At 71.0% G+C, this 113,143-nt stretch carries 101 protein-coding genes and 5 pseudogenes (1 of these 106 cut by a window edge); 52 read left to right on the top strand and 54 right to left on the bottom strand.

Going from position 1 to position 113,143, the window contains the following annotated elements:
* The 3 genes from ACFPIJ_RS01410 to ACFPIJ_RS01400 all read right to left on the bottom strand — a co-directional run.
* A protein-coding gene (locus tag ACFPIJ_RS01410; RefSeq protein WP_380112682.1) for a CPBP family intramembrane glutamic endopeptidase crosses the window boundary here: on the bottom strand, positions 1–359 show its 5' portion. 532 nt of this gene lie to the left of the window's left edge; only the first 359 of its 891 coding nucleotides appear in the window; its start codon is at positions 357–359; its stop codon lies off the left edge, out of view.
* Positions 360–363: 4 nt separating this feature from the next.
* Positions 364–1,143, bottom strand: a complete 780-nt coding sequence (locus ACFPIJ_RS01405) for a CPBP family intramembrane glutamic endopeptidase (protein WP_380112681.1) — start codon at positions 1,141–1,143, stop codon at positions 364–366.
* A gap of 86 nt (positions 1,144–1,229) precedes the next feature.
* Positions 1,230–2,489 carry a L,D-transpeptidase gene (locus tag ACFPIJ_RS01400; RefSeq protein WP_380112679.1) on the bottom strand — a complete coding sequence of 420 codons (1,260 nt, stop codon included), beginning with the start codon at positions 2,487–2,489 and terminating at the stop codon, positions 1,230–1,232.
* Positions 2,490–2,983: 494 nt separating this feature from the next.
* On the opposite strand from ACFPIJ_RS01400, the gene gltB reads away from it, so the two are divergent.
* From gltB to ACFPIJ_RS01365, 7 genes are all read left to right on the top strand, one after another.
* Complete coding sequence (gene gltB, locus ACFPIJ_RS01395) at positions 2,984–7,543, top strand: glutamate synthase large subunit (RefSeq protein ID WP_465252331.1); 4,560 nt, start codon at positions 2,984–2,986, stop codon at positions 7,541–7,543.
* Complete coding sequence (locus ACFPIJ_RS01390; RefSeq protein ID WP_380112677.1) at positions 7,536–9,011, top strand: glutamate synthase subunit beta; 1,476 nt, start codon at positions 7,536–7,538, stop codon at positions 9,009–9,011. The genes gltB and ACFPIJ_RS01390 overlap by 8 nt, the downstream gene beginning before the upstream one ends.
* A 57-nt stretch (positions 9,012–9,068) precedes the next feature.
* The gene (locus ACFPIJ_RS01385; RefSeq protein ID WP_380112676.1) at positions 9,069–9,863 is read left to right on the top strand and encodes a neutral zinc metallopeptidase; all 795 of its coding nucleotides are present in this window, start codon (positions 9,069–9,071) and stop codon (positions 9,861–9,863) included.
* 169 nt (positions 9,864–10,032) lie between these two features.
* Positions 10,033–10,437, top strand: a complete 405-nt coding sequence (locus tag ACFPIJ_RS01380; protein WP_380112675.1) for a hypothetical protein — start codon at positions 10,033–10,035, stop codon at positions 10,435–10,437.
* Positions 10,437–11,579 carry a hypothetical protein gene (locus ACFPIJ_RS01375; protein ID WP_380112674.1) on the top strand — a complete coding sequence of 381 codons (1,143 nt, stop codon included), beginning with the start codon at positions 10,437–10,439 and terminating at the stop codon, positions 11,577–11,579. The genes ACFPIJ_RS01380 and ACFPIJ_RS01375 overlap by 1 nt, the downstream gene beginning before the upstream one ends.
* Positions 11,576–12,655: a S8 family serine peptidase gene (locus tag ACFPIJ_RS01370; RefSeq protein ID WP_380112672.1), complete on the top strand. Its 1,080-nt coding sequence runs from the start codon at positions 11,576–11,578 to the stop codon at positions 12,653–12,655. The genes ACFPIJ_RS01375 and ACFPIJ_RS01370 overlap by 4 nt, the downstream gene beginning before the upstream one ends.
* Positions 12,656–12,686: 31 nt before the next feature.
* Positions 12,687–13,898 carry a mechanosensitive ion channel family protein gene (locus ACFPIJ_RS01365; protein WP_380112671.1) on the top strand — a complete coding sequence of 404 codons (1,212 nt, stop codon included), beginning with the start codon at positions 12,687–12,689 and terminating at the stop codon, positions 13,896–13,898.
* On the opposite strand, the gene ACFPIJ_RS01360 is transcribed toward ACFPIJ_RS01365, so the two are convergent.
* Complete coding sequence (locus ACFPIJ_RS01360; protein ID WP_380112670.1) at positions 13,895–15,025, bottom strand: low temperature requirement protein A; 1,131 nt, start codon at positions 15,023–15,025, stop codon at positions 13,895–13,897. The genes ACFPIJ_RS01365 and ACFPIJ_RS01360 overlap by 4 nt on opposite strands.
* 101 nt (positions 15,026–15,126) lie before the next feature.
* On the opposite strand from ACFPIJ_RS01360, the gene pyk reads away from it, so the two are divergent.
* The 4 genes from pyk (at position 15,127) to ACFPIJ_RS01340 (ending at position 19,103) form a co-directional block, all read left to right on the top strand.
* Entirely contained in the window at positions 15,127–16,557 is a 1,431-nt protein-coding gene (gene pyk, locus ACFPIJ_RS01355) for a pyruvate kinase (protein ID WP_380112668.1), read from the top strand.
* A 19-nt stretch (positions 16,558–16,576) separates the two neighbouring features.
* Positions 16,577–17,455 (top strand): acyl-CoA thioesterase, encoded by an 879-nt coding sequence (locus ACFPIJ_RS01350; RefSeq protein WP_380112667.1) that lies wholly within the window; start codon positions 16,577–16,579, stop codon positions 17,453–17,455.
* 3 nt (positions 17,456–17,458) lie between these two features.
* The gene (locus tag ACFPIJ_RS01345; protein ID WP_380112666.1) at positions 17,459–17,914 is read left to right on the top strand and encodes an RrF2 family transcriptional regulator; all 456 of its coding nucleotides are present in this window, start codon (positions 17,459–17,461) and stop codon (positions 17,912–17,914) included.
* 688 nt (positions 17,915–18,602) lie between these two features.
* Positions 18,603–19,103: an NADPH-dependent FMN reductase gene (locus tag ACFPIJ_RS01340; protein WP_380112665.1), complete on the top strand. Its 501-nt coding sequence runs from the start codon at positions 18,603–18,605 to the stop codon at positions 19,101–19,103.
* A 180-nt stretch (positions 19,104–19,283) separates the two neighbouring features.
* Here the strand turns inward: ACFPIJ_RS01340 and ACFPIJ_RS01335 are convergent, their stop codons facing one another.
* Both ACFPIJ_RS01335 and ACFPIJ_RS01330 read right to left on the bottom strand, forming a co-directional pair.
* Positions 19,284–19,508, bottom strand: coding sequence for a hypothetical protein (locus ACFPIJ_RS01335; protein WP_380112664.1), 225 nt, complete (start codon positions 19,506–19,508; stop codon positions 19,284–19,286).
* A gap of 168 nt (positions 19,509–19,676) precedes the next feature.
* Positions 19,677–20,132 carry an RrF2 family transcriptional regulator gene (locus ACFPIJ_RS01330; RefSeq protein ID WP_033359691.1) on the bottom strand — a complete coding sequence of 152 codons (456 nt, stop codon included), beginning with the start codon at positions 20,130–20,132 and terminating at the stop codon, positions 19,677–19,679.
* A 237-nt stretch (positions 20,133–20,369) separates the two neighbouring features.
* Between ACFPIJ_RS01330 and ACFPIJ_RS01325 the strand changes: the two genes are divergently transcribed.
* The 3 genes from ACFPIJ_RS01325 (at position 20,370) to xylB (ending at position 24,894) form a co-directional block, all read left to right on the top strand.
* Positions 20,370–21,629: an ROK family transcriptional regulator gene (locus ACFPIJ_RS01325; RefSeq protein ID WP_380112663.1), complete on the top strand. Its 1,260-nt coding sequence runs from the start codon at positions 20,370–20,372 to the stop codon at positions 21,627–21,629.
* Between the two features lie 659 nt (positions 21,630–22,288).
* Complete coding sequence (gene xylA, locus ACFPIJ_RS01320) at positions 22,289–23,449, top strand: xylose isomerase (protein ID WP_380112662.1); 1,161 nt, start codon at positions 22,289–22,291, stop codon at positions 23,447–23,449.
* A complete protein-coding gene (gene xylB / locus ACFPIJ_RS01315) occupies positions 23,446–24,894 on the top strand; it encodes a xylulokinase (RefSeq protein WP_380112661.1) in 1,449 nt (482 codons plus the stop codon). Before xylA ends, xylB begins: the two co-directional genes overlap by 4 nt.
* Before the next feature lie 588 nt (positions 24,895–25,482).
* On the opposite strand, the gene ACFPIJ_RS01310 is transcribed toward xylB, so the two are convergent.
* The 4 genes from ACFPIJ_RS01310 to ACFPIJ_RS01295 are packed head-to-tail and all read right to left on the bottom strand — an operon-like array spanning position 25,483 to position 28,364.
* Positions 25,483–25,743, bottom strand: coding sequence for a DUF4235 domain-containing protein (locus tag ACFPIJ_RS01310; RefSeq protein WP_380112660.1), 261 nt, complete (start codon positions 25,741–25,743; stop codon positions 25,483–25,485).
* Positions 25,740–26,129: a DUF3618 domain-containing protein gene (locus ACFPIJ_RS01305; RefSeq protein WP_380112659.1), complete on the bottom strand. Its 390-nt coding sequence runs from the start codon at positions 26,127–26,129 to the stop codon at positions 25,740–25,742. Before ACFPIJ_RS01305 ends, ACFPIJ_RS01310 begins: the two co-directional genes overlap by 4 nt.
* On the bottom strand, positions 26,126–26,620 hold the full coding sequence (locus tag ACFPIJ_RS01300; protein ID WP_380112658.1) for a phage holin family protein: 495 nt from the start codon (positions 26,618–26,620) through the stop codon (positions 26,126–26,128). Before ACFPIJ_RS01300 ends, ACFPIJ_RS01305 begins: the two co-directional genes overlap by 4 nt.
* A 58-nt stretch (positions 26,621–26,678) precedes the next feature.
* On the bottom strand, positions 26,679–28,364 hold the full coding sequence (locus ACFPIJ_RS01295) for an MFS transporter (RefSeq protein ID WP_380112657.1): 1,686 nt from the start codon (positions 28,362–28,364) through the stop codon (positions 26,679–26,681).
* 49 nt (positions 28,365–28,413) lie between these two features.
* Between ACFPIJ_RS01295 and ACFPIJ_RS01290 the strand changes: the two genes are divergently transcribed.
* The 3 genes from ACFPIJ_RS01290 to ACFPIJ_RS01280 all read left to right on the top strand — a co-directional run bounded on the left by ACFPIJ_RS01290 (position 28,414) and on the right by ACFPIJ_RS01280 (position 31,018).
* Entirely contained in the window at positions 28,414–29,412 is a 999-nt protein-coding gene (locus ACFPIJ_RS01290; RefSeq protein ID WP_380112656.1) for a TetR/AcrR family transcriptional regulator, read from the top strand.
* Positions 29,409–29,963 (top strand): hypothetical protein, encoded by a 555-nt coding sequence (locus ACFPIJ_RS01285; protein ID WP_203850991.1) that lies wholly within the window; start codon positions 29,409–29,411, stop codon positions 29,961–29,963. Before ACFPIJ_RS01290 ends, ACFPIJ_RS01285 begins: the two co-directional genes overlap by 4 nt.
* A 215-nt stretch (positions 29,964–30,178) precedes the next feature.
* Complete coding sequence (locus ACFPIJ_RS01280) at positions 30,179–31,018, top strand: DUF1028 domain-containing protein (protein ID WP_380112655.1); 840 nt, start codon at positions 30,179–30,181, stop codon at positions 31,016–31,018.
* A gap of 143 nt (positions 31,019–31,161) precedes the next feature.
* Here the strand turns inward: ACFPIJ_RS01280 and ACFPIJ_RS01275 are convergent, their stop codons facing one another.
* Positions 31,162–32,145: a LysR family transcriptional regulator gene (locus ACFPIJ_RS01275; protein WP_380112654.1), complete on the bottom strand. Its 984-nt coding sequence runs from the start codon at positions 32,143–32,145 to the stop codon at positions 31,162–31,164.
* 98 nt (positions 32,146–32,243) lie between these two features.
* On the opposite strand from ACFPIJ_RS01275, the gene ACFPIJ_RS01270 reads away from it, so the two are divergent.
* Positions 32,244–33,656: an aspartate aminotransferase family protein gene (locus tag ACFPIJ_RS01270; RefSeq protein WP_380112653.1), complete on the top strand. Its 1,413-nt coding sequence runs from the start codon at positions 32,244–32,246 to the stop codon at positions 33,654–33,656.
* An 88-nt stretch (positions 33,657–33,744) separates the two neighbouring features.
* Here the strand turns inward: ACFPIJ_RS01270 and ACFPIJ_RS01265 are convergent, their stop codons facing one another.
* Together ACFPIJ_RS01265 and ACFPIJ_RS01260 are read right to left on the bottom strand one after the other, a co-directional pair.
* Positions 33,745–34,407: a response regulator gene (locus ACFPIJ_RS01265; protein ID WP_380112652.1), complete on the bottom strand. Its 663-nt coding sequence runs from the start codon at positions 34,405–34,407 to the stop codon at positions 33,745–33,747.
* Positions 34,397–35,611, bottom strand: a complete 1,215-nt coding sequence (locus ACFPIJ_RS01260; RefSeq protein ID WP_380112651.1) for a GAF domain-containing sensor histidine kinase — start codon at positions 35,609–35,611, stop codon at positions 34,397–34,399. Before ACFPIJ_RS01260 ends, ACFPIJ_RS01265 begins: the two co-directional genes overlap by 11 nt.
* Positions 35,612–35,735: 124 nt before the next feature.
* Between ACFPIJ_RS01260 and ACFPIJ_RS01255 the strand changes: the two genes are divergently transcribed.
* From ACFPIJ_RS01255 to ACFPIJ_RS01245, 3 genes are all read left to right on the top strand, one after another.
* Positions 35,736–36,386: an SDR family oxidoreductase gene (locus ACFPIJ_RS01255; RefSeq protein WP_380112650.1), complete on the top strand. Its 651-nt coding sequence runs from the start codon at positions 35,736–35,738 to the stop codon at positions 36,384–36,386.
* Complete coding sequence (locus ACFPIJ_RS01250) at positions 36,383–37,528, top strand: S-adenosylmethionine:tRNA ribosyltransferase-isomerase (RefSeq protein ID WP_380112649.1); 1,146 nt, start codon at positions 36,383–36,385, stop codon at positions 37,526–37,528. The genes ACFPIJ_RS01255 and ACFPIJ_RS01250 overlap by 4 nt, the downstream gene beginning before the upstream one ends.
* A gap of 113 nt (positions 37,529–37,641) precedes the next feature.
* Positions 37,642–38,040: a hypothetical protein gene (locus ACFPIJ_RS01245; RefSeq protein WP_380112648.1), complete on the top strand. Its 399-nt coding sequence runs from the start codon at positions 37,642–37,644 to the stop codon at positions 38,038–38,040.
* A gap of 337 nt (positions 38,041–38,377) precedes the next feature.
* Here the strand turns inward: ACFPIJ_RS01245 and ACFPIJ_RS01240 are convergent, their stop codons facing one another.
* Positions 38,378–38,839, bottom strand: a complete 462-nt coding sequence (locus ACFPIJ_RS01240; RefSeq protein ID WP_380112647.1) for a VOC family protein — start codon at positions 38,837–38,839, stop codon at positions 38,378–38,380.
* Between the two features lie 141 nt (positions 38,840–38,980).
* Positions 38,981–40,153 (bottom strand): IS701 family transposase, encoded by a 1,173-nt coding sequence (locus ACFPIJ_RS01235; protein ID WP_460495030.1) that lies wholly within the window; start codon positions 40,151–40,153, stop codon positions 38,981–38,983.
* A gap of 95 nt (positions 40,154–40,248) precedes the next feature.
* Here ACFPIJ_RS01235 and ACFPIJ_RS01230 point away from each other — a divergent pair.
* Positions 40,249–41,129, top strand: a protein-coding gene (locus ACFPIJ_RS01230; RefSeq protein WP_380112646.1) for an IS5 family transposase whose coding sequence is annotated in 2 segments (ribosomal slippage) — positions 40,249–40,642 and positions 40,642–41,129 — 882 coding nt in all. Because the reading frame shifts where the segments join, the coding sequence is not laid out codon by codon here.
* Positions 41,130–41,216: 87 nt separating this feature from the next.
* Here the strand turns inward: ACFPIJ_RS01230 and mug are convergent.
* Positions 41,217–41,879: a G/U mismatch-specific DNA glycosylase gene (mug, locus tag ACFPIJ_RS01225; protein ID WP_380112645.1), complete on the bottom strand. Its 663-nt coding sequence runs from the start codon at positions 41,877–41,879 to the stop codon at positions 41,217–41,219.
* Between the two features lie 48 nt (positions 41,880–41,927).
* On the opposite strand from mug, the gene ACFPIJ_RS01220 reads away from it, so the two are divergent.
* Both ACFPIJ_RS01220 and ACFPIJ_RS01215 read left to right on the top strand, forming a co-directional pair.
* The gene (locus ACFPIJ_RS01220) at positions 41,928–42,353 is read left to right on the top strand and encodes an ester cyclase (RefSeq protein ID WP_380112644.1); all 426 of its coding nucleotides are present in this window, start codon (positions 41,928–41,930) and stop codon (positions 42,351–42,353) included.
* Positions 42,354–42,429: 76 nt separating this feature from the next.
* Positions 42,430–42,849, top strand: coding sequence for a RidA family protein (locus tag ACFPIJ_RS01215; protein WP_380112643.1), 420 nt, complete (start codon positions 42,430–42,432; stop codon positions 42,847–42,849).
* A gap of 203 nt (positions 42,850–43,052) precedes the next feature.
* Here the strand turns inward: ACFPIJ_RS01215 and ACFPIJ_RS01210 are convergent, their stop codons facing one another.
* Complete coding sequence (locus tag ACFPIJ_RS01210) at positions 43,053–43,754, bottom strand: pentapeptide repeat-containing protein (protein WP_380112642.1); 702 nt, start codon at positions 43,752–43,754, stop codon at positions 43,053–43,055.
* Positions 43,755–44,530: 776 nt separating this feature from the next.
* Between ACFPIJ_RS01210 and hrpA the strand changes: the two genes are divergently transcribed.
* Positions 44,531–48,340, top strand: coding sequence for an ATP-dependent RNA helicase HrpA (gene hrpA, locus ACFPIJ_RS01205; RefSeq protein WP_380112641.1), 3,810 nt, complete (start codon positions 44,531–44,533; stop codon positions 48,338–48,340).
* On the opposite strand, the gene ACFPIJ_RS01200 is transcribed toward hrpA, so the two are convergent.
* From ACFPIJ_RS01200 to ACFPIJ_RS01190, 3 genes are all read right to left on the bottom strand, one after another.
* Complete coding sequence (locus tag ACFPIJ_RS01200; RefSeq protein ID WP_380112640.1) at positions 48,310–49,887, bottom strand: MFS transporter; 1,578 nt, start codon at positions 49,885–49,887, stop codon at positions 48,310–48,312. The two genes, hrpA and ACFPIJ_RS01200, sit on opposite strands and share 31 nt — an antisense overlap.
* A 399-nt stretch (positions 49,888–50,286) precedes the next feature.
* On the bottom strand, positions 50,287–51,414 hold the full coding sequence (locus ACFPIJ_RS01195; protein WP_380112639.1) for a hypothetical protein: 1,128 nt from the start codon (positions 51,412–51,414) through the stop codon (positions 50,287–50,289).
* A 390-nt stretch (positions 51,415–51,804) separates the two neighbouring features.
* Positions 51,805–52,347: a hypothetical protein gene (locus ACFPIJ_RS01190; protein ID WP_380112638.1), complete on the bottom strand. Its 543-nt coding sequence runs from the start codon at positions 52,345–52,347 to the stop codon at positions 51,805–51,807.
* 181 nt (positions 52,348–52,528) lie between these two features.
* Here ACFPIJ_RS01190 and ACFPIJ_RS01185 point away from each other — a divergent pair, with 181 nt between their 5' ends.
* Positions 52,529–54,601 carry a hypothetical protein gene (locus ACFPIJ_RS01185; protein WP_380112637.1) on the top strand — a complete coding sequence of 691 codons (2,073 nt, stop codon included), beginning with the start codon at positions 52,529–52,531 and terminating at the stop codon, positions 54,599–54,601.
* A 31-nt stretch (positions 54,602–54,632) separates the two neighbouring features.
* On the opposite strand, the gene ACFPIJ_RS01180 is transcribed toward ACFPIJ_RS01185, so the two are convergent.
* The 5 genes and pseudogenes from ACFPIJ_RS01180 to ACFPIJ_RS01160 form a co-directional block, all read right to left on the bottom strand.
* Positions 54,633–55,253, bottom strand: a complete 621-nt coding sequence (locus ACFPIJ_RS01180; protein WP_380112636.1) for a GNAT family N-acetyltransferase — start codon at positions 55,251–55,253, stop codon at positions 54,633–54,635.
* Positions 55,254–55,292: 39 nt separating this feature from the next.
* Positions 55,293–55,742 (bottom strand): DoxX family protein, encoded by a 450-nt coding sequence (locus ACFPIJ_RS01175; protein WP_380112635.1) that lies wholly within the window; start codon positions 55,740–55,742, stop codon positions 55,293–55,295.
* The gene (locus ACFPIJ_RS01170; protein ID WP_380112634.1) at positions 55,739–56,752 is read right to left on the bottom strand and encodes an NADP-dependent oxidoreductase; all 1,014 of its coding nucleotides are present in this window, start codon (positions 56,750–56,752) and stop codon (positions 55,739–55,741) included. Before ACFPIJ_RS01170 ends, ACFPIJ_RS01175 begins: the two co-directional genes overlap by 4 nt.
* On the bottom strand, positions 56,749–57,165 hold the full coding sequence (locus ACFPIJ_RS01165) for an organic hydroperoxide resistance protein (protein ID WP_380112633.1): 417 nt from the start codon (positions 57,163–57,165) through the stop codon (positions 56,749–56,751). The genes ACFPIJ_RS01170 and ACFPIJ_RS01165 overlap by 4 nt, the downstream gene beginning before the upstream one ends.
* A gap of 100 nt (positions 57,166–57,265) precedes the next feature.
* Positions 57,266–57,682: pseudogene (locus tag ACFPIJ_RS01160) on the bottom strand (MarR family winged helix-turn-helix transcriptional regulator); the annotation flags it as partial.
* A 208-nt stretch (positions 57,683–57,890) separates the two neighbouring features.
* Between ACFPIJ_RS01160 and ACFPIJ_RS01155 the strand changes: the two are divergent.
* Both ACFPIJ_RS01155 and ACFPIJ_RS01150 read left to right on the top strand, forming a co-directional pair.
* On the top strand, positions 57,891–60,002 hold the full coding sequence (locus ACFPIJ_RS01155; RefSeq protein WP_380112632.1) for a ThuA domain-containing protein: 2,112 nt from the start codon (positions 57,891–57,893) through the stop codon (positions 60,000–60,002).
* Between the two features lie 75 nt (positions 60,003–60,077).
* Positions 60,078–60,695, top strand: coding sequence for a DUF998 domain-containing protein (locus tag ACFPIJ_RS01150; protein WP_380112631.1), 618 nt, complete (start codon positions 60,078–60,080; stop codon positions 60,693–60,695).
* 148 nt (positions 60,696–60,843) lie between these two features.
* On the opposite strand, the gene ACFPIJ_RS01145 is transcribed toward ACFPIJ_RS01150, so the two are convergent.
* From ACFPIJ_RS01145 to ACFPIJ_RS01125, 5 genes are all read right to left on the bottom strand, one after another.
* A complete protein-coding gene (locus ACFPIJ_RS01145) occupies positions 60,844–62,496 on the bottom strand; it encodes a GMC family oxidoreductase (RefSeq protein ID WP_380112630.1) in 1,653 nt (550 codons plus the stop codon).
* 220 nt (positions 62,497–62,716) lie between these two features.
* Complete coding sequence (locus ACFPIJ_RS01140) at positions 62,717–63,508, bottom strand: hypothetical protein (protein ID WP_380112629.1); 792 nt, start codon at positions 63,506–63,508, stop codon at positions 62,717–62,719.
* A gap of 101 nt (positions 63,509–63,609) precedes the next feature.
* A complete protein-coding gene (locus tag ACFPIJ_RS01135) occupies positions 63,610–64,149 on the bottom strand; it encodes a SigE family RNA polymerase sigma factor (protein WP_380112628.1) in 540 nt (179 codons plus the stop codon).
* A gap of 8 nt (positions 64,150–64,157) precedes the next feature.
* On the bottom strand, positions 64,158–65,120 hold the full coding sequence (locus ACFPIJ_RS01130; protein WP_380112627.1) for a sigma-70 family RNA polymerase sigma factor: 963 nt from the start codon (positions 65,118–65,120) through the stop codon (positions 64,158–64,160).
* Complete coding sequence (locus ACFPIJ_RS01125) at positions 65,117–65,548, bottom strand: carboxymuconolactone decarboxylase family protein (RefSeq protein WP_380112626.1); 432 nt, start codon at positions 65,546–65,548, stop codon at positions 65,117–65,119. Before ACFPIJ_RS01125 ends, ACFPIJ_RS01130 begins: the two co-directional genes overlap by 4 nt.
* A 176-nt stretch (positions 65,549–65,724) precedes the next feature.
* Here ACFPIJ_RS01125 and ACFPIJ_RS01120 point away from each other — a divergent pair, with 176 nt between their 5' ends.
* Positions 65,725–66,213 carry a hypothetical protein gene (locus tag ACFPIJ_RS01120; protein WP_380112625.1) on the top strand — a complete coding sequence of 163 codons (489 nt, stop codon included), beginning with the start codon at positions 65,725–65,727 and terminating at the stop codon, positions 66,211–66,213.
* Positions 66,214–66,283: 70 nt separating this feature from the next.
* On the opposite strand, the gene ACFPIJ_RS01115 is transcribed toward ACFPIJ_RS01120, so the two are convergent.
* Positions 66,284–66,664: a hypothetical protein gene (locus tag ACFPIJ_RS01115; RefSeq protein ID WP_380112624.1), complete on the bottom strand. Its 381-nt coding sequence runs from the start codon at positions 66,662–66,664 to the stop codon at positions 66,284–66,286.
* A gap of 196 nt (positions 66,665–66,860) precedes the next feature.
* Complete coding sequence (locus ACFPIJ_RS01110) at positions 66,861–67,070, bottom strand: hypothetical protein (protein WP_327005529.1); 210 nt, start codon at positions 67,068–67,070, stop codon at positions 66,861–66,863.
* Positions 67,071–67,302: 232 nt separating this feature from the next.
* Between ACFPIJ_RS01110 and ACFPIJ_RS01105 the strand changes: the two genes are divergently transcribed.
* From ACFPIJ_RS01105 to ACFPIJ_RS01095, 3 genes are all read left to right on the top strand, one after another.
* Positions 67,303–67,740: a hypothetical protein gene (locus tag ACFPIJ_RS01105; protein WP_380112623.1), complete on the top strand. Its 438-nt coding sequence runs from the start codon at positions 67,303–67,305 to the stop codon at positions 67,738–67,740.
* Between the two features lie 166 nt (positions 67,741–67,906).
* Positions 67,907–68,515, top strand: coding sequence for a trimeric intracellular cation channel family protein (locus ACFPIJ_RS01100; protein ID WP_380112622.1), 609 nt, complete (start codon positions 67,907–67,909; stop codon positions 68,513–68,515).
* A 151-nt stretch (positions 68,516–68,666) separates the two neighbouring features.
* On the top strand, positions 68,667–69,044 hold the full coding sequence (locus tag ACFPIJ_RS01095; RefSeq protein ID WP_380112621.1) for a VOC family protein: 378 nt from the start codon (positions 68,667–68,669) through the stop codon (positions 69,042–69,044).
* 132 nt (positions 69,045–69,176) lie between these two features.
* Here ACFPIJ_RS01095 and ACFPIJ_RS01090 read toward each other — a convergent pair whose 3' ends face one another.
* From ACFPIJ_RS01090 to ACFPIJ_RS01080, 3 genes are all read right to left on the bottom strand, one after another.
* Entirely contained in the window at positions 69,177–70,355 is a 1,179-nt protein-coding gene (locus ACFPIJ_RS01090) for a hypothetical protein (RefSeq protein WP_380112620.1), read from the bottom strand.
* A gap of 66 nt (positions 70,356–70,421) precedes the next feature.
* Positions 70,422–70,709: a hypothetical protein gene (locus ACFPIJ_RS01085; RefSeq protein WP_380112619.1), complete on the bottom strand. Its 288-nt coding sequence runs from the start codon at positions 70,707–70,709 to the stop codon at positions 70,422–70,424.
* Positions 70,710–70,810: 101 nt separating this feature from the next.
* Positions 70,811–71,272, bottom strand: a complete 462-nt coding sequence (locus ACFPIJ_RS01080; RefSeq protein ID WP_380112618.1) for a WapI family immunity protein — start codon at positions 71,270–71,272, stop codon at positions 70,811–70,813.
* Between the two features lie 114 nt (positions 71,273–71,386).
* Between ACFPIJ_RS01080 and ACFPIJ_RS01075 the strand changes: the two genes are divergently transcribed.
* Positions 71,387–71,821 (top strand): cupin domain-containing protein, encoded by a 435-nt coding sequence (locus ACFPIJ_RS01075; protein WP_380112617.1) that lies wholly within the window; start codon positions 71,387–71,389, stop codon positions 71,819–71,821.
* 217 nt (positions 71,822–72,038) lie between these two features.
* Here the strand turns inward: ACFPIJ_RS01075 and ACFPIJ_RS01070 are convergent, their stop codons facing one another.
* The 6 genes from ACFPIJ_RS01070 to ACFPIJ_RS01045 all read right to left on the bottom strand — a co-directional run bounded on the left by ACFPIJ_RS01070 (position 72,039) and on the right by ACFPIJ_RS01045 (position 77,781).
* Positions 72,039–72,851: a C40 family peptidase gene (locus tag ACFPIJ_RS01070; protein ID WP_380112616.1), complete on the bottom strand. Its 813-nt coding sequence runs from the start codon at positions 72,849–72,851 to the stop codon at positions 72,039–72,041.
* Between the two features lie 541 nt (positions 72,852–73,392).
* Positions 73,393–73,917, bottom strand: a complete 525-nt coding sequence (locus ACFPIJ_RS01065; RefSeq protein ID WP_380112615.1) for an aminoacyl-tRNA deacylase — start codon at positions 73,915–73,917, stop codon at positions 73,393–73,395.
* Between the two features lie 78 nt (positions 73,918–73,995).
* A complete protein-coding gene (locus ACFPIJ_RS01060) occupies positions 73,996–74,943 on the bottom strand; it encodes an LLM class flavin-dependent oxidoreductase (protein WP_380112614.1) in 948 nt (315 codons plus the stop codon).
* Between the two features lie 64 nt (positions 74,944–75,007).
* Complete coding sequence (locus tag ACFPIJ_RS01055) at positions 75,008–76,804, bottom strand: alpha-amylase family glycosyl hydrolase (RefSeq protein WP_380112613.1); 1,797 nt, start codon at positions 76,802–76,804, stop codon at positions 75,008–75,010.
* Between the two features lie 12 nt (positions 76,805–76,816).
* Positions 76,817–77,362, bottom strand: coding sequence for a YdeI/OmpD-associated family protein (locus ACFPIJ_RS01050; protein ID WP_380112612.1), 546 nt, complete (start codon positions 77,360–77,362; stop codon positions 76,817–76,819).
* Entirely contained in the window at positions 77,362–77,781 is a 420-nt protein-coding gene (locus ACFPIJ_RS01045; protein WP_380112611.1) for a VOC family protein, read from the bottom strand. The genes ACFPIJ_RS01050 and ACFPIJ_RS01045 overlap by 1 nt, the downstream gene beginning before the upstream one ends.
* A 63-nt stretch (positions 77,782–77,844) precedes the next feature.
* Here ACFPIJ_RS01045 and ACFPIJ_RS01040 point away from each other — a divergent pair, with 63 nt between their 5' ends.
* A complete protein-coding gene (locus ACFPIJ_RS01040; RefSeq protein ID WP_380112610.1) occupies positions 77,845–78,879 on the top strand; it encodes a helix-turn-helix transcriptional regulator in 1,035 nt (344 codons plus the stop codon).
* On the opposite strand, the gene ACFPIJ_RS01035 is transcribed toward ACFPIJ_RS01040, so the two are convergent.
* Together ACFPIJ_RS01035 and ACFPIJ_RS01030 are read right to left on the bottom strand one after the other, a co-directional pair.
* Positions 78,852–79,784, bottom strand: coding sequence for an NHL repeat-containing protein (locus ACFPIJ_RS01035; RefSeq protein ID WP_380112609.1), 933 nt, complete (start codon positions 79,782–79,784; stop codon positions 78,852–78,854). The genes ACFPIJ_RS01040 and ACFPIJ_RS01035 overlap by 28 nt on opposite strands.
* Before the next feature lie 168 nt (positions 79,785–79,952).
* Positions 79,953–81,002: a LacI family DNA-binding transcriptional regulator gene (locus ACFPIJ_RS01030; RefSeq protein WP_380112608.1), complete on the bottom strand. Its 1,050-nt coding sequence runs from the start codon at positions 81,000–81,002 to the stop codon at positions 79,953–79,955.
* A 205-nt stretch (positions 81,003–81,207) separates the two neighbouring features.
* Between ACFPIJ_RS01030 and ACFPIJ_RS01025 the strand changes: the two genes are divergently transcribed.
* A complete protein-coding gene (locus ACFPIJ_RS01025) occupies positions 81,208–81,990 on the top strand; it encodes a class I SAM-dependent methyltransferase (protein WP_380112607.1) in 783 nt (260 codons plus the stop codon).
* Positions 81,991–82,269: 279 nt separating this feature from the next.
* Here ACFPIJ_RS01025 and ACFPIJ_RS01020 read toward each other — a convergent pair whose 3' ends face one another.
* Both ACFPIJ_RS01020 and ACFPIJ_RS01015 read right to left on the bottom strand, forming a co-directional pair.
* Positions 82,270–83,256 carry an NAD-dependent epimerase/dehydratase family protein gene (locus tag ACFPIJ_RS01020; protein WP_380112606.1) on the bottom strand — a complete coding sequence of 329 codons (987 nt, stop codon included), beginning with the start codon at positions 83,254–83,256 and terminating at the stop codon, positions 82,270–82,272.
* Positions 83,257–83,344: 88 nt separating this feature from the next.
* Positions 83,345–83,752 (bottom strand): hypothetical protein, encoded by a 408-nt coding sequence (locus ACFPIJ_RS01015; RefSeq protein WP_380112604.1) that lies wholly within the window; start codon positions 83,750–83,752, stop codon positions 83,345–83,347.
* A gap of 152 nt (positions 83,753–83,904) precedes the next feature.
* Between ACFPIJ_RS01015 and ACFPIJ_RS01010 the strand changes: the two genes are divergently transcribed.
* On the top strand, positions 83,905–84,429 hold the full coding sequence (locus tag ACFPIJ_RS01010) for a DUF302 domain-containing protein (RefSeq protein WP_380112603.1): 525 nt from the start codon (positions 83,905–83,907) through the stop codon (positions 84,427–84,429).
* A 7-nt stretch (positions 84,430–84,436) separates the two neighbouring features.
* Here ACFPIJ_RS01010 and ACFPIJ_RS01005 read toward each other — a convergent pair whose 3' ends face one another.
* Positions 84,437–85,144 carry a uracil-DNA glycosylase gene (locus ACFPIJ_RS01005; protein WP_380112602.1) on the bottom strand — a complete coding sequence of 236 codons (708 nt, stop codon included), beginning with the start codon at positions 85,142–85,144 and terminating at the stop codon, positions 84,437–84,439.
* A 44-nt stretch (positions 85,145–85,188) separates the two neighbouring features.
* A pseudogene (locus ACFPIJ_RS01000) lies at positions 85,189–85,269 on the bottom strand (MBL fold metallo-hydrolase); the annotation flags it as partial.
* Positions 85,270–85,376: 107 nt separating this feature from the next.
* On the opposite strand from ACFPIJ_RS01000, the gene ACFPIJ_RS00995 reads away from it, so the two are divergent.
* Entirely contained in the window at positions 85,377–86,645 is a 1,269-nt protein-coding gene (locus ACFPIJ_RS00995; protein WP_380112601.1) for an ATP-binding protein, read from the top strand.
* 83 nt (positions 86,646–86,728) lie between these two features.
* Positions 86,729–87,514 (top strand): annotated as a pseudogene (locus ACFPIJ_RS00990) (globin domain-containing protein); the annotation flags it as partial.
* A 221-nt stretch (positions 87,515–87,735) separates the two neighbouring features.
* On the opposite strand, the gene ACFPIJ_RS00985 reads toward ACFPIJ_RS00990, so the two are convergent.
* The 3 genes from ACFPIJ_RS00985 to ACFPIJ_RS00975 form a co-directional block, all read right to left on the bottom strand.
* Positions 87,736–88,335: an MBL fold metallo-hydrolase gene (locus tag ACFPIJ_RS00985; protein ID WP_380112600.1), complete on the bottom strand. Its 600-nt coding sequence runs from the start codon at positions 88,333–88,335 to the stop codon at positions 87,736–87,738.
* A complete protein-coding gene (locus ACFPIJ_RS00980) occupies positions 88,326–89,012 on the bottom strand; it encodes a maleylpyruvate isomerase family mycothiol-dependent enzyme (protein ID WP_380112599.1) in 687 nt (228 codons plus the stop codon). Before ACFPIJ_RS00980 ends, ACFPIJ_RS00985 begins: the two co-directional genes overlap by 10 nt.
* Before the next feature lie 66 nt (positions 89,013–89,078).
* Complete coding sequence (locus tag ACFPIJ_RS00975) at positions 89,079–89,513, bottom strand: hypothetical protein (protein ID WP_380112598.1); 435 nt, start codon at positions 89,511–89,513, stop codon at positions 89,079–89,081.
* A gap of 88 nt (positions 89,514–89,601) precedes the next feature.
* Here ACFPIJ_RS00975 and rsgA point away from each other — a divergent pair, with 88 nt between their 5' ends.
* The 14 genes and pseudogenes from rsgA (at position 89,602) to ACFPIJ_RS00905 (ending at position 108,011) form a co-directional block, all read left to right on the top strand.
* Entirely contained in the window at positions 89,602–90,627 is a 1,026-nt protein-coding gene (gene rsgA, locus ACFPIJ_RS00970) for a ribosome small subunit-dependent GTPase A (protein WP_380112597.1), read from the top strand.
* 173 nt (positions 90,628–90,800) lie between these two features.
* Positions 90,801–93,761: pseudogene (uvrA, locus tag ACFPIJ_RS00965) on the top strand (excinuclease ABC subunit UvrA); the annotation flags it as partial.
* 436 nt (positions 93,762–94,197) lie between these two features.
* Entirely contained in the window at positions 94,198–94,707 is a 510-nt protein-coding gene (locus tag ACFPIJ_RS00960) for a Rieske (2Fe-2S) protein (protein ID WP_380112596.1), read from the top strand.
* Between the two features lie 137 nt (positions 94,708–94,844).
* Positions 94,845–95,267: a Rieske (2Fe-2S) protein gene (locus ACFPIJ_RS00955; RefSeq protein ID WP_380112595.1), complete on the top strand. Its 423-nt coding sequence runs from the start codon at positions 94,845–94,847 to the stop codon at positions 95,265–95,267.
* A 122-nt stretch (positions 95,268–95,389) separates the two neighbouring features.
* Positions 95,390–97,331 (top strand): annotated as a pseudogene (gene uvrC / locus ACFPIJ_RS00950) (excinuclease ABC subunit UvrC); the annotation flags it as partial.
* Between the two features lie 594 nt (positions 97,332–97,925).
* Complete coding sequence (gene rapZ / locus ACFPIJ_RS00945) at positions 97,926–98,819, top strand: RNase adapter RapZ (protein ID WP_380113054.1); 894 nt, start codon at positions 97,926–97,928, stop codon at positions 98,817–98,819.
* Between the two features lie 434 nt (positions 98,820–99,253).
* Positions 99,254–100,183 carry a gluconeogenesis factor YvcK family protein gene (locus ACFPIJ_RS00940; protein WP_380113053.1) on the top strand — a complete coding sequence of 310 codons (930 nt, stop codon included), beginning with the start codon at positions 99,254–99,256 and terminating at the stop codon, positions 100,181–100,183.
* Positions 100,174–101,154, top strand: a complete 981-nt coding sequence (gene whiA / locus ACFPIJ_RS00935) for a DNA-binding protein WhiA (protein WP_033359740.1) — start codon at positions 100,174–100,176, stop codon at positions 101,152–101,154. The genes ACFPIJ_RS00940 and whiA overlap by 10 nt, the downstream gene beginning before the upstream one ends.
* A gap of 1,194 nt (positions 101,155–102,348) precedes the next feature.
* The gene (gene gap, locus ACFPIJ_RS00930; RefSeq protein ID WP_380112594.1) at positions 102,349–103,353 is read left to right on the top strand and encodes a type I glyceraldehyde-3-phosphate dehydrogenase; all 1,005 of its coding nucleotides are present in this window, start codon (positions 102,349–102,351) and stop codon (positions 103,351–103,353) included.
* Positions 103,350–104,537, top strand: coding sequence for a phosphoglycerate kinase (locus tag ACFPIJ_RS00925; RefSeq protein ID WP_380112592.1), 1,188 nt, complete (start codon positions 103,350–103,352; stop codon positions 104,535–104,537). Before gap ends, ACFPIJ_RS00925 begins: the two co-directional genes overlap by 4 nt.
* A gap of 3 nt (positions 104,538–104,540) precedes the next feature.
* The gene (gene tpiA, locus ACFPIJ_RS00920; protein WP_380112591.1) at positions 104,541–105,323 is read left to right on the top strand and encodes a triose-phosphate isomerase; all 783 of its coding nucleotides are present in this window, start codon (positions 104,541–104,543) and stop codon (positions 105,321–105,323) included.
* Between the two features lie 216 nt (positions 105,324–105,539).
* Entirely contained in the window at positions 105,540–107,240 is a 1,701-nt protein-coding gene (locus tag ACFPIJ_RS00915; RefSeq protein WP_380112590.1) for an ABC transporter substrate-binding protein, read from the top strand.
* 51 nt (positions 107,241–107,291) lie between these two features.
* Positions 107,292–107,549: a preprotein translocase subunit SecG gene (secG, locus tag ACFPIJ_RS00910; protein ID WP_380112589.1), complete on the top strand. Its 258-nt coding sequence runs from the start codon at positions 107,292–107,294 to the stop codon at positions 107,547–107,549.
* Positions 107,550–107,672: 123 nt separating this feature from the next.
* Complete coding sequence (locus ACFPIJ_RS00905) at positions 107,673–108,011, top strand: RNA polymerase-binding protein RbpA (protein WP_380112588.1); 339 nt, start codon at positions 107,673–107,675, stop codon at positions 108,009–108,011.
* Positions 108,012–108,176: 165 nt separating this feature from the next.
* Here the strand turns inward: ACFPIJ_RS00905 and pgl are convergent, their stop codons facing one another.
* From pgl to ACFPIJ_RS00885, 4 genes are all read right to left on the bottom strand, one after another.
* Positions 108,177–108,881 carry a 6-phosphogluconolactonase gene (gene pgl / locus ACFPIJ_RS00900; RefSeq protein WP_380112587.1) on the bottom strand — a complete coding sequence of 235 codons (705 nt, stop codon included), beginning with the start codon at positions 108,879–108,881 and terminating at the stop codon, positions 108,177–108,179.
* Complete coding sequence (locus tag ACFPIJ_RS00895; protein WP_380112586.1) at positions 108,878–109,885, bottom strand: glucose-6-phosphate dehydrogenase assembly protein OpcA; 1,008 nt, start codon at positions 109,883–109,885, stop codon at positions 108,878–108,880. Before ACFPIJ_RS00895 ends, pgl begins: the two co-directional genes overlap by 4 nt.
* A 16-nt stretch (positions 109,886–109,901) precedes the next feature.
* Positions 109,902–111,419, bottom strand: a complete 1,518-nt coding sequence (zwf, locus tag ACFPIJ_RS00890) for a glucose-6-phosphate dehydrogenase (protein ID WP_380112585.1) — start codon at positions 111,417–111,419, stop codon at positions 109,902–109,904.
* Positions 111,420–111,424: 5 nt separating this feature from the next.
* The coding region (locus ACFPIJ_RS00885) for a hypothetical protein (RefSeq protein ID WP_417323590.1) at positions 111,425–113,143 on the bottom strand (1,719 nt) is incomplete at its 5' end.

The following is a 113,143-nucleotide window of genomic DNA, read 5'->3' as shown; positions in this document are numbered from 1 at the left end:
CCGTCGCGGCGGGCGCGGGCGAACCGCACGTGGTTCACGACGATGATCAGCCCCATCAACGCCGACAGGAGCACCGCGGCGACGCCGTCGACGAGCCCCGGTGCCCGCAGGCCCAGGTCGGTGAGGTCGATGCCGTCGGTCCACACCACCGCGAACGCGGCGACCGCCAGCAGCACCGATCGGCTGATGCCGCCGCGGTACAGCCGGATCCGGCCGCCCGGGGTCGCCACCAGCCGCTCCATGGCGGCGCGGGCCTTCGCCGTGGAGGCGTACGCCGCGACGGCGACGGTCGCCACGAGGAGGAGCAGCGTCAGGACGGTGGCGGTGACGCCGAATCGGGGATCGAGCCATTCGTACACGCCGTCATGATGCGGCCTTCGCCGCCGCGGTGTCTGCCCCGGTGTCTGCCCTGGCCGGGGCAGCCGTCTCCGGTGCGCCGTTGCGGGCGAGGAGGGCCGGGACGAGCAGGAGGGACACCAGGTCGACGGTGATGTGCAGGGCGATCGGGACGATGAGGTTGCCGGTCAGCGCGTACAGGACGGTGAACACGACCGCGGCGGCGCCCGTGGTGAGCATGCCGCGCAGGCCCTGGTACCGGTGGCCGGCGCCGAACAGGATCACCGCGAGGACGGCTGCCGCCCAGACGGGGAGCCCGAGCACGCCCGTGCCCGCGGCGATGAACAGCCCGCGGAAGACGATCTCCTCACCGGTCCCGGCGGCGACGGCCCCGGCGGCCGCCCAGCGTCGCTCCGACGGCGTCGCGGGTCGCAGGAAGGACAGCGGATCGTCGTCGGGGCTGATCCCGCCGGAGCGGATCGCGAGCACCGCGGCGGTCCCGGCGGCCGCGGCGGGCAGCCCGAGCGCGATCAGGACGTCGCCGGCGGTGACGGGTCGCAGCCCGAGGTCGGCGAGGTCGAGGCCGGGTCCCACGAGGACGGCTTCCAGCGCGATGAGGGCGGCGAGGGTGTTGGTGGCCGTGGAGCGCCGGAACGCCGCGGCCAGCCCCTTGCTGCTGATCCGCGCCCGCATCCCGGCCGGCGACGCGCGCAGGACGCTGACGGCGAGGATCAGCACGACCAGCGCCGTGAGGATGACCTCGGTGGCGTGGAACGTCGGGTCGACCCAGTCCAGCACGGCTGTCATGGTGGAACACGGAAGGGGCCGCTGTCAGCCCCACCGTCCGGTGGAAGTCTGACAGCGGCCCCTGTGTTGCTTACTGTGCCCGGGTGTTACGCGGACGGTGAAACGGTGACCGTGGCGCCCGGCTGGGCGCTGCCGCTCGGGTCGGCACCCGGGTCCGCCGCCGCCGGCGGCGGGAGGGCGCTGCCCTTGACGTACTCGTCCCAGGTCTTGTCCCAGTCCGTCCAGCCGTTGCCCCAGGCGAGCTTGCGCGGGGTCCCCTTGACGATCACGACGTCGCCGATCTTCGTCAGGTCGAACAGGAACTTCGCGTTCTTCTGCGAGACGTTGGTGCAGCCGTGCGAGACGTTGCGCTTGCCCTGGTCGCCCTCGGACCACGGGGCCGCGTGGATGTACTCGCCGCCGCTGGTCATGCGCTGCGTCAGGTACACGGTCTCGCGGTACGGGTCGGACGGGTCGGTCGACACGAACAGCTCGGACTGCTGCTTGTCCATGACCACCATGTTGCCGCTGGAGCTCGGCGTCTTGGCCTTGCCGAGGCTGACCGGCACGGTCTTGATGACCTCGCCGTTCTTCTCCACCGTCATCTGGTGGGTCTTGTCGTCGGTCGTCATGATGATCTTGTCACCGATGGTGAAGTTCGTCGTGACGTCCTTGCTGCCCCAGCCGGTCTTCGTCAGCTGCAGGCCACCCGTCGCCAGCCGGACAGTGACCTTGGTGCCGGTCTGCCAGTACTCCTTCGGGCGGTAGTGCACCTCGCCACCGTTGAACCAGTACCAGGTGCCGACCTGCGGCGGCGTGCTGGTGACGAGCAGCCGCTTCTCGACGCTCGCCCGCAGCTCCGTCGGGACGCTGGAGCCGAACCGGACGACGACGGGGATGGCCACGCCGTAGACCTTGTTGTCGGACAGGGCCGTTGACACGTTGACTGTCTTGCCGGGCTTCGCCATGGTCGTGAACGTGACCTTCTTGCCGGCACTGTCGCCGGCGGAGGTCACGGTCGCGGTGTACTGCGTGCCGTATTTGAGCTGCGTCGCCGGGATCCAGGTCGTGCCGTCCGAGCGCAGGCCGCCGTTGACCGCCGCACCGGACGCGTCCGTCAGCGTGACCGACGCGTTCGCGCCGGGCGCCGCCTGCAGGGCGAGTTCGGTGGCGGTGGACACGCCGGTCGCGCCGTCGGCCGGCGCGGTGAGGGTCGCGGTTGGCTGCGCGGCGGACGCGGAAGCCGAGGGGCCGCCGGCACTGCCGCTGTCACTCCATTTGGGTTTTTCGTCAGCGCTGCAAGCAGAGAGGGCGAGCAGACCGGCAAGAGCGGTGATCGTGGCCAGTGCGCGTGCGGAGACTCCCATGTCCACACCTCCTTCGTTGGGCTAGAGCATGCACCGGATACAACACCGGTGTATCCCGGGTTTGTGCCACCCGGTTCAACTCGTTGAACCGGAGCAGGGGCATCCTATGAAGTAACGGAGAGCCTGAGCCATCCGCTCCTTGGACGTGTTCCAGACTGCGCGAGGTTGCGTCCCAGTTCGGTAACGGTCCTTACAGGTGATCTCCACGGCGATCCCGGCAGCAGCCCGGCAGTGATCCGCCGGCGACCCCGGTGGCGATCCCCGCAGTGCCCCCGAGCAGGGGCTCGTGGGATTTGTCACGATCTCACGTTGTAGGTCGTGCGGCGGTGCAGGCGGTACTTTGGTCGGCAACGCACAGGGCGGCGGACAACGCGGGCGGCGGAAAGCACATGAGGATCGCGCCCGAATCTTCGCGTACACTGGCAAGACTGCTCCGTAGACTGTTTTTGGGCCGACGTTGTCCCGACTCGCAATCGATGACGTCAGGAGGCCCGATGGGTTACCCCGGACCGCAGCCGCAGGGTCTGTACGACCCTGCCTTTGAACACGACGCCTGTGGGGTCGCGTTCGTGGCGGATATCCACGGCCGGCGGTCCCATGACGTCGTGCACAAGGGGCTGTCAGCGCTGCTGCGCATGGACCACCGGGGCGCCCGAGGCGCCGAGCCCAACACCGGCGACGGGGCCGGCATCATGATCCAGATCCCGGACGCGTTCCTGCGCGAAGCGGCCGGCATCGAGGACCTCCCGCCCGCCGGCGCGTATGCGACCGGCCTGGCGTTCCTGCCCAACGACGACGAGGCGGCCCAGCGCGCGATGCGCGTGCTGGAGAAGTACGCCCTCGTCGAGGGCGCCCACGTGCTCGGCTGGCGCGACGTGCCGACCGACCCGACGGACCTCGGCGCGACCGCGCTCGCCGCGATGCCCCGCATCAAGCAGGTCTTCATCGCCGCCGAGAAGCTCGGCTCGTCCGGCAGCGTGTCGTCCGGCAGCGTGCTGTCGGGCCTGGACCTGGACCGGGTCGTCTACTGCGTGCGCAAGCAGACCGAGCGGGAGACCCGCGAACGCGGCATCCAGCTCTACCTGCCGTCGCTGTCCTCGCGCACCATCACGTACAAGGGCATGCTCACCCCCGACCAGGTCGTGTCGTTCTTCCCCGACCTGTCCGACGAGCGCGTCACCTCGGCGATCGCCCTGGTCCACTCGCGGTTCTCGACGAACACGTTCCCGTCGTGGGAGCTTTCGCACCCGTACCGGCTGATCGCCCACAACGGCGAGATCAACACGATCCGCGGCAACCGGAACTGGATGGCCGCCCGCGAGGCGCTGCTGGCGACCGAGAACCTGCCGGGCAACATCCGCCGGCTGTTCCCGATCTGCACGCCGGAGGCGTCGGACTCGGCCAACTTCGACGAGGTCCTCGAGCTGCTGCACCTGGCCGGCCGGAGCCTGCCGCACGCGGTGCTCATGATGATCCCCGAGGCGTGGGAGAACGACCCGCGGATGGACCCGCTGCGGCGGGCGTTCTACCGCTTCCACGCGTGCCTGATGGAGCCGTGGGACGGCCCGGCGAGCGTCGCCTTCACCGACGGCACCGTCGTCGGCGCGGTCCTGGACCGCAACGGGCTGCGCCCCGGCCGCTGGTGGCAGACCGCCGACGGGCTCGTCGTGCTCGCCAGCGAGGCGGGCGTGCTCGACCTCGACCCGGCGACGATCGTGGCGAAGGGCCGTTCGGCCCCCGGCAAGATGCTGCTCGTCGACACCGCCGCCGGCCGCATCCGCACCGACGACGAGATCAAGTCCGAGCTGGCGCAGGCCGAGCCCTACGAGGACTGGCTGCACGCCGGGCTCATGGACCTCGACCAGCTGCCCGAGCGGGAGCACATCGTCTACACGCACGACTCCGTGCAGCGCCGCCAGCAGACCTTCGGCTACACCGAGGAAGAGCTCAAGATCCTCATCGGGCCGATGGCGCGGACCGGTGCCGAGCCCCTCGGTTCCATGGGCACCGACACGCCCGTCGCGGTGCTCTCGACCCGCCCGCGGCTCATGTATGACTACTTCACCCAGCTCTTCGCGCAGGTGACGAACCCACCGCTGGACGCGATCCGCGAGGAGATCGTCACCAGCGTCGCCGCCACCATCGGCCCCGAGGCCAACCTGCTCAAGCCGGGCCCCGCGTCCTGCCGGCAGATCGCCCTGCCGTATCCGGTCATCGACAACGACGACCTCGCCAAGCTGCTGCACATCGACGACGACGGCGACCTGCCCGGCTTCAAGGCCGTGCGCGTCTCCGGCCTGTACCCGATCCGGGACGGCGCGACCGGGCTCAAGCGCCGGCTCGTGGAGATCATGCGCGGCGTGTCCGAGGCGATCGAGGACGGCGTGCGGGTCCTGGTCCTGTCCGACCGTGACTCGACCGTCGACCTGGCGCCGATCCCGTCGCTGCTGCTCACCGCCGCCGTGCACCAGCACCTGGTCCGCGAGCAGACCCGCACGCAGGTGTCCCTCGTGGTCGAGTCCGGCGACTGCCGCGAGGTGCACCACGTGGCGCTGCTGTCCGGCTTCGGGGCGTCCGCGGTCAACCCGTACCTGGCCTTCGAGAGCGCCGAGGACCTCATCGCCACGGGCGCGCTGCCCGGCGTCGACCCGGAGAAGGCGGTCTACAACTACGTCAAGGCGCTCGGCAAGGGCGTCCTGAAGATCATGTCGAAGATGGGCATCTCGACCGTCAGCTCCTACTGCGGCGCCCAGGTCTTCGAGGCCGTCGGGCTGGACCCGCGCCTGGTCGAGCGGTACTTCACCGGCACGCCCAGCAAGATCGGCGGCATCGGCCTGGCCGAGGTCCACGCCGAGATCGCCGCTCGCCACGCGCGGGCGTACCCGGCCAACGAGGCCGAGCGGGCGCACCGGCGGCTCGAGGTCGGCGGCGAATACCAGTGGCGCCGCGAGGGCGAGCTGCACCTGTTCAACCCGGAGACGGTCTTCCTGCTCCAGCACGCGACCCGCTCCAAGCAGTACGACGTGTTCCAGCGCTACACCGCGAAGGTCGACGAACTCGCCGGGCAGGCCGGGTCGCTGCGTGGGCTCTTCGAGCTGCGCACCGGGGTCCGCGCCGCGGTGCCGATCGACGAGGTCGAGCCGGCCACCGAGATCGTGAAGCGGTTCGCGACCGGTGCCATGTCCTACGGCTCCATCTCCATGGAGGCGCACGAGACCCTCGCGATCGCGATGAACAACATCGGCGGCAAGTCCAACACCGGCGAGGGCGGCGAGGACCCCGAGCGGCTGCACGACCCGCGCCGGCGTTCGGCCATCAAGCAGATCGCCAGCGGGCGCTTCGGCGTGACCACCGAGTACCTGGTCAACGCCGACGACCTGCAGATCAAGATGGCGCAGGGCGCCAAGCCCGGCGAGGGTGGCCAGCTGCCCGGCAACAAGGTGTGGCCGTGGATCGCCAAGACCCGCCACGCCACCCCCGGCGTCGGGCTGATCTCCCCGCCGCCGCACCACGACATCTACTCCATCGAGGACCTCGCGCAGCTGGTCTTCGACCTGAAGAACGTCAACCCGGCGGCCCGCATCCACGTGAAGCTGGTCTCCGAGGTCGGCGTCGGCACCGTCGCCGCCGGCGTGGCGAAGACCAAGGCCGACGTCATCCTCATCTCCGGTCACGACGGTGGCACGGGCGCCTCGCCGCTGAACTCGCTCAAGCACGCGGGTGTCCCGTGGGAGCTCGGCCTCGCCGAGACCCAGCAGACGCTGCTGCTGTCGGGGCTGCGCGACCGGGTCAGCGTCCAGGTCGACGGGCAGCTCAAGACCGGCCGGGACGTCGTCATCGCGGCGCTGCTCGGCGCCGAGGAGTTCGGCTTCGCGACCTCGCCGCTCATCGTGTCCGGCTGCATCATGATGCGGGTCTGCCACCTGGACACCTGCCCGGTCGGCATCGCCACGCAGAACCCGGCGCTGCGCAAGAAGTTCACCGGCACGCCCGAGTTCGTCGAGAACTTCTTCTGGTTCCTCGCCGAGGAGGTCCGCGGCTACCTCGCCGAGCTGGGCTTCCGCACCCTGGACGAGATGATCGGCCACACCGAGCTGCTCGACGTCCGCTCGGCCGTCGACCACTGGAAGGCCGGCGGCCTCGACCTGACCCCGCTGCTGCACGTTCCTCCCCTCGCCGACGACGCCGCGCGGCGCCAGACCACGAAGCAGGACCACCGCCTCGAGCGGGCGCTGGACAACCAGCTCATCGCGGCGGTCACGTCCGCCCTCGACGAGGGCACCTCGATCAAGCTGGAGATCGCCGTCCGCAACGAGCACCGCTCCGTCGGGGCGATGCTCGGCGGCGAGATCGTCCGCCGGGTCGGCGGCGCCGGCCTGCCCGACAACACGGTGGACGTTACGTTGCACGGCACGGCGGGACAGTCCTTCGGCGCCTGGGTCCCTCACGGTGTCACCCTCCGGCTCGTCGGCGACGCCAACGACTACGTCGGCAAGGGCCTGTCCGGCGGCCGGCTCGTCGTGCGCCCCGACCCGGCGGCCCCGTTCGTCGCCGAGGAGCAGATCATCGGCGGCAACACGGCCCTGTACGGCGCCACCGGCGGCATCCTGTTCATGCGCGGCAAGGCGGGGGAGCGGTTCGCGGTGCGCAACTCCGGCGCCGTCGCCGTCGTCGAGGGCGTCGGTGACCACGGCTGCGAGTACATGACCGGCGGTGCCGTCGTCGTGCTCGGCCCCACCGGCCGGAACTTCGCCGCGGGCATGTCCGGCGGGGTCGCGTACATCTGGAACCTGGACCGCACGCTCGTCAACACCGAACTGGTGGACCTGGAGCCGGTGTCGTCGCCGGACACGCTGCGCGCCCTGGTCGAGCAGCACCTGGCCGAGACCGGTTCCCCGGTCGCCGCACGTATGCTGGAAAACTGGGACGAATCGGTTCTTTCGTTCACTGAGGTTGTGCCGCGCGACTACAGGCGCGTCATGGAGGTCATGCGGGCCGCCGAGGCTGCCGGCCGCGACGTCGACGCGGCGGTCATGGAGGTCGCACGTGCCTGACCCGAACGGTTTCCTTCGCTACGAGCGGCGGTTGCCCGCTCGGCGTCCCGTCCCGGTCCGGCTGCGTGACTGGCGCGAGGTGTATCCACCCGCGTCCGACGAACTGATCGCCGAGCAGGCCAGCCGCTGCATGGACTGCGGTATCCCGTTCTGTCACGACGGCTGCCCGCTCGGCAACCGCATCCCCGACTGGAACGACCTGGTCCGCACCGGCAACTGGGACTTCGCGATCGAGGACCTGCACGCGACCAACAACTTCCCGGAGTTCACCGGGCGGCTGTGCCCCGCACCGTGCGAGGCCGCGTGCGTCCTGTCGATCGCCGGCGGCAAGCCCGTCACGATCAAGCAGGTCGAGGTCGAGATCATCAACCGGGCCGTGGCCGCGGGCCGGATCACCGCCCGCCCCGCACCCGAGCGGTCCGGCAAGAGCGTCGGCGTGGTCGGCTCCGGCCCCGCCGGCCTTGCCGCCGCGCAGCAGCTGGCCCGCGCCGGGCACGACGTCGTGGTGTACGAGCGTGACGACGCCCTCGGCGGCCTCCTGCGATACGGCATCCCCGACTTCAAGCTGGAGAAGGGGCACATCGACCTGCGCCTGGACCAGCTGCGCGGCGAGGGCGTCCGCTTCGAGACCGGCGTCAACGTCGGCGTCTCCGTCTCCGTCTCCGACCTGCGGAGCCGCCACGACGCGCTGCTGCTCGCCTGCGGCGCATTGCAGGCCCGCGACGTGCCGTCGACGCCGGGGCGCGCTTTGTCCGGCGTACACCTGGCGATGGAGCACCTCGTCGAGTCCAACCGGGTCGTCGCGGGCCGGGTGCCCTCCGCATCGATCTCCGCCCATGGGAAGAACGTCATCATCATCGGTGGCGGTGACACGGCGGCCGACTGCCTCGGCGTCGCCCACCGGCAGGGCGCCGTGTCGGTGCTGCAGCTGGACCAGTACCCGGTCCCGCCCGCCTCCCGCGACGAGGCCCGCGACCCGTGGCCGACGTGGCCGTGGATCCTGCGTGACTACCCGGCCCACGAGGAAGGCGGCGAGCGCGCGTTCGCCGTCGCCGTCACCGCCTTCGAGGGCAACGACGACGGCGACCTCACCGGCGTGCGCATCGCCGAGGTCACCGTGTCCAAAGTGGAGGGCCGCCGGGTCGTCACCGAGATCCCCGGCACCGAGCGGCTCTACCCCGCCGAGCTCGTCCTGCTCGCCATCGGCTTCGAAGGCACCGAACCCGGGCCGCTGCTCACGAACCTCGGCCTGACCCGCAACCGCCGCGGCGGCGTCGACACCGGCGCCGACTGGCAGACGTCGGCACCGGGCGTCTTCGTCGCCGGCGACATGCACCGGGGCGCGTCACTCATCGTCTGGGCGATCGCCGAGGGCCGCTCGGCCGCCGCGTCGATCCACGCCTACCTCGGCGGCGACGGCACCCTGCCCGCACCGGTCGAACCGTCGGCGGTCGCGCTCACCGCCTAGGGTTGCTAATCGAGAGCGGCTCTCTTGCGGGGCCGCTCCTCCGGGTACCCCTCGGCCATGAAACGCCTCCCGTTGTTCGCTTTGCTCGTCCTCGCGGTGTGGCTCCTGCCCTCGAACGCGGCGCACGCGGCCGACCCTCCGCCGTTCTGGGCGCCGACCATCCCGGCCGCGCCGACCTCCACGCCGCAGCCTTCTTCCCCGCCTTCCTGGCCATCGCCCGCTTACTCCGGCTCCACTGCCTCCTCTGCCTCCGCCTCCGCCTCCGCGCACGCGGCCGCGCCGCCCGACTCGACGTTCGCCAGCGACGTCAGCATCGCGTTGCGGGTCGTCGAGCGGTACTGGAGCTCCCGCATCGTCGGCTTCCGGCCCGTGTCGCGGATCGTGCCCTACCGCATCGACGGCGAGGTCATGTGCGGCACCCAGCCGATCCCGACCCAGAACGCCGCCTACTGCCCCGTCGGTGACTTCATCGCGTACGACGTCAACTGGTCCGAGGAGGTCTACCAGGAACTCGGCGACGCGTTCGTCTTCTACCTCCTGGGCCACGAATACGGCCACGCCGTCCAGCAACGCCTCGGCATCAACTACCAGTTCACCATCTACCAGGAACTCCAGGCCGACTGCTTCGCCGGCGCCTACATCGGCGACTCCATCAAGGTCGGCGACTTCACCCTCGAAGACGGCGACCTCGACGAACTCAAGTCCGGCCTCTTCTCCGTCGCCGACCCCGAGGGCGAACCCTGGTTCAAGGAGGGCGCCCACGGCTCCGCCGCCCAACGCACCGGCGCCTTCTTCGACGGCTACGAGCAGAGCCTCGACGCCTGCGACATGCCCTCCACCTACCACGGCTGAACCTGCGGTACCGGCTTTTCCAGCCTCCTCCTCCTTCGGCTCGCGCCGGCCGGCGGTCCCGGTAGCCTTCGTCACGCTTCGCAGTTGGTGCAATTCCGGGCGTCACAACGCTCGGGACTTGCGGTACCGTCACGCTTGTCTATTTGCACATCGTGGCGGGGAGGACGCGATGAGTGATCATCAGTCGGGGTTCACGGTCGACCTGGAAGCGGTCCGTTCGTTCGGTGCCGGGCTCCACGCCGACCTGACCGCGCACCTGTCACCTGAGCACGACCAGATTCTGCGCACGTTCGTCGACACGCCGTCGTTCGGCACCCGTACAGCCAGCCCAGACGTCCAGGCGGCGGCGACGCTGTACCACCGGAAGCTCATCGAACTGCTGGACCTGATGGACGCGTTCGTCCACAACGGTGCCGTGTTCGTGCAGGCCGCTGAGGAGGTGGTGGCGGCTTACGAGCAGGCGGACACGTTGAGCGGCGACCAGTTCAAGGCGCGGCTGGCGGTCGCGTCGACCAGGGTGGACAACGCGATCTGGGCTGCTCAGCATGACCCGAAGACGGGCAGGTCGGCCTGATGACGGAGTCGTACCGCCGGTGGCGGTTGCCGGAGCTGTGGGAGATGATCGCCGCCGACGACGCTGCGGACGCCCACCTGCACCTGGCGACCTTGCGCCGTCAACAGACCGCCTTGGAGACGCAACGCGACCGGCTCCGAGTCCTGCGCGATCAGCTTGCCGAAGCGTGGCCGCCAGACAAGAGCGAAGCGGCGACGATGTTCCTCCAGCGGCTCAACGACATGATCGACGCATTTGCGTCCACTGCTCGGGGTGCTGCTGAAGTGCGTGTAGGCGTGGAAATCGTTGCAGATGCGATTAGTCACGCTCGCGGACAGTTGGCGCCATTGGTCGAGCGCTATGCGAAAGCGCAAACTTTGCCCGACCCGAGGGTTGGTCGGCAAGCGCAGAAGGTGATCGATCAGGAGGCTCGTCGCATTCTGATCGAGGCCGACGTGACGGTGCGCGACGCGACGTCCAAGTTCGCGGTGGGGTTGCCCGACTACACGCGAATCAGCACGCGGACATCAATCCCGCCAGCGAGCGGCGGCACCAACTCGACAGGCGGTTCTGCTGCAGGTGGTGGCGGCACAAAAGGCGCTTCGGCGCGCTTGAATGGACTTCTGTCACCGCGATTTGACCCACCCGAGCCGATCTCCGCCGGCGTCATTGGCGAGGAGATCTTGCTGGCCGAAGGTCGGTCGGACACGGCTGTCGGCGGTTCGTTGCCGGTCGAACATGGAGCTGGCCAATCTGGTGTCGGGCCGGCAACGCGATATCAGGAGCCGATTGCCGGTGTCGGTCGTGTTCTTGGCATTCCAACTTCGAATGGCATGGCTGCGACAGGCGTCGGTCCAGGGGTGATGCGGGGTTCTCCAGGCAGTGTGATCGGTCGCTCGCCGGTGTCTTCGATTTCTGGTTCAGCGCGTGGTCGGTCGGTGCCGTCTGCTACTCCATCGCGGTTTACACCGTCGAGCGGTCGCCCGAGTGCTGGCGGATATCAGGATCGATCGTTCGACGAATATGTCGCACGGCGGCGTGAGCGGGATGACGAGCCTGGCGAGCGGTGGACGGTGGATCGCGGCGTTCGGCCATTGCTTGAATCATCGCCACCGTCCCTTACGCACGACCCCGGCCCCGGCGTAATTGGACTCGATCGTTGATCCGTGTCGCCCGTTCAATGATCGTGGTCCTAGCGGTAGCGATCGTCTCGATGCCGCTAAAGCCAATCGCTGCTTCCGCTGACGCCATTCGCGACCGGCAGTGGCATTTGGTGTCGCTAGAGGTCGGACGAGCGCAGCAGTTGAGCGTGGGTGAAGGGGTGCTCGTGGCCGTCACGGACACTGGAGTCGATGATCGGCACGGCGAGCTTGCTGGCGCCGTCATCGAGGGCAAGGAATTCGGTGAAGGCGCCTCTGGCAACGGGAAAGCCGACACCGACGGTCACGGAACGGCAATGGCTGGACTCATCGCCGGCCGTGGTTTGCCCAACGGTGCTGGTGTGCTCGGTATCGCACCAAAGGCCACCATTCTGCCGGTGCAGACGATCCACAGCGAGTTTGGGGGATCTCCGGAGAACTTGGCAGCTGGCATCACATGGGCGGTTTCGCAAGGCGCGCAGGTCATTTGTGTCGCTGCGGTGACTAGCGAATATCCGGAGGTGAGGGAGGCGGTCGAGGCGGCGATCAGGGTCGGCGTCGTGGTTGTTGCGGGCGTCGGCAACGCGCCGAAGAGCAAGCAGGTAGGTTTTCCGGCGAAATTGCCGGGCGTATTGGCGGTCGCAGGGACCGACAAGGGCGGGATGCATGCCGCAGTCTCTGCGACTGGGCCGGAGGTGGTGCTGTCGGCACCTGCGGTGGACATCATCTCGCTGGATGCCTTCGGCAAGTACAGCACGGGTGATGGCACGAGCAATTCGACGGCGATTGTGGCTGGGGTGGTGGCGTTGGTGCGGGCGAAGTTCCCCGACCTCTCCGCCGTCGAGGTGATCCGGCGGTTGACTGCCACCGCCACTGATCGGGGGAAGCCGGGGCGGGACGACGAGTACGGGTACGGCATCGTCAATCCCGTTGCTGCTCTCACCGCGGAGCTTCCCGGGCCGGCGGTCACCTCTGGCGCGAGTCCTGGAGGTGTGGGGGAGCGGCGCGGTGGTGGGGGAGTGGGCGTTGGATGGGTCGTGGTGGGGGTTGGGGTGGTTGGCGGGGTTGCTGTCTGGTGGCTGCGACGCAGGACACGTTAGGAAGCCAGGGGGCGCGGGTACCTAGCGCCGAATGCGAGACACGCTCATCGACACGCTGGAGCCGCTCGGCATTGCGCTCGGGGCGGCGCTTGTCGCGTTGTTGCTGGTGCAGGCGGTACATGTGCTGCTGCTGCGGGCGGGGCGGCGGTCGGCGTTGCTGACCGAGCTGGCGAACAGGGCGCACCGGCCTACGCAGTGGGTGGTGGTGCTGTCGGCGGTGTACTTCACGATCCGGGACACGGCAGAGGAGGCGGATTGGCGGCGCACGTTCCTGCACCTGGAGCAGCTCATCATCATCGGGGCGGTGGCGTGGCTGGTCGCGGCGTTGCTGGTGGTGGCGGAGGACGCGGCGCTGGCGCGGTTCAGGACGGACGTGCCGGACAACCGGCAGGCGCGGCGGGTGCACACGCAGGTGGTGATGATCCGGCGAGTGACGGTCGCGACGGTCGCGGTGCTGGCCGGTGGGGTGATGCTGATGACGTTTCCGCAGGCCAGGATACTGGGCACGAGTGTGATCGCCAGTGCTGGGTTCGTCGGCATCATCGCTGGTCTGGCGGCGCAGAGCCTGCTGCGGAACCTGTTCGCGGGGTTGCAGCTGGCGTTCAGTGACGCGGTGCGGCTCGGGGACGTGGTGATCGTCGAGGAGGAGTGGGGGCGCATCCAGGAGATCACGTTGTCCTACGTGGTCGTGCACGTGTGGGATGACCGGCGGTTGATTCTGCCGACGTCGTACTTCACGGAGAAGCCGTTCCAGAACTGGACGCGGACGGAGGCGGCGCTGCTCGGGGACGTGATGCTCGACGTCGACTGGTGGCTGCCGGTGCCGGAGGCGCGGGAGGAGCTCCGCCGGGCCCTGGAGTCGACGGACCTGTGGGACGGGCGGGTGTCGGTGCTGCAGGTCGTCGAGGCGACCGGCAACGCGATGCGGCTGCGGGCGCTCGTCAGCGCGACCGACGCGCCGAAACTGTGGGACCTGCGGTGCTTCATCCGGGAGCACATGGTCACCTGGCTGCGGGACGCGCACCCGTCGTCGCTGCCGCGGACGCGGGCCGAGGTGACGTCCGCGATGCCGCTGCACGCGACGCTGACCGGGCAGACGCACACGGCGGACAGCGACGCCCGGGTGTTCAGTCACAGTGTCGACGGGCGGGCCCGGGCCGAGGCGTTCACCGGTGGTGAGCGCAGCACCGAAGGGCGGTCGCCGACGACGCCGCTGCCGCAGCCCGAATGGACCCAGCGCTAAACCGCAGAAGCTCGCCGGCGGGTGACCACGAGGCGGGCCGCCACCAGTACCGACAGAATCGCAGCAGTCACGATCAACGACGGGCCGACGAAGGTCGCGGCGAGGACCAGGGCCGCCGCGGCCGGTTCGAGCCAGGTGCGGGGGCGCAGGTGCAGGGCCCACAGCGCCATCAGCAGCAGCGCCACCGGGATGGTGACGGGGGCGCCGGACAGGTCGGGGCGGTCCACGATGACGGCGATCCCCGCCCCGATCGCGGCCGCGGACCCGAAGACGACGTAGTGCCCGTAGCCCCACACAAATGCGTGCCGGTTGTCCACCAGGAGCTCATGGGCCGGCTGGTCGAAGTACAGCCACCAGAACGCGAACACGATGACCAGGCCGCTCGCGGCCACCCACCACAACCGGTCCTGCACGAAACCGGCCTGCACGGCGAGCGTCGTGGACAGCACGATCTCGCCGAGGACGATGATGAACAGCAGGCCGTACCGCTCGGCGATGTGATGCGGGTGCCACGGCGTCGGGTGGACGCGCTCCGCCCAGGGTGGCACCGCCAGCTCGGCGGCGACCATGACGAGGAACAGCGTCAGGTGCAGGGTGCCGTGGGTGAGCAGGATCAGGCCCCAGCCGACCATGCAGGCGGAGACCCCGATGGCCATCCGGCGGGCGGTGCGGCGGCTCGCGACGTCACCGGAAGAGGCCCGCAGCCACTGGGTGACCAGGGCGGCGCGCATGATCACGTATCCGACGGTGACCGTGCCGAAGTGGCCGTGGAACGCGTCGGTGACCCCGGCGGCCAGGACGAGGACCCCGGCGATCTGCACGAGGGTGGTCAGCCGGTACGCGACGTCGTCGGTGTCATACGCCGACGCGAACCAGGTGAAGTTCATCCAGGCCCACCACACGGAGAAGAACACCGTCAGGTACGCCACGATCCCGTGCGCCACGTCACCGTCGGTGATCGCGTGGTGCAGCAGCTGCGCCGTGAGCGCGATGGCGACCACGAAACACAGGTCGAACAGCAGCTCCAGCGGCGTCGCGACGCGGTGCGGCTCGTGGGTGTCGCGGGTGCGCATCGGCTTGCGCCACTGTTGCCGCCATTGGGAGCGCACGGGGCGACTGGATGACATCGCACGATTATGAGGGAAACGGCCGGTGGACACCGTCTCAACTGATGGCGCCACCCTGGGTCGGCCGAATCGTCACGGCGCGGAGGGGCTAGCCTCACTGTGTGACTCGACGCGCAAAAATCGTCTGTACGCTCGGACCCGCCACATCGTCGCCCGAGCGGATTCGCGGCCTCGTCGACGCCGGGATGGACGTCGCGCGGCTCAACTTCAGCCACGGCGACCATTCGGATCACGCCGCGGTGTTCGCTCTCGTCCGTGAGGCCGCCGCTGCCGCCGGCCGTTCCGTTGGCATTCTCGCCGACCTCCAGGGTCCCAAGATCCGGCTCGGTCGCTTCGCCAACGGGCCGCACGAGTGGCGCACCGGTGACACGGCCATCATCACCAGCGACGACATCGTCGGCACCGCCGACCGGGTGTCGTGCACGTACACGAAGTTGCCGCAGGAAGTGAAAGCCGGCGACCGGCTGCTGATCGACGACGGCAAGGTCGCCGTCGAGGTCACCGGCGTTGAGGGCAACGACATCACCGTCCTCGTCACCGAGGGCGGCATGGTTTCCAACAACAAGGGCGTCTCGCTGCCCAACGTCGCGGTGAGCGTGCCCGCGATGTCCGAGAAGGACGCCGAGGACCTCCGGTTCGCGCTGCAGCTCGGCGCCGACTGGATCGCACTGTCGTTCGTGCGTTCGCCCGACGACATCAAGCTCGTCCACGAGATCATGGACGAGGAGCGGGTGCACCGCCCGGTCATCGCCAAGGTCGAGAAGCCGGAGGCGGTCGCCGCCCTCGAGCAGATCGTCGCGGCGTTCGACGGCGTCATGGTCGCCCGCGGCGACCTCGGCGTCGAGATGCCCCTCGAGCAGGTGCCGCTCGTGCAGAAGCGGGCCGTCCAGCTGTGCCGCGAGTCGGCGAAGCCGGTCATCGTCGCCACGCAGATGCTCGACTCCATGATCGAGAACGCCCGCCCGACCCGCGCCGAGGCGTCCGACGTCGCCAACGCCGTGCTCGACGGCGCCGACGCCGTCATGCTCTCCGGCGAGACCAGCGTCGGGCGGTATCCGATCCTGACCGTCTCCACGATGGCCCGGATCATCGCGACCACCGAGGGCGGTTCGCTGTCGGTGCCGCGCCTGCAGCACGACCCCCGCACCCGCGGTGGCGCGCTCACCTCGGCCGCCTCCAACATCGCCCGCAACATCGGCGCCAAGGCGCTCGTCGCCTTCTCGCAGACCGGCGACACGGTCCGCCGCCTCGCCCGCCTGCACTGCGAGCTGCCGCTGCTCGCGTTCACGCCCGAGCCGACGGTCCGCAACCAGCTGGCCCTGTCGTGGGGTGTGCAGACGTTCGACGTGCCGTTCGTGCAGCACACCGACGAGATGTTCGAGCAGGTCGACCTCGCCATGGTCGGACTGCCGTGGCTGAGCGCCGGCGACGACGTCGTCATCGTCGCGGGCTCCCCGCCCGGGACGCCCGGCTCGACCAACACGCTCCGCGTCCACACTTTGGGAGCACTGTCACACGAACACAGCGAGTGATTACCTCTAGATTGCAGGAGTGGACGAGCTCGCAAGTGGACAGGCGGCAGTAGACGCCCTCGTCCGACTCCTTGATCTTGAAGCGCTGGGGGGCGACCGGTTCCTGGGCATCAGCCCGCCGGTCGGCCCCCAGCGCGTCTTCGGCGGGCAGGTCGCCGGCCAGGCGCTCGTCGCCGCCGGCCGCACGGTCGACCCTGAGCGGCAGGTGCACTCGCTGCACGGGTACTTCGTCCGGCCCGGCGACCCGACGGTGCCGATCACGTACGCCGTGGAGAACATCCGCGACGGGCGCTCCTTCTCGGTCCGGCGGTCCGTCGCGCAGCAGCACGGCAAGGTCATCTTCTTCATGTCGGCGTCGTTCCACGTCCCCGAGAACGGCCTGGACCACCACGAGGCCGCCCCGGCGGACATCCCGCCGCCGGAGGAGGTCCCGACGATGGCGGAGCGGCTGGCCAAGTATCCGGAGCGGGCCGGCATCTGGTCGATGATCCCGCGTCCGATCGACGTCCGCTACGTCGGTGAGCCCGGCTGGGTCCGCCCCGGCGACCGGCCCGCGTCGCCGACCCAGCGGGTCTGGATGCGCATCGACGGCAAACTCCCCGACGACCCGCTGCTGCACGCGTGCGCGCTCACGTTCGCCTCGGACCTCACCCTCCTCGACTCGGTCCTCGCCGTCCACGGCGCCGTGTGGGGTCCCGGCGGGTTCGTCGGCGCCAGCCTCGACCACGCTCTGTGGTTCCACCGCGGGTTCCGCGCCGACGAGTGGTTCCTCTACGACTCGGTCAGCCCCTCCGCCTCCGACGCGCGCGGCCTGGCGACCGGCCGCATGTTCACCCGCGATGGGCGACACATCGCGACGGCTGTGCAAGAGGGCCTGTTGCGACGCGTGGGAGGATGAGTCATGCGCCTTTCAGCCCGGGTCGATTACGCCCTCCGCGCGGTGGCGGAGCTGGCAGCATCGGCCGGTGACGGCAAGCTGGTGACCGCCGACCGCCTGGCGTCCGCCCAGCAGATCCCACCGAAGTTCCTCGAGAGCATCCTGCTCCAGCTGCGCCGCGGCGGCGTCGTCGTCGCCCAGCGCGGCCCCGAGGGCGGCTACCGGCTGGCCCGGCCCGCCGCCGACATCAGCCTGGCCGAGATCATCCGCGTGATCGACGGTCCCCTCGCCAACGTCCGTGGCCAGCGCCCCGAGGACCTCGGCTACCACGGCGCCGCGTCCGCGCTGCAGGACGTGTGGATCGCCCTGCGCGCCAACGAGCGGCTGATCCTGGAGACGGTCACCATCGAGGACGTCGTCACCGGCGAGCTGCCCGAGCGCGTGCGCGACCTGGTCGCCGACCCACGCGCCTGGGTCTGACCGCGGGCGGTTCCGCTTCGGCCTGTGGCGCTGCTGTGCGGGTTTCGCGCGCTGCCGTGCGGGTTTCGCGCTGTTGTGTGGGTTGGTGGCGCTGCTGTGCGTTCGCGGCGCCTTCGCTCAGCCCCGCGGCGCTTTCGTTTCGGCCGTGATGGTTTCGCGTCGAACCCGAGGTGCCTCCGGTCCGGCCTGTGGCGTTTCCGTTCGGTGGGTGATGACAGGTCGATTCGTTCGACGTGCTGCCTGCTCCGGTCCGTCGTGGGCACGACCGTCGCTCCCGTCAGCCACCGGTCAGGCCTTGGCGGCCTTCCCTGCCACCTCCGCGGACAGTTGCGCAGCCGCGACCTGCCGGTCGCGACAAGCCCCGCGGCCTGCCGGCCGGCCCGCAGCCGCGGCCCGTCCGCCCCGGCCACGACGCGACCTGGCGGTCGCGATGCGCTGTCGCGCGCGAGGATTGCGGTGCGTAGCCGCGCGCGAGGATTGCGGTGCGTAGCCGCGCGCGAGGATTGCGGTGCGTAGCCGCGCGCGAGGATTGCGGTGCGTAGCCGCGCGCGAGGATTGCGGTGCGCAGCCGCGCGCGAGGATTGCGGTGCGCTGTCGCGTACCCCCGGGACCCGCTGACCGGGACCACAGTCTCCGAGGTCACGTTGACACTATTTCCGACCGGGTCAATAGGAGATAGGATCTGGGCATGATCGTCGTGCTCTCGGGCAACCCGCGTCCGCACTCCCGCACCCTGCACCTGGCGGAGGAGGTCGGCGCCGCGCTTGCCGACCGGCTCGGCCAGCCGGTGCCGCACACCATCGACGTGGCCGCGCTCGGTACGCGACTGTTGCAGACCGGCGACGGCGCGGTCGCCGACGCGCTCGGCCGGCTCCGGCGGGCGAGTGTGCTGGTGGTGGCGACGCCGACGTACAAGGGCACGTACACGGGCGTCCTGAAGGTCCTGCTGGACCAGCTGCCGGCCGAGGGGCTCAAGGACGTGGCGGCGGTGACCGTGGTGACCGCCGGGGTCCGCCCGCAGGCCGACGCGACCGAACGGCACCTGCGCGAACTGCTCGGCGAGCTCGGCGCGGTGCCGGTGACCCCGGGCCTGGCCGTCGTCGAGTCGGAGCTCGCGAACGCGGGGACCGCTGCCGCCGAGTACGTCGCCCAGGTCGGCGACGCCTTCTCCGCCGAGGCCAACGCCTGAACTCCGCCGCCTGAACTCCGCACCCGAACTCCGCGGTCTCTACGCCGCCGTCTGAACTCCGCTGTCTGAACTCCGCTGTCTGAACTCCGCCTGGTGAAGGTCCGCCTGGCCGGGTCCGACGGGCGAGCTCCGGCCTGGCCGGGCGCCACCCGGCGGGTGGCGTGGGCGACGGCTCCGTCGTCAGCGGCCGGTGAGGTTGCCCGCCATGGCGAGGGGCGAGTCGTCGGCGCTGTCGGCCTGGTCGCTGAGGACGTTCAGCGACCGGGCGATGCTCACCAGCGCATAGGTCTGCGTGACCTGCAGCGTGCGATCCATCTGCAGGTCGTCAGCCATGTCCAGCTCGTCGCGGATGGCGTGCAGGAAGCCCTCGGCCGCCTGCAGGTACGGGTCGTGCGCCTTAGACATGACCTGAGCGTAGGTCCGGAACAGGCGGCTCACCCCCGGTTCGGGACTTTCGGCACGGCTCCCGACCTGCGGTGCCGACGCTCCGACGACTGCTGGCACTGGCAGCCAGCGCCTGCGGTCGGTGCCTGCGGTCGGGGTCCGCGTCAGTGCCTGCTGTCCGTGCCTGCGTCAGCGAGGTTGCCACGCCTGGGGTGGCGTGGTGAGCCGCCGGACGTGGGCCGGCATCCGGCCGCGGACGACGTCGGCGAGGCTGACCTCGTCGAGGACGTTGCGCACCGCGGCCCGCACCGCCACCCACAGCTGCTGGAGGTGTTCGGCGGTGCCGGAGTACATCGCCTCCTCCGGGCGCACACCGCGGACCTCGGCGAGAGGGCCGTCGACGGCACGGAGCACGTCGCCGACCATGATTTCCGAGGGCTGGCGGGTCAGGACGTAGCCGCCGTCTACGCCGCGCTGGCCCCGGACGAGGCCGGCCCGCCGCAGGTCGCCGAGGACCGCCTCCAGGAACTTGCGCGGCATCTCCTGTTCGTCGGCGAGGCCGGCGGCCGACACGACCGCGGGGTATGCGGCCGCCAGACCGAGCGAGGCGCGCACCGCGTAGTCGCCGCGTGCCGAGATGTGCATGGCAAAGACTGCCTTCCCGCAGAGAGCGTCGCCGTACCCATGACGGGCCGTGGGGCCCGCCAAGGGGCTAGCTTTTGGAGCTAGCCGATGGGGAATGTCCGATACCAATGTAGGGTGCGCGCTCACGGGTGATCGCCGGGGTAGCGTTGTCGGATTATGCGACCAGACGAACGCCTGGGTGAGCGGTCACCCGAACCCCGCTCGCCCGAACCTCGCCGGGGCGCCGATCACAACGTGATGCGCGAGGTCAACCGTTCGCTGGTGCTGGCGTTGGTGAAGGAGGGCGGCCCGGTCTCCCGCGCGAGTATCGCCCGGTCCACGACCCTGGCCAAGCCGACGGTCTCCGCGATCGTGGACGAGTTGATCGCCGACGGTCTGGTCCGCGAACTCGGTCCGGGTTCGACCGCGGTCAGTGGCGGGCGGCCGCCGATCCTGCTCGAGTTCAACGCCCGCTCCCAGCTGGTGGTCGGTGCGCACATCGGCGCCCGGCGCACCACGGTCGCGATCGGCGACGCCGCGGGGGAGGAGATCGCCCGCCGCGAGTTCCCGACGCCGACCGCGCTCGCCGCCGGGACGGGCCCTTCGGGGGGCACGTCTTCAGCGGGTGGCGCAGCTCCGGTGGGGCTCACGGGGGTGTCGCCGGTCGACGCGCTGCGGATGGTGGCGGCCGAGGCGCGCGCCGCAATCCAGAGCACGGCCCTGCCGACCGCCCGGCTCGCCGCGGTCGGTGCCGTGCTGCCCGGCCTCACGGACTTCCACACCGGCGTGTGCCTGCTCGCGCCGAACCTCGGCTGGCGGGACGTGCCGGTCCGCGACATCCTCGCCGCCGAGCTCGGCGCCCCCGTCTACGTGCACAACGCCGGGCAGGCCGCTGCCGTCGCCGAGAACCTGGAGGGCGCCGGTGGCCGGGTCGGGGATCTGGCGCTGCTGTACGCGGGCACCGGCCTCTCCGCCGGCGTCCTGTCCGACGGCCGGGTGTTCCACGGTGTCGGCGGGACGGCGGGCGAGATCGGGCACAACGCCGTCCCCGGCAACGAGGAGCCGTGCAACTGCGGCAAGGTCGGCTGCCTGGAGACGGTCGCGTCCGGGCCGGCGATCGTGCGGGCGGTGCGCCGCGCCCTCGCCGCGGGGGAGACTTCGAGCCTGGCGGCGCTCGAGACGTTCGACGCGCGGGACGTCACCGCGGCGGCCCGGGCCGGGGACGCCCTCGCCGCGTCCGCGATCGCCGAGGTCGGTGCGCATCTGGGACTGGCCGCGTCGTGGCTGATCAACGCGTACAACCCGGCGGTCGTCGTGGTCGGCGGCGGGTTGGCGCCGATCGGGGACCTGCTGCTGGACCCGCTGCGGGCCGCGGTGGCGCGGCACGCCCTGGCGCCGGCACTGCGCGGCGTCGAGATCCGCGCGTCGGTGCTCGGTCCGGACGCGGAGGTGCGCGGGGCGGTGCTGCTGGCGTTGCAGCACTCCGAGACGTACTACCGGGTCGTCTTCCGCGCCTGACGGTGCCGCGTGCCTGACGGTGCCGCGTGCCTGACGGTGCCGCGTGCCTGACGGTGCCGCGTGCCTGACGGTGCCGCGTGCCTGACGGTGCCGCGCCGCGCGGGCCTGGGCTGTGGCTGTGCCGTGCCGTGCCGCGTCTGACGGTTCCGCGCCGTGCCGTGCGGGCCTGGGCTGTGGCCGTGCCGTGCCGTGCCGTGCCTGACGGTGCCGCGTCTGACGGTTCCGCGCCGTGCCGTGCCGTGCGGGCCTGGGCCTGGGCTGTGGCTGTGTCGTGCCTGGCTGAGCTGTGGCTGGTTGAGCCGCGTCGCACCTGCGGTTGGGCGTCGCGCCGTGCGGTTGGATGCCGGGCCCGCAGGTCCGACGCGCGGTTCGTGGGCGGATCGTGCGCGGTTCGTGGTGGGCGCTGCGACTTGTCTGTGGTCGGGCGACACGATCCGCCGCCGGCCGGACCGCGGTTCCTGCCGGTTGTTCTGCCGGTCGTTCTCCGCGTCGGGTGGGCTTGGGCTGGAGATTCTCGCAACGCTACGTCCTGATCAGGCCGGATATTTCAGGATACGTAGGTAGGTACAACCTGGTTAGTTCTGATATTGAACTAACCCCGCCTGGCGGCGTAGGGTGCTAACCGTCCGCCAACGAACACCCCGCTAAGAGGTAACTTCATGAACGATTACCAGCCCAGCCGCGCCGACAAGTTCTCGTTCGGGCTGTGGACCGTCGGCTGGCAGGCCCAGGACGTCTTCGGTGGCCCGACCCGCGCCCCGCTCGACTCCGTCGAGGCCGTCCACCGCCTGTCCGACCTCGGCGCGGCCGCCGTCACGTTCCACGACGACGACCTGTTCCCGTTCGGCAGCGACGACGCGACCCGCGACCACCTGATCTCCCGCTTCAAGGACGCGCTCAAGGCGACCGGCGTGCGCGTCGAGATGGTCACCACCAACCTCTTCAGCCACCCGATCTTCAAGGACGGCGGGTTCACCTCCAACGACCGGGCGGTCCGCCGCTTCGCGATCAAGAAGGTGCTGCGCAACATCGACCTGGCCGCCGAGCTCGGCGCCGAGACCTACGTGCTGTGGGGCGGCCGTGAGGGCGCCGAGTCCGGCGGGGCCAAGGACGTGGCGGCCGCGCTCGACCGGTACCGCGAAGGGCTCAACCTCCTCTGCGCGTACGTGCGCGACCAGGGCTACGACATCCGCTTCGCGCTCGAGCCGAAGCCGAACGAGCCCCGCGGCGACATCCTGCTGCCGACGATCGGCCACGCCCTCGCCCTCATCTCGACCCTCGACGAGCCCGACCGGGTCGGCCTCAACCCCGAGGTCGGGCACGAGGAGATGGCCGGGCTGAACTTCGCCCACGGCATCGCCCAGGCGCTCTGGCACGGCAAGCTGTTCCACATCGACCTCAACGGTCAGCACGGGCCGCGCTTCGACCAGGACCTGCGCTTCGGCGCCGGTAACCTGCGCGGCGCGTTCTGGACCGTCGACGTGCTCGAGACCGGCGGGTACACCGGCTACCGCCACTTCGACTACAAGCCGCCGCGGACCGAGGACTACGACGGCGTGTGGGAGACCGCGCGGGCGTGCATGCGCAACTACCTGATCCTCAAGGAGCGGGTCGCGTCGTTCCGTGCGGACCCGGAGGTCGCCGCGGCGCTCGAGGCGGCGCGGGTCAACGAGCTGTACGAGCCGACCCTCGCCGAGGGCGAGACGATCGACTCGCTGCGCGCCGAGGAGTTCGACGTCGAGAAGCTCGCCGCCCGCGGTGGCGCGTTCGAGTACCTCGACCAGCTGGCGATGGAGCACCTGCTGGGCGTCCGTTCGTGACCAGGCGCCTCGTCGCGGGTGTCGACACGTCGACCCAGTCGACGAAGGTGCTCGTGTGCGACGCCGACACCGGTGAGGTCGTGCGGGAAGGTCGCGCCGGACACCCCGACGCGACCTCGGTCGACCCGGCCCACTGGTGGCGGGCGTTCGGTGAGGCGACCGGTGATACCCGGGGTGGCGGCGGGATCCTCGACGGTGTCGCGGCCATCGGTGTCGGCGGGCAGCAGCACGGCATGGTGCTGCTCGACGAGGCCGGCGACGTCGTCCGCGACGCGCTGCTGTGGAACGACACCCGCTCCGCCGGCGCCGCCACCGACCTCATCGCCGAACTGCCCGGCGGCGCCGAGGCCTGGGCCGCCGCGACCGGGCTTGTGCCGGTGGCCAGCTTCACCGTGACGAAACTGCGGTGGGTCGCCGAGCACGAACCGGACAATGCCGCCCGCGCTGCGAGCGTCATGCTGCCGCACGACTGGATCACGCACCTGCTGCGCGCCGACCGTGCCGATGCGGCCGGCGCATCCTCGGGCGGCCCGACCACCGACCGTGGTGACGCGTCCGGGACGGGGTACTGGTCGCCGGCGTCAGGCTCGTACCAGCCGCAGCTGTTGCGGTTGGCGTTCGGGCGGGACCTGGCGGTGCCGCGGGTCGCAGGTCCGGCCGAGGTGGTGGGTGAGACCGTCGCCGGTGCCCTTCTTGCGCCGGGCACCGGCGACAACATGGCCGCTGCCCTCGGTCTGGGCCTGCGGGCCGGCGACGTCGTGGTGTCGCTCGGCACCTCGGGCACCGTCTTCGGCGTGTCGGAACGGCCGGTCACGGATCCCAGCGGCACCGTCGCCGGGTTCGCCGACGCGACCGGCCGGCACCTGCCGCTCGTCGCGACCCTCAACGCGGCGCGGGTCCTGTCGACCGTCGCCGCGCTGCTCGGCGTCGACCTGTCCACATTGGACGAGCTGGCGCGGTCGGCGGCGCCGGGGGCGGGCGGGTTGACGCTGCTGCCGTACCTCGACGGGGAACGCACCCCGAACCTGCCCGACGCCCGCGGCCTGCTCAACGGCATCACCCGCGGCAACGCCACCCCGGCGAACCTGGCCCGGGCGGCGGTTGAGGGCATGCTGTGCGGGCTCGCCGACGGCATCGACGCGGTCCGGGGCCTGGGCGTGCCGGTGGAGCGGGTCCTGCTCATCGGTGGTGCCGCCGCCTCCGCCGCGGTACGCGAGGTCGCACCGACCCTCTTCGGGGTGCCGGTCAGCGTGCCGGACCCGGGCGAGTACGTCGCGCTGGGCGCCGCCCGGCAGGCGGCATGGGTGCTCGACGGCGGCGCGGAACCGCCGGCGTGGCAGGTGCCCGGGACCGCCCCGGCGGCGCAGACCTTGACGCCGTCGATCGGCGAGACCCGCAAGGTGTACGCCGACGTGCGCGACCGGGCGCAGGCGCTGCTGCGGTAGCGGATCGGGATTCGAGGTGGACTGCCCACGGGCGTTGGTGAGGCGCCCGGTGCGGTGGCCGGGCCGGGATGTTGTTGGGGCGTCCCGGCCCGGACCCTGATCCGGTCCGGTGTGGAACTGCTGCTTGCCGATGCGGTCGGCCGGCCGGTGGCTCGTCCGCCTGCGCTCGAGGCGGACCGGCCCGGTGCGGCCCGGTGCGGCCCGGTGCGACCCGGTGCGACTCGACCCGGCGGCCCGGTGTGGCTCGGCGCGGTGTTGCCCGGCCGGTGTTCTGACGGGTCAGCGCTGTATCTGGGGTTCCGGTGCCGGGCCGTCCGCCCGACGGCCCGACACCGGACTCCCGCGCGCCGGTCCCGCTCCCTCGTGCGGTGCCGGCGCTGGATCACGCTTGCAGAACAGACTCTGGGCCCGTCGTGTTGCGCCGGACGGTTCCGGGACGGGAGTGCGTGGGTTGCCGGGGCAGGCCGGATGACATCATGTCCGCCGGTCGGCGGGCACCCGGCGGGCACTCGGCGGACACGAAAGAAGGGCCGCCCCGCATGGGGGAGACCCTTCTCACGATCGCTACCGGCGGGCCTGCGCGACGGCTCAGTCGAGCCAGTCGCCGGTGACGCGGCGGACGCTGGCCGCGCCGCCGCGGTCGATCGCGGCCTTCACGACGGCGAAGATCGCGCCTTGGAGGGCGGCGGCGGCGAGGACCTCGCCCCAGCCGTACTCCTGCGACGTCGCCTGCGGCGCCTCTTCCTCACCGGAGAGCCGCTTCCAGATCTGCTTGAACACGATCCCGGCCGCGACGCCACCGGCCACGCTGAACGCGATGCTGAACGGCTTGTACAGGATCTTGTTCACTCGGGTCCCTTCCGGTATCCGACCAGCGCCGCGAGGATCAGCAGCCCCGAGGCCACCACCCACGGTGCCGGACGCTCCCGGACCGACTGCACCATCCGCTGCAGCGTGTGCTGCATCGCCTGGCGCGGGTTGGTCCGCAGCTCCCGGCCGGCGTACGCGGCGTTCACCGCGACCTGCTCCACGCCCTCCCGCATCCGCAGCTTCGCCGCCGTCACCGAGGTGGAGACGGCATCCTGCGCGCGGGCCTTCACGTCCGCCTTGGCCGCGAGGGCCTCGACGGTCTCGCCCAACCCGGCCCGCGTCCGCGCGATCTCCTGGCGGAGTGCCTCAGGGTCGGTGGGGGCGGCGTGGCCGTTGTGGCTGTTCTTCGAGCCGGTCGCCGTCATCGGTGCCCCCGGTCCTTCACGGAGTGGGTGATCGTGTCGATGTCGGCCCTGACGCTGGCGACCGCGTTCTGCGGCACCGGCGGCACGGCCTTGCTGACCTGTGACTTGCCGAGCAGTGCCAGGATCCCGGCGATCGCCAGCAGGACCACGCCGACCAGCAGCGCCGACAACCACGCCGGCATGACCGCTGCGAGGGCGATGATGACCGCGGCGAGCAGGGCACCCACGCCGTAGAACGCGACGACGCCGGCGCCGCCGAACATGCCGACGCCCAGCCCGGCCCGCTTGCCCTTCTGGGCCAGCTCGACCTGGGCAAGCTTCAGCTCGTCGCGCACCAGGGTCGAGACCTGCTCTGCGGCCAGCTTGACCAGCTCCGCGGTGGAGCGGTGGCCGTTGGCCGAGGCGGCAGTGCCCGCAACCGCAGTGTCCGCAACCGCAGGGGGCTGCATGCGCGGCGCGGTGGCCGGCCGGTCGTTCACGGTGTACGTCATGGCTTCTCCTCTCGCCCGCAGGTACCTGTTTCCCCGTGAACGCCGGGGTTAACCCATGTCACGCCACTGGTGCGGACACCTCAGGAGCGGGCGTCGCGGCTGTGTTCGTGCCGGCTGGGTCTGTGCTGACTGGGTCTGAGCTGGCTGTGCCTGTGCCGGCTCCGTGGGCGGCGGGTTCGTCGCGGGCGCGTTTCGGCAGGAGGAACGACAGGGTGGCGGCGAGGGCGAGCAGGCCGAGTTCCAGCCACAGCACGTGCCGCAGGCCCGCGTCGAAGGCGCGCTCCAGCCGGCGTGGCTCGGCCCAGGCGAAGAACGCGGTGCCGAGCGCGGCGACACCGATCGCGCCGCCGACCTGCTGGGCGGCGGTCAACGTGCCGGACGCCGAGCCGACCTCGTGCTCGTCGACCGAGGCCAGGACGATGTCGAAGTACGGCGCCATCGAGCAGCCCATGCCGATGCCGAGCACCAGCAGCGACGCCAGCAGGGCGACGTACGGGGCGCCGGACGAGATGGGACCGCCGGCGACCGTGAGGGTGACGAGCAGGGCGACGACGCCCGCGGCGAGCACGGCGGTGCCGCCGACGAGGAGGAGCCGGCCGCCGAACCTGGCGCTCAGCATGTGCCCGGCGACCGCGCCGACGGCGGTGCCGAACGCCCACGGCGACTGGGTGAGGCCGGCCCGCAGCGGGGAGAAACCGAGGCCGAGCTGCAGGTAGACGCTCAGGATCAGGGTCAGGCCCATCAGTCCCGCGAAGAAGATCAGGCCGACGAGCAGACCTGCGGTGAACCGCTGCTTCGCGAGAAGGCTGGGTTCGATGAGCGGGCTCCGGCCCGTGCGGTGCAGGCGCTGCTGGTATCGCTGAAACAACCAGAACGCGGGGACGGACAGGGCCATCATGGTCCATGCCCACCAGGGCCAGCCGAGCTCGCGGCCCTGGACGAGCGGGAAGACGAGCAGCAGCAGGGACGCGCTGAGCAGGACCGTGCCGGTGAGATCGAGCGTGGGACGGTCAGTGCCGGCCTGAGCAGTGCTGCCCTGAGCAGTGCTGCCGGGTGTGGGCCGGGGCAGCACCAGCCAGGCGCCGATCAGGGCGGCGACCCCGACGGGCAGGTTGATCAGGAAGATCATCCGCCAGCCGGTGCCGAAGAGGTCGGCGTCGACGAGGACGCCGGCGAGGATCGGGCCGCAGACGGCGGACAGGCCCATTACGGGGCCGAACGCGCCGAAGGCGGCACCGAGCTTCTCCGGCGGGAACGCGGCCTTGATCAGGCCGAGGCCCTGTGGGATGAGGACCGCGCCGGCCAGACCCTGCAGGATCCGGAACACGACGAGCGAGACCGGGCCGGGCGCGACGGCGCACAGCAGCGACATGAGGGTGAACCCGGCGGCGCCGATGAGGAACATCCGGCGGCGGCCGAAGATGTCGCCGAGCCGGCCGCCGGTGACCAGGCCGACGGCGAAGGCGAGGGTGTATCCGGCGGCGAGCCACTGCAGGAACGCGGTGCCACTTCCTGGACCGGAGCCGCCTGAACCAGTGATGCCGGCGTCGGCGGGCCCGATCAGGTCGGCTCGGATCGAGGGGCCGGCGATGGCGATGATCGTGGCGTCGAGGAGGTCCATGACCTCGGCGGCGAGGACCACGGCGAGGACGGCCCACCGCCATCGGTGCGGGTCGGGGGGCCTGGTGCCAACGTGGTCGTGTGTGATGGGTGTGGCGTGGTTCGAACGCTGTTCGTTAGTCACGAACACTGTTCTACTTTCGAACACTGTTCGTGTCAAGTAGGATTGGCGGGTGCCAGCCCGAGCTGTTTCCGAGCCCAGCCAGGTCAGCGCTGCGTCCGAGGCAGGGCTGCCGGAGCCGCCGTGGCGGACCCGGCGGAAGGCGCCGGTCGCCCGGCAGCCGCTGAGCGCCGAGGCCGTGATCGAAACCGCGCTGCGGCTCGTCGACCGGGACGGACTCGACGCGCTGAGCATGCGGCGGGTGGCGCAGGAGCTCGGAACCGGGGCGGCGTCGCTGTACGCGTACTTCGCGAACAAGGACGAACTCCTCGAACAGCTCCTCGACCGGATCATCGGCGAGATCCCGCTGCCGGTCGTTTCCCTGGATCCGGCGCAGGACTGGACGACGGTGGTCAAGCGCAGCTGCTGGGAGAGCCGCGCGGTGTTCCTCGCCCACCGGGACCTCGTCAAGGTCGCCAGGGCCAGCATTCCGGTGGGACCCAATTCGCTGCGGTACATCGAAGCGATGCTCGCGGTGCTCCGCGGCGCCGGCATCCCCGACCGGATCGCGGCGTGGGGAATGGACCAGATGTCGCTGGTGATCGTGGCCGACGCCGTCGAGTCCGCGATCCACGCCAGCCGCGGACGGCAGACGGAGGCCGACGCCGAGCCCTACCTGGCGCAGGTCCGCGAGTACTTCGGGGCGCTGCCCGCCGACCGGTTCCCGAACCTGGTGGCGATGGCGCCGGCGATGACGGAGGGCAGCGGCGACGAGCGGTTCGCGTTCGCGATCGACCTGATGGTGGACGGGCTCGCACGTTACGTCGGTGAGACGGGTGCCACCGGCGGTAGGGCCGCCGGAGCGGTTGTGCTTGAGTCGGGGGTGGCTGTGTCCGGCACGGCTGTGTCCGGTGCTGCTGTGTCCGGTGCTGCTGTGTCTGATGCGACTGCTGTGTCTGATGTGGCTGTGTCTGATGCTGCCGTGTCTGGCGCTGCTGTGTCTGAGGCTGCTGTGTCTGGCGCGGCTGCGTCGGTGGTTGCTGGGTCTGTTGCGGACGGGGACGGGGTATGACGGCGATCGTGGGGTTGGTGCACACCGGCACCGTGTACATCGGTGGGGACAGCGCCGGGGCATCCGGCTGGAGCCTCACCGTGCGGGCCGACAGCAAGGTGTTCCACAACAACGGCTACCTCTTCGGGTTCACGACGTCGTTCCGGATGGGGCAGCTCATCCGGTACGCGCTGAAACCCCCGAAGCCCGTCGGTGACATCGAACGGTTCATGGCGACCAGGTTCATCGACTCGGTCCGTGAGGCGTTGAAGGCCGGCGGCTGGGCGCGCCGGGACAGCGAACGCGAGGAGGGTGGCACGTTCCTCGTCGGGGTGAAGGGTCGGTTGTTCACCGTCCACGACGACTACCAGGTCGCCGAGGCGGCTGATGGGTACGCGGCGGTCGGCGTCGGCGACGAGATCGCGCTCGGGGCGCTGTTCGCGACGGCGGGGTCGAGGATGGCACCGCAGCGGCGGGTCGAGGTGGCGCTGCGGGCGGCGGAGCGGTTCAGCGCGGGGGTGCGGGGGCCGTTCGTCTGCCTGTCCCAGCCGCCGAGCGCGCTGCCGTCCTGAACTGTCCCGCCTTCGCGCGAGTCGCTGTGCTGAACTGAGCTGCCTGGAGCCGCCTTGCGCTGAGTTGTGCCGCCCTGTGCTGTTCTGGGCTGCGCTGTGCTGTTCTGGGCTGCGCTGTGCTGTCTCGGCCCGGGCTGCGATGAATTGCCCTGGATTGCCGTGAGCTGTGCGCGCTGCCGTTTTGAGCCGTTCGCGGTTCCGTTACGGTGGGCGCCATGACGTTCTCGATCGTCGGGCGTTCCGCTGACGGGCTGTCCCTCGGCGTCGCCGTGGCCAGCAAGTTCCTCGCGGTCGGGGCCGCCGTGCCGGCGGCCGAGGCCGATGTCGGGGCGATCGCGACGCAGTCGCATGCGAACCTTGCGTACCGGGTGCAGGGCCTGGCGATGCTGCGCACCGGCACGACCGCCGCGGACACGGTCGCCGGGCTCACCGCCGCCGACCCGGGACGCGCGACCCGGCAGCTCGGCGTCGTCGGGCGGGAGGGCGCCGGGGCCACGTTCACGGGCGACGAGTGCTTCGCGTGGGCCGGCGGCGTCGCCGGCGACGGGTACGCGATCCAGGGCAACATCCTCACCGGCGCCGACGTCGTGCACGACATGGAGGCCGCCTGGCTCGCCGGCGCCGAGCCGCCGGGTGGCACGTCCCTCGCGCGGCGCCTGCACGCCGCCCTCGCCGCGGGGGACCGGGCCGGTGGGGACAGCCGCGGGCGGCAGAGTGCCGCGTTGTTCGTGGTGCGCCGCGCCGCCGGGTACGGCGGGCTCAGCGACGTCGAGGTCGACCTGCGCGTCGACGATGACCCGGACCCGGTGACCCGGCTCGGCGCGCTGGTGGAGCTGTGGGAGCTGTACTTCCAGAAGCCCGACCCGGCGACGCTCCTGCCGCTGACCGGCGTCCTCGCCGACGAGGTTGCGCGGCGGCTGGAGTCCGTCGGGTTCGCCGACCTGGCGGGGTGGGCGGGCGTGGAGAACCTGGAGGAGCGCCTCGTCGAGGGCGCGGTCGACCCGCTCGTCCTGGCCCAGCTGCGCGCGGCCACCCCGGACATCGCCGCGAACTGACGCCGTGAATCAGCCACGGTCGTGATTCAGTGCGGTCGTGATCCGGCCGCGGTCGGGGATTGGCCGCGGTCGGGGTCTGCCCCGGTCGGGAATGCAGCGCGGTCGGACGTCCGGTGCGGTCGGGCACCTGTTTGCGGTCTGGGTCAGCCGCGGTCCTGGACGGAACGGCGGAGGGCGTCGACGACCGCCACGATCGAGGCGCGTTCCGCGGCGCTCCGGCGGACGGCGGCGGTGATGCGGCGGCGCATCGGATCGACGATCGGTCGCGCCGCCACCCGGTACCGGCGGTCGACGGCCAGCTCGGGCAGCAGGGTCACCGACAGACCGGCTTCCACGTGGGCCAGCAAGGGACCGTAGGACGCGAAGAAGCCGGCGACCTCAGGTTCGAAGCCGGCTCGCCGGCAGGCGGTTGTCACCAGGTCGAACGTCCAGGTGCCGGGCAATTCCGCGCTCCACGGGCGGGCGGCGAAGTCCGTCAGGTCGGCGGGGGTCAGGTCGGCGGGTGTCCGGCCCTGCGGGTGCTCCTCATCCGGCGGGGGCTGCGCTGTGACGAGCATGATCTCGTCGGTGGCGAGCGGGGTGTGGACGACGTCGGGCGGGTTCGGCGCCGAACCGTCCACAGTGCCGCCAGCTGTGCGGTCAGCTGCGCCGCCGGTTGAGCCGGTGCTGAGCTCGGCGGTCACCACGACGTCGCACTCGCCGCGCTGCAGGGCTGCCACGCTGTCGGCCGGGTCCAGCTCCCACACGGTGACCCGCAGCCGCGGATGGTCCCGGGTCAGGTCCCGCACCGAGTCCAGGACGAACGTGTTGAGCGCGCTGGTGAACGCACCCAGACGCACCCCGCCGACCAGTCCGCCATCTGTGGCGTCGTACGCGGCGAGCTCCTCGTGGGCGGCGTCCATCTGGTCGAGGATCACCCGCGCGTGCCGGACCAGAGCCGTGCCGGCGGGCGTGAGCCGCAGCCGGCGGCCGGCACGTTCGAACAGCTGGGCCGAGGCCTCACGTTCGAGGACGGACAGCTGTTCGGACACGTTGGACGGGCTCAGCCGGGCCGACTCGGCGACGGCCCGGACGGTACCCAGGCTCTCCAGCAGCGTGAGCAGCCGAAGCCGCCATGGATCCAGCATGTGGTGCACTCCCTGCGATGTCCTGTGCGGTTGTACCGAACAGTACGTGCGGGATGATGCGCTGGAACCTGACAACGGCCTCGCCTACCGTCGATCGCATGGCTGACGAACGCGCTGCTGACGGCACGGCTGACAACGAGTTCTGGCGGGACGTTCGGCGGCACGTGGTGCGGTACGGAGGGGCGTTCACGCCCGAGATCATCGACCGGGCCGAGGGAAGCTACGTGTACACCGAGGACGGCCGACGGATCCTGGACTTCACGTCCGGGCAGATGAGCGCGATCCTCGGCCACGCGCACCCGGCGATCGTCGACACCGTGCGGCGGCAGGTCGGAACCCTCGACCACCTGTTCAGCGGGATGCTGTCCCGGCCGGTCGTCGAGCTGAGCCGCCGCCTCGCCGCCTCGCTCGACAAGGCGGCGGCCGGCGTTGAGGCCGGTGCTCACGGCGCTGCTGCTGTTGGTGGCCCTGTCGGTGCTCCTGATGGTGGCGGGCCGCTGACGAAGGTGTTGCTGCTGACCACCGGGGCGGAGTCCAACGAGGCCGCGGTCCGGATGGCGAAACTGGTCACCGGCGGGCACGAGATCGTGTCGTTCGCCGGGTCGTGGCACGGGATGACGCAGGCCGCCGCGGCGGCGACGTACAGCGCCGGGCGGAAGGGGTACGGGCCGAACGTGCCAGGAAACATCGCGATCCCGACGCCGAACGCGTACCGGCCGGACTTCACCACCGCCGACGGGAGCCATGACTGGCGGCGGCAGCTCGACCTTGCCTTCGACCTCGTCGACGCGCAGTCCGTCGGCAGCCTCGCAGCCTGCCTGGTCGAGCCGATCCTCAGCTCCGGCGGGGTCATCGAGCCGCCGGTCGGCTACTTCGCCGCGCTGCTGCGCAAGTGCCGCGAACGGGGCATGCTGCTGATCCTCGACGAGGCGCAGACCGGGCTGTGCCGGACCGGGACCTGGTACGCGTTCCAACGCGACGGCGTCGTCCCCGACATCCTCACCCTGTCCAAGACGCTCGGCGCCGGGCTGCCACTGGCGGCCGTCGTCACCAGCGCCGAGATCGAGGAACGGGCGCACGAACGCGGCTACCTGTTCTACACCACGCACGTCTCCGACCCGCTCGTCGCCGCGGTCGGCAACACCGTGCTCGACGTGCTCGAACGCGACCAGCTCGACGTGCGGGCCGGGGTGCTCGGCGGGCGCCTGCGGGAAGGGCTGCTGGAGATCCAGCGCCGCCATCCGGTCGTCGGGGACGTCCGGGGGAGGGGCCTGCTGCAGGGGATCGAGCTGCGGGACCAGGACGCCGGTGCCGGATCGGCCGGCGCGGACCGGATCGGGGCGGCGGTGACCCGGCGGTGCCTGGAGCTCGGGCTGCACGTCAACGTGGTGCAGCTGCCGGGGATGGGCGGGACGTTCCGGATCGCGCCGCCGTTGACCAGCACGGACGAGGAGATCGGACGAGGGCTGGAGATGCTGGACCAGGCGATCGGCGACGTCAGCCCGGGCTGATCCGAGGGCTGCTGCCGGTCGAAGAGAGCCTGCTGTCCGTCGGGGGCTGCTGCCGGTCGAGGAGCCTGCTGTCCGTGGAGGGTTGCTGTCAGTCGAGGCCGGAGCGGACGGCGTACAGAGCGGCCTGGGTGCGGTCCTGCACGCCGAGCTTCATCAGGATCGCGCTCACGTGGGTCTTCACCGTCTTCTCCGCCAGGCCGAGCCCGCGGGCGATCTCGCGGTTCGACCGGCCGCGGGCGACCTCGGCGAGGACCTCCCGCTCCCGCGCGGTCAGGTGCGCGGACTCCGGCGGGGGGCCGCTGTCGGCCAGCAATCGCGCGACGTCGGGATGCAGCAGCACGTGCCCGGCGTGCACGGCGCGGATCGCGGCGGCGAGGGCCGGTGGGTCGATGTCCTTGTAGACGTATCCGGCGGCGCCGGCCCGTATCGCCGGAAGGACCGCTGACGGGTCGGTGAAGCTGGTGATGACGAGCACCTTCGCGGCGCTCGGCCGGTGGAGGGCGTGCAGCGCCTCGACGCCGTCGCCGCCGGGCATCTTGAGGTCCAGGAGGATCACGTCCGGGGACGTGGCGTCCGCGGCCGCGACGCAGGATGCGCTGTCGTGGGCCTCGCCGACGACCACGATGTCGTCCTGCAGGTCGAGGAAGGTGCGCAGGCCTTGCCGTACCACGGGATGGTCGTCGACCACGAGCACCCTGATCGGGGTGGCGGGTGGGTCGGTGGGTGGGGCAGTGGGTGGGTCAGCAGCCACCGGGGACCTCCATGGTGACAGTGGTGCCGGCGCCCGGCTTCGACGACACCGTCAGCCGGCCACCGACGCTCCGGGCGCGTTCCCGCATGGACGCGAGTCCCAACCTGCGCTGGGCGGTCTTGAGGGGGCGGGCGGTGTCGAAGCCGGTGCCGTCGTCGGTGATGCTCAGGGTGAAGCCGCGACCCGAGTGCCGGAGGTGGATGTCCACGTGGCGGGGGTCGCCGTGCCGGAGGGCGTTGTGCAAGGCTTCCTGGGCGACCCGGTACGCCGCCTCCTGACGCTCCTCGGACAGCTTCGGCACCTGGTCGCCGGTGAACCGGATACGGGCGGCGTGGACGCGGTCGAGCAGCTCAGCCTGCCGCTGCAACGCCGTGGCCAGGCCGTCGCCGGCCAGGTCCGCGGGGCGCAGGCCGACCACGATGGACTTGAGCTCGGCGGTCGCGTCGGCGGCCAACCGGCGCACCGTGTCCAGCTCGGCCACCGCCCGTTGCGGGTCGCGGGTCACCAGGGCGGCGGCCGCCTCGGCGGTGAGCCGGAGACTGAAGAGCTTCTGGGTGACCGCGTCGTGCAGCTCCCGCGCGATCCGCTGCCGTTCCTCCACGATGGACAGTTCGCGGCTGCGTTCGTACAGGCGGGCGTTGACGATCGCGATGGCGGCGTGGGCGGCGAGCAGGCGCAGCAGCTCCTCGTCGGCGGCGTCGAACCCGCCGCGAACTGTCGATCCTGGCGGCGTTGATCGTGGAGGCGTCGATCGTGGAGCAGCGGCCGGTGACGTCGGTGACGCCGGTTGGCGGCGTTTGTTGGCGAGGAAGATCTCGCCGAGGATCTCGTCGCCGTCGATGATCGGCATGCCCAGGAAGTCGACCATCTCCGGATGGGCGGCCGGCCAGCCCTCGAACCGGGGATGGCTGCGGATGTCGGCCGAGCGGACCGGATTGGGGTCGCGGAGCATCGCGCCGAGCAGGCCGTGCTGGCGGGGGAGCGGGCCGATCGCCCGCCACTGCGCGTCGGAGAGACCGTCGGCCAGGAACTCACGGAAGGAGCCGTTGCCGTCCGGGATGCCGAGCGCCGCGTACTCCGCGTCCAGAAGCCGCCGGGCGGCCGCGACGATCGTCTGGAGGACCTCGCGAACCGACAGGTGCGCCGTGACGGCCAGGACAGCCGTGCTGACCTCGCGCAGTTCGTCGCGGTCACAGGCGGCCATGCTCCGACAGTACCGACGCGGAGGCCTTTTGCACTTCCGCTCCTGGACCTAGGACCAAAGACCTGGGCGGTCACCCGTCTGCGGCCCGATGGCGGCGCAGGTGGCGCTGCATAGCGTCGGAGCCATGCCAACTGCCATCATCACCGGCGCCTCCCGTGGACTTGGGCGGGCGCTCACGTCGGCCCTGGCGACGGCCGGCTGGACCGTCGTCGTCGACGGCCGGACCCTGACCGCCGCACCGGCCGAGCCCGGCGTGATCCCGGTGCCGGGCGACGTCACCGACCCGGACCACCGGGTCGCGCTCGTCGAGGCGGCACTCGCCACCGGCCGGCTGGACCTGCTCGTCAACAACGCCGGCATCCTCGGGCCCAGCCCGCAGCCGCCGCTCGCCGACTATCCACTCGCGACACTCCGCGACGTGTTCGAGGTCAACGTCGTCGCCCCGCTCGCGTTGACACAGCTCGCGTTGCCGGCGCTGCGCAAGCACGACGGGGCCGTCGTCACCATCACGTCCGACGCGGCGGTCGAGGCGTACGCCGGTTGGGGCGGCTACGGCGCGGCGAAGGCGGCTGCCGAACAGGCCAGTCACGTGCTCGCGGTCGAGGAGCCGGACCTGCGGGTGTGGTGGGTCGACCCGGGCGATCTGCGCACCCAGATGCATGCCGAGGCTTTTCCCGGCGAGGACATCAGTGACCGGCCGCTGCCGGAGACGGTGACGCCGGCGTTCCTCGACCTGGTCACCGCACGACCGGCGTCGGGGCGGGTGCGGCTGTGACGGCGCTGGACCTCGCGATGGACCACATCGGCCGGTCACCGTCCGACCCGCTGTCAGCTGAGTCGGTGCCTGAGGCGCTGCCTGAGGCGCTGGATGGTGGGCGGCTGGATGGTGGGGGGCTTGGTGCTGGGGGGCTCGGTGTTGGGCGGCTGGATTTCGTGTTGCCGCCGGAGTTGGAGGCGCACGAGCCGCCCGAGGCGCGAGGAACCGCCCGTGACGGTGTGCGACTGCTCGTCGGGCAGGGAGCCACCGTCACCCACCACCGCTTCACCGACCTGCCGGACCTGTTGCGCGCCGGCGACCTGCTGGTCGTCAACACGTCCGGCACGCTGCCCGCGTCCGTGCCGGTCGTCGGTACGTCGCTGCGGGTCCACTTCTCGACCCGGCTCGCCGACGGGCGCTGGCTCGTCGAGACACGCGGCGCCGATCTCACCCCCCACCCCGGCCAGCCCGGGACGCTGCAGCTGCCCGGCGGCGGCACCGTCACGCTCGAGGAGCCGTACTCGCGGGGCAGGCTGTGGTACGCCTCGGTCCGCACCGGCACTCCTGTTCTCGACTTCCTGCACCGGTACGGGCAGCCGATCCGCTACCGGTACGTGCGACGGCGGTGGCCGCTCGAGGCGTACCAGACGGTGTTCGCGACGCAGCCAGGCAGTGCCGAGATGCCGAGCGCGGCGCGACCGTTCACCGACCGCGTCATGACCCGCCTGGTGTCGGCGGGCGTGCAGATCGCGCCGCTGGTGCTGCACACCGGGGTGGCGTCGGCCGAGGCGCACGAGCGCCCGTACCCGGAGTGGTTCCGGGTGCCGTCAAGCACCGCGCGGCTGGTCAACGATGTCCGGGCGGCCGGTGGCAGGGTCGTCGCGGTCGGGACGACGGCGGTCCGCGCACTGGAGACGGTTGCCGGGGCCGACGGCCGGGTCGTCGCCGGTGAAGGCTGGACCGACCTGATCGTGACGCCGGACCGCGGGGTCCGGGCGATCGACGGGCTGCTCACCGGTCTGCACGAGCCGAAGGCGTCCCACCTGGACCTGCTCGCTGCGGTCGTCGACCGGGAGTTGCTCGCCCGGTGCTATGCCGAGGCGGTCCGCGACGGGTACCTCTGGCACGAATTCGGAGATGTGAACCTGTTGTTGCGGTGAGTGATGGACGGGGGTTTGTGTCGGGGGGTGGGGTTAGGTTCGGGGGGTGGGTGCGACACCGGAACCCCGGACCCGCCACCGGAATGACGGTGCATGCGGGCTAGGGTCGCGGGATGACGACGCGGTGGTCGGGCTCGTCGGCCGGTGACGTCACCGCCGCACTGGAGGCGTTCGCCCGCAGGATCGGGGTGTTCGACCCGGGTAGTGGCTCCATCGGTGGTGTTGATGGTGGCGTCGACGGTGGTGCTGACGGTGTCGAGGTGCGGGTCGACGGTGGCGCCGCGGTGTGGCTCTCGCCGGGGGTGGCGCGTGCGTTCGTGGAGGCGCTGCTGGCGTATCAGGATCCGAGGGACCGAGGATCCTGCGACCACTGCGGCGGGCCGAGGCTCGACGACAACTTCATGTGCGCGGACTGCGGCCAGCCGAGCGGACTGTTCGGGCAGTTGCTCCGGGAACGCGCGGCCAGGTACGAGGGTCCCGCCGGCGAGGTCGGTGGCGGTCCGGGCGGGTGACGCCGGCCTGGATCGGGGTCGCGCGGTCGTGCAGGGCGCGCGGTCGGTGCTTGCGGTCTGTGTCAGCACTCGGGTGCAGCCCGGTTCGGCGAACCGGACGGCGAGGTCAGCCAACCTGTTTCGAAGACGATGATCATGTGGGCGAGCGGCCCGAACGCGGCCGGGCAGCGCGACGGCGGACGTCGTGAACCTCTTGGCCGACATCGCATGGGCCGCCTGGTTGACGTTGTGTGGGCGCCTGGTCGACCTTGCGCGGGCCGGCCTGGTCGATGTCGATCAGGCCGCATGGTCAACGCAGCGGCCGGAAGCTGATTCGGTGCTCGCCCCGGCGGGTCGTTCAGCCTGAACTGTGCATGTCGTTCGTCGTGTCCGGTAAGGCGGCCGGGGCAGGGGCCTGATGCGCGTGCAGTGGCGACCGATCACCCACCAGCCACAGGTGGCCGAACGGGTCGAGGAAGCCACCCTGACGGTGAACGCCCCACGGTGCTTCATGGTCGCGGACCTCATCGACGCTGCCGTCAGCACCCGCGGCCACGGCGCGTGCGATGAAGGCGTCCGGGTCGTCGACGAACACCTCGACCCGTACCGTCCTCGTGCGGGCAGAGGCCGGCGTGTCCCAACCGTTGTTCTCCGGCTCACCGAGGAAGAACGGAGCCCCACCGACGGTCAACCCGACGACCCCGCCGAGGTTCCACAGTTCGGTGGCCCCGATCGCCCGCGCGTACCACCGGGCGGCCTCAGTGGCATCAGGCACGGCGAGCATCAGCGAGATCACGGGACCGTGCGGTTGGGGGATCATCGTCGACCTCCTAGTTTTACTACGGTGGTTTGTTATGTATGGCGCGTTGTCGTCGATAGTGGCTGTCGCGGGCTTGGGCCTGCCGTCGGCGGCGATAGTGGGACCAGGCGAGCCGGAAGGCTTGCGGGGCAACGGTTGTGGCTATGTGTACCAGGAGACGGCGGATCTCTGCTGGGCTGAGGCGGACCAGGTCGTGGCTGCTTTTGGGTCGGTGGCGGCGGTGACGGCGAGGTAGGCGTAGGCGAGCATGGACAGGGTGATGTGCCGGTACCAGGCGTCGTAGCGGCGGACCTGGTAGTGGTCCAGGCCGGTTTCGCCTTTGGCGTGTTTGAAGCATTCCTCGATGGCCCAGCGGGCGCCGGCCACGCGCACGAGGGCGTCGATGGTGGTGCCGTCGGGACCGGAGCACAGGTAGAACGCCAGGTCGTCGGGATCGGTGATGGAACGACGGGCGAGGAGCCACCGGGACTTGTCGTGCCGGTCGTCGTGGCCGCGCAACGCGGCCATCGCCCAGTCGTGCAGCCGCTGCCCTTTCGACCCCGTACCGGCCGAGAGGCGCTTCCACGCCTGCTGTGGAGCTCCGGCGACGAGGGTGTCGGCGCGGACGGTGCCGGCACCGGTGTGCACACTCTGACGGCGCGGAATCGCGACCACGTAACCGATGCCGCGATCGGCGAGGAACCGGCGGAACTTGGAGTCGTGTCCGTACGCCTCGTCCGCGGTCACCCATCCGGCCGGGACGCCGGCATCCAACGCCCGGGCCAGCATCCGGGTGGCGAGGACCTGCTTCGTAGCGAACTCATACCCCGCCGGAACGCGGGCGTCGTACATCCGTGCCGGGTCGTCGGTCCACGACTTGGGCAGGTACAACTCCCGGTCGATCAGCGCTCGACCCGCGGTGGTGGCATACGCGCAGAACACCGCCAGCTGGCAGTTCTCCACCCGACCGGCCGTCCCCGAATACTGCCGTTGCACACCAGCGGACCGCCTGCCCTGCTTGACGAAACCGGTCTCGTCAACGATCAGCACCCCACCCGGATCACCGAGCCGCTCCACCACATAGCCACGCAAATCATCACGGACACCGTCCGGGTCCCAGCACGCCTTGTTCAGCAACCGCTGCATCCGGTCCGGTGTGCCATCCCCGGCAGCCTCCGCCAACTGCCACCCGTTCTTGCGCTCCACCGGCGCCAGCAACCCGGTCAGATACGCCCGCGCCTGACGCCGCGGCTCCACCCGCCCGAACCGGCCCGCCACCCGCCCGAACACCTCGTCAAGCCCAGCCACCCACGCATCAACATCCGCACTGACCACAATGGACACAGACGAGAGTCTATGATCTCAAACCACCGTTGTAAAACTAGGTTCTGTCCTGCCGATCATGGGTCGGTGTAGTCGATGATCTGTCGGTGGTTCGTCGTGGTGAGTTGACCGATGCGGCCTGGGCTGTGATCGCGCCGCTCTTGCCTGAGGCTGGTGTCCGGTCGGGGCGATGGCGTGATCACCGGCAGGTGATCGACGGGATTTTGTGGAAACTGCGTACCGGTGCGCCGTGGCGGGATGTGCCGGAGCGGTATGGACCGTGGAAGACGTGTCATGAGCGGTTGCGGCGGTGGACCGCTGACGGGACCTGGGACCGGATTTTGGCCGCTGCGCAGGTGCATGACGACGGCCAGCCGGTGCAGTGGGTGGTCAGTGTGGACTCCTCGATCGTGCGGGCGCATCAGCATTCGGCTGGCGCCCGGAAAAAGGGGGATCCACCGGTGTCGGGCGCGGCGGCGGGCCGCCGGTTGGTGCGCAGGACGGTGAGGCGATCGGCCGGTCCCGGGGCGGGCTGAGCACGAAGATCCACCTGGCGGTCGATGGGCGGGGCAGGCCGTTGTCGATCCTGCTCACCGAGGGTCAGGCCGGCGACAATCCGCAGTTGCTGGCGTTGCTGGATCACATCGCGGTCAACGCGCCCGGTCCGGGTGCGCCACGCAAACGGCCGGATGTGCTGATCGCGGACAAGGGCTACGCCCACGACTCCACGCGTCGGGTGCTACGTCGCCGTGGCATCCGTCATGTCATTCCGGAACGCAGTGACCAGATCGCCCGCCGGGCAGCCAAGGGCAGTCGCGGCGGGCGGGCACCGAGCTTCGACAAGGTCCTCTACCGGCAGCGCAACGTGGTGGAACGTTGCTTCAACCGGTTCAAGCATTGGCGCGATCTGGCCACCCGCTACGCCAAACGCGCCGCGATCTATCACGCCAGCCTGGTCCTGATCGCTGCCATCATGTGGCTCCCATGATCGGCAGGACAGAACCTAGGCGTTTCGGCTCCAATACCCCGGTGCCCGTGGTCGAGTCTGTCACCTGGACGTGGCCGCCCGGAGCGGTCACCGCCGTGGCTGAGCGTCTTCGGCGCGGACCACCCCGTCCGGGCCGCCCGTGCCCGCCGCGTCGACGGTGCGTCCCCTGCTCTCCCTGCTCTTCGGGTGATCCGTGGCTTGCCGGAGCGCCGCGAACTCTTCGGCGAGCCGGTCGAGCGTGAAGTGGGCGTTGAGACCGCTCGGGTTCGGCAGGATCCACAACCGCGCACCACCGAACTCCTGCTCCTGCGGACCCACCTGCACCCGTTGCGTGCCGAACGCCGTTCGGAACGCGGTTACCCCGAGCACCGCCAGCCAGGCAGGCGCGAACCGCTCCACCTTCGCCCGGAGGATCACCCCGCCGGCAGTCAGTTCGTCACGGGTCAGTTCGTCGGCCCGTGCGGTGGCCCGGGCGGCCAGGTTGGTGATGCCCAGCCCGTACCCGATCAGCAGGTCCTGCTCGTCCGGGCGCAACTGTCGCGGGGTGAACCCGCTGCGGTGCAACGCTGGCCAGAACCGGTTGCCGGGGCGGGCGAAGTGATGTCCGGTCGCCGCGGACCACAGCCCGGGGTTGATCCCGCAGAGCAGGACGTCGAGACCGGGCGCGATGACGTCCGCGAGCAACTTGTCCACGGCGGCGGCCAGGTCCGCACGGCTCGGCCGGGCATCCCGGTTCAATGTCGACGCCATGCGGACAAGGATGCCAGGAGGGGCTTCACCGCCAGGCAGAGTGGAACGGTGGAGATTGCATACCCGTCGATGGACCTTGATGCCGTGCTGGCGCTCTGGGACCAGCCGGTTGACGACCGTGCCGATCCTGCCGCGGACTTCCGGCGGTTCTACCTCGACCCCGTGCCGGTCAACGGCACCCCGATGACGGCCGACGACCTTGTGGCCCGTGCCCGGGCGTTGCAGGTTGCGTTCGCGGACCGCCGCACTGAACTGGTGCATCGGGTGGAGACCGCTGGGAGGTTGGTGATCGGCTTCTACATGCACGTCACGCACGTGGGTCCGTACGTCACGCCGCTCGGCCCGGTCGAAGCGACCGGCCGCCGGTTGAAGATCAGGGTCAACGACATCCTGACCGTCGAGAACGGGAAGATCAGCGACATCTGGGTGATGTCCGACGACGTTGACCTGATGCGCCAGCTCGGCCAGCTCTGACGGTCAGCAGCTCTGACGGTCAGCAGTCCTACGGTCAGCAGTCCTGCGGTCAGCGCGGTCCACTACCGTGGGCGGCATGGGTGAGCGGCGGTTGATCTCCAGTGGTTCGACGTTCGAGCGGGAGATCGGATACTCGCGGGCGGTCGTGGACGGCGACTGGGTCCACGTCTCGGGGACTACAGGGTTCGACTATTCGCTGATGACGATCTCCGACGACGTGGTGGCGCAGGCGCGGCAGTGCTGGGTCAACATCGACGCGGCGTTGCGGGAGGCCGGTGCCGGCGTTCAGGACGTCGTACGGGTGCGGTACCTGCTGCCGGACGCCGCCGACTTCGAACCGTGCTGGCCGGTGCTGCGCGAGTGGCTCGGTGAGGTGCGTCCCGCGGCGACGATGCAGGTGTGCGGGCTGTCGGACCCCCGCATGCGGATCGAGATCGAGGTGACCGCCCGCCGGTCCGGCAGCCGCGTCGCCCCGGGTTTGGGCTGGCCCAGGTAGGCCAGCGCTGCTGGGGTTCGGACTCGGCTCAGACAGCCGGGTTGGGCTGGGGTTGCGCCTGACGGGTTGGGCTGCGTCGCGCCTGGCGGGGCTGGCTGCGCTGGGGCCGGGCCGGGTTGGTTGGGTTGGGTTCGGTCGAGATTGCGGCGCGGGACGGCGGGGCCGGTGCTGGTGTCGGCATCGCCGGGCCGTGTCGTGCTGGACTACGCCGTGCGGCCGGCGACGTCGTCCGCGATGCGGCCGTCTGAGATCTTGATGTGCAACGCGGCGGCGAGCGTGTGCGACAGCGAGATCAGGTCGTTGGTGCTGATGGTGGCGCCGGCGAAACTGGTCACCCCGCCGATGCCGGAGAGGGCGCAGTCGGTCAGCCGGGCACCGTCCATGGTCGCGGCGGAGAACTGCGCGCCGGTCAGATCGCACCGGACGAACGTGGCGCCGGTGAGGTCGGCGCCGGTGAAGTCCGCGCCGGCCAGGTTGCAGTCCTCGAAGAGGACCGCGCTGAACTTGGTCGCGCGGAACACTGACAGGTCGATGCGGCAGTCGCGCAGCGTCACGTCGCGGAGCACCCCGTCGAGCCAGTGCAGACCTGTGAGGCGTGCGTCCTTGATCGCCACCCGGAGCAGCGACGACTGGTCAGCGTGCAGGTTGGCGAGGTTCGAGCTCTCGGCCAGGCAGTCGGTCAGCGACACCTTGACGAACGACGTGCCGCTGAGGTCGGTACGGTTGAACCGGCACTGGTTGAACTCGGCGCCCTTGGCCGTTCGCCCGGTCAGGTCCAGGTTGTAGAAGCCGAGCCCGGTGTAGGCGCCCTCGTCGCGAAGGTCGTCCTCGTCGACGGTTGCCAGCTCCAGCGCCTTCGGTGGCCTGGGCTTCGCGGGCACGGAGGGTCTGCTCGGGGAGGGCATGGTTGTGACGTTAGTGGCAGGAGTGACGATCTGCCGAGAGCTCTCCGGTCTTCGACCGGGGAATTCCACCGTCCAGGAAATCCACGTAGCGGAAAATCACCGGGCAATCGCGGCGACGCGTGCCTATTCTTGCGAGCGTTATGTCTGACGTGCCCCAGCCCACCGACCTGACCGAGCCTCGCAGCGAGGCCGGCGGCGGGTTCCGTACCAGGTCCGGTGGCAATCCCGCCGGCCAGCCCTCCGCCGAACCGTCTGCCGAACCGTCTGCCCATCACGGCCCGGAGCAGGTCGACGGCGTTCGCGGCACCGCCCGAGTGGCCGCCGGCGACCCGGCGGCAGCCGACTGGGCAGTGGCCAGCCCGGCCAGCGCCGCCCCAGCAGCGGTGGCGCCCGCGACGGTGGACACAGCACCGGCCGGACGGGCGGCGGTAGATCCGGTGGACCAGGTGGACTCGGCGGATCCGACCTCCGCGGCGGACGCATCGACGGTGGGCACGGGACGGGCTACGTCCGAACCGGCAGGCGGCAGGAAGAACGGCCGGGGGCAGAACGGCAAGGGCCAAGGCAGCACGGGCCAAGGCAGCAAAGGCCAAGGCGGCAGGGAACAAGGCAGCAGGGGCCAGGACAGGGGCCAGGACGGCAGAGGGCAGGCCGGCCGGGGACAGAACCGGCGGACCGGACGCGGTTCCGGCGCCGATCACGCTGTGTTACAGGAGCGGGGAGACGTACCGGATCTCGGTGTCCTCCGTGAGCTCCGCTCGCGCCTGGCCGGGCTGATGCCGCAGGACCAGCATCGGCTGCGACGGCGAATCGAAGGGGCGAAGAAGTCCCCGCACGCACAGGCGATCGCTGAGGCGATCCGCGCCGACGTGGAGCGCGCCGAGCAGCGGGTCGCCGCCCGCCGCGCCGGGATGCCACAGATCACGTACCCGGAGCAACTGCCGGTCAGCCAGCGCAAGGACGACATCCTCGCCGCGATCCGCGATCACCAGGTGGTGATCGTCGCCGGTGAGACGGGTTCGGGGAAGACGACGCAGCTGCCGAAGATCTGTCTCGAGCTGGGCCGCGGAGTGACCGGCCAGATCGGGCACACGCAGCCGCGGCGGATCGCGGCGCGGACGGTGGCGGAGCGCGTCGCTGAGGAACTGGGCACCGAACTCGGTGCAACGGTCGGATTCAAGGTCCGGTTCTCCGACCAGTCCGGTGACCAGACGATGATCAAGGTAATGACCGACGGCATCCTGCTCGCGGAGATGCAGACGGACCGCCTCCTGCGGCAGTACGACACGCTGATCATCGACGAGGCGCACGAACGCAGCCTCAACATCGACTTCATCCTCGGATACCTCAGGCAGCTGCTACCCAAGCGCCCTGACCTGAAGGTGATCATCACGTCGGCGACCATCGACCCGGAGCGGTTCTCCCGGCACTTCGGTGACGCCCCGATCATTGAGGTGTCCGGCCGGACGTATCCGGTCGAGGTCCGGTACCGCCCGATCGAGGCGCCCGACGAGGGCGAGGAGGAGCGGGACCAGACCGACGCGATCTGCGACGCCGTCGAGGAGTTGCAGGCCGAAGGTCCCGGTGACGTGCTGGTGTTCCTCAGCGGTGAACGCGAGATCCGGGACACCGCCGATGCGCTGGCGAAGCTGGACCTGCGCAACACCGAGATCCTGCCGCTGTTCGCCCGGCTGTCGTTCGCCGAGCAGCACCGGGTGTTCCAGTCGCACCCGGGCCGCCGGGTCGTCCTCGCCACGAATGTCGCGGAGACGTCCCTGACCGTCCCCGGCATCAAGTACGTCATCGACCCCGGCACCGCCCGCATCTCCCGGTACAGCCACCGGCTGAAGGTGCAGCGCCTGCCGATCGAGCCGGTGTCACAGGCGTCGGCGAACCAGCGGAAGGGACGCTGTGGCCGTACCTCCGACGGCGTCTGCATCCGGTTGTACAGCGAGGAGGACTTCGACAGTCGGCCGGAGTTCACCGACCCGGAGATCCTGCGCACCAACCTCGCCTCCGTCATCCTGCAGATGATCTCCCTCGGGCTGGGGGACCTGGCCGCGTTCCCGTTCATCGACCCGCCGGACCGCCGCAACGTCAGCGCGGGTGTGCAGTTGCTGGAGGAGCTCGGCGCGCTGGAGAGCGGTCAGCGGCTCACCGCCCTCGGCCGGAGGCTGTCGCAGCTGCCGGTCGACCCCCGCCTCGCCCGGATGGTCCTCGAAGCTGAACGCAACGGCTGCGTCCGCGAGGTCATGGTCATCACCGCCGCGCTGTCGATCCAGGACCCGCGGGAGCGACCCGTCGAGAAGCAGGCCCAGGCGCAGCAGCAGCACGCCCGGTTCGCCGACAAGGACTCGGACTTCCTCGGGTACGTGAACCTCTGGAACTACCTGCAGGAGAAGCAGAAGGAGCTGTCCAGCAACCAGTTCCGCAAGCTGTGCAAGGCCGAGTTCCTCAACTACCTGCGGGTCCGCGAGTGGCAGGACATCTTCAGTCAGCTGCGGTCGGTACTCAGGAGCATGGACGTGGTTCCGAACGAGGAACCTGCCGCGCCGTACAACATCCACGTGTCGCTGCTCGCCGGGCTGTTGTCGCACATCGGGTTGAAGGACGCCGAGAAGAGTGAGTACCTCGGTGCGCGGGGCGCGAAGTTCGCGGTATTCCCCGGTTCGGCGTTGTTCCGGAAGACGCCCCGTTGGGTGATGGCGGCCGAACTGGTCGAGACGACCCGGTTGTGGGCCCGCGTCGCCGCTCGGATCGAACCGGAGTGGATTGAGCCGCTCGCTCAGCACCTCGTCAAACGCAACTACAGCGAGCCGCACTGGGAGAAGAAAGCCGCGGCCGTGATGGCGATGGAGAAGGTCACGCTGTACGGCGTGCCGATCGTCAGCTCGCGGAAGGTCAACTACGGCCGCATCGACCCGGCGCTGTCGCGGGAGCTGTTCATCCGCCACGCGCTCGTCGAGGGTGACTGGGAGACGCACCACGCGTTCTTCGCCGAGAACCGGCGCCTGCTCGATGAGGTCGAGGAGCTCGAGCACCGGGCCCGCCGCCGCGACATCCTCGTCGACGACGAGACCCTGTTCGAGTTCTACGACAAGCGGATCGCCGAGGAGGTCGTCTCCGGCCGGCACTTCGACAGCTGGTGGAAGCAGACCCGCCGCGACCAGCCCGAGCTGCTCACGTTCGACCCGGCAATGCTGGTCAACGACCGGGCGGGCGGCGTCGCGAAGGATCAGTACCCCGATGCGTGGGAGCAGGACGGGCAGCGGTTCGCGTTGACGTACCAGTTCGAGCCTGGCGCCGACGCCGACGGGGTCACCGTCCACATCGGGCTGCCGCTGCTCGGCCGGCTCCGGGACGCCGACTTCAGCTGGCAGGTGCCGGGCCTGCGCGAGGAACTCGTCACGACCCTCATCAAGTCACTGCCGAAGGCCCTGCGGCGCAACTTCGTTCCGGCGCCCGACACGGCCCGCGACGCGCTCATCGGCATGCCGGTCCGTGACGGGCACCTGCTGGACGCGTTGGAGCGGGAACTGCGCCGGCTGACGGGCGTAACGGTGCCCCGCGACGCGTGGGACCTGGCGAGGGTGCCGGAGCACCTGAAGATGTCGTTCCGGATCGTCGACGACAGCGGTGCGGTCCTCGCCGAGAGCAAGAGCCTCACCGACCTGCGGGCCCGGCTGGCACCGAAGGTGCAGGCGACGGTCGCGGAGGCGGCGACCGACGTGACCCGGACCGGGAGCACCACCTGGGACTTCGGCACGTTGCCGCGCAGCCTGTCGCGGACCGTCGCCGGGCACACCCTCACCGTCTACCCGGCGATCGTCGACGAAGGCACATCGGTGGCGGTCAAGGCGTTCGACCTGCCTGCCCGGCAGCGGCACGAGATGTGGGCCGGCACCCGCCGGCTGCTGCTGCTCACGTTGCCGCCCGCGGCGAAGTTCGTGCAGGGTCGCCTGTCGAACGAGGCGAAGCTCGCCCTGAGCCGCAACCCGCACCGCAACGCCGTCGACCTGCTCGACGACTGTGCCTCGTGCGCCGTCGACCAGCTCATGACCGACGCCGGCGGGCCGGTGTGGGACGGCGAGGCGTTCACCAAACTCCGCGACAAGGTCCGCGCCGACCTGGTCGACCTGACCCTCGACGTGGTCGGCAACGTCCAACGGATCCTTGCCGCCTCGTACGACGTCGAGCAGCGCCTTGCCCGGACGAAGAACCCGCTGCTCCTGCCCGCGCTCACAGATATGCGTGGGCAGCTGGGGCGGCTGGTGTACCGGGGGTTCGTGACGGACACCGGCTGGCAGCGTCTTCCGGATCTCGAACGGTATATGCGTGGCATCGAGCGGCGCCTGGAGAAGGTGCCGACGGACACCGGCCGGGACCGGGAGCGGATGCTGACCGTGCAGGAAGTGCAGCGGGAGTACGACCAGCTGGTGGCCAGCATGACGATGAGCCCTCAGTTGCGGGAGATCCGCTGGATGATCGAGGAACTGCGGGTGGGGCTGTTCGCGCAGGCGCTCGGCACCGCGTACCCGATCTCCGATGTCCGCATCTACCGGGCGATGGACGCGCTGCCGGACTGATCACCGTCCCAGCTGCCGGGGGCGTCCCCGCCCGTGGGCGGGGACATGGCCGGATCCAGTGGTGTGGCCGGGTCCAGTGGTGTGGCCGAAGGCGGGGATGCTGCCGCGGACGCGGTCGTGGAGGCCTGCCGGATGGCCGGTGCCAGCGCCACGACTCCTGCGGCCAGCACCGCCAGTGTCAGCAGCGCCTGACCCATCCCGATCACGTCGGCGAGCGCGCCGATGAGTGGCGGCCCGATCAGGATCGACCCGTACCCGATGCTGGTCACCAGCGCGATCGCCTCCGCCGGCCGGTCGGTCTCGCCGGCGGCGCTCACGGCGGCGGGGAACACCAGGCACACCCCGGCGCCCCACAACAGTGCCCCGGCGAACGTCACCGGCGTCCACGGCGACAGCACGGTGATGAGCACCCCGGCGATGCCGAGGACACCGCCGGCTCGTACAGCTCCAGCCCGGCCGAGCCAGGCGACGGCCGGCGTGCCCGCGAACCGGACAACGGTCATCGCGGTCGCGAAGGTGGTGTAGCCGAGCGCCGCCGACGCCTCGGACAGTCCCCGCCCGGCGTGGAGGTACAACGCCAACCAGTCGTCGGCCGCCCCCTCGATGATCGTCGCGCAGAGCGTGAGGAGGCCGATGAGGAGCAGTGCCCGGTTGCCGGCCAGCCGGTCCCGCCAGCTGCGCCGCACCGCAACAGACCCGACCACAGCGGGCGTTGGTCCATCTGCCTGCGGACCAGCCTGCAGTGGTCTGGCGTGCTGCGGTCCGGAGTAGTGCGGTCCGGAGTACTGCGGTCCGGCTGGATGTGGTCCGGCCGGTTGCGGTCCGGCGTGCCGTGCGTCGTCCCGGACGGGTGGCTCAGCTGTCAGCGGCTGGCGCTGCCGCGGGGCGTACTGCGGGCCCTGCTCCGGGCCCTCCGGCGTGCGATCTGCCATGGGCGGGTCAGTCGACGGGACCGCCGATCCGGTGACGGCCGCGCCGCGCTCGTCGATGTACCAGAACACGCCCACGATCGTTGCCCCGGCGACGCACCACGCGGCCACGGTGAAGTGCACGCCGATCGCGACGTCGCCGCGGGCCGCCAGGGCGCCGGCCGCCGCACCGATGATCGAGCCGAGGCTCCAGCACGCGTGGTACCGGGGCATCCACTCCCGTCCCGCGCGTTGGTCGACGGCGCTGCCCTGGACGTTCATCGCCACGTCCCACGATCCGTAGACCATGCCGAGCGCGAACAGCGCGGCCGACAGTTGGACGACGTCGCCGGCCAGGCCTACGCCGGTCAGCACCGCCGCGGCGACCACGGACGTGAACGCGACCCACGCCCGGCTGCCGACCCGCTGGCAGACGTGCCCGGTCAGCGGCATCGACAGCAGCGACCCGACACCGAGCGCGAGCAGGGCCCGTCCGAGCTCACCTGGGCTGAGGTCGTGCCGGGCCACGATTGCCGGCACCCGCGACACCCACGTGCCGAGCAGTGCACCGCTGCCGGTGAAGACGAGGGCGGTGCCGAGTGCGGCCCGTCGCATCGAGGTGGACCGCTCGCTGGGCATCGCTCCATCGTGCCTGTCGTGGTCAGATCCGACCATCCGACGTTGCTACCGATGCCGATGTTGACGCCTGTGCCCATGCGGAGCATTTGCGCTGAACCGGACCGCGCTGAGGCTGGATGCGCTAGACCGGACCGCGCTAAGGCTGGATGCGTCAAGCCGGACCGCGTGAAGGCTGGCTGCGTTGAGGCTCGCGCTGTCGACTGTCGATGCCAGCGGCCCCGGAGCGGGGTCGGCGTGATGCGACCGTCGCGTCACGACGCATTGGCAGCCGTTTTGTGGACTTGAGGACGATTCCGGACAGGAACCGACGGGCATTCGGGTCGCCGTCTGGCCGGGCACGCGCCCGCGGAAGCCGGTCGGCGGTACGTGCGCCACCCGTGCGGGACGGGCGGCGTCACGTCACAGGTCGTGGGGCCTGCGCATGATGATGGTCTGGTCGTTCGCGCCGGGCCCGGGGGCCGGTGGGCCGCCGGCCGGCGGGAAACCAGCCGCTGGGGGACCGGCGGGCGGGGCGGGTGGCGCGCCGTAGACGTTCGGCCCGCCGGGTGCGCCCTGGCCGGCCGGGAAGCCCTGGCCGTAGCCCTGCCCGCCCTGGAAGGCGGCGCCCGCGGGTGCGGCCGGCGACCCGTACACGCCGGGGGTGATCACCGACGTGGCCTGGTCGTGTCCGGCCGCGGGCAGGTTGAACACGCCCGTGTCCGGCTCGAGGCGGTCCTTGCGGCGGAAGTAGAAGAGGCTGCCGACGAGTCCGAGCGCCGCGACGATGGCGACCACGCCGATCCAGAACCCGAAGGACAGGCCGCCGCTGTCCTTGCTGACGGTGGTCTTCGGGTCGTCGCGGGGGATGGCGCCGTTGCCGGCCTCCGGCGGGGCGATGATCTCGTCGGAGGTGGCGGCCGGGTCGGCGGAGGTGCTGCTTGACGCGCGGGTGGACTTCGACGCGCTCGGGGTGGCGCTCGCGCCCGTGACCCGGATCTTGAACTGGGCGGCGTTGTTGCCGGGCTTCGGGTCATTGACCTTCTGGGTGGTGATCCTGGCGTCGATGCCGCCGGTGCCTTCCCCGGCGGTGCGCAGGACGACCTGGATCGAGCCGCTGAAGGACTTTCCGGCCTCCAGATCCTTCGCGCAGGTCGCCGTAGTGCGGTTGTCACCGACGACGGTGCAGTCCCCGGCGGACTCGATCTGCGTGTTCCCCGGCACCCGGATCGTGACGCCGACCGCCACCGGTATCTTCCCGTGGTTGGTCACACCGAAGCGGATGGCGGTCTTCGCGCCGGCCTTGCCCTGGATGTTGCCGTTGCCGACCCTTGTCTCGATGTCGGCCTCGAGGGTCGCGGCATGCGCGGGCTGGGCGATGACGAGTGCGCCGAACCCGCCGGAGGCGATGGCCGCGGCGATCCCGGCCGCAGCGACCCTGCACGAGATGCTGAGGGAAACCCGGCGGGGACCGCTGCGGGAGACACGGCCGGAGATGCTGCTGGAGATGCGGTCAGGTGTGTGACCTGTGGTGCGAGCTGCAGAGGTCACGGCGAGGAGACTCGCGACGAATCCCGAGAGTCGCCCCGCCGAGCGTGCCGCCCAGCGTTCTGTGCCGCGTGTCGTCGTGCTCATGTCACCCCCAACCGGCCTTCGGCGGACACTAGCAGGATCCGTCAACGGTCGTGCCGGATGCCGGTCCCCTCGACCCCCGCCCCGCCCCCGCCCTGCGGTCTGTGCTGCACGACCAGTCCGGTACCGGACAACCAATGGACCAGTCGGAGCAGGTGCAACAGCCGTCTGGGGCGAGCGGGTCCAGACAGACCTACGGTCTGGTGCCTCCCGAGCGTGGCATGCGTCACGCTTGCTTCGTTCAAGGCGGTGGTAGCGAGCGAAGCCGCGCCCGGTGAAAGTCCGGCGTGATCAGCCGGGCAGGGACCGTCAGACCGCAGGTGGTCCGGTGACGTTTGCCAGGGCCATCAGGAGCAGGATCGCCACGAATCCGACGTACACCAGTCGGCGGCGGCGGAGCGTCTCGTACGCGTGCCACCAAGCGATCGCCGCCTCGCATGCCGGACCGGCGACGAACACGCTGCTCCTGCGCCGGGGCACGAGCATCGGGGCGAGCCGGACCGCGGTGCTGACGTACACGCGGCGCGGTGGTGGAGGCTCGTCCGGGTACCACGGCGTCACCTGGATCTGCAGGTCGTCATCGCTGAATCCGTCCTCGGCGAGAAAGAACCGCTCCGAGCGGCGGGCGAAGACCCGGCTGAGGAAGTCGTCGGCGGCATCCTGGTGTCCGAGCCTGGTGCGCTGCAGCTCCAGCCAGTTCCATCGGGTGGCGACGTCGGTGAGGACATCGACGTACAGGCAGTCCGCGTCCTCCTCACCGCCGACGACGCGCACGGAGTCCCGCCGCAGCGGCTCCAGGTGCCGGGAGACGAATGCGACGTACTCGGCGGGCGGCTCCGACGTCATCCGCATCACACCATCGTCGCGGCCCGCACCGTGAAGCGCCACCCTCGCAGCGCTGCCCTCACAGCGCCGGCCTCGCAGCAGCACGGTGATGACGAGCGTCGTTCGTGGGTGCGGCCGGCGTCGTCGGAACCAGCGGCAACCGTTCATCCAAGGTCAACTGTTGCGCCTGGATGCGATGATCGGCCCCGTGGGCTCCGCGTTACCCGTCGGCCGGGAGGTCCTCATCCCCCGGCAGCTGTCGGTCGCCATCGACGAGGGTGGCATCCGCACGGCTTCCGGCATGCTGCCCGCACTCCTGTACACCACCGAAGGCCTCGAACGACACGGTCAGCGGGAGATGGTCTTCGCCGTGATCCGCACCGGCGCGCCAGCCCCCGGTTACCCGCTCACCATGGCCCGCACCGTCCACCAGCTCGCCGCCGAGGGGCGTCTCGTGGAGGCGGGCGACGTCAGCGTCTTCGGCCAGCCCGGCATCGACATCGACGGCCGGGTGACCGGATTCGTGTACGCCGCCGCCCCCGAGGACATCCCGTCGACGGTCCGGTTCGAGCGGCCGCCGCTCGTGGCACTGCCGCTGCTTGCCGGTGAGACCGCGGTCGTGCAGCGGTTCGGACACGCGCGGGTACTGTCGCTGCTCGGCGCGCAGGAGCGGTACTACCCCCACCCGTGGTGGTTCCGCCCGGGCCGGGCTCCGGTCGTCGACGACGCCGAGTTCCGGGCCGCGACGATGCTGTCGAAGGCCCCCGCGTACAACCTGCCGTTCCTGCGGGTCGTCCACATCGGTGATCGTCTCGAACTGACGATCACTGCAGGCGACGCCACGTCGTACATCGGCGGCGCCGACGAGGAACTGGAGGCGTTCGAGGAGGCGCTGCGCGAGGCCGCCGACGTGTGCGCGTTCCTGCCGGGTCTTGCCGACGTCCCGCAGACGTACGTGTGGGCGCCCGGCCAGCAGGGTCCCGCCGCGATCGTCGCCCCCGGCGGTGAACGTTCCACCCGGATCGGCTGCAACTTCCTGCTCCTGGTCCGGGGCACCGCCGAGCCGACCGCCCGCCAGGTCGAGGACGGTTTCGCGGTCCTGCTCACGGGTGCGATGTACGCCCGCCTCCGCCAGGCGGTCGAGGCCGGCCGTCCGATCGAGATCGGCCTGCCCGCCGGCGCGGTCAGCACCCTCGCGCTCCGGCTGGACCCGCGGCCCGGCCCGGCGACGCGACCGGTGCAGGCGGTACGCCCCGGCCCCGGGACCCAGTCCGAGCCCGCACCGAATACCAGCCAGGCCGACGGCGCCGGCCAGGCCGACGGCGACAGTCACCGCGACGGTCACCGTGGCCTGCCCGGTGGGGCGGCGCGGTCCGTTGCCGGTGGTCAGGGCGTCCCCGGTACCGGGGACATGGCGGGCATCGGTGCCGTCGCCGACGGCCGGAGCACATCCGGCAACGCACGCCGCTCCAGCGCCGCCGAGCGGGTCCCGGCGGCGCGCCGCCCCGAGGACGCAGACCAGCACGGCGGCCGGGCCGACGATCAGGGGCGCACGCCTGACACCAGCCGCGGTCCGGACCGGAGCCAGTCTCCGGACGCGGGCCGGTCCGTGGACGCGATCGGATCGGCGGATACGGGCCTGCCGGTGGACTCGGGCCTGCCGGTGGACCCGGATCAGCCCACTGGCATCAGGCGCTCCGGAGATACGGTGCATCCCGCCGGGACGGGGCTCCTCCGCGACGGCACCCGCTCCGCACATCCAGGCCGTACCAACCCCGCCGGCTCCGCACGTCCGGACGGGACCTACCCCGCCGCCGGCTCGGCACATTCCGGTGCGGCCTCCGCACGGCCGTCCACCGAGCGGTACCGCACCGGTGAGCTCACCATCTACCACCCGCCGCGGGCCGACGACACCGACCAGTCGGGCCGTGGCGCCGACGGCAGAGCCCTGCGGCACGTCGACCGCGGCCGGATCGTCCTGCTCACCTCGGAGGAGCAGCTCCGCCGGGCCACGACCGCGGCCGAACTCGGCGACTTCATCGACCGGGCCAGAGGCATCGTCGACCGGGCATTCACCGGGGTACGGCACGGCACCGAGGAACTCATGGTCGAGTTCCACCTGGGCCCGTCCCGCCCCGTCGCGGTGCGGATCATGGCGCGGCCCGAGGCCCCACCCCGTGAGCTGCAGGTCGTGTTGGAGCGGCAGCTGCTCGCCCTGCGACCGCCGACGATCCGGTACACCGAGGTGGCGTTCCAGCTACATCTGCAGCTGTACCGCTGACGCGCCCGCGCCGTGGCCTCTAAGCCGTGGCCTACAAGAGGTCCGGGGCGGTGGGACGGCGTAGCCGGTACAGCACGTGCTCGACCAGCGGATGGTCCGGCTCCAGGTTGGGGTGCCGGAAGTCGTCGGCCGGGTCGCGGGTCATGCCGATGCGCCGCATCACCGCCTGCGAGGGTTCGTTGGTCCGCGTGGTCATGGACACGATTTCGTCCATCCCAGCACCCGGTACCTCGTCAAAAGCGGTCGCGGCACCGGCATCGGTGGCGGCATCGGCGGTGGCTGCGCGGAACGCGAAGTCCCGCGCAGCCACCGCCGCCTCCGACGCGTATCCCTGCCCCCATGCGTGCCGGGCCAGCCGCCACCCGATCTCCAGCGCCGGGGTGAAATGCGCCGGGAACCGCTGCCAGGCCAGCCCCACGAACCCGATGAAGCCGCTGACCCCGGCATCGGCCCGGACGACGTCGACCGCCCACAGCCCGTATCCGTGCTCGTCGAACGACGCCTTGATCCGGTCGACCATCATGTCGCTCTCGGCCCGGGTCAGCGGGCGCGGGAAGAACCGCATGACCTCGGGATCCGCGTTGAGTGCCGCGAACGGCGCCCGGTCCTCGTCCCGCCACCGCCGCAGCACCAACCGTGAAGTTCGCAGCATCCAGCCATTAAACCCGCGGCGGGACCTCCCGGCCGCCCGTTACGCGGACCCCGGCCGATCCTGGGCCGCCGGAGCTGCCGGAGCCGCCGGGCTGGCCGGAGCCACTGGGCTGGCCGGAGCGGCCCGGGCGACCCGCAGCCCCCACAGGACCAGTGGCAGCTGCAGGGGAAGCCGGCCGTACGCGATCGCCCGGCGGACCGGTGGTGCGTGGCGCCAGTCGATCGCCATCTTCACGTTGGCGGGGAACACGGCCGCGAAGAACCCGGCCGAGGCGAGCCCTGCCGCCCGGCGGGTACGCGGGTGGACCAGTCCCGCCGCGAGCGCGAGTTCCACGACCCCGCTCACGTAGGTGTAGGTCCGCGGCGATCCGGGCAGCGCGCGGGGCACGATCTGGTCGTACGGCTTCGGATTGACCAGATGCGTCACCCCGGCCGCCGCCAGCACGCCCGCCAACGCGAACGCGGATCGAGGCCCACCCGCAGCGCTCACGAGAGGCGGACGATCATCTTGCCGAGGTTCTCCCCGCGGAGCATGCCGAGGAAGCCGTCGACGGCGTGGTCGATCCCGTCCACGAACGTCTCGGCCACCTTCACCCGCCCTTCCCGCAGCCAGCCGGCCATCTCCTCGACGAACTCCTGCCGCCGGCCCCAGTGGTCCAGGACCAGGAACCCCTGCAGCGTGATGCGCTTGCTGATGAGCAGCGTCAGGTTCCGGATCCCGGTCGCGTCTGGGTTGTTGTACTGCGAGATCGCGCCGCAGACGGCCACCCGCCCGTGCAGGTTCATCCGGAACAGCGCGGCTTCCAGCTGTTCGCCGCCGACGTTGTCGAAGAAGACGTCGATGCCGTCCGGGGTCAGCTGCTTCAGCTGGGTCCGGATCGAGCCGTCCTTGTAGTTGAACGCCGCGTCGAAGCCGAGCTCGTCGACGAGGTAGCGCACCTTCTCCGCGGACCCGGCGGACCCGATCACGAGCCGGGCGCCGCGCAGCCGGGCGATCTGACCGGCGAGGGTCCCGACCGCCCCGGCGGCGCCGGAGATGAACACGTTCTCGTCGGGGCGCATCTTCGCGACGTCGAGGAGCCCGGCGTACGCGGTGAGGCCCGGCATCCCGAGCACGCCGAGATACGCCGACGCGGGCGCGATCGTGGTGTCCACGACCCGGGTGTGTTTCGCGTCGAGGAGCGCGTACTCGCGCCATCCGAGCCCGTGCAGGACGCTGTCGCCGACGGCGACGTCGGGGCTGCCGGACGCGACCACGGTGCCGACCGCGCCGCCTTCGAGGGCCTCGTCGACCTGGAACGGTGCCACGTAGGACGGCACGTCGTTCATCCGCCCGCGCATCGCCGGGTCGACCGACATGACCTCGTTGCGGACGAGGACCTGCCCGGGACCCGGCGCCGGCAGTTCCTCCGTCACCAGCCGGAAGTTCTCCGACGTGGGGAACCCGGTCGGCCGGGCGGCGAGCTGCCAGACCTTGCTGGCGGTGCGGTCGCCGGTCATGCCAGCTCCAGCTTGACGTCGATGTTGCCGCGGGTGGCGTTCGAGTACGGGCAGACCTGGTGCGCCGCGTCGACGAGCTGGCGGGCGACGGCCGGGTCGACGCCGGGCAGGGTGACCGTCAGCGTGACGTCGAGGCCGAATCCGCCGCTGCCGTTCGGGCCGATCCCGACCCGGGCGTTGACCTCGCTGCCGTCGACGGACGCCTTGGCCCGGCGGGCGACGAGCCGCAGCGCGCTGTGGAAGCAGGCGGCGTAGCCGGCCGCGAACAGCTGCTCGGGGTTGGTCGCCCCGCCGGCGCCACCCATCTCCTTCGGCACGGCGACGTCGACGTCGACGATGCCGTCGGTGCTGGTGACGTGGCCGTCGCGACCGTCGCCGGTGGCGGTGACGTCAGCGGTGTACAGGACTGCCATCAGGAGCATCTCCTTGCGGGTCGGTGAGTGCCGTGTCGGTAAGCGCTATGTCGGTGAGTGCTGTGTTGGTGAGCGCTGTGTCGGTAAGTGCTGTGTCGGTGAGGGCCGCCGTGAGGCGCACCAGGGTCTCGCGCAGGGCGTCGAGCTCGCCGATCCCGAGCCCGCCGTCGCAGACGAGCCTGGCGGGGACGGCGCGGGCCCGCTCGCGCAGCGCGGCGCCGGCCTCGGTGAGCTGGACGGTGACGGACCGCTCGTCGTCGGCGCGGCGGGCGCGGGTGACGAGGCCGGCCGCCTCGAGGCGCTTCAGGAGCGGGGACAGGGTGCTGGAGTCCAGGCGCAGTGCGGTGCCGATCTCCTTGACGGTCCGCGCGTCCTGCTCCCAGAGCACGAGTAGCACCAGGTACTGCGGGTACGTGATGCCGAGATCGTCGAGCAGTGGCCGGTATCGCGCGGTGACGGCCCGCGAGGCCGTATACAGCGCGAAGCAGACCTGCCGGTCGAGCGCCAAGACATCCACCCCGACATCCCTCACGCTCAGAACGTAGCACACGATTCAGTCGTGCACGACCTAACGTTCGATCAAACCGGAAGGCATTGACACTTTTGTTGGTAAGCGGCAAAGTTCTGTCTGAAGCAGCGGAAGGTGCGTTCGGCGCGCTCCTCCTCTCCCAGTGATCGCGACGGTCCCGCACAGACCCGCGATCCAGTCGGAAGGAGCACGTCACGTGCGTATACCCGGTTGGAAACTGATCGCCGCGACCGCCGTCGCGGCCGTCGTCGCCGCGAGCGGCGCGGCAACCCCCGCGACCGCCGCCCCGGCGTACAAGATCCTGGTCTTCTCCAAGACGGCGGGGTTCCGCCACAGCTCGATCCCCAACGGCATCGCCGCCGTCCAGGCCCTCGGGACCGCCAACAACTTCGCCGTCGACACGACCGAGGACGCGGCGGCGTTCACCACGGCGAACCTCGCCCAGTACAAGGCCGTCGTCTGGCTGTCGACCACCGGTGACGTGCTCGACGCCACCCAGCAGACCGCGTTCGAGTCCTACATCCGCGCGGGTGGTGGCTACGTCGGCGTGCACGCCGCGGCCGACACCGAGTACAGCTGGCCCTGGTACGGCAACCTCGTCGGCGCCTGGTTCAGCTCACACCCCGCGCAGCAGCAGGCGACGATCAAGGTCGAGGACCGCGCGAACCCCGCCACCGCGCACCTGCCGCAGACCTGGACGCGCACCGACGAGTGGTACAACTACCAGACCAACCCCCGCAGCACCGCCAAGGTCCTCATGAGCCTCGACGAAGGCTCGTACTCCGGCGGCTCGATGAGCGGGGACCACCCGATCTCGTGGTGCAAGCAGTTCGACGGCGGCCGCTCCTGGTACACCGGACTCGGCCACACCGAGGCGTCCTACACCGAGGCGAACTTCACGAATCACCTCCTCGGCGGCATCAAGTGGGCCGCGGGCCAGGCCCAGGCCGACTGCCGCCCCGAAACCGGCTACCAGGCGCTGTTCGACGGCAGCCAGAACAGCCTCAACCAGTGGCGGCAGGCCGGCCCCGGCGGGTTCACGCTCGCCGACGGCACGCTCACCTCGTTCGGTGGGATGGGGCTGCTCTGGTACCCCGTGAGCCAGTTCTCCAACTACTCGCTGAAGCTCGACTGGCAGATGCCCGGCGACGACAACGGCGGTGTCTTCATCGGTTTCCCCGACCCCAACGGCGACCCGTGGGGCCCGGTCAACGCCGGCCACGAGATCCAGATCGACGCCACCGACGCCGACCCGTCCCGCACCACCGGCAGCGTGTACAGCTTCAAGGCGCCTGACACGGCCCTGCGCGCCGCGGCGCTCAACCCGCCGGGCCAGTGGAACACATACGAGGTCGGCGTCCACGGCCAGCGGGTCGAGATCTGGCTCAACGGCGTGAAGATCAACGACTACACCAGCACCCGGGCGATCCAGTCCGGCTACATCGGCGTGCAGAACGACGGTGCCGGCGCCGACATCTTCTACCGCAACATCCGGATCAAGACCGACGGCTCGCAGCCGGCCACCGACATCGCCCGTGGCAAGAACGCGACCGCGTCGTCCGTCGAGCCGAACAGCACCCTCGTCGCCGCGAACGCCGTCGACGGCAACGGCGCCACCCGCTGGGGCAGCGTCCACGCCGACCCGCAGTGGCTGCAGGTCGACCTCGGCGCCTCATACAGCCTCAACCGGGTCCGGATCAACTGGGAGGCCGCGTACGCGAAGTCGTACCAGATCCAGACCTCACCGGACGGAAGCGCCTGGACCAACGTCTACACCACGACGACCAGCGACGGCGGCGTCGACGACGTCACCTTGACCGGCACCGGCAGATACGTGCGGGTGAACCAGACCCAGCGCGGCACGCAGTGGGGCTACTCGATCTGGGACCTCAACGTCTACGGCACGCCCGTCACCGGCCCCCAGTCGCTGTGCAGCAACTGCCCGGTGACGGTGTCGTCGGTCGAGCCGGGCAGCGCCCACGTCGGCGCGAACGCCGTCGACGGCAACACCGGGACCCGCTGGGGCAGCGCGTACGCCGACCCGCAGTGGATCCGGCTCGACCTCGGCGCCACCAGATCCATCACCCGGGTCAAGCTCAACTGGGAGACGGCGTACGGCAAGGCGTACCAGATCCAGACCTCGCCCGACGGCAACACCTGGACGAACATCTACACCACGACCACCGGCGACGGCGGCATCGACGACCTGACGGTCACCGGCTCCGGCCGGTACCTGCGGGTCAACGGCACCCAGCGCGGCACCCAGTGGGGCTACTCGCTGTGGGAACTGGAGGTCTTCGGCTCCTGACGCCTGCCCTGCCGCCTCGGGGCCTGACACGTCTGAGGCCTGACACGTCTGAGGTAGGCGCGCATACTCCTGGGCATGCGTGGTTCGAACGGTTCGGTGCGGTGGTTCGCGGTGGTCTCCGCGGCCACCGCACCGGTCCTGCTCATCGGCGGCTGGACGGTCGCCGCGGCGCTCCAACCGTCCGGGTTCGACTCGCTCCGGGGCACGATCAGCGCCCTCGCCGGCCACGGCGCCACCCACCGGTGGGTGATGACCCTCGCCCTGCTCGGGCTCGGTGTCTGCCACTGCGTCACCGCGCTCGGCCTGCGCCCGGTCGCGACCCCGGCCAGGGTCATGCTCGGCGCCGGCGGTGCCGCCACCGTCCTCGTCGCCGCGTTCCCGCTGCCCCGGACCGGCTCGTCCGGGGCGCATCAGCTGGCGGCGACGGTCGCGTTCGCCTGCCTCGCGCTCTGGCCCGCGCTGAGCCGCATCCCGGGCAGCGCACCACAGCCGGTCCCGCCGGTCCTGATGCGGGTCGCGGCCGGCGTGCTGGTCACGCTCGTCGTGGTCTTCTGCGCAGCGCTCGCCGCCGGTGTACTGGTAGGGCTCGCCGAACGGGTGGCCGCCGGCGCCCAGTCGCTCTGGCCTTTGACAACGGTCCTCGCTCTCCATCCCAGAGCTCGTGCCGCCCTGGGACTGACTCGCACCAGTTGACTCCTGCCCCCGCTGTTCTGTGGCGTGCCGCGGCCCGTGGGTGGCGTGCCGCGTGCTGCCGTTCGTGGCGTGCTGCGTGTCTTGGCGTGCTGCGTGTCTTGGCGTGCCGCGTGTTGCAGTCCGTGGCTTGCCGCGGCTCAGCCGCTGTTCAGTGGCCCGCCAGGATCAGGTCGGCGGCCTTCTCCGCAACCATGTACACCGGCGCCATCGTGTGCCCGCGGTTGATCACCGGCAGCACCGAGGCGTCCACCACCCTCAGCCCGGCCAGTCCCCGCACCCGCAGCGAAGGGTCGACCACGGCCCCGTCGTCGGTGCCCATCCGGCACGTGCCGACCGGGTGGTACAGCGTCTCCGAGTGCCGCCGGATCGACCCGGCCAGCCCGTCGTCGTCGAGGACCCCCGTGTACGGCTCCATCGGCGCACCGACGAACGGCGCCAGCGCCGACGACCGGGCGAGCCGTTCGGCCACCCGTACCCCCCAGATCAAACGCCGCAGGTCGGCCTCCTCGCCGAGGTAGCCCGGCTCGATCACCGGCGGCTCCGCGGCCGTCGGACCGGCGATCCCCACCGTCCCGCGGCTGCGTGGCTGCAGCAGCACGACCCCGATCGTCAACCCGTGCGCCGGCGGCGGCACCATCCCGTGCTCGACGAACGGCACCGGCGCGAAGATCAGCTCGATCTCCGGTGGCGTGCCGGGGTCGGGGGCGATGAACGCGACCGCCTCCGCGATGTTCGACGACAGCATCCCGGTCCGCCCGAACAGGTACCGGGCGACACTGCCGAGCGACTCGGCCGCGAACATCGTGATCGGCTGCGGGCACGTGACGACGACCCCGGTGGACAGGTGATCCTGCAGGTTCGTCCCGACACCGGGCAGCTCGTGCAGCGGCTCGACCCCGGCGGCCCGCAACACGTCGGGGTCGCCGATGCCGGACAGCTGCAGGATCTGCGGCGTGTTCACGGCGCCGGCGCACAGCAGCACCTCCCGCTGCGCCGTCACCTCCCTGACCGCGCCACCAGTATCGGAGCCGTGATCGCGGTACGACACGCCGATGACCCGCCGCTTCGCCGCCTTGCCTGTCTTGGCCGGCGTCGCCGTCCTGGCCGGCTCGGACAGCCGCAACCGTTCGACGACCGCGCCGGTGCGCACGGTCAGGTTCGGCCGTCGCCGCGCCGGCCGCAGGTACGCGTCGGCGGCGCTGAACCGGGCACCCCGGTGCTGCGTCACCGGGGTGCGGGAGCAGCCGCTGTTGTCGGGGCCGTTGAGGTCGGCCGTTGCCGGGATCCCCTCGGCGACGCAGGCCTCCAGGAACGCGGCCGTGATCGGGTTCGGGCTGCGCAACTCTCCGATCCACAGTGGACCGTCAGTGCCATAGGTGCTGCTGCCGGTGTCCTTGACGCCGACGCGGCGTTCGATCCGCCGGAAGTACGGCAGCACCTCGGCGTAGGACCAGCCTTCGACGCCCCAACCGTCGTAGTCCGCGGCGCAGCCACGGATCCACATCTGCGCGTTGATCGAGGTCGACCCGCCGAGGGTCTTGCCCCGGGGCCAGAACAGCTCCCGGTCGGCCAGCAGCGGCTGCTTGACGGTGCGGTAGTTCCAGTCGTACGGCGTGGCGAACAGCTTGCTGAACGCCGCTGGGATCCGGATCTCCCTGGCCTTGTCTGGCCCACCGGCCTCCAGCAGCAGCACGGTCGTGCCCGGGTCCGCGGAGAGCCGGTTGGCCAGCACACAGCCGGCCGGCCCGGCCCCCACGATCACGTAGTCGAACGCGGTCCGTTCGAAGTCCTCAGCAGGCATGGCGGGCCTCCTTGGCAACCGACCATACGCCGACTTCACCCTCCGGGGGAGGGCCGATCACGCGCCGTTTCGCGTGCTGTTCTGCCTGCCGTCCCGCCCGCTGTCTGCCCGCTGTCTCGCGCGCTGTTCCATGCCTCGTCCCGCGCGCTGTTCCATGCCTCGTCCCGCGTGCTGTTCCATGCCTCGTCCCGCGTGCTGTTCCATACCTCGTCCCGCGTCGTCATCCGGCGCCGACACCGCCGGAGGGCAGCGCCGCAACGACCGTGCCTGCCGCATTGGTCGCGACCAGGTTCCCCACCTGCACCGGCGATGCCACGCCGGCGGCCGCTGCGGGGACCCGCAGCCACCAGACGTGCACGGCGGGGTTCTCCGGCCACGTGGCGACCTTCGCCGTCACCGGGACACCGTCGACGGTCAGGGTCACGGTCGTGACGTCCCCGACGACGTAGCCGGTGAAGAACCGGTCCGGATCGGAGCCGACGTCCCAGCCCGCGTGGAAGCCGACGTCCCCGGGCCCGGTCCCGGTCACGTCCGGGTCGTTGGTGACGCCCGTGAGGGCCAGCTTCCCGTCCGGACCGCGCTGCCCGACCGCCTGCAGGAACCGGCCCTCGTGCACCGCGAACCAGATCGTGAGCGTCCCACCGGCGATCGCCTCGCCCGTGTCGATCGTGGTCACCGGCCCGACGACGGCGTACCCGGTGTCGCTCCCGGCTCCGCCCTCGGTCGATGCGCCCGCTGAGGGCCGGCCTGCGGCCCCGGCTGTCGTTGGTGGCGCACCGACCGTCGACCCGCCGCCGGACCCGCCACCGAGAGCCCCACTGAGGACACCGCCCGCAGTGCCGCCCGCGACGAGCAGGACCGCCGCGGACGCGACCCCGATCCGGATCCGCCGCCGCCGTGCCCCCCGCCGGCGGAGCTCCTCGACCGGGACCCCCAACCGGTCCGGCGCTGCCGCCGCGACGTCGGTGAGCCGGTCCGTGAGCCGCTCGTCGAGGACCGACAGCGTATCCACGGACCCGGTGCGTGCCGGCACAGCACTTACCGGCACAGCACTTAGCCGCGCAGTGGTCACCGGTGCACCGTTCACCGGCGCTGGGTTGACAGGTTCAGTGCTCATGACGGTTCTCCCTGGGCAGTGCGAACGAAGAGGCGTTCCTCCCGCAGCGCCGGGCTGACCCGCAGCTTGGCGAGGGCCCGCGAGCACACCGACTTGACCGTGCCGACGCTGACGCCGAGGGTCTGCGCCGTCTGCTGCTCGGACAGGTCGACGTAGTACCGGAGCACGATCGCGGCCCGTTCCCGCCGGGTCAGCGACTGCAGCGCGGCGACGAGCGCGGCCCGGTCCTCCACCGCACCATGACCACCGTCGTGGCCACCGTGACGACCGCCGGGACCGCCGCCGGTGTCGGGGAGATCGGCGCGCGGCTGTTCCCGCCAGGGGCGCCGGCGCAGCCAGTCCGTGTGCAGGTTCACCATGATCCGGCGGGCGTAGCTGAGCGCGTCGTCGTGACGGACCCGGTGCCACGCGCCGTACGTCCTGATCAGCGTGTTCTGCGCGAGATCCTGCGCCTGGTCCGCGTCGCCGGTCAGCAGCCAGCCGAGCCGCAACAGCGGCTGGGTCGCCGCGGCGGCGAACTCGTCGAAGTCGCGCATACCCTCTACTACGAGCGTTCCCCGCCAAAGGTTGAGAGCTTCGCCGGATTCGCGATCCGGAACAGGTCCTGGATCCGCCCGTCAACGACGTTGACGCACATCGTGTACCGGTAGTTCGCGTCAACGAGCAGCGCGTACTGCCCGTTGACGCCGGTCGGGACGGCGGTGAACGGTCGGGGCCCGGCCGGGGTGTGCCGCCGCATGATGGCGACGAAGAACCGCACCACCTTCGCCCGGCCGCGGATCGGGTTCGGTCCCGTCCGCACCTTGCCGCCGCCGTCGTTCCAGGCGACCACGTCCTCGTGCAGCAGCTGCTCGAGGCGTTCGACGTCACCGTCGCGGGCGGCCGCGACGAACCCCTCCAGGAGCCGCGTGTGCTCCGCCGGGTCGGTGCTGAACCTGGCCCGGCCGGCGAGCGCGGCCCCCGCCCGGTGGTGCAGCTGTCGGCTGTCCTCCTCGCTGCGGTCCAGGATCGCGGCGATCTCCGCGTACGGCAGCTCGAATGCGGTCCGCAGCACGTACACGGCGCGCTGCGGTGGTGTCAGCCGCTCCATCAGGTGCAGCACCGCGATCGACAGGTCCGACGTGTCGATCAGGTCAGCCGTGTCGACCGGGTCGGATGCGCCGGCCAGGTTGGATGCGCTGTACAGGTTGGATGCGCTGTGCAGATTGGATGCGCTGAACAGGTCGGATGCGCTGACCGGGTCCCGCCGTCCGGTGTTGACCGGCTCCGGCAGCCACGTCCCGACGTACTCCTCCCGCCGGCTCTGCCGGGCGCGGAGCGCGTCGACGGCGAGCCGCGTCACCACCCTGGTCAGGTAGCGGCGCGGCTCGACGACGTCGGACCGGTCGGCGCGGGTCCACCGCAGGTACGCCTCCTGCAGCACATCCTCGGCGTCGTGCAGCGTCCCGAGCATCCGGTACGCCAGACCGAGCAGCATCCGCCGGTGCGCGAGAAAGTCCTCGTTCACGCGGTCGCTGGCGGCTGGCTCCTGGTTGCCACGGCGAGACGGTTCCACACGTTGATCGTCGCAATGACCATGAGGAGATCCGCAACCCCCTTCGTGCCGTAGTGCTCGACGGCGGTGTCCCAGACGTCGTCCGGGACGCCGTGCTCACCCAGCCGGGTGACGTGGTCGGTGAGGTCGAGGGCGGCGCGTTCCTTGTCGTCGAAGAACGGCCCTTCCCGCCACGCCGAGACCGCGAACAGCTTCCGGCTGTCCTCACCCTCGGCGAGTGCCTCCGTGCTGTGCATGTCGACGCAGAACGAGCACCCGTTCAGGATCGACGCCCGGAGCTTGAGCAGGTGCAGCAGCGCCGGGTCGACGTGCGCCCGGATGTACTGCTCCAGGCCGCGCACCGCCCGGTACGCGTCGGGGTTGATTTCGCTGAGCGACATTCGTTGCTTCATACAGTGACGACGGCAGACCCCACCCGGAACGTGACAAGTGCGGTCCCGGCATCGGTGTGGCGTGCACCACGGACCTGCAGACCCCGCCGCCGTCGCGGGAGGGCTCTGTCGCGGGAGGGCTCTGTCGCCAGTGGGCGATCGGGCAGGCACTAGGGTTCGACGGTGTGGACACCACCCGCACCCCGTCAGGCTGGCGACACCTGCCGCCACCGGCCCGGGCGATCGCGACCGCCGCCGCGGCCGCCGTCGAGGCAGCTCAGGGCCGCGACAAGGAGGCCTTCGACGTGGCCGTCGAGCAGCTGGCCGCTCTCGACGGCGAGCAGGTCGGCCTGGTTCTCGGCGCCGTCGTGCGCACCCTGCTCGAGGACCTGCACCCCGACGGCCTCGACGGCGACGACGTTCGTGCCGCGCTGGAGCACGCGGTGCGGTCCGCGGCCGAGTGGCAGGACGTCGACCCGCAGGTCATGGTCGTGCTGCTGGTCGGCGCGCTCGGCGTCCAGGACGACAACGACGACGAGGGCCGTCCGTCACCGCAGACCCTGGCGAGGCACGCCCCGCTGCTGCTCGCCGACCTGCTGCAGGCGCGGCCGTTCCCGCGGTACCTGCAGGCGGCGTTCACCGAGATCGAACGCGCGCAGACCCAGGACCTGTAACGGGCACCGCCGCGGCGGTGTCGCTGGTGGCTGGTGGCAGCTGGTGGCGCTGTCAGCTGCTTGCGGCGCGTCAGCTGGTGCGGAATCCGGACCGGAACCGGCGGAAGAACCCGCCTTCGTAGGGCAGCGCAGGCCCGGGCGGCGGCGCCACCGGCCGCTGCCGGGCGACGGGCCGGTCGTACTCGGTGCGGGCGATCGCGTCGACGACCTGCGCCTCGGTGAAGGTGTCCGAGCCTTCGATCATCGGCACGTACCCGACGAGCATCCCGTCCCGCATCACCTGCGCCTCCAGGCCGGCGGTGCCGTCGGTGTCCCAGACGGCGCTGCGTCCGTCCGGCAGCGCGATCCGCACGCCGAATGCCGACAACCCGGCCTTCGCCAGTTCCAGATGCGCGGGTACGCCCCGCTCCCGCAGCGTGTCGACCACCCGCCGTGCCTTGTGCTCATCCATGCGCCGAAGCTAACGCGCCCCGCTGAAAGCGAACCGGGAGGACGCCGTGAGCAGGCTTGGACCGGCCAGCCGGCGGCCGTACAGCCTCGGGACAGCCTCGGGACAGCACTGAGGAAAGCACCGGGGGACAGCACTGAGGAAGCACTGAAGCCGGTGCCCTGACGGAGGCACCGGCTTCGCGTCCGACCGGGAGCCGCTACTTCGAGGGCTCCGGCAGGTCACAGTTGATCTTCGGGTTGACCCCGAGGTAGTTCAGGGGGCCGGCGACGATCGTCACGAGGATCGTGCCGGTCTTCGCACAGTTCGTGTCTTCGCTGTCGAAATAGCCGCGCTGCCCTGCCGCGATCACGCCGATGATCAGCCAGATGACGAGGATGACCCCGCCGATACCGGATCCTCTGCCCACGGGACTGCCTCCATCTATCGAACGAACTCGTCTTCTTCGAATCGACGGTTGGATACCCCGCAGCCCCTGTGACGCAAACCCGTCCGGTGATCTTCCTCGCTGTCCGGTTGGCAGCAATGGGGGAGTCAGGGCGGCGGGCCTGCTCGTACGGTTCCACTCGCACAGCACCTGAATGAGCACAGCACCTGAATGAGCACAGCACCCAGATCAGCCTTTGAAGGAGCCACCAGATATGAGCGACGACTACACCCCGTTCACCACCGACCTCGACGGTGACGGCGTTGAGGACCAGGCCGTCATCTACACGACCGACGATGGCGCGAACGTCATCGTCGGCGACCTCGACGGCAACGGTGAGGCCGACTTCGCCGCCCTCGACGAGGACGGCGACGGCGTCTACGAGCAGTCCTACAACGCCCTCACCGGCGAGTACACCGACCTGACCGCCGAACCGGCCGACACGGCCGACTACGACGGGTCAGGGGGCAACCTCGACGGCGACATCTCCCAGTACGACACGGCAGCCGACACAGAGACCGCCGACACAGAGACCGCAGACACAGAGACCGCCGCGAGCTCCGGCACCGGCGGTTACTACGACGCGGCCGCGGTCTCCGACATGATGGCGATGCAGCACGAGACCAACATGGCGGTCATCAACAACATCTGACGCTGAGCCCGCTCGGCGTGCCGTATACAGAACGGGCGCGGTGCCGTGTGGCGCCGCGCCCGTGTCACGCCGCCGTCCCGTGCGACCGTCCCGTGCAACGGTTCCTGTACAACCGTTCCCGTACCACCGTTTCCGTACCGCCTTCCCGCACCGCTGGAGCACAACCGTGTCAGAGCTCAGCCTGCTGCTCGTCGTCGACCTGGTCGGCATCGCCGTGTTCGCCGCCTCGGGCGCGACCGCCGGTGTGGCGAAGCGGCTGGACCTGTTCGGGGTGGTGTTCGTCGGGTTCATGGCCGCGCTCGGCGGTGGCATCCTGCGCGACGTGTTCGTCAACGTGCAGCCGTTCGCGTTCGTCGACTGGCGGTACGCGGCCGTCGCCGTGGTCACGTCCGCGGCCACGTTCTGGCTGCATCCGACGGTCAGCCGGCTGCACTGGACGGTCCTGGTCCTCGACGCCGCGGGGCTCGGCCTGTTCACCGTGACCGGCACGTTGAAGGCGCTCGACGCCGGCATCCCGCCGGTCGGCGCCTGCATCATCGGCATGATCACCGGGATCGGCGGTGGTCTGATCCGGGACCTGCTCACCGGGGAGATCCCCACCGTGCTGCGGCGCGAGATCTACGCCGTCGCGGGGCTGCTCGGCTGCGCCTCGGTCGCGGCCCTGGACGCGTTGCACATGCAGCGCCCCGTGAGCATCGCCCTGGCCGCGGTGCTCGTCTTCGTCCTGCGGATGATCGCGCTGCGCCGCAACTGGTCCGCGCCGACGGCCACCTAGCTCCGCAGTCACCTGGCTCTCTGCAGCCACTCAGCGTCGCAGTCTCATGGCATCGCAGCCCCATGGCATCGCAGTCTCCGGGCATCGCAGCCTCGAACCTTTCGAGGGATTCCTGACATGAGATGGCAGGAACCGGCGGCAGGATGAGGGCATGTCTGGATTCGCCACGCTCATCATGGTCAACATCGACTGCGCCGAACCGCCGGTGCTCGCCACCTTCTACAGCGAGGTCCTCGGCTGGGAGGTGACCCACACCCAGGCCGAATACGCGATGATCAGCGACGGCACCACGTCGATCGGGTTCGGTCAGATCGACGGATACACCGCGCCGACCTGGCCCGACCCGGTCGACGCGACGCCCGTGCCGAAGCAGTTCCACCTCGACTTCTACGTCGACGACCTGGCCGACGCCGAGGAACGCGCGCTCAAGCTCGGCGCGACCCGCCCCGACTTCCAGCCCGCGCCCGACCGGTACCTGGTCCTGCTCGACCCGGCCGGTCACCCGTTCTGCGCCTGCCTGCGCTCATGACACAGCGCCCGTGACACAGCGCTCATGACAGCGCCCGTGACACAGCGCTCATGACAGCGCCCGTGACACAGCGCTCATGACAGCGCCCGTGACACAGCGCTCATGACAGCGCCCGTGACACAGCGCTCGTACCTATTTCGTCAGTGAGGACGACGACACCGACGGGGGCCGGGCGCCGAGGAAGAAGATGCCGGGGAAGCCCTGCGTCTCGAACCCGGCGCTCGGGTTCTTCCGCAGCGTCGAGCTCTCGATCGACATCGTGCCGCTGCGGTCGTTGCTGACGAAGAACACCGCCCCGCCGCCCTCGTTCGCCTTGTTCTGCTCGACGAGCGTCCCGGCGAGCCGGACGGTGAACAGGTTGCCGTCGCAGTAGATCGCACCGCCGCTGCCGCCCCCCGGGGTGCCGGCGCGGGCCGGGTTGGCGCCCTTGCCGACCGCCGAGTTGTACGACAGCACACTGTTCAGCACCACCCACGACACCCCGATGCTGCTCAGCGCGCCGCCGTTGGCGCACACCCCGCCCTGGCCGGAGGCGCCGCCGAAGGTGCTGCCCACGACGTACACCGGCTGGTTGTGGAACTGGCTGAGCACCCGGATCGCGGCGCCGCCGAGGTCCGGACCGTTCTGGTCGCAGCGGTTGCGCACGAAGCGCGAGTTGACGACCTTGAACCGCCCGCCCCGCACGAAGATCGCGCCGCCCCCGCCGCCCTCCGCGGTCTCGCCGGTCGAGTTGCCGTCGGCGAACGTCAGGTTCTGCACGGTCAGCGACGGGTGGTCCTGGTCCTGGCAGTGCGACGTGGTCCAGCCCTGCTTCTGGTCGCACGTGTTCATGTACAGGATGCGCCGCCGGCCTTCACCGCTGAGCGTCACCTTGCCACCACCGTCGAGCACGATCTTCGCGCCCTGCACGTTCTTGACCTTCGCCGTGGCCTTCATCGTGATCGTCACCGGCTCCGGCCCGCAGCTGAACGTGATGATCCCGCCCGCTGCGACCGCCGACACCACGGCCTCGGAGGTGCAGCTGCCCGGGGTGCCGTTGCCGACGACTCTCGTCGGTTTCGACGTGTCGACGGCCCGCGCCTCCGCCGGGACCGTGGCCCGGCCGCCGGGGTTGCCGTTGTTCGCTGGGGGCGCCGCCGCGGCGCTGCTGCTCGCGTTCTGCGTCGCCGGTACGGACGGCGCAACGCCCTGCGCCGACCCAGCTCCGCTGGCAGCCGGCGCGCTGGACGCGGTCTTGTCCGGCGAGCCGCCGCAGCCGGCGAGCGCGAGAACGACGGTCATCAGTGCAGCAGCCGCGGTGCGTCGTCGCATCCGGCGATCCTACGACCGGGCACCACGACCGGGACCTCCGGCGGCTTCCGGCGGCTTGGCCGCTCACTACCTCGGCGGGTTGGGTGCGCTGTCGCGGGCCGCCGTCGCGTAGCCGATGAACTCCTGGAACCTGGCGAACTGCACCTGGTCAAGGGTCAGGGTCGTGCCGCCGAGGACCTGCTCGCCGTAGCTGAGCCCGACCTGCACCTTGAACCGGTCGCCCTTCGGCTTCACGTAGACGCCGAGGAACGCGACGTGGTACCGCTGCGTGTCCTGACCGTGCCGCCGGAAGATCTCCAGAACCCGGCCGTCGAGGACGAGGATGTACTCGTCGTGCACGAACTCGATCGCCATGCGGCGACCATAACCGAGCGTGTCACGACCGCCCTGCTGCTGGCCCTGCGACTGCCAGCCCTGGGTGTCAGTCCTGGGGGGTCTGTCAGGTCCTGTGCCGGTCAGCCGCTGACCTGCCGTTCCCAGTCCACGGCCGCCGCTTCGAGGGTTCCGGGGTCGAGGTCGAGCGTCACCGGGTAGTCGTAGGTGCGGTCGCGTTCGTCACCGAGCCACGGCGGCGCCGCCGCCAGGGAGAACCCGACCGTGACGCGGGGCTGGAGGTGGTCGTGCTCCTCCAGGGTGAACGTGAGGCTCGGCGACGCGAACGCCAGCCGGTCCGGCAGCTCCAGCCGGCCCTTCGCGGCCCGCAGCAGCCAGCCGCCGAGCGTCGCCGCCTCCGCGGCCGTCAGGCACGCGTCGCGGAACGTCCACGCCCGACCGTCCCCGGCGTCCACGACCCCCTCGACGACCAACAGCACCGAGCCAAGGGCGGGTTCAAGGGCCGGGTCCAGCGCCGGATCGGGCGCCGTGCGGTCGACGACGCGGAGTTCGACGGTGCCGCCGCCCGGTGCTTCCAGCTTCACGACCTCAACCTCACGACCTGCATGCAGCCAGCATCGCAAGCGCGCCGCCCGAGCGCACCGGACGTTCGGCCGGACGCTGCCCTCCCGGGCGCCGACGGCCGCTACCGTGACGGGATGACGACGAGACCGCGGCTGGCGGAACTGCTCGACATGGCGCCGCACCCCGAAGGCGGCTGGTTCCGGGAGACGTGGCGCTCCCCGGTGACGTTCGCCCCTGACGGTTACGACGGCCCCCGCCACGCGGCGACCGCGATCTACTTCCTGCTGCACCCGGGCGAGGAGTCGGCCTGGCACGTGGTCCGTTCCGACGAGATCTGGTTCTGGCACTCGGGCGGTCCGCTCGCCCTGCGCCTCGGCGGCTCGGGTGACCGCCCCGGCGACGGCCCGACCACGCTCCTGGGTGGCGACGTCGCCGCGGGGGAGCGCCCTCAGGTGCTGATCCCCGCCGGGGTGTGGCAGGCCGCGACCCCGACTGGCGCCGACCCGGTCCTCGTCAGCTGCGTCGTCGCCCCCGGCTTCGACTTCGCCGACTTCCGCCTGGCACCCTGACCACCCGCCCTGCCCGCCCTGCCCGCCCTGCCCGCCCGGCGGCCGACCTGGCGACCGACCGGGCTCCGCGCCCAATCAGGCCGCCCGCCATCCGGCACGGCCCGCCAGACGCCGAACGGTCCACCTCGGATGGTCATGCCATCCGGGGTGGACCGTCCGCAACGCACAGTTCGATCCGCACAGACCTATTCACACAGTCCGATGTGGACCGCGTGGGTCAGGCGACCCGCCGGGCGAAGCTGAACGCGTAGATCGGCGAGATCTTCACGCCGCCGCGTTCGGTCGAGGCGTGCACCATCCGCCCGCCGCCGATGTAGATGCCGACGTGGCCCGCCGCCGGGAACACCAGGTCGCCGGGGCGCAGCTCACCACGGCCGACCGACCGGCCGACCGCGGCCAGGGCGCCGGTCTGGTGCGGCAGGGAGATCCCGACCCGCCGGTACGCGGCGGCGACCAGGCCCGAGCAGTCGAACCGATCGGGCCCGACGGAGCCGTACCCGTACCCCTTGCCGACCTGTGCGAGCGCGAACCCGACCACCCCACCCCCGCCGTCGGCGAAACCGCCGCCATTGCCCCCGGCGGGTGCCGTGAACCGTGGTGTTGGGATCCGTGGTGCCGCGGTCCGCGGTGTGGCCCGCGCCGCCTTGCGTGGTGGCGTGGCGCGTGCGGTCGACGTGCGCTGCCGCCCGGGCCCGGTCCGCGTCGTGGCCGGCCGCGCCCGGTCGGCCTTCGGGGCCGGTCGGGCCCGCTTCCCGGTCCGTGCGGCGGCCGCCCCCGCGGCGGTCGCCGATGTGGTCCCAGCGCCCTCGACCTGGTTGGCGCCGGCCGGCGGTGCGGTGCCGCCGGGCTGGTTCGCCGCCCCGGCGAGCGCGATCCGGGCCCGCATGGCGTCCCGGCTCGCGGCCCGTATCTCGCGGAGTTCGGCGCGTTCGTCGACCATCGTCCCCCGGTAGTACGCGAGCGAATGAACACCCGCCGGCGGCGCGGTCGTGCTGACCCGGGCGCGGTGACCCGTTGTCTCGTGTTCCACGGAACTGTGCGCCGGCGCGCTCCCGGCGACGCCGCACAGCACCACGCACAGCACGGTGCCGACGCCGCTGCGCAGATTGGCCCGGAAGCCGGTCCGGAGGCTGGATCGGAAGCTGGTCCGGAAGCCGTCCCGGACGTGGCCACTGCCGTTGACGCTCGATGTGTTCGCCGTGCTGACGCTGCGGCGGACCGCCGCGCCGGGACGGCGTAATGGATGTGTGGACAGTGCGACTCCCCGCTAGGCCCGGGGCTCTCCTGCGCTCTCCGGTGACCCGCCGCGGCAGGCACGTCGCGCGTGCGCTGCCATGGTCTGAGCCGCGCCTCCCGGACGGTGAACCGCCGGGACGCACCTGCCGGAAACCCGGGCAATGATGGTTGCCAGTGCCACATTCCCACAGTTTCCGAAGAAGTCCGGCTTTTTACGCAAATTGCCATAGGCGCGGACTTTTCCGTCCAGGCTGACCGGGAAAAGCGCGGATCGATCAACCGGAAACTGGCCGCCGGCGCTCAGCGTCAGCCGGGAAACGTCAACTGGGAAAACGTCAGCTGGGAACCTCGGCGTCGGACACGTCCGCGACCGTTGCCCCCAGCACCCCGACCACCGCGCCGGCGTCGACGGCGAGCGCTACGCCGTGCCGCCCGCCGCCGAGCGTGATCTCCCGCCCCAGGATCCGTTCATCGGCGATCACCGGCCACGCCGTCGTCGAGCCGAACGGGGTGATCGTCCCGCGCTCGTAGCCGGTCGCGTCGCGGGCAGTCGCCGCGTCCGGCATCGACAGCCGGTTGACCCCGAGGAGCCCGCGCAGCTTCGGCCAGGAGATGACCCGGTCGCCGGGCACGAGCACGAACCGGTAGTCCCCGTCGCCGACCCGCACCACGATCGTCTTGACGACGTCGGGGACCGCCACACCGCGCGCCGCCGCGGCCTCGGCGAGGCTGCGGACCGGCCCGTGCTCGACGACCCGGAACGCGATCCCACTGCCCTCAACCGCCGCGACCGCCGGATTCTCAGCACCAGCAAGCCCGGCAGCGTCCGGCGTCGACTCTGGACCGGAATTCGAGGACACAGGCACTCCATTTCGTCGGTGTCCGCCACGGTACGCCCACCGCCGCACCCGCCCGCCAGACCGCCGCGCCAGCCAGCCCTACGCGACGAGCGGCCGCACCTGCTCCGCCACGAACCGCATGAACCCCTCGGGGTCCGGGTCGTCCGCGGTCGGCTGCAGGACCACGGTGTCCGCGCCCGCGTCCGCCCACCGGCCGACCGCGTCGGCGACGGCATGCGCGTCCCCGACCACCGACACGTCCTGCCCGTCGTGATACCCCCAGCGGACCCGTTCCGCCGCCATCCGCTCGGCGGCGCCGTCACCGGTCGCGGCGTGCAGGTACACGATGACCGGATGCGGTGCGCTCCGCCCGGCCGCCTGCCGTCCCTCGTCGATGAGCCGCCGCGCCGCCCTGACCGTGTCGACGTCGGTGCCACCGCTCAGGATCGTCCCGTCGGCAACCTCCCCAGCCAGTCGCAACGTCTTCGGCCCACCGGCCCCGACCAGCACCCCAGGGTTCAGCACCGCACCGCCCGCCCCAGCCTCACCAGCAGCCCCGGCAGCACCATCAGCCCCGGCAGCACCGACAGACGCTGCCGTCGGCGGCCAGTCGAGCGCCACCCCGTCGAGCCGCACGTACCTGCCCTGGACGCTGAGCCGCTCCCCGGCCAGCAGCGCCCGCAGCGCCGTCACGTACTCGCGCAGCAGCGTGACCGGCGACTCGGCCCGCGCTCCGACCTGCCCCATCCAGTCCTGCACCCCGTGCCCCACCCCGATGAGCGCCCGCCCCGGGAACAGCCGGTACAGCGTCGCCAGTTCCATCCCCGTCAACGCCACGTTGCGCAGCGGGACGGGCAGCAGCCCCACCCCCACCCGCAGCCGCTCCGACCACGCGAGCGCCGCCGCCGCGGTCGCCACCCCGCTCTCGAGGAAACAGTCCTCCCACAGCCACAGCTCTTCCAGCCCGCTCTCGTCAGCGGCGCGGACCACGGCGCGCAGCCGCTCGGGCGGCAGCTGCGGCACGAACACGGCACCCAGAGTCGTCATTCCGCCATGCTGCCAGCCGCATGATCGAAACGACCACCCGTCAGCCCCGAAGTCAGCCCCACAGTCAGCCCGCTGCCTCGTACATCACGAACCCCGCCGCGGGCACCGTGAGCAGCACCGCCTTGCCGTTGCGCGCCTCCACGGGCACCGTGCCGCCGACACCACCGGCGGCTGCGCCGGCGTCTGTGGAATACCGGCAGGTCAGCGTCGAGCCCTCCGCGTGCAGACCGTCGTCGACCGTCACCCACGCGGTCCGTGCCTCGAAAGGGTCGGTGTTGACCGCCAGCACCACCTCATGGTCGGCGAAGATCCGCGACCACGGCACCACCGACCGCAGCGCCCCGGGAACACCGTCACCGAGCAGCCGCGGCAGCCCGAACTCGACCCCGTTGCCGGAGATCTCCCGCAGGTACTGCCGTCCCCGCCGCAATGCCGGGATCCGGCGCCGCAGCGCAAGGATCTTGGCCAGCTCCACGTACACCGGGTGGGTCTCGTCGAAGGCGTGCCGGCCGCGGCTGCGGAACGGCCCGAACGACCCGCCGAACATCGCCTCCCGGATGTACCGGTCGTTGCCGCCCCGGCCGTCGAACAGCTGCTCGCTGCCGTAGTAGACGCACGGGATGCCGAGGGTCGTCGCGTTGAGCGCGAGCGCCGCGACCGCCAGCCGCCGGCCCAGGTCGTCGGCGGCGAAGCGCGCCTTCGACGGTCCCTTGCGCACCTGGTCGTGGTCGTCGTACCCGGTGACGACCCGGTCCCGGAACCACGTGTGCGAGTCGACGCCGACCTGCAGCGAGTTGCGGAACAGCGTGAAGTACTCCGCCGGGTCCCGGGCGCCCTTGACCGTCCACTCGAGACGGTCCTGCACGTCGGCGAGGCCGAGCGCGGCGTCCATCCCGGTCGACTGCAGGGTCCGCACCGCGAACGCGCGGTCGCCGGTGATCTCGGCGATGAGGTAGAAGCGTTCCTTGCCGATCGACTGCGCGAACTCGTGGACGGCCGAGGCGAAGTACCGGGCCGCGCCCTGGTCCATGTGTTTGACGGTGTCGACCCGGAACCCGTCGAGGTCGGCGTACGCGATCCAGTACTGGTACGCCCGGGTCAACGCGATCAGCGCCGGCGACGGCCGGTAGCCGTCGGAGTCGCCGGATCCAAGGTGGATGTCCTTCAGTTCGTCGAAGTCGCCCTCCACGTATTCGGGGAACCGGTCCCAGTCCACGATGCGCCCCTTGCCGGTGAAGGTGCCGGGGCGCTGCAGTTCCGAAGGCCAGACGCCGTCGCCACGAAGACCGCGGATGGGGTACGGCTGCCCGCTCCACAACGGCACGACGTCGGGCTCGTACGCGAACACGTCCCCGGCGTGGTTGAGCACGATGTCGAGGACGACCCGGATCCCGAGCCGGTGCGCTTCGGCGACCAGGTCGCGCAGGTCCTCGCCGGTGCCGAAGTGCGGGTCGACGGCGAGGAAGTCGTAGGTGCCGTAGCCGTGGTACGTGCCGGCGCCCGGCACCTGGCGCAGGATCGGGCTGATCCAGACGGCGGTGACCCCGAGCCGGCGCAGGTAGCCGAGCTTGGTCCGCAGCCCGGCGAGGGTCCCGCCGACCCATCCGCCCCCGGCCGCCCGCCACGCCGCCGCCGACTCCTCGGTGGCGACGGCGTTGCCGTGGTCCGCGGTACGCAGCAACGGGGTGCCGCCGGTCGCCGGCGAACCCGCGTTGTCGAGGTAGCCGTCCTCCCGCCCGTCGGAGAACCGGTCGACGAGCAGGAAGTACAGCACCTCGTCTTCCCACGCCGCCGGCGACGGGTGGAAGACCCGGTCGGTCAGCGCACGGAGGTCGATGTCCAGGACGCTTCTCGGCTCCATCGGACCACCGTCTCACGCCGACAGCTGGTTGAGGATCGCCTTCACCCGCGCGGTCCGGCCGGCCGCCGTTCGCAGCTTCACCAGGTTCAGGATCAGCAGGTACCGCTCGGTGCCCGGCAGCGCGTCGAACGCCGCCCGGGCCCGGTCGTCGGCGGCCAGGGCATCGGCCAGGTCGGGCGGGACGGTGGCGGTGCGCTGCGACGGGTACGCCGCCGCCCACCGCCCGTCCGCCTGGGCCTTCGCGACCTCGGCCAGGCCCGCGGGCCGCATCCGGCCGGCCGCGGTCAGCGCTTCGACCTTCGCCACGTTGACCTGCGACCAGGTGCTGCGGGGACGGCGCGGCACATACCGCTGCAGGAAATGACGATCGTCGAACCCCTTGCGCTGCCCGTCGATCCACCCGAAGCACAGGGCGACGTCGAGCGCCTCCGCCACGGAGAGGCTGGCGACTCCGCTGCCCTTCTTGCCGACCAGGATCCATATTTCGCGGGATTCGCCATGGTGCGAGCTGAGCCACGTCTCGAACGCGGCCGTGTCGGCGAACAGGATCGGTTCCATCAAGCGTTCACGATCTCCAGGTAGTGGGCGTTGTGCATGATGCCGACGATGTTGCCGAACGGGTCGGTGACCGCGGCCGTCACGAAGCCGGGCCCGCGCTCGGTGATCGGCTGCAACGGCGTCGCGCCCATCGAGGTGAGTCGCTCCAGGGTGCCTTCGAGGTCGTCGACGTGCCAGTACATGAAGGCGCCGGCGGGAGCGACCGAGACGTCGTGCGGCGCGTACCTGCTGTCGACGATGCCGATCTCGTCCTGGTGGTCGCCGATGCGGAACTCGGCGTAGCCGGGCCGCTCGAAGTAGGGCTCGATCCCGAACACCTCCGCGTACCACCGCGTGGCGGCGGCGTGGTCGGCAGCGAAGTAGCTGAGGGTGGCGAAACCGCGGAAGCTGTTGTTGGCCTTGCCGGTGTCGTTGCTCATGGGTACGACGCTATCGGCCATTGCGGAAAGGTACGTTCCGCAATGTCTGGCAGACTTCGAGAAATGTTGGAGACCTCGGCGCGGCTGCTGCGGCTGCTGTCGTTGCTGCAGAGCCGCCGCGACTGGTCCGGCGCCGCCCTCGCCGACCGGCTCGCCGTCACCACCCGGACCGTCCGCAACGACGTCGAGCGGCTGCGCAGCCTCGGGTACCACATCGACTCCAGCACCGGCCCGACCGGCGGCTACCGCCTCGGCGCGGGCGCCGCGACGCCGCCGCTGCTGCTGGACGACGAGGAGGCGGTCGCGGTCGCCGTGGGCCTGCGCGCGGCGGCCGCAGGGTCCGTCACCGGCCTGGAGGATCCGGCGCTGCGGGCGCTGATCAAACTCGAGCAGACCCTCCCGCCCCGGCTGCGCCACCGCGTCGACGCGCTGCGCTCGGCGACGGTCTCGGCGGCCGGGGGAGGCCCGACGGTCGACGCGGCGCTGCTGACCGCGCTCGCCGCGGCGACCCGGGACCACGAGCGGATCAGCTTCGACTACAAGGACCGGCGCCGCCTGGCCGAGCCGCACCGCCTCGTCTACACGGGCCGGCGTTGGTACCTGCTCGCCTGGGACGTGGACCGCGGCGACTGGCGCACGTTCCGAGCCGACCTCGTGTTGCTGCGCGAGTCACCGGGCGGACCGCGGCGGTTCGCGCCCCGCGAGCCGCCCGGCGGTGACGCCGTCGCGCACGTGCTGCGGGGCGTCGCGTCGACGGCGTGGCGGGTGCCGGCCCGCATCCGGTTGCACGCGCCGATCGCGGACGTGACGGCCCGGCTGGCGTCGACGGCCGGGTTGCTCACCCCGACCGGCGACGCCACCTGCGAGCTGGAGACCGGCGCCGACAAGCTCATCGACCTGGCCGGGTTCCTGGGTTCGATCGGGTTCGCCTTCACCGTCCTGGACCCGCCCGAACTCCGTGACCTGCTCCGCGACCTGGCGGCCCGGTACCAGGCCGCCGTTTCGGCAGACACAGCTGGAGACACAGCTGGAGACACAGCTGGAGACGCAGCTGCCGGCTCAGGCGCGGATCAGGCCGGCACCCGCACGATCGAGTAGGTGTCGGTCGGGGCGGGCGCGGGCAGGTTGAAGCGGGCGTTCACCGCGTACAGCGACCCGCCGAACCCGGCCACGGTCGCCGGGATGTCGAACTTCGGATGCGTGATCTCCTTGACGAGCGTCGCGGCGCGCAGATCGGGCCTGAGCCGGAACTTGGCGATGACGTTGAAGAAGTTGCGCACGACGTACAGGTGGATCCCGCGCAGCAGCAGGCCGTCGCCCTGGAGCACGCTGGCGCCGCCGAGGTCGACCTGCGTGGCGGTCCCGTGGCGGGGGTCGAACGCGAACAGCCGGTCGGCGAGCATCTGCACGATGAGCAGCCGCCCGTCCGGCGTGGCCTCGATCCCGTTGTTGAACGCGTCGGCCTCGCCGAGTCCGCCCGGCAGCGGGATCGTGCGGACCGCCGACTGCCCGGGCAGCCGGCCGAGGGGGCCGAGCGGCACCTCGTAGAGCACCGGCTGGTACGAGTCGGTGAAGTACGCGGCCCGCCCGGTGACCACGACGTCGTTGACGAAGGTGCCGCCGAACGCGTACTCGGCGAGGACCCGGCCGCTGTCCCCGTCGTAGACCGTGGCGCCGCCACCACCGGCGCCGGCCACCCACAGCCGCCCCCGGTGGTCGTGTTCGAGCCCGAGTGCCTGCTTCCCGGCTGCACCGGCGACGAACGTGGCGCCCCTGCCGGTTGCCAGGCTGCCGCGGTACACGGCGCCGTCGGCGAGCGACCCGACGTAGAACGTGGTGCCCCGGCCGGTGGCGATCCCCTCCGGCTGCCAGCCGTCGGGCAGGTCGATCACCTCGGGAAACGCGGGGCCGCCTGCCGTGCTCGGGCCCGCGTTCGCGGTGCCGGGCAGGGCGATCGCGGCGGCGACGCCGGCGGCACCGGCGAACAGTGTGCGTCTGTGCATGAGGTCCTCCCCGTTCAAGATCTCATCGGACCCCGCCATCCTATAGGCGCGAATCGATTGATCTTGTCCCTCGGGGATTTGCTGGCGTCGTTTTTCTCGGGTACGCGGGTGCGGTGGTCACGCCGGTGCGCCGGTCACGCTGGTTCGTTGGTCACACCAGTTCGTTGGTCACACCGGCGCGGTGGTCGACCGTTCGATCAGGCGGGTCGGCAGCACGACCCGCCGGGCGGGGCCGTCGTCGCCGTCGAGCCGGGCCAGGAGCAGCCGCGCGGCGTGCCGGCCCATCTCCTCCGGGTCGTGCGCGATGACGCTCACCCCGAGCACGTCCCCGAGGTCGAGCTCGTCGAACCCGATCAGCGCCGTGCCTTTGCCGGCAGGCGTGCCCTTGTCGGCGGCGTCCTTAGCGGTAGCAGCGGCGGGGAACGGCGTGTGCCCGATCGCCCGCAGCGCGCCGGTCGTGATCCGGTTGTTGGTGGTGAACAACGCCGTCGGCGCCGGGTCCCGGGCCAGCAGCGCCCGGACCGCCCGTTCGGCCTTGTCGACGTCGTGCGCGTCTTCGAGGAGGTAATCGCGCCAGTCGGCGACGCCGGCCGCCTCCATCGCCTCCGCGAACCCTTCGACCCGGTCCTGGTGGGTGCTCAGCCGCGACAGGTCCCCGACGATCCCGATCCGCCGGTGCCCCCGCTCGAGCAGATGCTCGGCGGCACGTTTCGCCCCGCCCCGGTTGTCCAGCAGCACCGCGTCCGCGGTCAGGTCCACCGGCGGCCGGTCCACGAAAACGAACGGGCTCCCGTGCCGCCGCTCCGCGGCCAGGTGCCCGTGCTCCGCCATCGTCGAGGCGACCACGAGCCCCCGGACCCGGCGTTCGAGCAGCGAGTCCGTGAGCCGGCGCTCCCATTCCGGGTTCTCGTCGGTGCTGGCGGTGATCAGCTGCAGCCCGTGCATGCGCAGCTCGCGCTCGAGCCCGCTGGCGAGCCGCGAGTAGAACGGGTTGGCGAGGTCGCCGCTGAGCAGCCCCACGAGCGTCGAGGTGTTGCCACCACGGCGCAGCTCCCGGGCGGTCCGGTTGAGCCGGTACCCCAACTCGTCGGCGGCGCTCTGCACCCGCGCCTTGGTCTCGACCGCGACGTATCCTTCGCCGCTCAACGCGCGCGACGCCGTCTTGACCGACACGCCCGACAGCGCCGCCACTTGTGCGAGGCTCGGCCGGCTACTCATCGGAGGATTATGGCAGCAACTCGCGCATGAGGTCGCCGCGGTCGCCGGTCCTCATCGTCGCGGTGCGCAGCCGCAGCCGCTCCGGCGGAGCAGCCCGAACGCCGCAGCCGCACCAGCCATCCCATGTCTCCCCGTTTGTCCCTCGTTCGTCTCCCCGTTTCTCGTCGAGCCCACCGTGGTGCTTCCGGGTCCTACTGTGACGGTCATGGTGCACGAGGTCTGGGCGAAGGGCGATGCCTACGAGGCGTACGTCGGTCGATGGAGCCGTCCCGTCGCGGCCGAATTCCTGCAATGGCTGGCCGTGCCGCCGGGCCGGCGCTGGCTCGACGTCGGCTGCGGCACCGGCGCGCTCACCGGCACGGTCCTGTCCGCCGCGGCACCGGCCGAGGTGACCGGTGTCGACCCGTCCGAGCGGTTCCTCGCCACCGCCAGGTCCCGGCTCGCCGCGCACTTCATCACCGGCGATGCCCGTGCCCTGCCGGTCCCGGACGCGTCCGTCGACGTGGTCGTCAGCGGGCTCGCCCTCAACTTCGTGCCCGCCCCCGCCGAGGCGGTCGCCGAGTTCACCAGGGTCAGCGCCCCCGGCGGCCTCGTCGCCGCGTACGTCTGGGACTACGCGGACGGCATGGCCATGATGCGCCACTTCTGGGACGCCGCGACCAGCCTCGACCCGCCCGCCGCCGCTCTCGACGAGGGTCGCCGCTTCTCGATCTGCTCCACCGCCACGCTGAGCGACCTGTGGTTCACCGCCGGCCTGTCCGACGTGGCGACCCGCCCGATCGACACGACGGCGGTCTTCGCCGACTTCGACGACTACTGGACCCCGTTCCTCGGTGGCACCGGCCCCGCCCCGAGCTACGTCGCGTCGCTGCCCACCGAACACCGCGACACGCTGCGCGACCTGCTCCGCGAGCGCCTGCCCCGGGCCGCGGACGGCTCGATCCCGCTCCTCGCAAGGGCCCTCGCGGTCCGCGGAACAGCCGTCTGAACGGCGCTGCGTCTGAACGGCGCTGCGTCTGAACGGCGCTGCGTCTGAACGGCGCTGCGCCCGTTGCCCCGCCAACGTCGTCAGCGCCGCTGTTCCGCCAGGTCCGTCAGCGCCGCAGGTCCGCTAGCGCCGCTAGGTCCGCCAGCGCCCGCTGCTCCGTCAACGCCTGCTGCTCTGCCAACGCCGTCAACGCCCGTTGTTCCGCCGGCGACCTCTGCGCTGGCCGACCCTCAGTGGCTCAGCGCCGCCGACGCCCTTGGTGGCGGGTGGCTCGGTGCCTCAGCGTTGGTGCCATTCGGCGAGGACCCGGGACTCCTGCTCAGCGGTCAGCCGCTCCGGTGGCGGCGGGAGCGGGTCCCGCAGCGCGCTCTCGTACGTCTCCCGCACCGTCTGCCGCAGCGGCCGCGGCGACAGTCCCGCCGCGAACGCCGCCGCCGGGTTCGCCGCGTTCAGGTCCTTTTCCACGTCGAACGCCGACCACAGCGGCAGCGTCTCCCCGGTCAGTCCCCGCTCGCCGAGGAAGTCCGGGTCGACCCAGGTCAGCTTCGTCCCGGGCGGCCCGACCTCGGCGACCATCGCCTCCAGGAGCTCCTCGAACGAGAACGGCGGCGCCGGGCTGACCGCGTGGAACACGCCACCGCCGGGCCGCCCGAGCAGCCGGATCGTCCAGTCCGCCAGGTCGCGCGCGTCGATGACCTGGATCGCGGCGTCCCGCGGCCCCGGCGCCAGGATCTCCCCGCCGCGGGCGACCCGCTCGACCCAGAACGTGAACCGCGACAGGTGGTCATGCGGCCCCACCACGTACGTCGGCCGCACGATCAGCGTCGACGTGCCGAACCGCTCCTCCGCGACCCGCTCGCAGGCGGCTTTCAGCGGCCCGTACGTCTCGTTGGTGACCTCCTCGACCGTCGGGTCTTCGAGCTCCAGCAGCGGCGAGCTCTCTGCGAACCCCGGCCCGGCCGGCACGTCGTACACCGAAACGCTGGAGATGTACACATACCGTCCGCCCCGCCCGTCGAGCGCGTCGGCCAGCCCGTCCACCTGCCGCGGCAGGTAACCGCTGACGTCGACGGTCGCGTCCCATTCGCCCGCCAGCAGCCCGTCCGGCAGCGAGTTGCGGTCAGCCCGCAGGTGGGTGGCAGACGGGAACAGGTCCGGCCCGGTCTGCCCCCGGTGCAGCAGCGTCACCTCATGCCCAGCAGCCAGCGCCGCCTCGGTGATGTGCCGCCCGACGAACCTGGTGCCCCCCACGATCAGGATTCGCATACGCCCAAGCCTAGTGCGTGAACACCCCACTCACCGGCGCCGTCAACCCTCCACGTCCCCGCGCGCCGCGGCCGTCTCATACCGAAGTTCAATCGGCGAACTGGTCCCCGAGGTCCTGAATCTTCTCAGCGGTGCCGACGCGGCGGAGCCAGGTTTCGAGCTGGTCCTGGTCGGTGCAGTCGGCGATGAGGGTGCGATGCTCCTCCGACACCGCAACGCCGCGCGCGTCGAGCACCACCAGCACCGCTTTGGCTTCCCCGCTCGCTTCCCCTGCGCTGAAATTCCGGCGGGCGAAGTCGCTCTGATACTGGTGAGCCGTGGTGGACATGAGTGCCTCCAGGTAAGCCCGGGCCGCCGCTGGCAGCACCGTAAGTACGAGGTCAGTGCACAGGTCGGCCTGTTCTTGATCGATGACGTGAAGCCCTGTGAGCAAGGCTTCGAAGAGCGGCTGAGGGTCCGTTCGGCCGCCGTGCACGAGTGCCGACAGGACTGCCAACTCCGGGCTTTTCCGGGCAATGGTGAGGTCGGTGACGAGCGGGATCTGGTCCGGCCGTTACCCACGTCGGCTCGGTTCCTCCGCGACAACGTGGGTACATGGGTGCCGTGCGCCGGAAGCGTGCGCCACATGAGCGAGGCGGGAGAGGTGCAATGACCGGATCGCACGCCGTGGACTGGGCGGCCCGCCGGCTGGTCGTCGAGGCCGAGGGCCCGTTCGAGGACGTCGTCGCCCGGTACGAGGACGCCGTCCCCGAGTACCCAGCCGCGCGCATCGAGCAGCTCGTGGCCGACAACGCCGGATGGCAGGCGGTGTGCGACCTGACCGACGCCGTCGCGAGCCACGGGTTCCTGATCTACTGGAAGATCGCCGCCGACTCGCTCATGCGCGCCGCCGGGGACACGTCCCGGTGCGCCGCCTACCTCATGGGCAACCACACGATCGCCGAGCGGATGTTCCGTCACGATCCGACCGCGATGCTGTACGCCCCGCTGCGCACCGTGATCTCGCAGGAGCCGGACGGACCGGTCCTGTTCTCGGCGGACCAGCCGAGCCTGCAATTCGGCTCGCTCGGCCGGCCGGAGATCACCGCCGTCGGCATCGAACTCGACCACAAACTCGGCGCCCTGCTCGCTGCGCTGCGCCTGCCCGTACCCCCGTGCCTCAATCAACCATGACCGGCCGTCAGTGCCTCGGCATCGCCGGTGACCAGCGCACCGGCAAGGTCCCGGCCGCCGTGAGCGCCGCGTTGATCCGGCTGAACGGCCGGCTGCCGAGGAAGCCCGTCGGGTTCATCGGGCTGGGGTGACCCGCCCGCAGCACGACGTGCCGGTCGTTCGTCACCAGCGGTGCCTTCGCCTTCGCCGCCGCGCCCCACAGCACGAACACCACCCGCTCCGCCTTCGCGTTCAGCGCCCGGATCGTGGCGTCGGTGACGTTCTCCCAGCCTTGACCCTTGTGCGAGTTCGGGGTGCCGGCGCGGACGGTCAGCACCGCGTTGAGCAGCATCACCCCCTGCCGGCTCCAGGCGGTCAGATCGCCGGACGGTGGCGGCTCGACGCCCAGGTCGTCCCGCATCTCCCGGTACACGTTGAGCAACGACGGCGGCACCGCAACACCCGGCGGCACGCTGAAGCTCAGCCCGTGGGCCTGTCCCGGCTTGATGTACGGGTCCTGCCCGAGGATGAGCACCCGGGTGGACGCGAGCGGGCACAACCGGTACGCCGCGAAGATGTCCTGCTTCCGCGGGTACACCGCGGCGGACCGGTACTGCTCGACAACGAACGACGACAGCGCCGCAACGACCGCGGCGTCGACGAACGGCGTGACCGCCTCCCGCCAGTCGTCGGGCATGAAGTCCAGCAGATACACGGGCTTCGCCGGCACGGTCATGGCCCGCAATCTATCTTCCACCCCGGTCCGGCTACCAGGCAGCGTCACCAGCCGCGCGCCCGCCACTCCGGCAGCGGCGGACGCTCGGCACCCAGCGTCGAATCCGCCCCGTGCCCCGGATGGAAGCCGACAGCCAGTGTCCCCGGCGGCGAGTCGGGAAGATGCGGAACTTTGTGCGTGCAGATGCGGAAGAAAAGTTGCTCAGACGCGGAAGAGATGACAGGGTTCAGGAGTGGACGGCGCGCTGACGGGCCTTGCTGACCGCAGGCTGACGCGGGTTCTGGCCGATCGGTTGAGCGAGGAACCGACGGTCGTGCTGAACGGGCCGCGCACGGTGGGCAAAAGCACCTTGCTGAACGTGCTTGCCCGGCGGCTCGGCACGGCGGTCATCGACTGTGACGACCCGGCGACCCGTGGAGCTGTCCGTAACGATCCGGGTCGCTTCGTGGCTGGGCCGGGACCGGTGCTCATTGACGAGTTCCAGCATGTTCCGGAGCTTCTTGATGCGATCAAGGCCGAACTCAACCAGGACCTGCGCCCCGGCCGGTTCGTGCTTGCCGGCTCGACCAGATACTCGACACTGCCGCAGGCTGGTCAGTCGTTGACGGGCAGGGTCGACATCATCGATGTGCTGCCCCTCGCCCAGATGGAGATCGATGGCGGCCAGGACGAGCCGTTCGTTCACAGGCTGCTCAGTGGCGCATCGCCAGGAAGATCGGCGGAGTCGTCACCGACCAGCCGCGACGAGTACGCACGGCGGGTGACGTCGGGGGGCATGCCCGTCGCGGTGCGGCGTCCGCCTGGCCGGTCACGTTCACGTTGGTTCAGCAACTATCTGGATCTGGTGATCGAGCGCGACGTGATCGAGCTGAGCCGCGTGCGGCAGCGGGAGATGCTTCCTCGCCTGCTGAGCCAGCTTGCTGCGAGGTCGGGACAGGTGCTGAACATCGCGGCGACAGCACAGGCGGTCGGCATGGAGAAGAGCAGTGCGGAGAATTACCTCCGCCTGTTGGAAGCGGTGTTTCTGATCCACCGCCTCCCTGCCTGGGGCACGACACTGGGCTCGCGCGTCGCCCGGCAGCCGAAGGTGCATCTGGTCGACGCCGGTGTCATGGCGTGGCTGCTCGGACTGACGCCGGAGAAGATCGCGAAGTCTGATCCAGCGGTGCTGACCGACTACGGACACCTGCTCGAGACGTTCGTCGTCGGCGAGGTTCTCAAGCAGGTCAGCTGGTGGGACGCGCCGGTGTCCGTCGGGCATTTCCGGACGCCCGCCGGCGATGAAGTAGACCTCGTGCTCGAGCGCGACGACGGAGACGTCATCGCGTTCGAGATCAAGTCCGGAACGCGGGTCCACGGCGAGGACCTGCGCGGAATGCGGGCACTTCGCGCCCGGCTCGGTGACCGCTTGATCGCCGGGCTCGTGCTGTACACGGGCGCCCTGGCCTATACCCACGATGACGGCACGCACGTCGTGCCCATCGATACGCTCTGGAGGTAGGCTCACCAGCCCCGGGCGCGCCACTGCCTCGACGCGTCCACTGCCTCCTTCCTTGAGTAGCCCGGAGCGGGTAGCGATGCGCGATGACCGGTCCCGTGCTCAGCCCGCGAACGGTGCGCACGGTCAAGGCGACCGCGCCGATCCTGAGGGAGCGGGGGCTGGAGGTCACCAGGCGGATGTACGAGATCCTGTTCCAGGACGAGGAGATCAAAAGGCTGTTCAACCAGTCCCACCACGGGCAGTCGGGCAGCCAGCCACGGTCGCTGGCCGGGGCGGTCCACGCGTACGCGGACAACATCGACCGTCTCGACGAGTGTGGACCGATGATCGAGCGGATCGCGCAGAAACACACCAGCCTCAACATCCAGTCCGAGCAGTACCCCTACGTCGGCCGGGCGTTGATCGGCGCGTTGAAGGACGTGCTCGGACAAGCGGCCACCGATGAGGTGATCACGGCGTGGACGCAGGCGTACGACTTCCTCGCCGACACCCTGATGCGCCGGGAGCGGGCAATCTACGACCGGAATGCCGGTACGCCCGGCGGTTGGGTGGGCTGGCGGGACTTCACCGTCGACCGGGTCGTTCCGGAAAGTGACGTCATCAAATCCTTCTACCTGCGCCCGTGCGACTCCGGCCCGGTGATGACGTTCCGGCCGGGGCAATACCTGACGGTCCGGCTCAATGTCCCTGGCCAGGAGTCCGTGGTGCGCAACTACAGCGTCTCCTGCGCACCCGGCCGTGACCACTACCGCATTTCGGTGAAGCGGGAGGATCCTCCGGAGGACGCGCCGTACGCACCACCCGGCATGGCGTCCAGCTATCTGCACGAGGAGGTGGGTCCGGGCGACGTGATCCAGGTCAGCGCGCCGGCCGGCGACTTCTTCCTCGACGAGGCGTCCCGCCGACCGTTGGTCCTGCTCAGCGGTGGCGTCGGTCTCACGCCGATGGTTTCCATGCTGGAGCATCTGGCCGGCCGCGGAAGCGCTGTACGCCTGAGTGCCGCGCCCGTGATCGAACACGGCAGGGCAAATCGAACACGGCAGGGCAAGAGGCCCGCTTCTGCAGCGCCGGGTGTGGCAGGACGGGCTGCCTACCAGCCTCTGGCGCGCCACTCCGGGATCGACGGCCGCTCCGTGCCCAGTGTCGAGTCCTTGCCGTGCCCTGGGTGGAACTCGGTCTCGTCCGGGAACCGATCGAAGATCTTCGTCGTCACGTCGTTGATCAGCGATTCGAAGTTGGCCTTGTCGCCCCAGGTGTTGCCGACGCCGCCGGGAAAGAGGGCGTCGCCGGTCCAGAGGTGGCCGTCGTGGTACAGGGCGATCGACCCCGGCGTGTGACCGACGAGATGGATCACGGTCAGGGCGCAGTCGCCGAGGGGGAGGGTGTCGCCGTCGGCGAGGGTGCCCGTCACGCCGGGGATCTCGGGGGCGTCGGCGGCGTGGGCCAGGGACGCCGCGCCGGTGGCCGCGACCACGTCCTCCAGCGCGAACCAGTGATCCTGGTGCCGGTGCGTGGTGACGACGGTCGAGATGCCCCCAGGCGAAGTCCCGATCAACTCCAGCAGCCGCTCCGCGTCGTTGGCGGCGTCGATGAGCAGGCCCTCGCCCGTCGACGTGCACCGCAGCAGGTAGGCGTTGTTGTCCATCGGGCCGACGGAGAGCTTGGTGAATGTCAGGCTGCTCATTTCCATGCCTCCAGGCTGGGAAGTTCCCCGGTCGAGCTGGTGAGGCCGGCGCCGGAGCCCCGGCCGGTGAGCCACGCGGCGAGCAGGTGCACGGGGCCGGTGACCACGGTCTCGCCGTCGACGGACAGCAGTTTCGAGCCGTCGTCGGAGACCAGGGTCGCCACGTGCGGGGTGGCGGGGTCGTGCAGGACGCGCAGCGCGAACGACGCCGGCCAGTCCGGCGGTCCATACCCGGCGTCGAGATCGACGTGGTGCAGCTCGACCTCGCAGACGCGGGACCAGACGACCCGGGCGGCCGGCGTCGGGCCGGTGCTGCCCCACTCCACCAGCGCGGTCCAGCTCTCGGCGGGCATCGCGTCGATCGACTCGCGCAGCTGGTCGCAGGCGGTGGTGAGGTCGGCGAGCTGTTCCTCGTGCGAGCGGAAGGCGCCGGCGGTGATGCCCGCCTCGCGGGCCTCCCGGCTGGCGTACGCGGGGGTCCGCACCCCGGTCCGGGCCCAGCTCAGCAGGTTGCGGTAGGCGTCGGCGTTGCGGGCGAGGTGGCTCACCACGTGCCCCCGGGTCCAGCCGTCGCACCGGGACGCGACGGTGAGGCCGTTGCCGTCGAGGGTGCGGACGGTGTCGAGCAGGCGAGCGGTGGCGCGGTCGAGTTCGGCGCTCAGCACGAGCGGATCAGCCGTCACCACCGAACCCTACCGCCGCCGGAAGGGCGTCACCGCCGTACCGACGCCGCAGGAAACACAAACCACTCAGCGTTGCCGGACCCCGACGGCGGGTGGCAGGTCGCCGGCGGCCCAGTGCAGTTCGTCCTCCCAGTCCGCGACGCTGAGGTCGACGTGCTCGAAGCTGAGCCGCGCGCCGATGGGTTTGCCCAGATAGCCGGCGTACAGGTCGTGGACGACCACGAGGCGCTGCCCGACGGCGGCGGCGGCCGGATCCGCCGGGGAGGCGGTCCTGACCTCGAGCCGGCCGTAGACGCCCATGTCGGCGTCGGTGCCGCGATCTTCCACGATGACGTCGAGGATCTCGTCCTCGGCGCCGACGTGGAAACCGTACGAGACGCCGGAGAAGGTCAGCCAGAAGCGCATGAGCGAGTCGTCCTGGCCGGGTGAGACGTGCCACTGGACGTCGGCCCGGTCCAGACGCAGCCCGACGGCGCTGGCCAGCACATGCGAGGGGAGCACGCACCCGACGATAACGCCGATATTCGGTTTCGCGGTGCGGACGCGCTACCTACCGTGGAATTCCGAACACGGGTTCGGAAGGATGTTCATGATTATTGACCTGTCGGCTCTGGGCTGGGACGACGCTTACGCCGCGCTGTACTCCGGCCGGTTCGACCAGCCCGGTCAACGACCGGCGCGGGTCAGCCGCGTCGACCGGGGTGTCTGCACCGCGCTCGCGTCGGACGGTCCGCTGCGGGCGAGCCTGTCAGGTGGCCTGCTGGCGCGCGGCGCCGCGGATCCCGAGTCGCTGCCGTGCGCGGGGGACTGGCTCGTGGTGCGGACCTGGCCCGACGGCCGGCTGACCGCCGAGGCGGTGCTGCCCAGGCGCACCGCGATCGTCCGGGCAGTCGCCGGCGAGGAGTCCTTCGGTCAGGTCCTCGCGGCCAACGTGGACGTGGTCGCGGTCGTGGAGCCGGTCGACCCGTCGCCGGACCTCGGCCGGATCGAGCGGCTCCTCGCCCTGGCGTGGGAGTCGGGGGCGCGCCCGGTGCTCGTCCTGACCAAATGTGATCTCGCGGCCGATCCCGAGGCGCTCGCCGAGCAGATGCCGGGCGGGGTGGAGGTCCACGCCGTCAGCGCGCGCACGGGGCTGGGCCTGGACGCGTTGCGGCCGTTCGTGGCGTTCGGGAAGACCCTCGGCCTGCTCGGGCAGTCCGGCGCGGGCAAGTCGAGCCTGGTCAATGCCCTGGCCGGCGCGCCCGTCATGCAGACACAGACGTTGCGTGGCGACGGCCGCGGGCGGCACACCACCACATATCGGGCGTTGATCCCGATGCCGGGCGGCGGGGCGGTCCTCGACACGCCCGGGGTGCGACTCGTCGGCATGTTCGACACCGTCGCCGGGCTCGACCGGGCGTTCGCGGATGTGACGCAGCTCGCGACGCTGTGCCGGTTCGACGACTGCCGGCACGGTGAGGAGCCCGGCTGTGCCGTCCGCGACGCGGTGGAGGACGGCGAGCTCAGCCCCCGTCGCTTCGCGAGTTGGCAGAAACTGCAGAAAGAGCAGAAGCTTGCATCGGTACGGCGGCTGAAACGCGAAAGCCGCGACCGGCGACGGCTGGCCCGCCCGTAACGGAGAGTTCCCCGTGGATGTCACGGAGGTTCCCCCGTTCGGGCGCGGAAAATTGTCATACCCCCTGGCTAGAGTTGTCGGCTGGCACCGAGACGGTGTCCGAACCGGGACAAAGTCGCTGCTGCCGGACTCTTTGCCGCTGCTGGCGGACATATTCACTGCCAAGGGGAAGCATGTCGGATCGTCTGATCATCCGTGGCGCTCGGGAGCACAACCTCCGCGACGTCAGTCTCGACCTGCCGCGCGACGCGATGATCGTGTTCACCGGCCTGTCCGGCTCGGGCAAGTCGAGCCTCGCGTTCGACACGATCTTCGCGGAGGGCCAGCGGCGGTATGTCGAGTCGCTGTCGTCCTACGCGCGGCAGTTCCTCGGTCAGATGGACAAGCCCGACGTCGACTTCATCGAGGGTCTGTCGCCGGCGGTCTCCATCGACCAGAAGTCGACCTCGCGCAACCCGCGCTCGACGGTCGGCACGATCACCGAGGTCTACGACTACCTGCGGCTGCTGTATGCGCGCATCGGCGAGCCGCACTGCCCCGTCTGCGGTGAGCTGATCACCCGGCAGACACCGCAGCAGATCGTCGACCGGGTGCTCGCGATGGAGGAGGGCACCCGCTTCCAGGTGCTCGCCCCGGTCGTGCGCGGCCGCAAGGGCGAATACCTCGACCTGTTCCAGGAGCTGCAGTCCAAGGGCTACGCCCGGGCCCGCATCGACGGCGTGGTGCACCCCCTCACCGAGCCGCCGAAGCTCAAGAAGCAGGAGAAGCACACCATCGAGGTGGTCGTCGACCGGCTCTCGGTGAAGGCGTCCTCGAAGCAGCGGCTCACCGACTCCGTCGAGACCGCGCTGAAGCTCGCCGCCGGCATCGTCATCCTCGAGTTCGTCGACCTGCCCGAGGACGACGAGCACCGCGAGCGGCTCTTCTCCGAGCACCTCGCCTGCCCCAACGAGCACCCGCTGTCGATCGAGGACCTGGAGCCCCGGTCGTTCTCGTTCAACGCGCCCTACGGTGCCTGCCCCGACTGCACCGGCATCGGCACCAAGAAGGAGGTCGACCCGGAGCTCATCGTCCCCGACCCGGAGCAGACGCTCCGCGGCGGCGCGATCGCGCCCTGGGCCACCGGCCACACCCTCGAATACTTCCTCCGCCTCCTGGAGGCCCTCGGCGCCGAGGCGGGCTTCAACCTCGACACGCCGTGGCGGGCGCTGTCCTCCCGGGCGCAGAAATCGATCATGTACGGCTCGGACGACCAGGTCCACGTCCGCTACCGCAACAAGTACGGGCGGGAGCGCTCCTACTACACCGGCTTCGAAGGTGTGGTGCAGTGGATCGAGCGCCGGCACTCCGACACCGAGAGCGACTGGTCCCGCGACAAGTACGAGGGATACATGCGCGACGTGCCCTGCGGCACCTGCGGCGGGTCCCGGCTCAAGCCGGAGATCCTCGCGGTCACCATCGCCGGGCACAGCATCGCCGACATCTGCAACCTGTCCGTCGGTGACTGTGCCGACCTGCTCGGGGCGATGACCCTCACCGACCGGCAGAAGCTGATCGCCGAGCGGGTCCTGAAGGAGATCAACGCCCGGCTGCGGTTCCTGGTCGACGTCGGCCTCGACTACCTGTCCCTGGACCGCGCGTCGGGCACCCTGTCCGGCGGCGAGGCGCAGCGCATCCGGCTCGCCACGCAGATCGGCTCCGGTCTGGTCGGCGTGCTGTACGTGCTGGACGAGCCCAGCATCGGCCTGCACCAGCGCGACAACCACCGGCTCATCGAGACCCTGACCCGCCTCAAGCGCCTCGGCAACACGCTGATCGTGGTCGAGCACGACGAGGACACGATCCGCACCGCCGACTGGATCGTCGACATCGGCCCCGGCGCCGGCGAGCACGGCGGCCGGGTCGTGCACAGCGGGCCCTATGCGGAGCTGCTGCAGGCCGAGGAGTCGGTGACCGGCGCGTACCTTGCCGGCCGGCGCAGCATCGCGACGCCGGAGATCCGCCGCCCCCGCACCCCGGGCCGCGAGCTGGTCGTCGTCGGCGCCCGCGAGCACAACCTGCAGAACCTGACGGTGCCGTTCCCGCTCGGCCAGTTCGTCGCCGTGACCGGCGTGTCCGGCTCCGGCAAGTCGACCCTGGTCAACGACATCCTGCACGCGGTCCTGGCCAACGTCGTCAACGGCGCCCGCATGGTGCCCGGCCGGCACACCCGCATCTCGGGGCTCGACCAGGTCGACAAGGTCGTCGGCGTCGACCAGTCACCGATCGGCCGCACCCCCCGGTCCAACCCGGCGACCTACACCGGCGTGTTCGACAACGTCCGGAAGCTGTTCGCCGAGACCACCGAGGCCAAGGTGCGCGGCTACGGGCCGGGCCGCTTCTCGTTCAACGTCAAGGGTGGGCGCTGCGAGGCGTGCGCCGGCGACGGCACGATCAAGATCGAGATGAACTTCCTGCCGGACGTCTACGTGCCGTGCGAGGTCTGCAAGGGTGCCCGGTACAACCGCGAAACCCTCGAGGTGCACTACAAGGGGCGCACGATCGCGGAGATCCTCGACATGCCGATCGAGGAGGCCGCCGGCTTCTTCGAGGCGATCCCGGCGATCCACCGCCACCTGAAGACCCTCAACGACGTCGGCCTCGGCTACGTGCGCCTCGGCCAGCCCGCGCCGACCCTGTCCGGTGGCGAGGCCCAGCGCGTCAAGCTCGCCTCCGAGCTGCAGAAACGCTCCACCGGCCGCACCGTCTACGTGCTGGACGAGCCGACCACCGGCCTGCACTTCGAGGACATCCGCAAGCTGCTGCTGGTGCTGCAGAGCCTCGTCGACAAGGGCAACACCGTCATCGTCATCGAGCACAACCTCGACGTCATCAAGTCCGCTGACTGGCTCATCGATATGGGCCCGGAGGGCGGGCACAAGGGCGGCACGGTCGTCGCCGTCGGCACGCCGGAGGAGGTCGCGGAGATCGCCGAGAGCTACACCGGCCAGTTCCTGCGGCCCGTCCTGGGTCTCAAGGGCGACGGCAGCGACGCCGTGGACACCGTGGCACGCGACCGCGCGGCCAAGGCGAACGGCCCGGGCGCGGGGACGGCCCGCTCGGCGGCGACGCGCCGGTCGGCGCCGCGGACCCGTTCGACGGCGACCACGGTGGAGCCCGACGACCTCCCGACCGGTGAGGACCCGGCGCCGGCGGTCACGTCCCGCCGCCCGGCCAAGTCGGCGGTCGCGAAGACCGCCAAGGCCACGGCGGCGAAAACCACCACGACCAGGGGCGCCGCGGCCAAGGCCGTCCCGGCGGCCGCACCCGCGAAGCGGGCTCCCGCGAAGAAGGCGGCGGCCAAGGGCTGACCCGTCGCGACGCCGACCGCCGTCCGCACAGGTCGCACGATGTGGCGGCGGTCGGTGGTGTACGTCTACCGGCCGGGTGACTGCCGGCCGTGCGGCCGCTCGCCGGGACGGCCGACGGTGGGGTGCATGGGTGTGGCGTGGGTGCGGCGGACCGAGGCGCGGTGAAGATCGTGCGCTGCTACGGTGGCCGCTGGCGAGGCCTCACCCCCAGGAGGAAGACGTGCCGGTCAAGGACGTGTTCAACCCCTGCTCCGCCCGGCGGGCGCTGCTGCTGGGCGCCGGTGCGCTCGGCGTGACGGTGCTGGCGGGCTGCGGCGACGACGAGCAGACCCCGGCGGCCGCCGGCAGTCAGCCGCCACCGTCGGCGGCGCCGACCACCGGGGGCAACCCCTTCGACAACACCGCGCCCGCGGCCGGTCCCAGCGACGCGGCGCCGCCGGCGGGCGCGCTCGTCGCGGTGAAGGACGTGCCGGTGGGCGGGGGCGTGATCGCCAAGGACACGATCCTCGTCGTGCAGGCGAAGCAGGGGACGTTCAAGGCGTACCAGGCCAGCTGCCCGCACCAGGGCGTCCTCGTCGATCCTCCGTCTGCGGGAGCGACGACGATCATGTGCCCGGGGCACAACTCCCAGTTCAAGATCGCTGACGGCAGTCTCGCGCGGGGCCCGGCGACGCGTGGGCTGAGTGGTGTGCCGGTGAAGGTGCAAGCCGGGTACGTCGTCGAGGCGTGACGCTGTGGTGATCTTGGCGGCACTCAAGGTCACGCGCGGGTAACGGATTCTCAGGGTTTGTTGAGCATTGAACCGTACCCTCCATGATCTACGTATTTCCTGGCGTAGCCAGCAGGCCAACGACCTTGGAGGAGCCTATGAGTGACACGACTCGCCGCGCGGTGCTCGCCGGAGCAGCCGGTATCACGGCTGTGACGGTGCTCGCCGCCTGTGGAGACGACAGTGACGACAGCGGTTCGACGGGGGACAGCAGCACCGGGGGTGCCGCCGCGGGCGTCCTGGCAACCAAGGCCGACATCCCCGTCGGCGGCGGCAAGATCTTCAAGGACGGCGGCGGTGTTGTCGTCACCCAGCCGGAGGCCGGGAAGTTCAAGGCGTTCAGCTCGATCTGCACACACCAGTCGTGCGTCGTCTCCGACGTCGCGGCGGGCGCGATCAACTGCAGGTGCCACGGCAGCGTGTTCTCCGCGGCCGACGGGTCGGTGAAGAACGGCCCTGCGACCAAGGGCCTGGCCGAGAAGGCCCTGAAGGTCGAAGGGGACAACATCTCGCTGGCGTGAGCGCTGCGGCTGCGGCTGCGGCTCGCAGAGCCGCGGCCTTTGCTTGGTTTGACGGGAGCGGGGTCGGCCGGGAGGGGTCGGCCGACCCTGTTTCTGTCGTACCCCTTGGATAGTCTCGAAGCGTGCCAGATCCGTCCACGTATCGACCCGCGTCCGGGACCATTCCGGACACGCCGGGGGTCTACCGGTTCCGCGATCCGTCGGGCCGCGTCATCTACGTGGGCAAGGCCAAGAGCCTCCGGCAGCGGCTCAATTCCTATTTCGCCGACGTGTGGACCCTGCACGCCCGCACGCAGCAGATGGTCACCACCGCCGCGAAGGTCGACTGGGTCACGGTCGGCACCGAGGTCGAGGCGCTCCAGCTCGAATACAACTGGATCAAGGAATACGACCCCAGGTTCAACGTCCGCTACCGCGACGACAAGAGCTACCCCTACCTGGCGGTCACCCTCGACGAGGCGTATCCGCGCCTGCAGGTGATGCGCGGCGCCAAGCGCAAGGGCGTGCGTTACTTCGGCCCCTATGCGCATGCCTGGGCGATCCGCGAGACCCTCGACCTGTTGCTGCGCGTGTTCCCCGCGCGGACCTGCTCGTCCGGTGTCTTCAAGCGCGCCGGCCAGATCGGTCGCCCCTGCCTGCTGGGCTACATCGGCAAGTGCTCCGCGCCGTGCGTCGACCGGGTCAGCGAGGACGAGCACCGCCAGATCGTCGACGACTTCTGCGACTTCATGGCCGGCAAGACCGACACCATGGTCAAGCGGCTCGAGCGCGACATGTTCGCCGCGTCCGACGAGCTCGACTTCGAGCGCGCCGCCCGCATCCGCGACGACCTCGGCGCGCTGCGCCGGGCGGTGGAGAAGCAGGCGGTCGTCCTCGGCGACGGCACCGACGCCGACGTGGTCGCGTTCGCCGACGATCCCCTCGAGGCGGCCGTCCAGGTGTTCCACGTGCGCGGTGGCCGGGTCCGCGGCCAGCGCGGCTGGGTCGTGGAGAAGACCGAGGACCTCAGCGCCGGCGACCTCGTCCACCATTTCTGCAGCCAGATCTACGGCGCCGAGGCCGGTGCCGACCCCGCCGACCTGCCCAAGGAGCTGCTCGTCCCGGAGCTCCCCGCCGACGTCGACGCCCTCGCCGACTGGCTGAGCAAGCTGCGCGGCAGCCGGGTGGCGATCCGCGTGCCGCAGCGCGGCGACAAGAAGACCCTCGCCGAGACCGTCGCCCGCAACGCCGAGCAGGCCCTCCAGCAGCACAAACTGCGCCGTGCCGGAGACCTGAGCACGCGCAGCAAGGCCCTGGAGGAGATCGCCGAGGCGCTCGGCATGCAGACCGCCCCGCTGCGCATCGAGTGCTATGACGTGTCCCAGATCCAGGGCACCGACGTCGTCGCCAGCATGGTCGTCTTCGAGGACGGCCTGTCCCGCAAGAGCGAATACCGCCGCTTCGCCGTCAACGGCGCCACCGACGACGTGTCCGCGCTGTCCGAGGTGCTGCGCCGCCGCTTCGCCCGCTACCTCGACGCCAAGGTCGAGATCGACGAGCTCGCCGCCGCTGACGCTGCGGACGGCGGGTCGGTGGGGGACGTCGACCCGTCCCGCCCAGGCATCGACCCGACCACCGGCCGCCCCCGCAAGTTCGCCTACCCGCCGCAGCTGGTCGTCGTCGACGGCGGCCAGCCCCAGGTCAACGCCGCCGCCCAGGTCCTGCTCGACCTCGGCATCGACGACATCACCATCTGCGGCCTGGCCAAGCGCCTCGAGGAGGTCTGGCTCCCCGACGACGAGTTCCCCGTGATCCTGCCCCGCGCCTCCGAGGGCCTCTATCTGCTGCAGCGGGCCCGCGACGAGGCCCACCGCTTCGCCATCACCTATCACCGGCAGAAGCGCTCCAAGCGCATGACCGCCTCCACGTTGGACAACGTGCCCGGTCTCGGCGAGATCCGCCGCAAGGCCCTGCTGCGGCACTTCGGCTCCCTGAAGCGGCTGAAGTCGGCCAGCATCGAGGAGATCGCCGAGGTCCCCGGCATCGGCCGCCGCACTGCCGAGGCGATCCTCACCGCCCTCAACGGCCCACCACCTGCGGTGCCTCCATCGGCGGCGCTGTCGGCTCAGGTGCGTCCAGCGGACGGACTCCCGTCGTCCGAGGGGCTGGCGTCCGAGGGGCTGGCGTCTGAGGGTTCGGCGTCTGAGGGTTCGGCGTCGGCCGGTGCTGCGTCGGCCGGTGCTGTGTCGGCCGGTGCTGTGTCGGGTGGTGTGGGGTCGGGGAGTCCGGCGTCAGTGGCTCCGGGACGCGGGGCGTCGGCGGGGGGCGGCGGCCGCGCGCGTTCGGACGTCACGCTCAAGGCGCCGGCCACGGTCGCCGATGTCGGCACCCCGGTCGTCGTGATCGAACTCATGCCGGGCGCGGCCGAGACCGCCGAATCCCACCCGGCTGACGCGGAGCCCGGCCAGGGCGATCCGGCGGAGGCCACGCCACGAGCTGCTGCGTCGTCTGGACCGGCCGGGCGCGAAGACACCGTCGCCGCAGCCGCCACGATCCCCGGTCCGGCGGCACCGGAGGTTCCCGCCGTGGCATCGAACGGCTCCGACGGCGACTCGGAAAAGGTACAAACCGACCGAGCCGCCAGGCAGGCGGACGGCACGACATAAACTCGTCGACGTGGTGAGCGAAGAAGCGACGGCAGCGCCCGACCGCACGGCGACCGACCTGGTCATCGTGACGGGGGTCTCCGGCGGCGGCCGCAGCACGGTTGCCCGGGCGCTGGAGAACGTCGGGTATTACGTCGTGGACAACCTTCCACAGGCGTTGCTACTCGACATGGCGGAGCTGGCGTTCGCCGCGCGGGGTGCGGCGCGGCGGACCGCGATGGTGCTCGACGTGCGCAGTCATGCCTTCTCGACCGACCTGCCGGGTGCGGTGAAGTCGTTGAGGGAGCGTGGGTTCAACCCGCGGATGGTGTTCGTCGACGCCGACGACGAGGTGCTGATCCGGCGGTTCGAGAGCGTGCGCCGCTCCCACCCGCTGCAGGGCGGCGGCCGGCTCTCCGACGGCATCGCGGCCGAGCGCAAGCTGCTGCAGGAGGCCCGCGAGCAGGCCGACGTGCTCATCGACACGAGCCACCTCAACGTCAACCAGCTCCGTGGCCGCATCGAGGAGATGTTCGGCGAGGAGGACACCACCCAGATCCGGGTCACGGTGCTCTCGTTCGGGTTCAAGTACGGCCTGCCCCCCGACGCCGACTTCGTCCTCGACGCGAGGTTCCTGCCCAATCCGTACTGGGTGCCGGAGCTGCGCGAACACACCGGCCGCGAGACCGACGTCAGCCGCTACGTGCTCGGCCAGCGCGGCGCGGTCACCTTCGTGGAGACGTACGCCCGGCTGATCAACGCCACCGCCCCCGGCTTCGAACGCGAGGGCAAGCGCTACCTCACCATCGCGGTCGGCTGCACCGGCGGCAAACACCGCAGCGTCGCGATCGCCGAGGAGCTCGCCCGCCGCCTCCGCGAGATGCGCCTCGCCGCCGCGCCGCAGCACCGCGACCTGGGGCGCGAATGAGTGTTGCGCGGCGCCGCGAGAACGGCGCAGCCGCCGACCACGACACGCCGGCCACCCCAGCCGCCGACCCCACGCCCCCGGCACCCTTCGTAGCGGCCGTCCACGACGCAACGCCGTCGGGCCACGCGACGGCAACCGGCCACTCCGTGCTCGCCGACCGCGCCGCGCCCGCCGAACCCGCGCCAGCGGCACCCTCCGTAGCGGCTGCCCACGACGCAACGCCGTCGGGCTATGCAACGCCGTCGGGCCATGCAGTGCCGCCTGGCCACGCAGCGCCAGCCGGCCGCGAGACGGCAGCCGGCCGCGCCGCACCCGCCGGCCGTGCCACACCCGCCGGCCGCGCCGCGCCGGTCGGCCGCCATGCCGCTGCCACCGCAACCCCCGGCGCGGCCCGGCGGCCGGTACGGGTCGTCGCCTTCGGCGGGGGCCACGGCCTGTCCGCCTCGCTCCGGGCGCTCCGCCTCATCCACCAGGACATGCCCCTGGACATCACCGCCGTCGTCACCGTCGCCGACGACGGGGGGTCCAGCGGGCGGCTGCGCGCGACCCGCGACATCCTGCCGCCGGGCGACCTGCGGCAGGCGCTCGCCGCGCTCGCCGACGAGGAGGCGATCGCCGAGGTGTTCCAGCATCGGTTCGCCGGCAGCGACGACCTCGCCGGGCACCCCGTCGGCAACCTCGTCCTGTGCGCGCTGATGGAGCTCGCCGGTGACCCGGTCGTCGCGCTGGACCAGGCGGCCGAGATGCTCCGCTGCGACGGGCGGGTCCTGCCCATGTCCCGGCAGCCGCTGCACATCGAGGCCGATTTGTCCGAAGGTGGTGAGGTCGTCACCGTACGCGGTCAGCACGCCGTCGCCGTCACCCTCAAGACGATCGACCGGGTCCGGTTGGTGCCGGCGGCGCCCGAGGCCTGCGCCGAGGCGGTGCGGGCGACCACCGACGCGGACTGGTTGCTGTTCGGGCCCGGGTCGTGGTTCACCAGCGTGATTCCGCACCTGCTGGTGCCGGAGCTCGCCGCAGCGATCTCCGTGAGTGGGGCGAAGCGCCTGGTCACGCTGAATCTCGCACCCGACAGTGAAACGGCTGGATTGACCCTGCCGGAACACCTTGCCGCCCTGTGTCGTTACCTACCTGGGTTACATGTCGATGTAGTTCTTGCCGACGGGAAAGCCGTAGGCGACCCCGAACCGGTCCATCGTGCGGCAGAATCGCTGGGTGCCCGTCTGGTGCTCGCGCCGGTGGCCGTCGCGGACGGAGCACCGCTGCACGACCCGCACGCGCTGGCTACAGCCTTGGAACCACTGCTGAGCAGCACGACCGACAGTTCGATTGAGCCCCGCGAGGTGACGACAGAATGGCGATGACCGCTGCGGTCAAGGACGAGCTGAGCAGGGTGGACGTAGCCAAACCCTGCTGCCGGCGCGCCGAGATGGCCGCGCTGCTCCGCTTCGCGGGCGGGTTGCACATCGTCTCCGGCCGGGTGGTCGTCGAGGCCGAGCTCGACACCAACGCGGCCGCCCGTCGGCTGCGGCGGGAGGTTTCCGAGGTCTACGGGTACCAGAGCGAAATTCACGTTCTTGCCTCTGGCGGTCTGCGCAAGGCCAGCCACTTCATCGTCCGGGTGGTCAAGGACGGCGAGGCCCTCGCCCGGCAGACCGGCCTGCTCGACGTCCGTGGCCGGCCCGTCCGCGGCCTGCCGCCACACGTCGTCTCGGCGAACATGTGCTGCGCCGTCGCGGCATGGCGCGGCGCGTTCCTGGCGCACGGCTCGCTGACCGAGCCCGGCCGCAGCTGCGCGCTGGAGATCACCTGCCCCGGCCCCGAGGCCGCGCTCGCCCTCGTCGGCGCCGCCCGGCGCATCGGCATCACCGCGAAGGCCCGCGAGGTCCGCGGCGTCGACCGGGTCGTGGTGAAGGACGGCGACGCGATCGCCGCGCTGCTCACCCGGATCGGCGCGCACCAGAGCGTCCTGACCTGGGAGGAGCGCCGGGTCCGCCGCGAGGTCAGGGCCACCGCCAACCGGCTCGCCAACTTCGACGACGCCAACCTGCGCCGCTCCGCCCGCGCCGCCGTCGCCGCCGCCGCCAGAGTCGCCCGCGCGATGGAGATCCTCGCCGACAACGCCCCCGAGCACCTGTTCAGCGCCGGCACCCTGCGCCTGGAGCACCGTCAGGCCTCGCTGGAGGAGCTGGGTGCCCTCGCGGACCCGCCGCTCACGAAGGACGCGATTGCCGGACGCATAAGGCGTCTGCTCGCCCTCGCCGACAAGCGCGCCCGCGACCTCGGAATCCCGGACACCGAATCCGCCGTCACCCCGGAGATGCTGGTCAGCTAACCGATCCAGGAGGCTCCGGTCCGTCGTGGGCGCGACCGTCGCTCCCGTCAGCCACCGGTCAGGCCGTGGCCGGCCTTCCCTGCCACGTCCGCGGACAGTTGCGCAGACACGACCTGCGGTCGTGACAAGCACGCAGCCGCTGGGCGGCCCGCATCCGCGGCCCGCCCAGCCACAGCCGCGTGGTGCGGTCCACGACCATGAGCCCCACGCCCGTGATCGAAGTCGCGGGTCGCCGGGTCGACCACGTGACGACTTTCGATCTGTGCATGGTCTTTGTCAGGCGGTTGGTGGCGCGACAAGCCGAAGGATCGCAGGGGTCCAGGTGCCCGGGGATCCTTCGGCTTGTGGGGAATCCGGCGACGCTGCCCGGCGCCCGATCCGGCATTGACGATGTCCGGATCAGGCTCGTTGCCCGCTGGTGCTGCGCCGGGAGTGGATCTCCCCGGTGATCGACGTCGCCGGCCGGCTGTCAGCCCAGCGCTGTCTCCGGAACGGACAGTCGTCAGGGCGTCCGCGTGACGACCTTGATCACGCGGGGCAAGATCCGAAACGCGCTACCTGGCCCTGTGGTCCTCGGTCGTCGCCGGGTTGGCCATGGTTGGGTGATCGAGGTCGTCGGCCGGTTGTCCGCGCAGCCCGTGCCCGACCTTGATCACGCGAGGCAAGATCTCAAGCGCGCTACCTGGCCTTGGTGCCCCCGATCGCCGGCAGGTTGACCATGGCCGCCGGGATCAACGTCGTGTGGTGATCGTCCCCGGGCGGCCGGCGCGCGCCTTCGATCACCGGCCGGCGTCGCGGGCGGCGCGCCGGCCAGTGAACCGCGCGCCCGGTTCCCGCGCCGGTAATCGTATTTTCGGCTGCAAAGCGGACATGGCCCGCGACGCGTTCCGTCCCAATAGGCGCAGCGGCAACAGTGCGAAGATCGAGTCTTCACCCGGGTGGGTGACTGCCTACGGTGCCGGTCGGGCGGAACGGCCCCGGGCTGTGTGCTCAGACACCCCGGCGGCAATCCGGCGGCCCCAAGGCGATAGGGTTTTCCTGTTCGGCGACGAAGCCGTCCGTATGCCGCTCCACGCGGCCGCTCCCCGCTCATGGGCCTCAGCGATCAGGCCCCCGACCGGGCGAGCCATGATCACTCACGGGCGACCGGCATCGGCAACGGCCGGCCGCGACGAGGCGAGGAGATGTGTCGAAGTGACCATCCGGGTTGGCATCAACGGCTTCGGCCGCATCGGCCGCAACTTCTTCCGTGCGGCGCTGGCCAAGGGCGCTGACATCGAGGTTGTGGGCGTCAATGACCTCACCGACAACGCGACGCTGGCGCACCTGCTCAAGTACGACAGCATCCTGGGCCGCCTGCCCTACGAGGTGAAGGCGACCTCCGACGAGATCACCGTCAACGGCAAGACCTTCAAGGCGCTCGCCGAGCGTGACCCGTCGAAGCTGCCGTGGGGCGACCTGGGCGCCGACGTCGTCATCGAGTCGACCGGCATCTTCACCGACGCGGACAAGGCCAAGGTCCACGTCGCCGCCGGCGCGAAGAAGGTCATCATCTCGGCGCCGGCCAAGGGCGAGGACGTCACGGTCGTCCTGGGCGTCAACGAGGACAAGTACGACGCGGCGAACCACACCATCATCTCCAACGCGTCGTGCACCACGAACTGCCTCGCGCCGATGGCCAAGGTCATCAACGACACGTTCGGCATCGAGCGTGGCCTCATGACCACGATCCACGCGTACACGCAGGACCAGAACCTGCAGGACGCCCCGCACAAGGACCTGCGTCGCGCCCGCGCCGCCGCCCTCAACATCGTGCCGACCTCGACCGGTGCCGCCAAGGCGGTCTCGCTGGTCCTGCCCGAGCTCAAGGGCAAGCTGGACGGCTACGCGCTGCGGGTGCCGATCCCGACCGGCTCGGCCACCGACCTGACCGTCACCGTGGGTCGCGAGACCACGGTCGACGAGGTCAACGCCGCGATGAAGGCCGCCGCTGACGGCCCGCTGAAGGGCATCCTCGTCTACACCGAGGACCCGATCGTCTCCAGCGACATCGTCACCGACCCGGCGTCGTGCATCTTCGACGCGGGCCTGACCAAGGTCATCGGCAACCAGGTCAAGGTCGTCGGCTGGTATGACAACGAGTGGGGCTACAGCAACCGTCTCGTCGACCTCGTCACGCTGGTCGGCACCGGCCTGTGAAGACGCTCGACGACCTCCTGAGCGAGGGCGTCGCGGGTCGGCGCGTGCTCCTGCGCGCCGACCTGAACGTTCCGCTCGACGGAGACAAGATCACCGACGACGGGCGCATCCGGGCGGTCCTGCCGACGCTCAACGCGTTGCGTGAGGCCGGCGCGCGGGTCACCGTCGTGTCGCACCTGGGCCGCCCGAAGGGCGAGCCCGACCCGAAGTACACGCTGCAGCCGGTCGCGAACCGGCTCGGCGAGCTGCTGGGCAAGCCGGTTGCGTTCGCCACCGACACCGTCGGCGACAGCGCGCAGGCGGCCGTCGCCGGGCTCGGTGACGGCGACGTGGCGCTGCTGGAGAACCTGCGCTTCAACAAGGGTGAGACCAGCAAGGACGAGGCCGAGCGCGGCGGGTTCGCCGGGCAGCTGGCCCAGTTCGCCGACGTCTACGTGGACGACGCGTTCGGTGCCGTGCACCGCAAGCACGCCAGCGTGTTCGACGTGGCGGCGCTGCTCCCGCGGTACACCGGCGGTCTCGTGCAACGCGAGCTCGACGTGCTCTCGAAGCTCACCGGCGACCCTGAGCGGCCGTATGTCGTGATCCTCGGTGGCTCCAAGGTCTCGGACAAGCTCGCCGTGATCGAGGCGCTGCTGCCGAAGGTCGACAAGCTGCTGATCGGCGGCGGCATGTGCTTCACCTTCCTCAAGGCCCAGGGCCACGAGGTCGGCAAGAGCCTGCTGCAGGACGAGATGGTCGCCACCTGCGCGGACCTGCTCGCCCGGGGCGGCGACAAGATCGTGCTGCCCGTCGACGTGGTGACCGCGGACAAGTTCGCGGCCGACGCGAAGACCCAGGTCGTCGCCGCGGACGCGATCCCGGCCGAGGAGCTCGGCCTGGACATCGGACCGGAGTCGGTGGTGCTGTTCGCGCAGGCCGTCGAGTCCGCGAAGACCGTGTTCTGGAACGGTCCGATGGGCGTGTTCGAGCTCGCGCCGTTCGCCGCCGGCACCCGTGGCGTCGCTGAGGCGATCACGAAGATCGACGGTTTCAGCGTGGTCGGTGGCGGCGACTCGGCCGCGGCCGTGCGTGCGCTCGGCATCCCGGAGGACGGGTTCAGCCACATCTCGACCGGTGGCGGTGCGTCCCTGGAGTTCCTCGAGGGCAAGGCCCTGCCCGGCATCACCGCACTGGAGGGCTGAGCGATGGCAGAAGTGACTGGCCGTCGGCCGCTCATGGCCGGCAACTGGAAGATGAACCTCAACCACCTCGAGGCCATCGCCCTGGTGCAGAAGCTGGCGTTCAGCCTGAACGAGCAGCAGCTGACCGACGTCGAGGTGGTCGTGCTGCCGCCGTTCGTCGACATCCGCAGCGTGCAGACGCTGACCGACGGCGACAAGCTGCTCATCGGCTACGGCGCGCAGGACCTGTCGCAGCACAAGTCGGGCGCGTACACGGGCGAGATCTCCGGCGCGATGCTGGCGAAGCTCGGCTGCCAGTATGTCGTCGTCGGGCACTCGGAGCGCCGCCAGTACCACAACGAGGACGACACGCTCGTCAACGCCAAGGTGAAGGCAGCGCTCGCGAACGGCATCGCCCCGATCCTGTGCGTCGGCGAGGGCCTGTCGGTCCGCGAGGCCGGCGAGCACGTGGGCTACACCCTCGCGCAACTCGACGCCGCGCTCGAGAAGATCAAGACCGACGAGGTCGAGAAGATCGTCGTGGCGTACGAGCCGGTCTGGGCCATCGGGACCGGCAAGGTCGCGACCCCGCAGGACGCGCAGGAGGTCATCGGCGCGATCCGGACCCGCCTCGCGGAGAAGTACACCGGCGGCACCGCCGACCGGATCCGCATCCTCTACGGCGGGTCGGTCAAGCACGACAACGTGGCCTCGATCATCGAGCAGCCCGACATCGACGGTGCGCTCGTCGGTGGCGCCAGCATCGATGCAGAGGGTTTTGTCCGCATCTGCCGTCTCGGCAAGTAACTGCTTCTCAACGCAGCGTCGCGCGGTCCGGTTTCGGGCCGCGCGACGCTGTTTTGTATCCCACCCCACGTTCCGCACGGCATGAACGCCGCCTAAAGTGGCCTGGTCCGCAGCCCCGACACCGGGTTGCCGGACGCTCCCGCGCACCAGCTCGCGCGGGGTTCAAGCCAAGGCCACCCGCCACGAACGGGTCGACCATGACGAGTGGGGACGAGCATGCTCGGCAAGCGTTTCGTTGCGTCGTTGGTCGGTCTGTCCCTGCTCGCCACGGCGGGGTGCAGCGACGCCGGCGCCGAGAACCGGCCGCAGCCGCCGAAGACCGGCGGGACCCTCCGCGTCGTCGTCAGCGCCAAGCCGGCCCACCTGGACCCGCAGCGCATCGCGACCGCGACCGAGGCCAACGTCAGCCGCCTCACCACCCGGACCCTCACCACGTTCCGCTCCGAGCCCGGCGACGCCGCCAGCGAGATCGTCGGCGACCTGGCCACCGACGCCGGCCGCCCCAGTGAGGGCAACCGGGTCTGGGACTTCCAGCTCAAGGACGACATCCGCTGGGAGGACGGCTCCCCGATCACCTGCGCCGACGTGAAGTACGGCGTGGAGCGCAGCTTCTCCAGCCTGTTCAGCGTCGCCCAGCCGTATGCGAAGACGTACCTCGCCGGCACCGAGAACTACGCGGGCCCGTTCGTCGGCGGCAACAACAACGGCAAGGGCCTGCAGTCCGTGCAGTGCGTCGACAACCGCAACATCAAGTTCACGCTGTCCCAGCCGGTCGGCGACTTCGGCTACACCGCCGCCATGTCCGTGTTCGCGCCGGTCCTCGCCAAGCAGGACACCAAGGGCGAATACGACAAGAAGCCGTTCTCCAACGGGCCGTACAAGCTGCAGGAGAACTCCGACCAGCAGCTCGTCTACGTCCGCAACCAGTACTGGGACCGTAAGACCGACAGCGTGCGCAAGGCGTACCCCGACAAGATCGTGATCCAGGCCAACGGGGACCTGCCGACCGTCACCTCGAACCTGATCCAGAGCGAGGGCGACTGGGCGGAGACGATCGACCTGGACAAGAACGTCGCCCCGAACTTCGTCCAGCAGGTCGTCAACGACGCGGCGCTGTCCGCCCGCGCCGTCCAGGGCAGCTACGGCGGCATCCGGTACCTGTCGCTCAACACCAAGCGGATGCCCGAGCTGGACTGCCGGCGGGCCCTCGTCTTCGCCTTCAACAAGCGCAAGTTCCGCGCGGCGCTCGGCGGCTCGGTCTTCGGCGACTACGCCAACACGATGATCGCCCCCCAGCTGAAGGCCCACAAGGACTTCGACCTGTACGACAGCACCGCCAACGTCGAAGGCAAACCCGACGTGGCGATGAAGCTGATGGACGACCAGCGCAACAAGGGCAAGCCGTGCGCCACGACGCTCACCCTGGCCATCCCGGAGCAGAAGGACATCCGCCGCCTCGCCACGACCATGGTCGAGACGTATCAGCAGATCGGCATCCAGATCAAGGTCAACGGCATCGACCCGGAGACGTACTTCGACGTCATCGGCAACCCCGCCAACGCCAACGACCTGCTGTGGGCCGGCTGGATCCCGGACTGGGCCAACGGCTCCGCCGTCATCCCGCCGCTGTTCGACGGTCGCCTGATCCCGACCAAGGCCAACGCCACCAACAACCAGAACTACGCGCTGCTCAACGACCCCGAGATCAACAACGACATCACCGCGGCCCTGGAGGAGGCGGTGCCGGAGCGGCAGTACCTGCTCTGGGGCGAGCTCGACGAGAAGATCGCGCGCAAGGCCGTCGCCATCCCGATCATCTACATGAAGGCCCTGCGGATGTCCGGCGACAAGGTCCGCGGCGGCTTCATCCACCCGCAGTTCGGCCAGCCCGACCTGTGTGCCCTGGGCCTCGCCTAATCCAGTAAGCTTCGGCGGTAGCTTTCCGCCCACCGAGAGGACGACCGCGCCATGACGGCGTTCGCCTACACCCTGATCGTGCTGCTCCTCATCACGAGCGTGCTGCTCACCATGCTCGTGCTGCTGCACCGCGGCAAGGGCGGTGGCCTGTCGAGCATGTTCGGCGGCGGCGTCTCGTCCAGCCTCGCCGGCTCGTCGGTCGCCGAGAAGAACCTCGACCGCTACACGCTCCTGGTCGGCATCATCTGGTTCGCCTGCATCGTTGGTCTTGGCCTCTGGCTGAAAGTTGTCCAAAACACTGGTGTCTGAGCACGCTCCGCGTTCTACACTCATGCGCGCGGTCCGTTCAACGGCCCGCGCGCAGGTGTTTTTCGCCCACACTCCTGCCTCCGCACGACGTCGCACCCCCCCGACGAACAGGAGCGAGCAGCCGTGGCAGCTGGTAACGCCATCCGCGGGACCCGAGTCGGTTCCGGCCCGATGCGCTGGGCCGAACGCGGTGAACAGGCCCCCCGCCGCAGCATCACCTACTGGTGCGCCAACGGGCACGTGACCGAGCCCGCCTTCGCCGCCGAGATCACGCCCCCCGCCACCTGGGACTGCCCCCGGTGCGGCCTGCCGGCGGGTCAGGACGAACAGGCTCCGCCGGAGCGCCCGCGGACCGAGCCGTACAAGACCCATCTGGCCTACGTGAAGGAACGCCGCTCCGAAGAGGACGGCGAGGCAATCCTGGCCGAGGCACTCGCCCGCCTCCGCCAGCGCCGCCACTGACCCAGCGCCGAACCAGCGTCCGGTTGATCGCCGACCCGTCGGGCCGGCCGATGGGTGCTGCTCGGGTTCCGTGATCCGGAAGAGTTCGGGTCGTCAGAGATACCCGAACTCTTCCGGATCACGGAAGGCGAGCTGGAGGAGAGCTGGCGGAGAAGTGGCGGGGCGCTACGAGCGTGGCGTCATGGCGTCGGCGTCGACCAGCCACAGCGTCCGCTCCCGGCCGTGCACCTTCGCCGCGGGCAGCGACGGCGCGCCGTTCAGCGCCTCACGCACCGCGTCCGCCTTGCCGGTGCCCGACGCCAGCAGCCACACCTCGGCCGCCGCGTTGAGGGTCGGCAGCGTGAGGGTGAGGCGGACCGGCGGAGGCTTCGGGCTGTCGTGGACGTCCGCGACCGGCCGGGGGTCGGTGAGCGCCGGGTAACCCGGGAAGATCGACGCCACGTGGCCGTCCTCCCCGACGCCCAGCAGGACGACATCAAAGGCGGCAGCGGCGAGCGAATCCGCGTACGCAAGCGCCGCCGCGGCAGCGTCGACACCGTCGGCCGCGGGCATCGGATGCACCCGGGCCGGGTCGACCGGCAGGGCGGACAGGAAGGCCTCGCGGGCCTGGGTCTCGTTGCGGTCGGGGTCGCCGGAGGGCAGGAAGCGTTCGTCGCCCCACCAGAACTCGACCCGGGACCAGTCGACGGCGTCGCGGGCCGGGTTGTCGCGGACCGCGGCGTAGATCTTGGCGGCGATGCGGCCACCGGTGAGGACCAGGGATGCGACGCCCCGCTCCGCCTGCGCGTCCGAGAGCCGGATGATCAGGCGGGCGGCGACGGCCTCGGCGAGCAGCTGAGGACCGGCGTACGTGTGCACGAGAACGGTCATGAAGCGACGGGCTCCAGGGGAGTGGCCTCAGGACGCTCGGCGAGTGCCGGGTCCTTCCAGATGTGCACCCGCGGCGCAAGCCGCTCGTCGAGGCTGCTCCGGCCGGTCGCGGCCGCGAGTGCCGCCGCGTAGGGCTGGTCCGGGTCGAGGCGGCGCAGCTCCTCGGCCAGTTCCTCGCCGAGCGGGCGGCGGCTCAACGGCAGGATCCGGTCGGACTGGCCGGTGCGCTTCAGGGTGGCGATGCCGGCGTTGAGGTCGCGGATGAGGTTCATGGTGCTGCCGTCGGCGAGCTCCAGGTTCACCGCCTCCATGATCTTGCCCTGGCCGCTGCGGCGGGTCGGGTGGACGCCGAGCCGGGCCTCGAGCCAGCCGCCGAGCAGCGGCGCGGTCGGGTCCGTGTCGGGGGCGATGATCTCGACCGCCTTGACGCCGATGTTGGTGGCGTCGAAGGCGCCGGCGAGAAGCGTGCGCCACGGGGTGATGCGGGACCAGGACAGGTCGGTGTCGCCGGGCACGTAGTCGTCGGCGCGGATGCGCAGGTTGCCGACGGGGTCCGTGGCCTGGGCGCTGTCGGTGATGCGGCGGTCCGCGACGACGCCGAGCGGGTCGTAGGCGATCCGCTCCGGCGGGGTGCACTGCCACCAGGTCACCACCGGCACGTCCGGGGCGAGCAGCGGCATGACGACCGACTCGGCGTGCAGCGCGAGGCGGCCCTGCATGCGCATGACGACCGCCTCGCACGGGCCGAGGCGGCCCCCGACGACGATCTCCGCGTCGAGGCGGGACCGCTGCTGGGTGACGTCGGCCCGCACGATGATGAGCAGCCGGCACGGGTGCGCGGACGCGGCGATGGTGGCCGCCGCCTCGGCCTCCCGGACCTGGCGTTCGTCGACGACGGCGACGAGCGTGAGGGCGAGGCCGCTGGTGAGCCCGCCGGCGCTGCGCCGCTCGTTCGCCAGGGCCTTCACGACCTCGATACCGGTGGTGTCCCAAAGTCCGATCATGACGACAATCCCCCCACTAGGCCCGGCGCCAGGCGCGGCCCTCGCGGGCCAGCATCTCGTCAGCTGCTCGCGGACCCCACTCACCCGCGCGGTACGGCTCGGGCGTCGAACCCGTCCACGCCTCCTCCAGGGGGTCGATGACGTTCCAGCTCGCCTCGACCTCGGCCGAGTCGGGGAACAGCGTCTTGTCGCCGACGAGGACGTCGAGGATGAGCCGCTCGTACGCCTCCGGGCTGGCGTCGGTGAACGCCTCGCCGTACTGGAAGTCCATCGCGATGTCGCGGACCTCCATCGTCGTGCCGGGCACCTTCGAGCCGAACTTCAGCATCACGCCCTCGTCGGGCTGGACCCGGATGACCAGCTGGTTGTGCCCGAGCATCTCCACGTCGGTCTGGTGGAACGGCAGGTGCGGCGCCTTCTTGAAGGAGATCGCGAGCTCGGTGACGCGGCGTGGCATGCGCTTGCCGGCCCGGACGTAGAACGGCACCCCGGCCCAGCGCCGGTTCTGGACGCCGAGGCGCATCGCCACGTACGTCTCCGTCTTCGACTCCTCGGGGACGTCCTTCTCCTCGAGGTAGCCGGGGACCCGCTCACCCGCCACCCAGCCGGTCAGGTACTGCCCGCGGACCGTGTTGGTGAACACGTCGGTGGGCACCGTGATCGCGTTGAGCACCTTGAGCTTCTCGGTGCGGATCGCGGTCGCGTCGAACGCCGTCGGCTCCTCCATCGCGACGAGCGCGAGGAGCTGCATCAGGTGGTTCTGCACGACGTCACGGGCGGTGCCGACGGTGTCGTAGAACCCGGCGCGGGTGCCGATGCCGACGTCCTCGGCCATCGTGATCTGCACCGAGTCGACGTAGTTGGAGTTCCACACCGGCTCGAACAGGTTGTTCGCGAAGCGCAGCGCCATGATGTTCTGGACCGTCTCCTTGCCCAGGTAGTGGTCGATGCGGAACACGTCCTGCGCGGTGAACGCGTCGTCGACGAGGTCGTTGAGCTGCCGGGCCGTGGCCAGGTTGTAGCCGAACGGCTTCTCGACCACGACGCGCCGCCAGCCGCCGGACTTCGCGTTGTCGGACATGCCGGTGCGTTCGAGCTGCTTGAGCACGACCGGGAACGCCGACGGCGGGATCGACAGGTAGAACGCCGCGTTGCCGGGGATGCCGGACTCGTCGTGCAGGTCGGACAGCGTCTGCGCCAGGTGGTCGAAGGCCGCGTCGTCCTCGAACGAGCCGGGCACGAACTTGATGTTGCCGGCCAGGCGGGACCACACCTCCTCCCGCCACGCGGTGCGGGCGCCGCTCTGCGCGGCCTTGCGGGCGATGTCCTCGAAGTCGCCGTCGCCCCAGTCGCGCCGGGCGAAGCCGAGCACCGCGAAGCTCGGCGGCAGCAGACCCCGGTTGGCCAGGTCGTAGACCGCCGGGATGAGCTTCTTGCGGGCAAGGTCACCGGTGACACCGAAGATGACCAGTGCGCACGGCTCGGGAATCCGAGGCAGTCGCCGGTCCTGCGGGTCCCGCAAGGGATTGGTCATCACACTCACCCTCCGAGGGCGGCCAACAGTTGGTCGATACCGGAAGTCCGGTCGGTCAGGTGCAGTCGCAGCAGCGGCCGGCCCCGGTCGAGCAGGGCCTGCCGGTCGTCGGCAGCCTCGGCGGCCTGGAGTTCGCCGAACGTGTAGGGACGCCCGGGCACCCGCAGGTCCTCCGTGACAGCGCCGGTGATCTGGATGGTCATTACGGCGGGGGTACCCCCAGCGCCACCGATGCCCGCAGCGGGCTGGACGGCTTCACCGCCCCAGGCGAACGTCACGGCGCGGTTGACCCGTCCGGCGAGTTCGGTCCGCAGGGCAAGGGCCGCGGCGTCACCGGTCCTGTCGAGGTGCGCGTGCACCGCCAGGATCGCTCCGGGCGGCACGGCCCGCGCGAACTCGTCGACGGCGCCGATCAGGGTCGTCGCGGCGATGGCCCCGTGCACCTCCACGGCGCCGTCGACGAACTGCGGCGCCTGCGGTGGCAGCCCCGTGTCGAGGACCCGGAGCACCCCTTCCTGCGAAGACGGCCGACCGGCGCCGGCGGGTCCTGCGGGGCGGATGAGGCCGGCGATGGTGAGGGCCTGCTCCCAGGCGAGCAGCTGCGCGCCGAGCGGCCCGTTGACGGCGAGGTCGGGGGCGATGCCGCCGCCCGGCATGATCCCGGGGACCAGCGCCCCGCCGATGGTCACGCTGAGCACGTCCGGCCCCTCGTGCCCCCAACTGCTCGGCGTCTCCAGCACGACCGCGACGGCCCGCGAGCCGACGCCGCCAGCCCCTGCGCCGCCGGCCCCTGCGTCGGCGGGTCCCGAGTCGGCGGCCCCAGCATCGGTGGCCCCAGAATCGGCGGGTCCTGCCGCGGTGAATCCTGAGCCGGTAGGTCTTGAGCCGGGGAGTCCCAAGCCGGGGAGCCCTGAGGCGCCGGGACCTGAGGCGCCGGGACCTGAGGCGCCGGGACCTGAGGCGCCGGGACCTGAGGCGCCGGGACCTGAGGCGCCAGAGCCCGAGCCCCCGAAACCTGAGGCACCGGGACCCGAGGTGGCGAGGCCCGTGGCATCGGGGCCTGAGGCGGCGAGCAGCGCGGCCACCCATTCGCCGAGCCCGACGATCCCGCTGCCGTCGGGTGCCAGGGCGAACTTGTCCCGTCCCGCGTCGACGGCGGCGGCGAGGGCGGACCCGAGCGCGACGGCCGGATGCCCGGGCCCGCCGGCGTGGGAGCCGGTGGACGGGGTCGCGGCGGGCAGCGACACGGCCGGGGCGAACCCGGTCGACGGCAGCGCGAACCCGGCCGGTCCCGCGGTGCGGCGCGGCGGCTCCGCCAGGGCGAACGCCTGCTCGACGAGGTCGCGGATGTCGGCGCCGGCGAGGCCGGCCGGCACCAGCGAGAACGCGGACAGCGCACCCGGCTGGGCGAGGAACAGCTGCGCGCCCATCTCCAGGGCGGTCGTCGCGAGGGGCGAGCCGGGGACGGTGACGAAGACGAACCGGCGGCCGAGGTCGTGGATCCCGTGGTCCTCGAACGCCTGCAGGTATGCCCGCCGGTGGCTGTCCGTCGCCAGGGACGTCGAGGTGGGCGACGTCGAGGTCAGCACGACGACGGTGTGCTGCAACCGGTCGGCGACGGCGGCGGCGACGCCGTGGGGGTCGGTGCCGGACAGGACGGTGAGCGGCACGCCGAGGGTGCGGGTGATCGCCTCGGCGGCGCGGGCCCCGGCGATGTCGCCGGG

Origin of the sequence: Dactylosporangium cerinum (genome assembly GCF_042653625.1) — a bacterium.
GTDB classification, from domain to species: domain Bacteria; phylum Actinomycetota; class Actinomycetes; order Mycobacteriales; family Micromonosporaceae; genus Dactylosporangium; species Dactylosporangium cerinum.
The sequence above is the reverse complement of the archived record's forward strand: the minus strand, read 5'-3'. Positions and strand labels throughout refer to the sequence as shown.

Excerpts from the sequence above, each read along its gene's own strand:
- ACFPIJ_RS01345 (WP_380112666.1), top strand. The coding sequence starts at position 17,459 with ATGCGCCTTTCAGCCCGGGTCGATTACGCCCTCCGCGCGGTGGCGGAG.
- ACFPIJ_RS01325 (WP_380112663.1), top strand. The coding sequence starts at position 20,370 with ATGCGCGAGGTCAACCGTTCGCTGGTGCTGGCGTTGGTGAAGGAGGGC.
- ACFPIJ_RS01215 (WP_380112643.1), top strand. The coding sequence starts at position 42,430 with ATGGGTGAGCGGCGGTTGATCTCCAGTGGTTCGACGTTCGAGCGGGAG.
- ACFPIJ_RS01190 (WP_380112638.1), bottom strand. The coding sequence starts at position 52,347 with ATGCGGATGACGTCGGAGCCGCCCGCCGAGTACGTCGCATTCGTCTCC.
- gltB (WP_465252331.1), top strand. The coding sequence starts at position 2,984 with ATGGGTTACCCCGGACCGCAGCCGCAGGGTCTGTACGACCCTGCCTTT.
- ACFPIJ_RS01050 (WP_380112612.1), bottom strand. The coding sequence starts at position 77,362 with ATGGAACCGATCCTGTTCGCCGACACGGCCGCGTTCGAGACGTGGCTC.
- ACFPIJ_RS00985 (WP_380112600.1), bottom strand. The coding sequence starts at position 88,335 with ATGGAAATGAGCAGCCTGACATTCACCAAGCTCTCCGTCGGCCCGATG.
- ACFPIJ_RS01365 (WP_380112671.1), top strand. The coding sequence starts at position 12,687 with ATGCGAGACACGCTCATCGACACGCTGGAGCCGCTCGGCATTGCGCTC.
- ACFPIJ_RS00955 (WP_380112595.1), top strand. The coding sequence starts at position 94,845 with ATGAGTGACACGACTCGCCGCGCGGTGCTCGCCGGAGCAGCCGGTATC.
- rsgA (WP_380112597.1), top strand. The coding sequence starts at position 89,602 with ATGATTATTGACCTGTCGGCTCTGGGCTGGGACGACGCTTACGCCGCG.
- ACFPIJ_RS01040 (WP_380112610.1), top strand. The coding sequence starts at position 77,845 with ATGTTGGAGACCTCGGCGCGGCTGCTGCGGCTGCTGTCGTTGCTGCAG.
- ACFPIJ_RS01105 (WP_380112623.1), top strand. The coding sequence starts at position 67,303 with ATGAGCGACGACTACACCCCGTTCACCACCGACCTCGACGGTGACGGC.
- ACFPIJ_RS01035 (WP_380112609.1), bottom strand. The coding sequence starts at position 79,784 with ATGCACAGACGCACACTGTTCGCCGGTGCCGCCGGCGTCGCCGCCGCG.
- ACFPIJ_RS01340 (WP_380112665.1), top strand. The coding sequence starts at position 18,603 with ATGATCGTCGTGCTCTCGGGCAACCCGCGTCCGCACTCCCGCACCCTG.
- ACFPIJ_RS01060 (WP_380112614.1), bottom strand. The coding sequence starts at position 74,943 with ATGACGACTCTGGGTGCCGTGTTCGTGCCGCAGCTGCCGCCCGAGCGG.
- ACFPIJ_RS01170 (WP_380112634.1), bottom strand. The coding sequence starts at position 56,752 with ATGACCGGCGACCGCACCGCCAGCAAGGTCTGGCAGCTCGCCGCCCGG.
- ACFPIJ_RS01360 (WP_380112670.1), bottom strand. The coding sequence starts at position 15,025 with ATGTCATCCAGTCGCCCCGTGCGCTCCCAATGGCGGCAACAGTGGCGC.
- ACFPIJ_RS01385 (WP_380112676.1), top strand. The coding sequence starts at position 9,069 with ATGAAACGCCTCCCGTTGTTCGCTTTGCTCGTCCTCGCGGTGTGGCTC.
- ACFPIJ_RS01240 (WP_380112647.1), bottom strand. The coding sequence starts at position 38,839 with ATGATCCCCCAACCGCACGGTCCCGTGATCTCGCTGATGCTCGCCGTG.
- xylA (WP_380112662.1), top strand. The coding sequence starts at position 22,289 with ATGAACGATTACCAGCCCAGCCGCGCCGACAAGTTCTCGTTCGGGCTG.
- ACFPIJ_RS01280 (WP_380112655.1), top strand. The coding sequence starts at position 30,179 with ATGACGTTCTCGATCGTCGGGCGTTCCGCTGACGGGCTGTCCCTCGGC.
- tpiA (WP_380112591.1), top strand. The coding sequence starts at position 104,541 with ATGGCAGAAGTGACTGGCCGTCGGCCGCTCATGGCCGGCAACTGGAAG.
- ACFPIJ_RS01200 (WP_380112640.1), bottom strand. The coding sequence starts at position 49,887 with ATGCCCAGCGAGCGGTCCACCTCGATGCGACGGGCCGCACTCGGCACC.
- whiA (WP_033359740.1), top strand. The coding sequence starts at position 100,174 with ATGGCGATGACCGCTGCGGTCAAGGACGAGCTGAGCAGGGTGGACGTA.
- ACFPIJ_RS01090 (WP_380112620.1), bottom strand. The coding sequence starts at position 70,355 with ATGCGACGACGCACCGCGGCTGCTGCACTGATGACCGTCGTTCTCGCG.
- ACFPIJ_RS01375 (WP_380112674.1), top strand. The coding sequence starts at position 10,437 with ATGACGGAGTCGTACCGCCGGTGGCGGTTGCCGGAGCTGTGGGAGATG.
- ACFPIJ_RS01020 (WP_380112606.1), bottom strand. The coding sequence starts at position 83,256 with ATGCGAATCCTGATCGTGGGGGGCACCAGGTTCGTCGGGCGGCACATC.
- ACFPIJ_RS01165 (WP_380112633.1), bottom strand. The coding sequence starts at position 57,165 with ATGGCAGTCCTGTACACCGCTGACGTCACCGCCACCGGCGACGGTCGC.
- ACFPIJ_RS01380 (WP_380112675.1), top strand. The coding sequence starts at position 10,033 with ATGAGTGATCATCAGTCGGGGTTCACGGTCGACCTGGAAGCGGTCCGT.
- ACFPIJ_RS01125 (WP_380112626.1), bottom strand. The coding sequence starts at position 65,548 with ATGTCGCTCAGCGAAATCAACCCCGACGCGTACCGGGCGGTGCGCGGC.
- ACFPIJ_RS01285 (WP_203850991.1), top strand. The coding sequence starts at position 29,409 with ATGACGGCGATCGTGGGGTTGGTGCACACCGGCACCGTGTACATCGGT.
- ACFPIJ_RS01045 (WP_380112611.1), bottom strand. The coding sequence starts at position 77,781 with ATGAGCAACGACACCGGCAAGGCCAACAACAGCTTCCGCGGTTTCGCC.
- ACFPIJ_RS01305 (WP_380112659.1), bottom strand. The coding sequence starts at position 26,129 with ATGACGGCGACCGGCTCGAAGAACAGCCACAACGGCCACGCCGCCCCC.
- ACFPIJ_RS01135 (WP_380112628.1), bottom strand. The coding sequence starts at position 64,149 with ATGCGCGACTTCGACGAGTTCGCCGCCGCGGCGACCCAGCCGCTGTTG.
- secG (WP_380112589.1), top strand. The coding sequence starts at position 107,292 with ATGACGGCGTTCGCCTACACCCTGATCGTGCTGCTCCTCATCACGAGC.
- ACFPIJ_RS01260 (WP_380112651.1), bottom strand. The coding sequence starts at position 35,611 with ATGGCCGCCTGTGACCGCGACGAACTGCGCGAGGTCAGCACGGCTGTC.
- pgl (WP_380112587.1), bottom strand. The coding sequence starts at position 108,881 with ATGACCGTTCTCGTGCACACGTACGCCGGTCCTCAGCTGCTCGCCGAG.
- ACFPIJ_RS01210 (WP_380112642.1), bottom strand. The coding sequence starts at position 43,754 with ATGCCCTCCCCGAGCAGACCCTCCGTGCCCGCGAAGCCCAGGCCACCG.
- ACFPIJ_RS01085 (WP_380112619.1), bottom strand. The coding sequence starts at position 70,709 with ATGGCGATCGAGTTCGTGCACGACGAGTACATCCTCGTCCTCGACGGC.
- ACFPIJ_RS01330 (WP_033359691.1), bottom strand. The coding sequence starts at position 20,132 with ATGCACATCTCGGCACGCGGCGACTACGCGGTGCGCGCCTCGCTCGGT.
- ACFPIJ_RS00895 (WP_380112586.1), bottom strand. The coding sequence starts at position 109,885 with ATGATCGGACTTTGGGACACCACCGGTATCGAGGTCGTGAAGGCCCTG.
- ACFPIJ_RS01275 (WP_380112654.1), bottom strand. The coding sequence starts at position 32,145 with ATGCTGGATCCATGGCGGCTTCGGCTGCTCACGCTGCTGGAGAGCCTG.
- ACFPIJ_RS01300 (WP_380112658.1), bottom strand. The coding sequence starts at position 26,620 with ATGACGTACACCGTGAACGACCGGCCGGCCACCGCGCCGCGCATGCAG.
- ACFPIJ_RS01095 (WP_380112621.1), top strand. The coding sequence starts at position 68,667 with ATGTCTGGATTCGCCACGCTCATCATGGTCAACATCGACTGCGCCGAA.
- ACFPIJ_RS01005 (WP_380112602.1), bottom strand. The coding sequence starts at position 85,144 with ATGACCGTGCCGGCGAAGCCCGTGTATCTGCTGGACTTCATGCCCGAC.
- ACFPIJ_RS01010 (WP_380112603.1), top strand. The coding sequence starts at position 83,905 with ATGACCGGATCGCACGCCGTGGACTGGGCGGCCCGCCGGCTGGTCGTC.
- ACFPIJ_RS01255 (WP_380112650.1), top strand. The coding sequence starts at position 35,736 with ATGCCAACTGCCATCATCACCGGCGCCTCCCGTGGACTTGGGCGGGCG.
- ACFPIJ_RS01400 (WP_380112679.1), bottom strand. The coding sequence starts at position 2,489 with ATGGGAGTCTCCGCACGCGCACTGGCCACGATCACCGCTCTTGCCGGT.
- ACFPIJ_RS01150 (WP_380112631.1), top strand. The coding sequence starts at position 60,078 with ATGCGTGGTTCGAACGGTTCGGTGCGGTGGTTCGCGGTGGTCTCCGCG.
- ACFPIJ_RS00915 (WP_380112590.1), top strand. The coding sequence starts at position 105,540 with ATGCTCGGCAAGCGTTTCGTTGCGTCGTTGGTCGGTCTGTCCCTGCTC.
- ACFPIJ_RS01075 (WP_380112617.1), top strand. The coding sequence starts at position 71,387 with ATGACGACGAGACCGCGGCTGGCGGAACTGCTCGACATGGCGCCGCAC.
- ACFPIJ_RS01055 (WP_380112613.1), bottom strand. The coding sequence starts at position 76,804 with ATGGAGCCGAGAAGCGTCCTGGACATCGACCTCCGTGCGCTGACCGAC.
- ACFPIJ_RS01245 (WP_380112648.1), top strand. The coding sequence starts at position 37,642 with ATGACGACGCGGTGGTCGGGCTCGTCGGCCGGTGACGTCACCGCCGCA.
- ACFPIJ_RS01145 (WP_380112630.1), bottom strand. The coding sequence starts at position 62,496 with ATGCCTGCTGAGGACTTCGAACGGACCGCGTTCGACTACGTGATCGTG.
- mug (WP_380112645.1), bottom strand. The coding sequence starts at position 41,879 with ATGGCGTCGACATTGAACCGGGATGCCCGGCCGAGCCGTGCGGACCTG.
- ACFPIJ_RS01180 (WP_380112636.1), bottom strand. The coding sequence starts at position 55,253 with ATGCTGCGAACTTCACGGTTGGTGCTGCGGCGGTGGCGGGACGAGGAC.
- ACFPIJ_RS01270 (WP_380112653.1), top strand. The coding sequence starts at position 32,244 with ATGGCTGACGAACGCGCTGCTGACGGCACGGCTGACAACGAGTTCTGG.
- zwf (WP_380112585.1), bottom strand. The coding sequence starts at position 111,419 with ATGACCAATCCCTTGCGGGACCCGCAGGACCGGCGACTGCCTCGGATT.
- ACFPIJ_RS01115 (WP_380112624.1), bottom strand. The coding sequence starts at position 66,664 with ATGGATGAGCACAAGGCACGGCGGGTGGTCGACACGCTGCGGGAGCGG.
- ACFPIJ_RS01025 (WP_380112607.1), top strand. The coding sequence starts at position 81,208 with ATGGTGCACGAGGTCTGGGCGAAGGGCGATGCCTACGAGGCGTACGTC.
- ACFPIJ_RS01030 (WP_380112608.1), bottom strand. The coding sequence starts at position 81,002 with ATGAGTAGCCGGCCGAGCCTCGCACAAGTGGCGGCGCTGTCGGGCGTG.
- ACFPIJ_RS01405 (WP_380112681.1), bottom strand. The coding sequence starts at position 1,143 with ATGACAGCCGTGCTGGACTGGGTCGACCCGACGTTCCACGCCACCGAG.
- hrpA (WP_380112641.1), top strand. The coding sequence starts at position 44,531 with ATGCCGCAGGACCAGCATCGGCTGCGACGGCGAATCGAAGGGGCGAAG.
- ACFPIJ_RS01335 (WP_380112664.1), bottom strand. The coding sequence starts at position 19,508 with ATGTCTAAGGCGCACGACCCGTACCTGCAGGCGGCCGAGGGCTTCCTG.